We start from the raw sequence: 115343 nt of genomic DNA, 5'->3' as shown, positions 1-115343 counted from the left end.
CTTCCTGGATCGCCTTGCTGCTGATCTTTTTTCTCGGAAAGCGTTCACCTCTGAATCTTGAGTAGTCAAGATTGCCGTTGACAAGACATTGTACTATCTGGTAGTTTGTTTTTCCATGACACAAACTGTACCTATGCTGATAACGCAGCAGGTTCGGATCGGGGTTCAACGCGAACAGCAGTGTTGAAAAGAGAAGCGGAATAATGAATTTCATGAAAAATAATATCCTTTTTTTGATTAGGAAACACCACAGAAGATATCGAATCCTATTTATCGGTATTGCCCATCATTGGAGATTTCTCTTCCTGCATATGTTTATCTTTTGAGATATTGATGCCTTCAAGGTAGCCTGATATTTCTCTTTCTTCGTATGCCATGCCTTCCGGAACTGCCTGTGAGTGAAGTTGCACTGCACACTGTTTATAGTTGGGTTCAAAAGATTTGGGATCAAACTCCGGTATGGTAATGTTGTTGATAAGTTGTTCATTGAAATGGAAAGGTACGAAAATGTTGCCTTCTCTTACCGTACCGCTTACTTTTACAATAACGTCATTCACTTTACCGCGTGTTCCGGAGAGTGAGATCCTGTCACCGCTTTTTACTTTAAGACGGGCGGCATCTTTGGGGTTCATGTCGACCCAGGCTTCAGGAGCCAGGTTGTCAAGTATACCGATAGTTCCGGTTTTTGTTCTTGTGTGGAACTGCTCTACAGTTCTTCCGGTATTGAGAATAAAAGGAAGACCTTTGCACTGTATTTCACTCAGCGGTACCCAGTCCACAGGAAGGAGGTTCGCCGTACCGTCAGGTGTGGGGCAGGGCATCTCTTCGGAGTAGAGGCGTTTGGTGCCTTTGGGGGCTTTGTCGTTGCACGGCCACTGTATGCCGCCGAGTTCTTCGATGAGCTCATAGCTCATACCGCTGTAATCACACAGCTGTCCTTTACTGACTCTTTTGATCTCTTCAAAGACATCTCTGGGACTGTGAAGGTCTTTGAAAAGCAGCTCGTATTTACCTTCGAAGTATTTGGAGAATTCTCTGACAATATCTAGATCGCTTTTGGTCTCACCCAGAGGTTCTATCGCTTTCTTTGCATAGTTGCATCTGCGCTCGGAGTTGGTATAGCATCCCTCTTTTTCACTCCATGTCGCTGCGGCAAAGACCACATCGGCGATCTGGGCTGTGTCGGACATAAAGGCATCCTGTACGACAAGCAGGTCAAGCTTTTTAAGTGCTTCTCTCAGTCCATTCTGATCCGGGTAAGAGACCAGCGGGTTGGTTGCAACGACCCAGAGGGCTTTGATCTCCCCACGGTTGATCGCATCGATGATCTGCGGGTAGGCATATCCTCTTTTGTCAGGCACAAGATCCACAGGCACATTGACAATGTCTGCAAAAGCCTGTCTGTCTGCATCACTTGCATAGTTTCTGTAGCCCGGGATGGATGAGGTGAAACCAAACTCACGTGTACCCATAGCGTTGCACTGTCCGGTGATGGACATAGGGGCACCTCCCTCCTTGCCCAGATTCCCGGTGATGAGCGCCAGGTTGCAGATGGCCGAAACCGTATCGGTCCCGATACTGCTCTGGTTCACGCCCATTGTCCAGGCACTCATCGCTCTCTCCGCCGTGGCATAGATCTTGGCCAGGTTGTAGAGCTCTTTGACATCGATACCCGTGATATGGGCTACTTCCTGAGGCGGATAATTGTTCATGATGTGTTTTTTGAATGCTTTGTATCCGTTGGTCCGTTCTTTGATGAACTTTTCGTCTTCCCAGCCCTGTTCCATGATGATGTAGCAGAGCCCGTTCAGTAGAGCCAGGTCGGAACGCGGTGCAAGCGGTACGAAGATGTCTGCCATCTGTGAGGTCTTGGATTTTCTCGGATCAACAACGATGATGGTTGGTTTTTTGCCTGTCTCTTTTTTGTTCTTTGCAATATGCAGTTTCAAAATGGGGTGATTATCGGCGATATTCGCCCCTATGAGCAGAATGACATCCGCTTTGGAAAAATCCTCATAGCATCCGATAGGTCCGTCAGAGCCGAAAGTCTGCTTGTATCCCATTACGGCAGATGCCATGCAAAGTGTGGTGTTCCCGTCATAGTTATTGGTCTCAAGCCCCAACTGGGTAAATTTTCCCAGCGCATAGAACTCTTCGGTAAGCAGCTGTCCTGTTGAAATGACGGCAACAGCACCTTTCCTGTGTTCAGACTGAATGCGCTTGAATGTTTCAGAAGTCTTACTAAAAGCCTCTTTCCATGAAACAGATTGCAGTTGCCCCTCTTTGCGAATGAGCGGTGTAGCAATACGGTTGTCGGCACGTACCATTTTGTGTTCGCTCAAGCCTTTGGGGCAAAGTGTTCCCATATTGACCGGATGAAGAGGATTGCCTTTGGAGTAGACCGCTTCTCCGTTCTTGACACCGATGTACATTCCGCAGCCCACACCGCAGTACCCACAGGTAGAACGTACCCATTTGTCCGGAGCTTTGGCTTTGGCCACTTTTCCGAAGATGGGGTCATCGACGAGGGCGTATTTGTCTTCTTTGATGTCGAAGCCTAGAAAGTTTTTTGCTTTGTCTATGAGACTCATGGGGTTCCTCGTTGTTTTGTATAGAGGGCACTTCTAAAAACCCTAGATACTCATAACATCTCTAGCTTTTGTCTAGGCTAGGCACTCTTTTGAAGGCCTAGCCCTAGCTAAGTCGAAAAAGAGTAACAACGCATAGGCGAAAGCTAGTGATGCCCACAGGGTGGGCTTTGCAAACGCGATCTTTCACAAGATGCTTACTTCATCTTAGCTTTGGCTAGGACTTGAAAGCCTCTTGCAAAATCTCACATTTGCAAAACCCATTATAAGTATTTAGGGTTATTAGAGGTGCCCTAGAATTATTATAGTCAAATTTTGGGTGAAAATGGGGGATTAGGTGATTATTTTATAGGCAGATCATGCCAGTGTGTACTCTGGACTGAGCATTTTTAAAACGGTTTGATTTATCTTGTTTCTCGCTTCCATGCTGAGCGTGGGAGTGTGTATGTTCCCATTTGTGGTATAGGGGGATATGTGTTCCCACTTACAAAGTACAAACGAGAGGAAATCGGCTGTGGTAACATATATTTGTTGCTACGTTTTGTTAGGAGATTTTAGTTTTCATATCTTCCATTTCTGAATACAACCATTTATATTTTTCTTTTACCCTCTGGTTATCAACTGCATCAATCTGTTTTGAAATAATATCTTTAGATATAAAAAAGTCTTTTTTTAATTGTTTTTTGTTGAATACTGTACTATGATAAATTAAGTAATAGTAAGCAGTTGCTAAACTCATATATAGTTTATTTTCTTTTTCTTGAAAAAGAGAAAGCATAAATTCATGCATTTGTGTTCTTAAAATACCTTTAGCAACATTGTTACTCAGCAGAATCATAGGGTAAGTAGCTTCTTTAGATTCAAGTTCATATGCTTCAACTAAAGCGGGTCCAAATAGAGGTCCTGATTCTATATGACATATTTGTCCCATAGCAATACCTCCTCTTAATAACAAATTAAAATTTGTATGTAATGCAATCATCAATTTTGCAACAGCTTCAAATATAGTAAAACAGGCTATTTCATTTTCAACAGGAACTGAAAAAACCAAACAGTCAGAGAATTGAGTAGCTTTAATATCAAATTTCTTTACAAGGGTGTCAGAATAAATTTTCATAATTTCTAAAACTTTATCTTTTTCTTCTTCAGGAATTTTTTCATGATTAATATTGCCACAAGCATTGAGCTTTAAATTTTCTGATGTTACAGAAGTTAAAGCTTCAAATAATGACTCTACCAATTTTGGATTTGTTGTTGATTCTTCAATTATATCTTTAAATCCGAGAATATCAATAAAAAATGTTAATCTTTCGCTATACAATTTATGTTGTCTCCTAACGGTCATCGTGAGCAATAGTTTTCCCGCTAGGGTAAACTATTGGTCTCCTCGTATTTGTTAACTGCTTTTTATGTATTCTTCTGCATATGAAGTAGCTCCCACTTCTCGATACCCAGTGTCTATAGATGAATTACATATTGGACAAACCATAATTACCCATCGATCTTTTTTTGCAGGGTTTAAAATAGCTTTTTTTGAATTATTAAAACAGTTTGAACATAATAAATGTGGTTCTTCTCCATTGGAATCTGATTGTTTTAAAGCATATGCTTGTGCAGGGCCACCCCAAGGACTCACAAGCGTATATCTATTTTTTTCGATACTCCAATCTGCATTTTTCTGAAGTTTTTCTTCAAGCTCTCTAACTTTAGATTTTAATTCTTGATTCTCTTCTTGAAGCTCTAACGCACCCTCTCTGAGACTCATAATTTGTTCTTGTGCTTCTAAAGTAGAGCCTTTTTTTAATAACTCCATTATCTCTTTATATTTTGGTAGTATGGGATATCCTTTTTTGTCAGTTAACGGTCGAAGATAGCCAATAAATTGCCGCTAGGTAATTTATTGGCTACTCTGTTTTGTTATAAATCTTTACTCGAACTGTGTAAATAACTCATTTGAAACTGCTTCAAGCAGCTTAGTTTTCTGAAAGACTGGTTCTTTTAACTCAGGTTGTAAATATTCTACTTCCATCGTTTCTTCATCTATAACTACATAGTTATCTTTATCTTGTCTTTGCTCGTGCAAATTTTTTGCCTTAGCAAAGGCTTCTTCTCTTGACATTTTTTCATTAACAACATAATGTGCTGCTTCATCAACAATATTTTGATAATTTTGTTCTTCTATTTCTTGCTCTTGTAACTCTACCATTAAATTTGAACCAATTCCCATCTTTTTTCCTTTTTTCTCGTTCCCACGCTCAGCGTGGAAATGTATACTTCACTAAAAATATGACAAAGTGTCATATTTTCAACTCAATCACTACAATTTCTATATCATATCAAAAATAGATAAAGCAGTCTCTGAAGGAAACAAACATGGGAAGAGGTCGATATAAAATCTATGAACCGACACATCCTCACTTTATGACCTGTACGGTACTACACTGGATACCACTTTTTACCCGCAAAGAGAGTGTTGAGATTTTACTTGAGAGTTTCCGTTATCTGCAAGAACACGATCAACTCAACATCTATGCCTATGTCATACTGGAAAATCATCTTCACCTGGTTGCACAGAGTGATGATATCGCTCAGAGCATGACAAAATTCAAGCGGTACACAGCAAGAGGAGTGCTAAAGTTACTTCAAAAAAACAATGTGATAACCATTCTTGATCAGCTGGCATTTTATAAGAAAGCACACAAGTCTGATAGAGAGTACCAGGTATGGCAGGAGGGACTGCAGCCAAAACTTATCCAATCAGATGCAATGATGAAAGTCAAGATCAACTACATTCACCAAAATCCTGTAAAACGGGGCTATGTGGATGAGCCATCCCATTGGCGGTATTCGAGTGCGAGGGATTATGAAGGGCAGAGTGGACTTTTGGAGATTGAGCGCTTTTGGTAGATTTTAGAGGTGTATGCATTCCCACGCTCAGCGTGGGAACGAGGAAAAAACATAAAATATATTACTCCTTCATCTAACGACTGTCGTGAGCAATAGTTTTCCCGTACTTGTTAGAAGCTTTATACTTTTTGGACGCTATAGAAGATGCTTTCAATAGAGCAAGGGACACTATAATTACCCCTCCTAAATCTCCACTGTATGTGGACATTATAAATGTACTTACTGGAAAACTAATCCACATAATTAGGAATGATTCTAGCCCCATTTCAAAAAATGTTCCTCCCTTAAATTGCATTGATATCGCAATTGCAACTGGACCAGTTGCCCAAATTCCTAGCAACATAAAAAGTGGATATACTTTTGGATAATGATAAAAGAACTCTGACTTATATTGTTTGTACCAAGTTGTTATTACAATTACTGGAACAACAAGTGTTAGTAAGATAATCCATAAAGGATTCTCAGGCAGAATTAACTGCATAGCAATATCTGGAAGCCAATATGAAGCTGCTCCAATTAAAAATGATTTAATATACACATTCAATTCAAGTTCCTTTTGTCTTCTAACGGCCGCGTTGATCGCCATTCAGTATGATATCAGAATAAACCGAAGGGTATTCTGGTAGCAGACTTGATGTGTGTATCCTTGCATTTGATGGACGTAGCGAAACGGAGACCAACAAATGGTAAGGGATTGCGTTCAGTGATCTCCAATGATTTGTTAGACAAGTTGTGCAGTATATCTACATTTTGGATAATTACTGCAACCATAAAATTGATTTCCTGCATTCGTTCCTTTTTTTGCAGTACGTAAAATCAATTCACTACCACATTTTGGACATACGTTTTTTTGTTCTTTTTCTTCGATAATGCTTTTGACATGTTTTACATGTTCACGATTTGTTTTGAAAGATCGAGAAAGACGACCCGATTCAATTGCAGCAATAATTTCTTCAACTTCTTTTTTTGAAATTATTTTGCGTGTTTTTGATTTAACATAGTCAATATAGCTAATACCATGTTTTACATTTTCTGGCATTTTGGTTTTAAATGTACTGTCTCCGGTAAAGACAATGATAGAAAATATTTTCTCAGGCTCTATATTGAGTGCATTTTGAATGGTTTTGATATGTTTATAGTTTTGGTGAAGTGGATTTTGAAATTTATTGGTATGTTTGTAGATTTTTTGTGTCCAAAATCTTTGCTTTTCATCACCAAATATCCATCCTTTCAGATTTTTTGTTTCGACAACAAAGATACCATACTCAGATATAATGATATGATCAATCTGGGTAGTACCATCTTCAGTTGGAAGCGTTACATTTTTTATGAGATGATATTGGTTTTTGTCAAGCTTTAATTTTGCAGCGACATTTACAAGAAATTCACCGATGATGCCTTTCCCTATTGGTGTTCTGAAAAATGCCACTATAATTACGATAGGTAGTAAATACCATAATTGCAAGAGTGGTGATAAAATTGCTGATATGTCGATCATTTAAAAATCCTTTGGTGTCTAACAGCCGCCGTAAGGGATCGCCTTCAGTGATCCGCGCAGCCGATGTGATGTTGTAGCGAAGCGGAAACGTCGCATCTATTTATTCAACAAATGGTATAGCACAAACAGTTAAGATATTGAACAAATAACATACACTAAAAATGACTGTTAAAAATCAAAAGTATGACAAAGTGCCACATTTTCAATTCAATCATTATCATTTCAATATCATATCAAAAACAAATAAAGTAGTCTTGTCTGGCTCCTGCGCTGAATGCTTCAACGCCTAATGGCGTTGATTCCCCGCAAAGAAGTTCCCTGCCAGTCCCAACGGCACTATGGTACGGTAGAAAAGGTAGCGTCCTGCAAGTTCACTCAGCAATGCACCTATGGTCGCTATAGCCAATGTTGCGATCGCCAAGCTGACCAATCCGCTGGCTGTGAACGTAATAGCAAGCAGTGGCAGTGCCAGGGCAAAGACAGCAAGTGAGTAGATTCTGAATTTCTTTACCTTGCCAAAATGTTCCTGAAGGAGGGTTCTGGTTCTATTGTACTGGTAGTAAAGTTCATCTCCCTTGTCCAAATGTCGGTAAAACATAACTTCTTCGAGAATGACCAGTGCCTGCCCCATTCCGGCAAGCAGCGTAATGGCAAGCAGTACCATGGCCCCCTGTGCACCGTTGGAGATGAGCAGTACCATCGCAATGAGGAGAAAGCCGACATAGCCGGAACCAAAGAACCTTTTGGTAGTGGACTTCCTGTTCCAGCTCGGGCGTGCTTTGATACGGTAGATCATCGACTGTGCATAAATACCGAAAAGGCCTATGGCTAAAGTAATCGCTTCAACGAGAAGCAGCAGGAAGCCTTTGATCTCCAAAAAGTACAATCCCGCTACCATGGTTGCCAGGCCGGTATAGGCTCCCAGGGCAATAGCTTCGCGTGAAAGCCAGGAAGTCTTCCAGTTCTTCATGGCGGACATCGCTTTGGCAGGACGTCCCAGGTGCAGGGCAGAAAGGGGCAGGCCGATGGCTGCCGGTAAAAATACCAGGATCGCCATTGCCAGATTGGGCTTTGGCAGATTGAATCCCAAGGTAAAGAGCATCTGTCCCAAAAAAAGCGCCAAAAAAGCACCTACCGAAACCTGTGTGAGTACCGTCATGAAAACAAGCGGCAGTTCAGGATGTGCCGGGTGCAGGAGATGTTCGTCTGCCGGGCGTATCTCTTCGCCCTCGGGGATTTCAGGCAGTGTGTATCGTGTGGTAGGTTTGGTAATATCTATGTTCGGCAGGTGGGGAGCCACTCCTTCTTTGGCCATATCTTCAGCAACCCACTGTTCCACATTCACTGCTTCTATTTCGATGGCACCGCCCGGGCAGGCCTGCACACAGGCAGGGGTCTGACCGGCTTCGAGTTTGTCCACGCACATATGGCATTTGGTTACGATACCCCGGTCAGGGTTGAAGACAGGTACTTCGTACGGGCAGTTCCAGGTACAGTACTGACAGCCGATGCACGAAGGGTCATCGTGCCAGACGATCCCGTTATCGAGTTTGATGTAGCTCTCTGTCGGACAGCCGCGCAGACATTCAGGATCGATGCAGTGGTTACAGCTCATGGAGTTGAAAAGCTGCAGGGTATCGGGGAATGCCCCCATCTCCATTTCTCCAACACGTCTCCACTTGATCTCATCAGGATTGGCATTTTGTTCGTTGCAGGCCACTTCACAGCAGTGACAACCTACACAGGCAGTGGCATCGAAGTGAAAGCGGTACTGTTCTCCGGGTTTGAGGTCAGGAATGTCAATGGAGTAATTTCCGCACTGCATACCGGTCTCGTTCTTGTGGTTGATGAAGCTTTCCAATGGTGTGTGTTTTGTTAAGGGTTCTGCTGCCATTATATTTCTCTTGCTGTTTTTTTCGTAGGGTGTTGTCCCCTGACAACACCTTTTGTGTAGGTGCAGAGTATTGGTGTTGTGAGGGTACAACACCCTACAGCCTGTATAGAGTTAAATACATACATATAAAATTATACCTCCTTCAATGCTACAAGCAGTTCCGAGAATACCTGCGCACGTTCACTTTTGTTCTCATGCGTCATGTTGTAGATGACTTCAGAGAGTTTAGGTGGGACCGCCGGATTGAGTCTGCTGACTTCGTCACGTTTGATCTTTCTCGGGCGTGCCAGGGTTGGTGAAAGTCCGTCAACCGCTTCAAAACGCTTCTCTCCGGTAAGGAGCTTGAAGAGTTTCAGGCCGAAAGTGAAGAGCTCATACTCCTCTTTTCTGCCACTTGCCGGCTCTTTTTCAAGTTCGAACATCACATCCAGGCCGAGCTTCTCACGAAGGACGTAGTTGATCTTGGTAAAGAATGAGATCGCCTGATAGCTGTAATTATGGCTGAAAAAACGTGTCTCGAACGCTTCGAAGGTTTCGCTGCGTTCTTTGTAGTCGGCGTATATTTTGAGCAGATACTTTACATGATGTTTCGCTTCTGTGATCGGAAGTGATTTATGCAGGACATGAGCCTCTTTCGCCCTGCGGGTAATCTTCCCGCCTATGAAGATGTGCACACCGTCAACTCTGTTTCCCTCTTCATCTTTGGCCTTGCATCCTTCAAATCCGATATCGGCGATGCCGTGTATGCCGCAGCCTTTGGGGCAGGCTGACCAGTTCATGCGTACCTGTGCATTTGTGATGGACACTTCAGAGTTGAGGAAGTGTGCCATCTCTATAGCGTCGGGTTTGTTGGGGATGACGCCGAAGCTGCAGGTATGGGTACCGGCACAGGCGATCATATCCTGAAAATAGAGGTTGTTGAATGCTGCATATTTTGCAACGAGCGGACTCGCTTCAAGCCCGGTCAGTTCCTCCTGCGGTATGTTGACAAGAAAGAGGTTCTGGTCATAGCTAAGCCGCAGGTGTCCACTTCCGTAAGTTTGCGCACTTTTGGCTGCTTCGATCATATCGGTACCACTGAAGATACCGGAAGGCACAATGACCTTGTAGGCATAGGTATTGTCTTTGAGCAGTATTTTGTTGGAGCCCATGGCAATGTTCTGGGACTGTACCATAGTCACGCCGGCCTCGGCATAATTTTTGCCTGCTTCCTCTTTCACTGCCTCTATGAAGGCAGGGACACCCACGTCACTCAGGAGGAAGTGCAGGCGGTTCTTGTTCCGGTTGTCGCGGTAGCCGTATCTTTTAAATACACTCAGCAGAGCCGTGTAAAATTCGGGAACTTCATCTGCGGTAACGAATAGATCGGCATCTTTCGCCTGTACACCGACCCTGGCTCCCAAATAGACATTAAAGCCGAACCGTCCCTCTTTTTGGGCAAGGACAAAACAGCAGTCATGCCCGAAGATATTACAGGAATTGGAGAGTGAACCGAGTATCCCGGTATTGAACTTACGGGGCAGGGTGGAGATCCATTCAGGATTTTCTATAAATTGCTTTTCGAGTCTGTCTACAATGGGTTTGGTTTCAATGATATTATCGTAAGCAAGCCCGTCAAGAGGGTCAGAAACAGTATTTCGTGTATTGTCCGCACCTGTCTGAAATGTGCTAAGCCCCACCTCTTTGAGTGCATGAAGTACTTTGGCAATGTTCTCTATCTGAATATAGCGCAATACGACCTGCATACGCGTGGAGATATCTATATAGTCATTGGCATAGGTTTGTGCAACTTCACCGATCCGCAGTGCCTGTTCATGGGTAAGTTGGCCGGAAGGAATACGCACCCTCAGCATGAAATCCTCACCCTTGTCAAAGAGGCCGAAACATTTCAGGAAGTAGGCAGAGTCTTCCTTGGCCAGGCCTTCATACCCGGCAGCTGCGATCTCTTCAAGTTTGGCATAGACCTCCAAAGGATTCTTTAATGATTTGGTAGCCTCTACCTTGTTGACTTTTTTTGATCTGGCTTCGAGTGCTTTTTGCAATACTTCCATGCGATCGGACCTCCTGTATATAATTGTTTTATTATAGCTGTACCGTGAATATTTTGTGTCTTATCTATGATTAAAAATTAATCAATTTAATTTTATGCTATTCATGATTTATAGGGATAGCCCCAATACAGTGATTTTATGAATGATTAAAAATTAATCAATATAGTGGTTAATGATTGGAGTAATCCGCTGTATAATTCACCTAATATTTATTAAGGAGAACAAAATGGCTGGATTTAAAGCACTGAAAGGACAGGGTCACTTTCCGACTCTGTTCATGGCTTTTTTATATTTTGATATGAGTTTCATGGTCTGGACGATGCTCGGACCACTTTCAACGGAGATCGCGGAAGCCCTTGCGATGCATGGTGAGATCATTACAGCAGGACAGAAGGCGACACTGCTTTCACTTCCTATCCTCTCAGGGGCGATCCTGCGTATCGTACTTGGTTTCGGGGTCGATAAACTTGGAGCAAAAATGACCGCCCTGATCGCCCAGGCGATCGTTATCGCTTCTTTGCTGCTTGCCTATTTTAAAGGCGGTGATATTACATACGACCAGCTTCTGATCGTTGCGCTTGGACTGGGTTTTGCAGGGGCTTCATTTGCCGTGGCGCTTCCGCAGGCAGGACAGTGGTATCCGCCAAAGCTTCAGGGTGTGGTTCTGGGTATTGCCGGTGCGGGTAACATCGGTGTGGTACTTGACTTCCTCTTCGCTCCGAAGATCGCAGAACTTTGGGGATGGGAATCAGTGTTCGGTGTCGGTGCGATAATGGCTATTGCAGTATTTATTGCCTACCTGTTCCTGGCAAAAAATGCTCCTGAGTCTGTCTATAAGGCAAGACCGAAAAAGGTTTCCGATTACCTCAAACTGCTTCGTGATAAAGATACATGGTGGTTCAACCTTTTCTATGCCATCTCTTTTGGTGGTTTCGTAGGGTTTGCGGGATATATGAAAGTGTACTTGATGAACACTTATCAGGCAGATATGAGTGCTTTCGGGCTTAATGTGCTCGATGAGCCGAACGTCAAGGTTATCGCCGGTTATTTCGGTGCCCTTACCATCTTTGCCGGTGCGGTACTCAGACCTGTCGGCGGGAATATCGCAGACAAGATCGGTGGTGTGAAAGCACTTTATTTCTTTTACGGTGCGGTTGCGGTGCTGGCTGCTATGCTTGCATTGATCGATCTGCCGTTCTTTGCAGCGATCGCCGTGCTTTTCTTCATCATGGCAAACCTTGGTATGGCAAACGGCGCGGTCTTCCAGCTCGTACCGCAGCGTTTCGGCAAAGATATCGGTATTATGACCGGTATCGTCGGATGTGCCGGAGGTCTTGGGGGTACGGCGCTCATAAAAACGCTTGGTTGGTCCAAAGGTGCCTTTGACGGCTATATGGCAGGATTTCTCATCTTTGCAGCTGTCGTACTTGTGGCCATTGCCGGACTTAGCTTCGTAAAAACAAGATGGAGAACGACCTGGGGAGCAAATGCAGGTGGAATGATATAATACATAGATTACAGTGATCATTTGGTATACTTAACAATCTAGATAATAAACAGGTGGCACTATAATATGAAAAAAAGTTTTATTTTGACTGCATCAAGTACACTGCTTTTTGCCAACGATGCATCTGCAGGAGAGGGGAATACATTTTTGTATCTGCTGCTCTCTCTGCTTCTGGTTCTTTTGTTCGTTTTTCTTTTTTTTGTAAAACGTATACAGTTCGGAAAAGCAAAAAAGGCAGAGGATAGTGAGAAGAGCCGTACGAATCCGGAGTTGCTTGAAGCATATCGTATTGAGACCAAAAAGATCAAGATAGAGAATCAGCCGTTCAGGCTGAGCGGCCTGCTGCATATTCTGACAAACAAGATCAGCAAAACACTCAAAGAGCAGAGACATCATCTTCACTACGATGTGGACAGTAAAGTGGGCAGGTATATTGTCGGTGACAATGATTATATTGAGCAGGTACTCGAAACGCTTCTTCAGAGTGCTATTGCACTTAGTACTGATTCAGAGATTGTTCTGAATATATCGAGATCGAAACAGAATTTCATTGTGTTTGATGTTACTAATGAGAAGGGGCTCATACCCAAAGCACTCTGCCGGGAGTATCTTGATGCCAAAAATGTTTCTGATCAGAGGAGCGGGGAGATAAATACCTTTGTCAAAGCCAGGAAGATTGCTGAAGCTATGGGGGGATCCCTTACACTAAGCAGTAGCAAACGCTTGGGAACACACTACACTTTCAAAATTCCATACATCCCGGACAAAGACAATAGAAGTCACCAGGAAAAACTAAAAAAATTTCTTGAGGGGAAACGGGCCCTTTTTATCGGGAAGACAAAGTATGATACCAAGCGGGTGCAATACATTTTTAGGACCTACGGTATCAAGATAAGTGACATGAAACTCGAAGATTTTGAAAAGAAGAAACCTGATTTTGAGAAATACAATATGGCTATTGTCCGGTCCTCGGACCTCACTGCAAAACATATTGCTTTTTTCAAAAAAATCTATCAAAATCCGAAGAGTGAATTTAAGATCATTGTTATACATGAACTATTTGAACCGGAAAATAAAATCGCTCTTAGTAAACCGATCGCACATGCGGAACTCTTCAATCCTGCCATCATTGGGGATGTAGAAGAGATACTCTACCAAATATTCATTCTTGAGAGCAAGGCAGTCAAAGGGATCAACAATATGGAGGTATTTGATTCTGAGACATTTGTACTCAATGGAAACAGATCGGTCCGGGAAGAAGATTTGAAAAGATTCAGTGGCGCGCATATTGCCGTGGCGGAAGACAGCAAAGTTGATCAGCGGATCATTCGAAACATACTCAGTAAGGCAGAAGGAGCTTCTCTTTTCTTTGTCGATAACGGGCTCGATATGATCAAACTGCTTGATGAGAAGGATATCGATATTATTTTTACTGATATAAATATGCCGCTTCTCGATGGCTTGACGATGACGAAAAGAATACGTTCCAATCCAAAATGGAAGAACATTCCTATTATATCGATTTCATCTATGGCGTTTAAGCATGAAATCAGATCGATGGTACTTGCCGGTATGAATGCGACTATTTCCAAACCAATTACAGCACAGGAGGTGTATCGGGCGTTAGACAGGTTTCTGAAGGTTACTCCTGCCATGCAGGAGAGAAGTTTGAAAAAAGAGAAAAAGCAGAGTGTCTATACCGGGTACAACCGTAATGTTTTGGATGTGCAGAAAGGCCTGGAGGAGGTAGGAGAGAAACAGCAGTATATGGAGATACTACTTGAAACTATGGAAACCCTGAAGGGAAGTACAAAGCAAATGTCAAAAATGATCTACGATGATGAATATCATGCGCTGAAATCATATGTCAGAACACTGAGCACTTTGTATAAAAATATTCATGCAAACGAAATGGTAAAGATGTTGGATGAGTTGACACAGTATTTTTCAGAAAGTAAAAAAATCTACCTGATGGAGTACGCAGCGCTTTATCAGAAAAACTGGATGAACCTGCAAAAAGAGGTTAATCGATTTGTCGTATTTGTCACCAAAGAGGATAAGTAGAAGGTAGGCACATATGTCAAAACAAAATATTGAGACCTCCGGGTTTACGCTTGCCAAAGGTACACAGCTTAAAGGGGATGACTTCTTTGAAGTGAAGGTGATGGAGAATATTACCGTTGCGGTGGTCTGTGACGGTGTAGGATCAGCCTTGCAGGGTGCTGAAGCAGCTAAGCGCACGACACAGTTTTTGGTACAGTCGCTCAAGAACCGTCCACGCAGCTGGAGTATGGAGAAGTCCATTCGCCATTTTATTGAAAATATCAACCGTGTACTGTACCTTGAATCAATGGAACAGTATGCGCGTCAGGAGCTGGTAACGACGCTCACACTGGTAGTTGTTGAGGGGGACAGACTGTACGGTGCCAATGTGGGGGACAGCCGTATCTATCTGGCGCGTAACGGTCAGTTCGCGCAACTCTCTTCTGACCATGCTATGGAGGAAGAGGGAATGGAGAATGTGCTCACTTCCGCTATCGGGCTTGAAGAGCATGTGGAACCGTATTATTTTGAGAACAACCTTCAAGTCGGTGACCGCATATTGCTCTGCAGTGATGGACTCTACAATGAACTCTCGCAGGAGGAGTTGGCTGACGGATTGAAAGTGGGGGCTTCTTTCCTGATCAAGAAAGCGAGTAAACAACACAACGATGATCTGCCTGACGATACCACGGCAGTGATCATCGAGATCAAAGAACTAGACCCCAGGCTGAAGCTTAAGCAGACGGAACTGATCATACAGGAACAGTATAAAAAAGGGGAGGAGATCGACGGCTATAGACTCTTCAAACCGCTGATACAGAACAACCGTACCTGGCTCTGTGAGAAAAAAGGTGTGCAGTATGTCATCAAGTTTGCTCCTTTCGAAGCGCTGGATGATGAAACGATACTGGACTTTTTTGTCAAAGAAGTCTGGATGGCAAAGCGTCTCAAGGCAGGTTTTTTCCCCAAAGCGGTGATCCCTAAAAAACGTACCCACCGCTATTACATCATGAGTTATGTGGAAGGCATACCGCTCAAGGAGTACATTGCCAAAAAACCGATTTCAGTTGACCTGGGCGTGGAGCTTGCCCGTTTCCTTCTGAAAATGTCACAGTTCCTTATCAAGCTCAACCTGGTACATGGTGATATCAAGCCCGAAAACATCATTGTGACCAAACGCAAAGAGAAAATAATTTTCAAGATAGTTGATTTCGGCAGTATCACGGAAGCATATTCCAAGGTAACGCGTGCAGGTACCCCTTCCTATCTGGCACCGGAGCGTTTTTTGCAGGCACCCATTACGGAACAGACGGAGGTCTATGCTATCGGTGTGGTGCTGTACGAAGCTTTGACACAGAAGTTCCCTTTCGGTGAGATAGAACCGTTTCAGAATCCAAGCTTTGACAAGAATCCGAAGCATCCGACAAAGTACAATGCAAAGATACCCGAATGGCTGGAAAGTGTTATCCTTCGTGCCGTAGAGAGCGATACGGACAAACGCTACCACAACTACTCGGAAATGCTCTACGAGATCGACAATCCTGAGAAAGTACAACCCTATTTTGACAAGAACCTTTCATTTATAGAGCGGAACGAAATGATGGTATACAAAGTGGGATTCGTGACGATGTTCATACTGAATATTGTGCAGCTGCTTTTTTGGCATTGAGTATTTAGGGTTATTAGATGGGGCCTATAATGTTGCAGATTTATTGGTGCCGTGAGGGCACAGCACCCTACGTGAATTTTACCGTGTTCTATCTAGCCTTCTTCACATTCTTCCTATGTGCCTTAAAGCTGTCTGAGAAGTCATGCGTACCCTCTTTATTCTTCATAAAATAGAGATGCTTCGTTTTTGCCGGTCGGATGGCTGCCCGGATGGCAGCTATGCTCACTGAGCCAATAGGTGAGGGCGGCAGGCCTTTATGTTTGTAGGTATTGAAAGTGCTTTCATCATTTTTGATGCGTTCCCGTGTGACCTTGACATGGGAGTATTTTCCGTAATTGAGCGTACCGTCCATCTGCAGGCGCATCCCTTTTTTCAGACGGTTGTAAATGACAGAGGAGACCAGGGACATCTCTTCTTTGTTGGCTGCCTCTTTCTGAATGATCGAGGCGACCACCAGTACTTTCTGCCACTGTTTGGTATTGTACGTTCCATAGATCTTCTCCGAGATCGCCTTGTATTTCTTTTCGGATTCACGCACAAGAAAATGCATCAGGTGCTTTTCTTTAATCCCGTAGGGGACATAATAGGTATCGGCAAAGATCCCTGCTTCGGGATAGAGGGAAAATTCATGGTAATATTTGTAAAGTTTTTTGGGGTCGAGTTTCAGCTCTTTTGCCAGCATATCAAAAAAGATCTCCGAAGTCTCTCCCGGGATCAGGGTGACTTTGTTGATCATCGCTTTAGATGAGGTGAGTTTATGAAGAAAATCGATACGGTTCATCTCATTCTTCCCCAGAAATATCCAACCCGTCTGCGGACTGCCCATGACACGCAGAATAAAGTTGTCGACAACGGATACAGCGTATCCTTTTTTAGCCAGCTGTGATATAATAATATTAATAGAACCTTGAGGAATGTAGAGCGTCTGCGTCGTTCTGACGGGTATTGTAGTGTAAAAGGCAAGCGCAATGATCAAAACGACGGCAATGTTCTCTGCCCATACCATCCATGTTCTCCATGTTGCTTTGCGTGATACACTCATTGTTCTTATTATCCTTTTTGGAGCCCTCTTTGTCTGGCTGAAATCCGGTATCCATGTGGAGCATCTTAGTTTCAACCATTATGAAGTAGATGGATTATACATCAAACTCGATAAAAAGCTTACACTTACAGCGAAACATATCCTCATTCCAAAATCCAAGAAAAAGCCTTCATTTGATAATGTGGATACAGTACTCGACCGTGTGAAATATCTGCTGACATTTTTTCATTATATCGAACTGGAGAAGGTTGATTTCAAAAACAATCATTACAAGATCATATTTGCAGATGATGTACTGTATATTACCAGTGATGACTATGAGATCGCCGGAAATGTTGGGCGTAAAGGACGTGTTCTTGTTGCGGATATCTCACTCTTTTATATTAAAAAAGAAGATATTAACATGGTCGGAAAACTCAATTATGACCTTCCCAGCGACAAGCTGATCCTTGAGGGAAAATATGAGGCATATAACATTACGGGAAGATTCAAGGCGATCAAAGAGGATCATATGCTCCAATTTATTGTCAACAGTGATCTGTTTGGTGACTTGAAAACATTCATAGACAGGCTGCCGATGAATGAGAAGGTCAATGCATGGATCACTCGAAAGATAGAGGCAAAATCCTACAGACTCTATATGTTGACAGGAAAAGGTATCGTTCATGGTACCGATTTTAAGCTCGACTGGAATTCCCTGAAAGGGAATGCTCTGCTTGAAGATGTTCAAATTCACTATAAAGAGGGACTGCCTCCTGTCAAATCGGAGAAGGTCGTATTGAATTATAAGCAGAATAGCCTCTTTTTTGATCTGACCAATCCCACATATGAGAACAGGGAAATTAATGCCACGGTTTCTATTACCGATATAGGTAAAGAAAAGGATACACGTCTCAATCTGGACATGTATTTCAATACCAGGATCGATGCAATCGTACAGAAAATCCTTAAAGCCTATAAACTCAATATTCCTGTACTGCATGAAGGAAACAGGTCTAAAGTGCAGGTTAAACTGGGTATTCCGCTTGGTCATATGCCCAATAGAAAGATCAATGTCTATGTCAAGGCACATCCGGGCAAGGGAAATCTCTATCTGGGAAAGCTGAAGCTGCCTGTACAGAGCGGAGATATCACTTACAGCAATCATACGCTTACCCTCAAAGATATCAAGTTGAAATCGCAGTGGTATGAAGGTACGGTCAATGGGAAAGTACATACTAAAAGCAAGAAGGCAGACCTTGTCCTGCAGGCGAAGAAAATAGAATTCAAAAAGAAAAAGGAAACGCTTTTCCTCCTGACGAATAAAAAGATCCCATTCAGTGTCGATTATGCCAAAGGGGTTCTGGTCAGCATACCTTCTTTCAAGCTTAAGACCAGACAGAATGACCAGGGTTTGAAAATCGAGGCGGCGGATCTTGCCAAAATAAAGCCATACCTGAAAAAAATGGAGATAGATATAGATGGGGGCACAATGGAGATCAGCAGTAAAGACCTTGGTACATTTGTATTTAAAGGGGTACTGACAAGATATGACTGTTTTATCTATGATAAGAAGACCTGCCATACCAGAGTGCCATGTTTTGGAACGGTAAGTCCGAAGGGAGTCAATTTCTATGCTTTTAACAAGCGAGTACATTACGATACTGCCAAATCTATGATTACCCTGAAAAACCTTAATATAGACCTGCAGAAGTTCCTTGAATCCAATCTGCGCTTGAAAAAAATAAAAAGTAAAAAAAAGAGTGGTAAAAAAATAGTGATCAGAGGTATAAAGAGCAATTTACGTTATGACAAATATACATTGTTGACAGATGCCTACACAGTTACGATCTATCCTAGAAGCAACACAATAACGGCAGTCGGAAATCTTGGCAGCGACAAAGTGACATTCCGAAAAACAGGAGCAAAGATCGCTATTGAAGCCCTGCGTATTCATGACAGGATGCTGCACCCTCTGATCAATTTTGACGGACTTCAGAAGGGACGCTATACATTCAGGATCTCCGGAACACCGGGTAAACTGATGAAAGGCGAGATTCTGCTTGATGGAGGGGTACTGAAAAGTTTTAAAGCCTACAGTAAGACACGGGATTTTATCAGGAAGGATAAGAATTTCTCCCACATTGAAGACCCCGGGTTGACTAAAAAAGGTTTCAAAATTCAGAAAGGAAAGATATTGTATCGTATCGTCAAGGATAAAGTAATATTTGATACGGTTTATGTCAAAGGGGACACGGCAACGATCGTGGGCAAGGGGACACTCAATATCAAAACTAAAAAGCTCAATATTAAGCTGGCTGTCCAGATGGCACGTAAACTCGGTAAAGCAGTAGGGAGTATACCACTATTGGGTTATATCCTAATGGGAAAAGACAACAGCGTGACTATGGGACTTACGATAAAAGGAACACTGGATAATCCCAAAGTAAACTATTCTGCGGCCAAAGAGATCCTCTCACTGCCGTTCGATCTGATCAAACGGACTTTGCAGTCACCGGCACATATCATCAATACCGGGAAAAAGAAAAAGACGACCAAGGTCCCTGTGATCGAAGAGGTCACGATCCCGAAAAACAAAGTTGCCCCCTGACTACTCGTTTCTCAGGACTGTGAGCGGGTCGGTCTGTGCTGCTTTCTTTGCAGGATAGAGGGAAGAGAGCAGAATGATGATGGAGGTACCGAGTATAATGAAGCCAAAATCACTCATGAGCAGGTCGACAGGCAGTTTACTGGTTCCGTAGACATCTTCCGGCATGGAGATGATGTTAAAAGTTTTCAATGCCCAAATTCCCAGTGTACCAAGTAGTGTCCCGGCAACGATACCTGCAAGTCCGATGATAATGCCCAACCGGAAGAATATGGAACGTATCTCTGCTTTGGTTGCGCCAAGTGTTCTCATGAGAGCGATCTCGGAGCGTCTACTCATCACCGTCATCAGCAAAGAGGAGATAATGTTCAGAGAAGCCACGAGAATGATGAGTAGCAGTACGAGGAAAAGTGCTTTCTTCTCCATTTCCATGGCTGAAAAGAAATTGCCATTCTGCATCCACCAGCCTTCTATGACAACGGAGGGGGGAAGCTGCTTACGGACTTTTTCAATATCATCAACAGGGTTCTTACTGTAGATATGCAGGCCATCATAGTATCCCACCTCGCGTTTGAGCAGTTTTTCAAAGGCTTCAAGCGTAGTGTACATGATCGCCTTGTCATAGGCTTTCAGGCCGGACTTGAAAACGCCATCCACGACGAAACGTTTTTGAAGCGGCATTGTTCCAAAGCCTGCAGCGGTCTGCTCGGAAAAATAGAGCGTGACCTTATCACCTTTCATCGCATTCATTTCATAAGAGAGCCCCTCTCCGATGACGACCTTGAATTTACTTTTACCATCTCCTCTGGCTTTTCTAAAGACGTCATTAAGCTGGCTCTCTTTGTCATAGTCCACGCCATAGAGCAGTGAACCCTGTACAGCACCGTCATTTTTGGTAATAACCTGTGTCGTATAGTAGGGGGAGAATTTCATATCGGGAAATTTCCGGGAAAGTTCCTTGACCAGATCGATATTGACAGCATTCTCTTCAATGGGGAGTACAGTAAGAGGGTAATTCATGACAAAGAGCTTTTTGGTGAACTCCTGCTGTGTTCCGTTCATGACCCCCATGGCGATCATGAGTACCATCACGCCTGCAGCGATACCGAAAAAAGCGAGCAGGGCGGAGATGAAGATGAAGGGATTTTCTTTATCGTATTTCAGATAATGTTTAATGATGTGCCCAACAAAGCGCTTGTTGGGTGAGACATGTTTAAGTATGGCGGACATTTAAGCCAACAGACCTTTTTTCGGTCCGCTCTGTCCGCAGCAGTTTTTGTATTTCTTGCCTGAACCGCAAGGGCAGGGGTCGTTTCTTTTTGGTTTTTTCGTACCTGTGATCGGTTTGAGCTTTTCGGAATCCTCTGCGATCACACCTTCTTCAAAGGACTGGTTGAGTGAAGCATCAGCTACTTCGCTTTCCAATTCTTCCCTGATCTGCTCAATAGCTTCCTCTTCCTCTTCAGGCGAAGTGAAATCGAACTGCACAAGGTGCAGAACTTTGACCGCTTCAAGCTTGATACGCTCTACAAGATCGGTAAAGAGTTTGTAGCTGTCCTGCTTGTATTCGGTAAGCGGATCTTTCTGGTTGTATCCTCTGAGTCCGATACCTGTTTTGAGAACATCCATCTCGTAAAGGTGGTCTCTCCACTGCGGATCGAGTACCTGAAGGTAGAGAATACGTTCGATCTCATTTCGCTGTGCCGGCTCGAGCTGTGACATTTTCTCTTCGTAAATGTTCTCCATCATTTCGGTGATCATCGCTTCGAGTTCCTCGGTCTCTTTGTCTTTGAAGTACTGCGGGTCGACTTCGATACGCAGTTCCTCTTTGATGAGTGCCGCCAGTTTTTCTATATCGAAATCCTCTTTCGGCATTCCTTCGAAGATTTCAGCTTCGGCAAGCATGTGATGTACATACTCGGCACGGTTCTCTTTGATCTTGGCATCGATATCGAATTCAGGGTCAAGCAGCTGGTTCCTGAAGGCATAGATTGCTTTTCTCTGATGGTTGGCGACATCATCGTACTCGAGAATGTGCTTACGCGATTCGTAATGCTGGTTCTCTACTTTTTTCTGTGCTTTTTCGACAGAACGGGTGACGATCTTGGAGTCGATGTACTCTCCCTCTTCCACGCCAAGCCTGTTCATGATATTTCTGATCTTCTCTCCGCCGAAAATGCGCAGCAGGTTGTCGTCAAGCGAAAGGAAGAACTGACTCTCACCCAGGTCACCCTGACGGCCTGAACGCCCTCTGAGCTGGTTGTCGATACGTCTGCTTTCGTGTCTCTCAGTACCGAGGATGGCAAGACCGCCCAGCGATCTCACTTCATCGTCTATTTTGATGTCGACCCCGCGTCCCGCCATGTTGGTCGCAACGGTTACGGCACCTTTTTGCCCTGCATTCTTGATAATCTCTGCTTCCTGTGCATGGTTCTTCGCATTCAGGATATTATGTGGTATCTTCTCTTTTTTGAGTCTCTCATGGATCATTTCTGATTTTTCGATGGATGCCGTACCGATGAGTACAGGCTGACCCTTGCTGTGGTACTCTTTTACTTTGCGTACTACAGCGTCAAGTTTCTCTTTTTCCGTATTATAGATCAGGTCATTCCTGTCGGCACGCTCTACAGGGACGTTCGTTGGAATGGAGATGACATCCAGCCCGTAGATCTGTGAGAATTCCGTCGCTTCGGTTTGTGCCGTACCGGTCATACCAGCAAGTTTGTTATAGAGTCTGAAGTAGTTCTGGTAAGTGATCTCTGCAAGTGTCTGTGACTCTTCCTGTATCTCTACGCCTTCCTTGGCTTCGAGCGCCTGGTGCAGTCCTTCGGAGTATCTTCGTCCTTCAGAGAGCCTTCCCGTAAATTCATCAACGATGATGATCTCATTGTCCTGGACAACATAGTCGACATCTTTTTCAAAAATATTATGTGCCTTGAGCGCCTGGTCGAGGTGGTGCGAGAGTACGGCATTTTCAAGTGAGTAGAGATTGTCAACTTCAAAGAGGTCCTGTGCTTTCTGAAGACCCTGTTCGGTCATGACAATGGTCCGGTTCTTCTCGTCAACGATGAAGTCCCCGGTGGTCTTTTCGTCTTCACCCGGTTTGGTCTCTATTTTCTCTCCGCGTTCCATCTGTTTGGCAATGGCATCGGCTCTGGCATAGTGGTTCTGGTCTCTCTGTGTCGGACCGGAGATGATGAGTGGTGTTCTCGCCTCATCGATAAGGATGGAGTCCACTTCATCCACGATGGCATAGTTGTGCTCTCTCTGCACCTTTTCTTCAAGACGGACTTTCATATTGTCACGCAGATAGTCGAAGCCGTATTCGTTGTTCGTACCGTAAGTGATGTCCGCATCATACTGCGCTTTTCTTCCTGCATCGTCCTGTATGTCGGCCGTGATACAACCCACGCTGTAGCCGAGGAAGTTGTAGAGTTCACCCATCTCGCTGGAGTCCCTTTTTGCCAGGTAGTCGTTCACAGTGACGACATGAACGCCTTTGCCCGTCATGGCATTGAGTACAACGGCCAGTGTCGCGACAAGCGTTTTACCTTCACCCGTCTTCATTTCTGCGATGTTGCCGTCATGCAGTACCATACCACCGACCATCTGCACATCGTAATGTCTCAGCCCCAGAACACGCTTACTCGCTTCACGTGTAATGGCAAAAGAGTCATAAAGGACATCCTCCATACTCTTTTCTCCACTCTTCACCGATTCTCTGAGTGCATTGAAGGCTACCTGCAGCTCCTCATCGCTCATGGGTTCATAGGTTGATTCCAGCACATTGATGTTGCTGACGCGCTTCATGTAGCTTTTGACGATTCTGTCGTTCTGTGTGCCGAAGACTTTTAGTACGGATTTGATCATGTTTATACTTGCCTTAAATAAATTGGCTTAATTTTATCCAAAAAGTGATTAATAATCCGTTATGGTAAAGATAAGCTCACAGTACTTTCACGATTTTATGACAAAATGGCAGATATTACCCCTTAGCAAGTGAGTTTTTGGTATATTTCAAAAGTTAAAAAGGATAAGAATTGAGAAAAATATTAGTAAGTATGACTATAGGGATTTCTCTGTATGCCAACGGGATCACTCTGCCTGACTATTTTAAAGCGAACTTTACCCAGATGATCACCAATACGAAGAAAAAGACTATCACGTATAGTGGCAAAGTATTTTTTTCCACGCCCTCCCTGATGAAATGGGACTACACCAGACCGACAAAAAAAGAGGTTTGCACGGACGGGAAGGAGTTGAGAGTGGTAGACCATGATCTGGAGCAGGTCTCCACCTATCTTATCTCCAAAGGTTTCAACCTGAACGAGATCGTCAAACAGGCAAAAGAACACAAATCAAACATTTATGTTGCCCATTATGGGGGTAAGAGTTATACGATCCAGACCGACGGGAAAAAGCGGCTGCAGAGTATAGCCTATTATGATGACCTGGACAACAAGGTACAGATAGTATTTAAAAAGATCAAGTATGGGAAGGGAGCACTGAGTCGGCAAAGCATGACTTGTACCGCTCCCAAAGAGTATGATGAGATAAGGGGGTAAGATGCAAGAGATCTTTCAAACGATACAGAACGATTCGACACTGATGTTCGTTGCAGGTATTGCGCTTGTCGTCCTTCTGGTCATTGTGCTGGTAGTGGTAGTGTTCTCTACCAAAGCAAAAACATTGAGTGACAGACTGGTGGAAAGTCATGAGCTCGACAGAGTGAAAAGCATAAAGATCGATGCACTTGAGAAAGAACTTCAGAGTGTTAAGATCACTAATGCAGGTTATGAACAGGAGCTTCAGCATTTCTCACAGGTGAGGGAAGAGCTTGCTTCCAAAACCGAGCAGGTCGCAACACTTCAGACAAAGAACAGTGTGCTTGAGAAGGAACTGAGTCAGACAGAGACACAGCTTGAGAACCTTGAAAAGATGTATGAGAACCTGCTGAAAGAACACAAGGAGCTTCAGGGGCGTTTTGAACATTTGCAGGAGGAGAACAACAGGTTCCAGGTGAACAATGCAAGACTGCTGATGAAACTGGAGACGGAGAGCAGGCATGCTTCCAGCAAACTCGAGATGATGCAGGAGCATAAAAAAGAGCTCAAAACGGAGTTCGAGCGTCTGGCAAAACAGATATTCGACGGCAATTCGGAAAAATTCGCAGAGTTCTCCAAACAGAATCTTGACAGTATGATCAAACCACTGCAGACACAGATAGAAGAATTCAAAAAACAGGTTTCCGATACGTATAATGCCGAAAGTCAGGACCGGGCAGTCCTTAAGAATGAGATTAATTCGCTCAAAGAGCTCAACGAGAAGATCAGCACGGATGCCATCAATCTGACCAATGCGCTCAAAGGCGAAAGCAAACAACAGGGTGTCTGGGGTGAAATGGTACTGGAGCATGTTCTTGAAGCTTCGGGACTGCGCAAAGGTCATGAGTTTGAACGTGAAGTCTCTTTGCGAACGGATGACAACGAAGTGCTACGTCCCGATGTCATTGTACATCTTCCCGACAACAGGGATCTTATCATTGATGCCAAGACTTCCCTTATCTCCTACGAACGTTTCATCAATGCAGAGGATGAAGCCAACAAAGCCAAACATCTTGCCGCACATCTCAACTCCATCAAAATGCATATTGAAGAGCTGTCAAACAAGAATTATGAGCGTCTCAAAGAAGTCAATACACTGGACTTCATCTTTATGTTCATGCCGATCGAAGGTGCATTGGCTGTGGCACTTGAGCATGATAACAGCATTTATGACAATGCCTTCAAAAAGAAGATTCTTCTCGTAGGCCCAACCACCCTGCTAGTTGCTATGCGGGCGGTCGAGAATGTCTGGAAGTATGAACGGCAGAATCAGAATGCCCAGGAGATTGCAAGACGGGCAGGGGCGATGTACGACAAGTTCGTACGTTTTTCTGAAGACCTTATCAAGATCTCCAAACAGATCGATGCCATTCAAAGCAGTTTTTCCGCAGCCAAGAACAAACTCAGTGATGGAAAAGGCAATCTGGTACGCCAGGTGCAGCAGCTCAAAGAGCTGGGTGCCCAGACGAACAAACAGATACCCAAAGAACTCAAAGGAGAAGAAGAGTAGCGTAAACGTAAAAAGATACCAGGACAGCTAATACAATAATATTCTTTTAAAATTCGTCTCACCTCTGTACTATAATGGGAAGGTTGGGAGTACGTTAAAGAGGAAGGAGATTACGGCCTGTAAACCCTGACATTCTCTAGATTTTCCGAGTCACGCAGGTACTGGGCATGCAGCTGGCTCATGATGCCTTTGTCGCAGTAGAGCAGGTACTCCCTATCCTGCGGCAGTTTTTTGAATTCTGTCTTGAGCTTGTGGAAGGGGATCTGTATGCTTTCACATTCTGTCTTGATGCAAGGGGCGTCTGTGCGTATATCTATGATGGTGTAGTCTCCGCTGTCGAGGTTCTGTACGACCTCAACAGGCGCACTCTGGCTGACATCGTCCACGATATCGCGGATATCGAGACTGACGGCATCTTCAACAGCCTTGTCAAGCACTTCATAGTTGAAGCGTTTTGCCTCTTTCTCCATGCGTTTGTAGGAGCCGTGAATGATGGGGTTCTTGGAGATGACACCGCAGTATTCGGGCATATTCTCCGCAAAATAGCGTGTGCCTATTTGGGTGGCGATGTCGATGATGTCCGGTTTGTTAAAGGTGGCAAGCGGACGCAGTACCAGTTTGTTGGTCACCTGGTCGATGAGCGCGAGGTTCCTCAGGGTCTGGCTGGAGACCTGTGCGACGCTCTCTCCCGTGACAAGGGCATCGATACCCATCTCGTTGGCGATCTTTTCTGCCGCCATCAGCATGAGGCGTTTGAGGGTCACACCCATGTAGGTCTCCGCTGTGGAACGGAAGATCTCTTCAACGACAGTATCGAACGGTACGGAGATGAACCGGACAGGATGTGAAGTGCCGTAACGGCTCCAGAGGTACAGAGAGACCTGTTTCACCCCTATCTCATGTGCCGCGCCGCCGAGGTTGAAGAAAATGAAGTGGGTCTTGATGCCCCGTTTCATAGTCAGGTAGCTTGCCACGGTGGAGTCGAAACCGCCGGACATCAGGGAGAGCACGTCTCCCTGTGTGCCAATGGGAAAACCGCCAAGGCCGATATGTTTCTCCGTGATGATATTGAGCTGGTTGTTGATGAGCTCGATGCGTACCGTCTCCTCCGGATCATGCAGGTCCACTCTCGCCGCAGAGCTGTGTGCCAGTGTATAGCCACCGATGACGCGCTCCATTTCCGAAGAGTTGAAAGAGTGGCTACCGGTCCGTTTGGCACGCACTACAAAGCTTTTGGCCTCGATGGTCGGGGCTACGATCTCACAAACCTTTTCCTTGATCTTCTCAAGATTGTCCATATTGTCGAACTGCAGCGCTTCAAGTACCTGTTCGATACCCGGTGTATGCAGGAGCGTGTTACGTACTTCTTCCAGACAAGTGACGGGCGTGACTACCTCTATCTTGTCGGAGAATTTCCTGATGGCTATCTGCTCATCTATTCTGCCGAGCAGGGTTTGGAGATTGCTGTAAAGTTGCTGGACCATCTGCTTTTTGGCCGAAGAGCCTTTGACCATGATCTCCGGAAAGAGCTTGAGGATGAATTTTTGTGTTTTGACGTTGCTTTCTGTCACGACATGCTGCCTTGAAATAAAATGAATCGTATTATATCACAAGAATTTTTCTGAAGTATTTATATGGGAGTACACAAAAATAAGAAAAATATATGTTAGAATATTACATTGTCTTCATGTTATTGAATGACGGAAGGAAAAACTATCATGAAACGTATGAAAATTTTCATTCTTTTCGCAGTACTTTTGTTCGTTGTACTCTTTTACCGTACTTATGAACAATATCAGGAGATCAGCAAGACGCAAAAACTCATCGTTCTGCATGAAAGTAAATCACTTGCCGAATTTATCTCCTCCTTCCGCCAGACCTATCAGGATGTCTTTCTGCGTGAACATATAAAGATCACCGATACCAGTTTGAACCTCCTGCCGGTCAAGACTATTACTGAGATCAGTGAACGTTTCAGTTCAAAGGTTAATGGGGAGATCGTCGTACGTACGGTCTCGGACCGTCCCCGGAACCCTCTTAACAAAGTAGACCGTTTTGAAGCACAGATGATCGACTATTTTAAGTCTCATCCCGAAGAAAAATACAAATTCTTGGAGAATGGGGAAACATATAGTTTCATCAAACCGATGTATATCGAAAAGAGCTGTCTGCGCTGCCATGGAAAGCGTGAAGAGGCTGTACCCAGTATACGAAAAAGATACAATAAAGCCTATGGCTATAAACTGGGAGAAATACGCGGTGTTATGCATATCAAGATCAAAGACCGCGATCTTTTTGCCGGACTGTATGACAACTTCCTGAGTTCACTGTTAGCTGCCATACTGATTTATGTACTGCTGCTTGTGGTCATCTATCTTTTAATCAAACGTATACGCCACAAAGATAAAGAGTATCTCGAAAAGTTGGAAAAAGATATTGAGAAAAAGACCCGTGAGATCAACAAGCAGAAAGAAACTTTTGAGACACTGTTTGAAAAATCGTCAGACGGTATCCTTATCGTTGACGGTTCAACATTCATCGAATGTAACGAAAAAATGGTTGAAATATTGAAATATGATTCAAAAGAGAAACTTTTGAACATGCATTATACTTCCATGGTCCCGAAATTCCAGCCGGACGGCAGGAACTCTTATGAAAAATCGAAAGAGATGGTCTTACTGGCAAAGAAATACAAAGGCTATCAGTTTGAATGTGTTTATATTAGGGCCGATGGTGAAAAATTTCTGGCCGAAGTGACGTTAACACCTATTATGCTGGGAAAACGGCATGTCATCTATACGGTAGTAAGAGATATTTCTGACAAGAAAAAAGCCCAGCAGGAACTTTTAAAACAGAAAGATATTTTGCATCATCAGGCGCATCATGATGCCTTGACCGGATTGCCGAACCGGACACTTTTCAGTGACAGGCTCGAACACGGTCTTAAGCTTGCAGAACGTCATCTTGGTAAATTGGCACTCTTCTTTATCGATCTGGATAATTTCAAGCAAATCAATGATTCTTTGGGGCATCAGATAGGAGATAAAGTACTTGTGGTCGTTTCCAAACGTTTGAAGGCCAAGATACGTCAAGAAGACACTCTTGCGCGCTTGGGTGGAGACGAATTTACCATCATTATGGAGAATTTTAAGGACGTACAGCAGGTATCGGTTCTGGCACAAAAAATACAGAAAGTTTTGAACCAGCCAATGCATATAGAAGGACATACACTCTATATTTCCTGCAGTATCGGTATCTCTTTCTATCCTCAGGATACCCAAAATGCCAATGATCTTGTCAAGTATGCCGATGCAGCGATGTACAAGGCCAAAGAGGAGGGGCGTAACAACTTTCAGTTTTATTCAACAGAAATGACAACTTTGGCATACGAACGTGTGGTCATGGAAGCCAGCCTGCGTCAGGCGATCAAAAATGAAGAATTCATTCTTTATTATCAGCCCCAAGTCAATGCGCAAACCAGTAGAATGACCGGTATGGAAGCTTTGATACGCTGGGAACATCCGCATCTTGGTATGATTCTACCTGACAAGTTCATCCCACTCGCTGAAGAGAGCGGGTTGATCCTGGAGATAGACAGATGGGTAATGCGTACGGCAATGAAGCAGGTACGTGAATGGTATGCACGCGGACTTGATCCTGGTGTACTTTCGCTGAACCTCTCTATGCGGCAGTTGAAAGACGAAAACTTCATCGATGTGATCAAAGAGTATCTACATATGATGTCATTTGAACCTGAATGGTTAGAGTTCGAAGTGACTGAAGGGCAGATGATGAAAAGGCCTGATGATGCAGTGGCATCGCTTGGAGAGATTAAGTCGATGGGTATCAGTATCGCTATTGACGATTTTGGTACAGGCTACTCTTCCCTCGGTTACCTGAAACGTCTACCCGTCAGTAGACTCAAGATAGATCAGAGTTTCATTCATGGTATTCCTGAAGACAGAGAGAATGCGGCTATCGTAAAAGCAACTATTGCGCTGGCGAAGAGTCTCAGCCTGAGTATTATCGCTGAAGGGGTTGAAAATGAAGAACAAAAAGAATTTCTACTGTTCAACGGTTGTATTTCTATGCAGGGGTACTACTATGGGAGACCAATGACAGCCGATCAGATAGAAAAGAAGTGTTTTGATATCTGCTAAACAATGACCTACATCAAAGTTTTGAGCTGTGGTTAACGTTAAAATAAAAGATAAATTACAGAACTTGGAGAAATAGATGAAAAAATCAACTATACTAATTACTGGTACACTACTCTTTATACAAATACTCAGTGCGGATGAAAATAATATAACAGTCAAAGAATATCCGCTTAAAAAAATGCAGCAACAGAACAGGAGCATTGTAAAACTGGCCAGTGAAGAACTTAGCAGGAACCTGCCTCAAAAAGTGGATAAATATACAACACTGATGAAGATCGAAGGGAAAGGCGAGACACTGCTATATATTTTTGAGATCAACACCGGTACGAAGAGTGATGAAGCGGTACAGAAAGAGGGCAGAACACGTATGCAAAAAGCAGTCACAAATGGAATATGCCACAGTTCCAAGCGCTTTCTCGATGCTCATATCAGGATAGCCTATATCTACCACAGTGCTACAAGTAAGAAAGAGCTGTTCCGTTTTAATGTAAAAAAGAAAGATTGTGAGTATTTTGATTAGTCCTGTAATAATTTTTATGATTACTAGTAAAAACGCTAGTTCTGATTTGTTGTATTTTTTTCATAGTTGGTCTTGCTTTAGATCAAAAATTTATATTTTAAATAGTTTTTAATTATAAGTTTTTATTAAAAATAATATTTATTCAAAGAGAAAAAGTGTATAATATCTGTAAAAATGAGGTTGTGAGATTGCAATTGAGAGTAAAAGGCTGGATGAATGGAGAGAATGATTTCTAATGCATCTATTACGTTGTATGAACGTATAGAGTATGATAAATTAAGTTTTTTCTATCTCTCTTTACCTATTATTCTGCTTGGCCAGTTACTAGGGGCACTTCTTTTAAGTGCTATGGAAATGACAGCCGTTGATTTGTATTCAATTGGCATCTGGTTACTTCTGAATATTATTATGTTTCTTTATCGTATTTATCACTACAGTCTGTTTAAAAGAGAGAGTGAAAAGAATAAGCATAACAATGCAAAACTATGGCTCGATCGCTACTATACTAACGTACTGCTTAGTGGAATTATCTGGGGAAGCAGTGCATTTCTATTATTTCCTGAATCAAATCTTTTTGGTCAAATGATACTACTTCTTTTTCTCTTTGCAGTAGGTTTCTCTTCTTTAGGGGTATTGGCGACAAAAAGGGATTTACTTTTAAGCTATATATTTGTGATGTATGGGCCAATCGTATGGCGGCTTTTCTTTTTAGCTGGTGATCTGTATTTAAATTTCGCCTATGCAGTACTTTCTCTTGTCCTTGTCCTGATCCTTGCAGCAAATTATTATGGGAAAATCATTAATAAATCATTGGAAGATCGTCAGCAGTTTATTGATATTAAAGTATCCCATGATAAGCTCAGGGAACGTTTTTTTTCTCTATTTGAACGTGCACCTGTAGGTATTTATTACTATAACGAATCATTAATCCTCCAAGATGTGAATCAACAATTCAGGAAGATGAGTAATATAAAAAATAAAGAAGACCTTTTGGGTATCTCTCTTTACGAAGATATTGATGATGCCAAGATTCTTGAAGTTCATGAAAAGGTTTTTAAACGGCAAACAGGAGATTACCGTGGTCCTTTTCAAATGATCAGTGGCACTATAGAAGAAAATCTTTATGTCGACCTGTCAACTATACCAATGCTTAACAGCGAGGGAGATATTACCGGTGGTATAGCCATTGTGAATGATATTACAAATGAGGTCACCGCACAGGAAAAGATGCTTCGAAATGCTTATTATGATATGCTTACTAATATTCCAAATCGTACACTTCTCATGGATAAACTTCAAAATCTTGCTGAAGTCAAAAAATCCACTAAAAACTATGGCGCATTGCTTTTTCTTGATATAGATAATTTTAAAAAGATCAATACAACATTTGGCCAGGATATTGGTGATAAAGTCATTAAACAAGTAGCTCACAGGATTGAAGAGTTTATTGGCAGTCACGAAACACTGGCAAGAGTGGCCGGTGATAAATTTGTTATTTTAATTCCTAATATCGGCATGGATGAAAATACAGCCAAAGATGCTACTACTGAATATGTTGAAAAGTTTAATCAGCATTTTACACGGCCAATAAAAGTAGTTGGGAAAGATCATCATGTGAGTTTTTCGATCGGTGCTATTCTTTTTGCAGATACAGAGGCAACAGCCTTTGACCTTTTAAAACGCGCCGAGACCGCTATGTATGAAGCGAAAAAGAGTACACGAGGCAGTATGAAATTTTATCAAGACAGTATGAGTACGCAGGTCGAAGAACAACTCATGCTTGAAAATGATATACATAGAGCTATTAAAGATGATGAATTTGAAATGTATTATCAACCCCAACTGAAGGTAAAAACAAATGAGATCATTGGTGCTGAGGCATTGATTCGATGGCACCATCCTGAAAAAGGCCTTGTTCTGCCAGATGCATTTATTCAACTTGCTGAAGAGAGTGGAATCATTATTAAACTTGAAGAATGGATATTTGACAGGATATTTAAAGATGTTAAAGAGATGAACAGGGATATGGGAGGATTCAGTTTACATCATATTTCTATCAATATCAGTACGGTGCATTTCCTGGAGCCACATTTCGTTGAAAAAATAATGCTGCTTGTAAAAGAACATAAAGTAAAACCTGAATGGTTTGAATTGGAAATAACCGAGAGTGGTATTATACGAAATATTGACGATGCCATACGAAAGATCAGGGAATTGAAAGGTTTCGGATTTGCTTTCTCCATTGATGACTTTGGCACAGGTTATTCCTCATTATCGCATCTTAAAGAGCTACCTGTTGATGTTATAAAGATTGACCAGTCGTTTATACGAAATATGAACCAGGATGATGAAATGATAGTAGAAGCGGTTGTTGCGATAGGACAAAAATTTCACTTGGGAATTGTCGCTGAAGGTGTTGAAAATAATGATACCTTGAAATATCTTCAGCATGTAGACTGTGATACCTATCAGGGGTATCTTGCCTCTATGGCTGTCCCTCTTAAAGATTTTGAAGCATTGTTGAAACCGAAAAAGAAAAAGGAGTGATAAAATGAGTAAAGTGATTATCTGGCATAACCCAAGATGCAGCAAATCGAGAAATGCGGCTATGCTACTTGAAGAAAAAGGTATAGAGGCTGAAGTAGTCAAATATCTTGAGACTCCGCCGACAAAAGAGGAGATCAGAGAGGTGTTGAAGATGCTCGGCATTTCGGCACGTGAACTGATGCGTACCAAAGAGGAGATCTACAGGGAATTGGGGCTTAAAGAAGTTGAGGATGAAGAGAAACTCATCGAAGCGATGGCTGAGTATCCCAAGCTGATCGAAAGGCCTATTGTCATCAAAGACGGCAAAGCGGCTATCGGACGGCCCATAGAAAAGATTGTTGAATTGCTAGACGCGTAGGTGCCGTGTCCTCACGGCACCAATAAATCAAAACTGCAATGTATGTTGCATTGTTTAGGATGAAAATGGTACTGTCAGGGGACAGCACCCTACGAAACAATGGCAGGTAAAATACTGCCTATTCTTCCTTTCCGTTCCCGTAATTCTCAAAGAGATAGTTCGTCACCGTATCTATATCCTCCTTGGTATAAATAGGTGCCTTGAAGACTTTGATCATTTTAATGACTTTGTCATGCCAGAATTTTCTGGACTGATTCCCCTGGTTAATAATGTAACCGAAAGAGTGGCACATGTTGCATTTTCCTTTGGTGGAGTACATGCCTTTTCCCTCTTTCATGGGGAACTCTATATGGGGTATTTTGATCCCCTTTTCTATCTTTACCGTTTCATTGGCATGCAGGGAGTGCAGGCAGGCAAAGAGCATGAAGAGTGCTGTGAATTTTTTCATGACAGTACCTCCACAGCAACTTCGTCGATACCGTTGTATTTGTAGCCGCCTCGGTTCCATTTTACCTCGTGAGCAAAAGGCTGTGTTTCACCTTTGGTATTGGTGGCCCTGGCCATAATGGACAGGCTGCCTGTCCGGTCGGGTGTGAGTCTGTAAGTGAAGGTTCGGTAGGCGTATTTCCCCTGCTTGCCGTCATCGAGTGATGCAGCCTGCCAGCCTGTTCCGCCGTCGGTCGAGATCTCAACTCTGGCAATGCCGTGGCCGCCGTCGAAGGCAACGCCCCTGACAATGAGTTCTGCATCTTTTCTGACCTTCGTACCGTTCACCGGATAGCCGATCAGAGCATTGACGTTCATCTCCTCTATCGGTTTGGTCTTTTCTGCAAGATGGTCGGGTGTTTCACATTCGCAATTATTGTCAGGAATGCGGTAGGCATGGTCCATGAAATGCAGCGGTGGTTTTGTGTCGGTGACGGTAATGTTGGAGAGCATTTTGATCCAGCTGTCGGAGTAGAAGCCGGGAAGAATGAGCCGTACAGGGAAACCGTTGAGGTAGGGAAGCTCTTCGCCATTCATTTCGTAAGCGATGATGATGTCGTCGTGTATCTTGCTGAGTTCCAGCGCACGGACGAAACGGTCCGTTTTGCTGTAAACCGGTTTTTCAAGGCCATTGAATTTGATCCATGCGGCGTTCGGTTTCAGACCTGCTTTTGCCAGTACGTCTTTGAGCCGGGCTCCTTTCCACTTGGCGCAGCCCATTGCGCCAGGCCCCCACTGGATGCCGCCGGGTGTCGGGTGGAAAGCGCTTCGGCTGTTCCCGCCGCATTGGAGTACGGATGTGATCTCGACAGCTTCGAACTCCGTTTTAAGCGATTTGAGCGATACTTTCGTGGGCTTTTTTACTTCACCGTCGATGGAGATGCTGAAATAGTGCGGGTTGATGTAGGTAGGGATCATCGGCATATGCCAGCGCACGAAGAAAAGGTCGTTGGGGGTAATGGCATTGGCAAAGACTTCCCTTGGTGTCTCGAGCAGTGGAGGCCTGTCGGAGTAGGTGATCAGCGGTCTTTTCTGCGGAAGGGCAATGTCTGACACTTTTCTGTTGTCTACAGGGTGGCCTGTTTCATCTGCCATAAGTGTGCTTCCGCCCAATGCGGCACTCCCGGCAACCGTGGCGGCTTTTTTGAAAAAATCTCTTCTTTTCATAAATCTGTCTGTCCTGAAAATTTTTTGACGATTATACTAAAAAGTTTATTCGATACTCTTTTTTGCACTTTCAGAAGATTTGGGTAAAATCGCATCAATATTATATAAGGGCATCTCTAATAACCCTAAATACTGAATTAAGAAGGATAATACTATGCTCAGTACAGTTAATTTGACACAACGATACGGAAAACGCGTTCTTTTCGACAAGATCAACATCACTCTGGATGCGGGAAAGCGTTACGGCCTCATCGGAGCCAACGGCGCGGGAAAATCCACGTTTATGAAGATCCTGGCCGGTGAGCTGGAACCAAGTGACGGTGAAGTACAGTTACAGCCTGGACTCAAACTCGGTATGCTCAGCCAGAACCAGTATGCCTTTGAGGATTTCACGCTCAAAGATGCCGTACTTTACGGGAACAAAAAGCTTTACGATGCACAGAAAGAGAAAGAGAAGCTCTATATGGAAGGCGACTTCGAAAGTGACGAAGTGAACAACCGCCTGGCGGAACTCGAAATGATTTGTGCCGATGAAGACCCGACCTATGAGAGCGATGTCAAGATCGAAAAACTGCTGACCACACTGGGCTTCCCGGTAGAACAGCATGACGACCTGATGAGCTCGCTTACCGGCGGGGACAAGTTCAAGATCCTGCTGGCACAGGTGCTTTTCCTCAAACCCGATGTCCTGCTGCTTGACGAGCCTACCAACAACCTTGACATGGAGACGATCGCATGGCTGGAGAATGAACTCAAGCGCCATGAAGGAACCCTGCTGGTCATTTCGCATGACAGACACTTCCTCAACGGTGTGGTCACGCACATTCTGGACCTCGATTTCCAGAATATCCGTGAATTCACGGGCAATTATGATGAGTGGTACATCGCTGCCAACCTCATATCGAAGCAGGCTCAGTCAGACAGAAGCAAAGCGCTTAAAGAAAAAGAGGAGCTGGAGAAATTCATCGCAAGATTCTCGGCAAACGCATCCAAGGCCAAGCAGGCAACCTCTAGACAAAAACAGCTCGATAAACTCGATGTACAGGAGATCAAGCTCTCAAGCAGAAGAGACCCTTCCATTATGTTCAAGCCCCACAGGGAGATCGGGAACGAAGTACTTGAAGTGGAGAACCTGAGTAAAAGCTATGGTGATGAAAAAGTGCTTGAAAACATTTCGTTCAAGGTTAACAAGGGTGACAAGATCGCACTGATCGGTGCAAATGGTGTGGGTAAAACGACCCTATTGGAAATTCTTATGGGAAAACTTGAGGCAGACAGCGGAAAGTTCAACTGGGGACAGACGATCACTACGACCTATTTTCCACAGAATACGACGGATGTCGTGGTCGGCGATGAAGAACTGCCGCAGTGGATACAGGGCTTCGACCCAAAATGGCACATAGACGACATCAGAAAAACACTGGGGCGTATGCTCTTCTCCGGCGAAGAGCAGAAGAAGAAGATAGATGCCTGTTCCGGTGGAGAGAAACACCGTGTCATGCTTTCAAAAATGATGATGGATTCCGCCAACTTTCTGGTACTCGACGAGCCCAACAACCACCTGGACCTTGAAGCCATTGTCGCACTGGGTGAAGCACTCCACAACTATCAGGGAGGGGCCATCTGTGTCTCCCATGACCGTGAGCTCATCGATGCATTTGCAAACCGTATCATCAAAATCAATGAGGACGGAACCGTGACGGATTTCGAAGGGAACTATGAAGATTTTGTCGAACAGCATGAAAACTAAAGGAGAGGGAAGAGAAGCATGATCATCGATTTTGAAAACAGGGTACTGACTGAAAAATATGCATTGATGTCCCAGCTCATCATTCCCCGTCCCATTGCCTGGATTGTTACAAAGGGGGAGATTCTCAACCTTGCACCGTTCTCCTACTTTACCGGTCTCTCCTCCAACCCTCCCACGATGATCGTCTCCATCGGGCATCGTCCCGACGGTACGCCAAAAGATACGTTGCGCAATCTCCGTGAAACAAAGAAGTGCGTGGTCTGTATGATCGAAGAGGAACAGCTTGAAGCGATGCATTTCAGCTCAAAAGGGGTAGATGCCGATGTCAGCGAGAGCGAACTCTTCGATATCCCCACGGAAGAGGTGGTAGAAGGTTTCCCTCCCATGGTGAAAGGCGTGAAGACTGCTTTCTTCTGCGAATACCTCCAGGAGGTCGATCTGAAGGGAAGCAAAACGATTCCTGTTATCATAGAGATCAAACAGCTCTATATCAATGAGTCCATCATTGCGGACAGTGAGAAGATGACGCTCGAGCTCGATGCCATCGCGCGTATTGGCAAGAGCTATGCAAAACTCGGAAAGAAGATCACCCCGCCCGATATTCCCTAAACCTTTGTACGGTTTGTATCGGTTTTGACCGTTGCATTGCTTTCTGCCTCTTGCTGGGCTTTCCTTTTTTTCTGGTACTCCCTGAATGCCCTGATGTTCTTCAAATGCTCTTCATAAGTGACTGCAAAATTGTGCACTCCGCTTGGGGTAAGCATAAAGAAGAGATATTCGCTCTCTGTAGGCATCATTGCCGCTCTGAGCGCTTCCATGGTGACCGTACCCAGTGGCAGGGGTGGCAATCCTTTGTATCTGTAAGTATTGAAGTAGGTATTGTCTGTTTTTATGCGCTCCGGAGTGACAATGACATGGGAGTACTCACCGTAATTCAGTGTGCAGTCCATCTGCAGTTTCATTTTTTTGTCTAGGCGGTTGTAGATCACCGATGATATCAGCGGCATCTCTTTGGCCGAATTGCTCTCTTTCTGGATGATGGAAGCGATGGTCAGGAGTATTCGGATGGTGGAGTGTTCAGGTTTGTTTTTGAAATACTCTTTTTCAAATGCTGATAGTTCTTTGCAGGATCGATCAAAGAGGTATTGCATGACAGCAAATGCATCCGCCTTTCTGGCAAGGGTATAACTCTGCGCAAAAATATCCCCCTCTTTGAAACGCGAACGTACTTCATACTCTTCAAGCAGTTTCTTTGGGTCAAGCTTCATGTCATTCGCCAAACGGCGGCAGAGCTCTTTGGCTGTTTCCCCTGCATAGACTACCACTTTCATGGTACCGGCCTTTTTTTTATGCAGGGAGGAGAAGAATGTGTACCTGCTTTTCTTCGTATCTTCGACATGATACCATCCCTCTTTGGGAAGTGTACCCAAATGCATAAATACCTGATCGATGAAAGTGACTGTATAGCTATATTTTTCAAGATTTTTGGCTACCTCTTTAGAGGTGGATCCTGAGAGGTAGAAGGTTTTATGCTTCGAGGTAGGGGAGACGAAATTGTAGATTGCTGCGATGGCGACAATAACGATTAGAACTTCGATATAACGTAGGATACGTTTGTATTCCTGGGTCAATAACTCTTTCATGATGAAGGATTATAACATATCTTAAAATGTGATTATGATATACTCCAAAATAAAATCCATATAAACTAATAGGTAAATAATATAGATGCTGAGATTCTTGTTGCTCTTTTTTCTTCTTTTTGGTGTATCGAGCTATGGACAGGAAACGAAGTATCAGTTGGGACAAAGTGTACAGTTGGGAGATATGCCACTTTACCTTGGTGACTATTTTTCAGCTGAGTATAAGAAGGAGCATGGGAATAATAGATATCTTACACGATTGGAGATATTCATCGTTTTTTAAATAAAGGTTGTGATAATATGTATGATTGATGTGTATAAAGGTGTGCAGCTGCGCACTAAAAAATCCAATTAAAATTTACGTAAAGAGAAAAAATGAAAAATATCGCAATACTCTGCTCCGGCGGTGATGTCTCCGGTATGAATGCGGCACTGAAACGTTTTGTCGAGTATGCCTTCGATCAGGGGTTGACACCTTTCTTTGTCGAGAACGGATATGAGGGCCTGATCGATAACAAAATAAGTAAAGCGGACTACTCTGATGTAGCTGGGATCATATCCATTGGAGGCACTAAAATACGGACTTCAAGATCGGAGCGTTTCAAAGAAATATCTTACAGGCAAATAGCGCTGGAAAATCTCCGTGGACATGGCATAGACGGTTTGATAGTGCTGGGAGGTGACGGTTCTTTCAAAGGTATGCAAAAGCTTTCGGACGAATGTAATGATATCGGTTTCATCGGTATTCCTTCTACGATCGATAACGATATTGCCGGCACACAGTACTGCCTCGGGGTCGATACGGCACTGAACGCCATCAGGGTGGCGATCGATTCCATCCGCGATACCGCCTCCTCATTCGGTCGGGCATTTGTCATTGAAGTAATGGGGAGGGAGTGCGGCTATCTGGCACTTGTCTCGGCCCTTACCTCAGGCGCAGAGATGTGCCTGATACCTGAGGTTCCCTATAATCTTGAAGTCTATAAAGAAGAGTTCCTCGAAGAGAAAGAGCAGGGCAGGACCTACTTTATCGCTGTCGTTTCCGAAGCGTTGAAAAATACCGAACAGATCGTCCGATGGTTCGAAGAGGAGATCGATATCGAGTCACGCATGACAGTGTTGGGACACATCCAGCGAGGAGGCATTCCGACCGTGCATGACCGTCTGATGGCTTTTCATTTTGTCACCTCTGCCATTGATGCGCTGCGTGAGGGAACCAAAAGCAAAGTGGTCTGTTATGATGACGGTATGTTTATCTGCAAAGACATAAAGGATGTTGCCTTCAAAAAGTACATGATAGATGAGGACCTGTTAGCGTTGGGAAGAGAATTTGAATCACCACAGCATAAACAGGTATAATTTCAAATAAACTATTAAGGATACATATAATGAAAGAAAAAATTGATAAAGTAATAGAAAAAGTAGAAAAATCAGAGAAGGTGACGCCAGAGGACAAACCTTTGATCATCCAGAAGCTCAAAGAGTGGAGGGAAGAAGACAATGCCATTAACGATATTGCCGTTAGATTCGAGAACTGGTGGATGGAGGTCGAACCGATCTTCGCTGAGATGGGATTGGTGTAATTGACATTCTATACCCAGTACACCTATGAGAAAAAATGGGTGAGAACGAGTGAAAAAGATGCTTTAAAAATGGTTGCTGAAGAAATGCCGGAAACAGATCCTGAATCAACGCTTCAGTATATTCTCTCGGAGATCAAAAAAGACAAGACCGTCACACTGGGTACCTGCCGCTTTCGCCTGGAAGCTTAAAAAAAACCTCTCTTAACAGGCAACTGCAGAAATTACCTGAATGCACACGCTTTACACAATCAAATCCTATAATGATCCCAATGAAAACCTTAGGGGAGCAGTATGAAAGATTTCTTTGCTGAAGCGGCGGTCTTGTTATCTTATCCTCAGAACCTGGTGCGTTTACTGGTCCGGCTGGTGCTGGCCTATGGCTTTGCCAAACCGGCACTGATGAAAATAAACAATATGAAAGAGACGGTACAGTGGTTTGAGAGTATCTCCATCCCTTTCCCGCTTTTGTCGGCCTATCTTGTCTCCGGCATCGAGCTGATGGGGATCATCTTTCTCATACTGGGGCTTTATACCCGCATTGTTTCGGTACTGCTGGCCTGTGTGATGCTGGGTGCCATTCTTTTCGTCCATCTGCAGTATGGGTTCTCTGTCGCCGGCAACGGTTTTGAAATACCGCTCTACTATTTTATTTTCCTGAGTTTCCTTGCCTCCTACGGTGCAGGGAAATACAGTCTGGACAGAGTGATCTTCAAGGATGGTAAAGATGAATAAAGAGCATCTCATAGAACATTTCCCTCTGATCGCTTCGGACTGGAGCATATTGATCAAGCTTTCCATTGTCGCTATTCTTATTATATTTATCATAGTAGCCATATATGACAGGTTCATACAGAGAAAGAATCAGCTTCTCATCAACTATCCGCTCATCGGGCGATTACGCTACTTCTTCTACATGCTGCGCGGCCCCATGCGTCAGTACTTCGGGGATGAGACTTTTTATGATTCTTTCGAAAAGCTGCTTTGGATCAATAAGGTTGCAAAGAAAGAGAGCCCCTACCTCTCTTTTTCTCCGACCAAACCTTATGCCAATCAGATAATACTGTTCAAACATGCCAACTTTGTCAAAGAGGTAGATGAAGTGCAGGAAGCTTTTTCTGTTACATTCGGAGAGAAGAGAAAAATTCCCTATGTCAGTCGAAGTATCATAGGACGTTCGGCCATGAGTGACGGGGCCATCTCGCCGGAGGGGACACGGGCTTTTTCCATCGGTGCCTATAAAGGACAATTTCCCATCAACACCGGAGAGGGCGGGCTCACGTCAAATTTTCTGGCCTCTTTGAACGTGGAGGACTGTAACTGTACCGACTACCTCGAGATCAGAAAAGGGACGATTTTTGCAAGATCAGTCTATAGGCTTTTGTGTTTTTTCAGCAACAAAGAGATAGCCCAGCGTGTCTACAGAAAGATGGTCGTAAGACAGAAAGACAGAGGCACCTTTATATTTGACAACAAAAAACTGCTCTATTTCCGTATAGACTGGACGCAGGATATCTCCTATTTCCCGACAGGAGTACCGCATTCCGTACCGGATATTACCTTTCAGATGGGTTCCGGCCTGTACGGAGTACGTGATGAAAAAGGTGAATTTGATGCCGAACGCTACCGGAAAGTGATGCGATTCTGCCGTATGACCGAGGTGAAACTCGCACAGGGGGCCAAGCAGACAGGAGGAAAACTTCTGGCAGCGAAAGTAAGTGATGATATCGCCTATTACAGGGGTATACCAGCGCACAAGGACCTCATAAGCCCCAACCGTTTTCCTTATGCCAAAGATATGGATACTTTTTTTGATTTCATCTCTGAACTGCAGGAACTCTCTGATAAACCGGTAGGTTTCAAGATAGTTATTTCGACCAGAGAAGACTTTGAACGCTATGCCGAGGTACTCCAAGAGAGAAAAGATGCCGGTAAAAGCATTGCCGATTTCCTTACCATAGACGGAGGTGACGGTGGCTCTGCAACCGCACCGCTGGAGATGATGAGCAAGATCGGGCTTCCCATACGTGCAGCCCTGCAGATCGTGATCGAGGTGTTGGAAACGTATGGTCTTCGGGATGATATCAGGGTCATCGCTGCGGAAAAAGTCCTTACTCCCGATGACGTAATTGAACTTTTGTGCTACGGAGCAGACTTTATCAATATTGCCAGAGGTTTTATGATCTCTGCCGGGTGTATCCGTGCCAGAGAATGTTCCGGAGCGGGAGGGCGAAACTGTCCTGTCGGGCTTGCTACAATGGATGAAGGCAAGCGGAGCAAGTACCTGGTACTTCAAAAAGCCAAAAGTGTCGCCAGTTATCATCATGAACTGCTATACGGTATACGTTCGCTCCTTGCGGTTATGGGCAAGAGCAGTGTCAGTGAACTTTCCATGAATGACCTGAACCAGCGTTAAAAAACCGTTAAACTTTACTTTCTATAATGTGAAAAACAGTTATAAGGAGCAATTCATGTTAAAGAAAAAATTATTACTTTTGACCTTACCGGTCGTAACTGCACTCTCCCTTCATGCAAGCGATCCGTTCAATGATCCATTCTTCAATGATCCGTTCGGAGATGATATATTCAAAGAGATGATGCAGATGCAAAAAAATATGGACAAAATGTTCGAGAGAATGCAGCATCGCATGAATCAACGTTCATCAGGCCTTGTAAGCCCGATAGGAACCTATAAAATGGCCGTACAGAACCAGCTTCTGGATAAAGGTGATCATTATGAACTTGTGACCAATATCCCTGAAAGCAAAGAAAACCATATCGATATCAATACTGCTAATGGTATGATGAACATCACTGCAAAGGTCGTGCAGGAGAAAGAGCAAAAGAGCCAGTACGGTGTGAGCCAGTCTCGCTCGGTCAGAATGTACCAGCAGAGTACTTCCCTTCCTATCGATGCCGATGAGTCTACTATCAAAACAGCCTATAAGGATGGAAAACTGATCGTGACGATCGGCAAGAAAAAATCAGCTGTGAAACCTGCTAAAGTAGGTACGGTACCGACTTTGATGAAACCGAAGAAAAAAGAGGATAAGGTGGTTGTGCCTAAACCAAACTATGAAAAGAAAGAGATGAAAAAGGAGGAAAATCCAAAGAGTACGGAAGAGAAAAAAGAGCAGAAAAATACACCTCAGAAAGAAGGTAATGTTACAATCAAACCTATGAAAATAAAAAGTGACATCCCTACAATGAGTTAAAGTGAAGCAGGCTATTCGGCTTGCTCCACAGTTGAAATAGCGTTAGAATTATTTCTTTTTCTTTTTTTCGGCTCTCTCTTTTTTCTTGTAGTCTTTGATGTGTTTTTTTATCTCCTGCTTCAACTCTTTTCTATATCTGTTTTCGAATTCTTTTTTGATGATCTTTTTGATCTTTTTCTTTTTTAACATTTTTGATCCTTTGAAATTGTTTTAATTGACTATCTGTTGATAGCCTTATCCATATGATAGAGCAAAAAGACTTAGAAGTGCCCATGTATTAGTAGAGGTACACTAAAGACAGATCGCCTGCTTGATCTTCTCCTGGTTGAGCTTTTTGATGAGCTTTGAGGAGAGGTCTGCATAGTGCTGTTCGTCGAGGTTTAGCTTGGTTTTGATTTCGTCAAGCGAGGTCTCTTCTGCCCAGGATTTGAGCAGTTTGAGTTCCTTTTTAGTCAGTTTGAGCTTGAGTGCAGCCAGAAGTTCCTCTTCATCCTTAAGCGGATGTACCAGTTTTTTGATGTGTTTTTCGATCTCTTGTTGTAATGATGACACTGTTGCTCCTAATATTTTATAAATTGGCCGTACTCTATAGCGGTAATATCAGCGACTGCGATGATGGTTTGTAAATTCATTGTCTATCTCTTTCTGCATTTGATCGTGAATTCTATCGAACCACTCTTTGTCCTCTTTGCCTACATCAATGGTTGGCAGGAACTTGTAGTGTATCGTACCGCCATGGCCGGTTTTTTCATGCTCGTTCACTACCCGCTTACTTCCGGTGATCACGACCGGCTGTACTTTAAGCTTTAGTTTTTCAGCGATCATTTTGGTTCCCTGCTTGAAGGGAAGGACCTTCTGGTCTTTGGCTCTGGTCCCTTCCGGGAAGATGGCAACGGCACGGTGTTTCTCTTCAATGGACTCTTTGACATCCTTCATCAGTTTGATCAGGCCAGCCTTGCTGCTTCGGTCAAGAGAGATCATGTCTCCGAAGCGCAGCAGGTATCCGTAGAGCGGCATGGAAAAAAGTTCTTTTTTCGCCACCCATCTGAGGTGGTTGTTCTGCAGTGCTTCCATACCGATAATATCGACGATGCCCTGATGGTTCATGACTATCATATCGGCTTCAGGGTCCATTTCGCCTTCCTGTGCAGCTTTCGCACCCATTAGAAAGAGTGTAAGACGGTTCAGATGATGCATGATCGGACCCTTATATTTTGGGAAGAGTATGATCGCAGGTATCATGATCAGGCCGGTATTTACGGCGATGACAAAGGCATTCCAGCCAAATCTAATTTTCGCAAAGATCTTCATGTTTCACCCATCCTATAATTCCGTTTTTGTATTCTATTTTTAGGAACTCGTCTCGTTCCCCCAGCAGAGGTGTTTCCAGGTCCTCGTCTATCTTCGTACCTATGGAGCTGTTTTGTGTCGGCAGAAGATAGAGCGGAGCCCCCTGTTTGATACAGATCTTCTTGTGTGGGATGTAGAAGGTCAAAAGGGTAATGAGTGAGATGACCCCTAACACGAGAAAGAAGAAATCTCTTTTAATGAGGAAGAAGAAAAAGAAAAAGCCTACGAGGAACATGAACGTGTATTTCTTCAGCTTTTCATAACTGTCCTCTTTGGGGTTAAGGTCAGACTGTGTCACTACAGTATCATCGGCAAGTTCCGCAGAAGCTTCAAGAAAAACATACTGGTTCTTGATGGTATTGAAGTAGGTGAACTTGATATTTTTCTGTTCCACGGGCACGACAATGTAAAACTCCGCTTCCACTTTGGCAAATTTTCTTTTGAGCTCCTCAAGGCCTGATTCTTCCGCACTTTTGAGATGCATATCTTCGAGGTTGGCTTCAAAGGCTTCTATGGAAAGGGTGACGAGGTGATTCTTCTCATCATAGTTGGAGACTTGTGAACCCTTGATCTTCATGTCGGCAGCAAGCACCCCGCAAAAGTCCTCTCTTGGCTTGAGGTGCGCCATAGGAATGAGTTGCGGCTCCAGAGAGGTGTCAACACTGGGTGAGACGATAAAAAGTCTTGGTATCTTGATATCGACCTTGTCGGCCTTGAAGTAAAAGGTATAGAAACTGTCGTTTCCGTTATGGACCACCAGGGGAACCTTGAAAATAGGCTGAATGGGGCTCATCGTGTCAAACTGGAACTGTGGGTTGTCGTCTTTTTCACTGGTGATATCGATCACCGTAACGGGGAAGAGTTGGTGTTCATACACCTTTTTTGGAACATAACTGTATTTGTATTCAGCCTGCGCGTTCAAGAGGGTAGTGAATGAGAACACTACTATGAGCATAACGCCGAATGAACGCAGAAATGGCATCAGGCTTCAAAACCTTTAAGCATACGAATACCATCCTCGCTTCCAAGGATCGCTTCGAGGGCACGTTCCGGATGGGGCATAAGTCCAAAGACATTCTTGGATGCGTTGCAGACACCTGCAATGGAGGTCACTGAACCGTTCACGACCACTCTGTTGCCTTCTGCATCGGAATATCTTAGCAGGACCTGTCCGTTGGCTTCAAGTTTTTCCAGACTTTCATCATCGATATAGTAGTTTCCGTCTGCATGGGCGATAGGTATATTGAGCACTTCGTCTTTTTCACACTGGTTCAAAAAGGCATTGTCATTGTTGACCACACAGAGGTTCTGATATTTGGAAATGAAGTGAAGATTATTATTGCGCTTCAGTGCTCCGGGCAGCATACCCGCTTCGGTCAATATCTGAAAACCGTTACAGATGCCGAGCACTTTTCCGCCATTGTTCGCATAGGCTTTCACCGCTTTCATGACAGGAGAAAATCTTGCAATGGAACCGGAACGGAGGTAATCCCCGTACGAGAACCCTCCGGGTACGACGACAAGGTCTACCGCTTCGGGCAGGGTTTCATCTTCATGCCATACCAGTTCAGTGTTGTGTCCCAGTTTTTCGAATGCATACTGGGTATCGAACTCGCAGTTCGTTCCCGGAAATCGTAATACTGCTACTTTCATCTTACTTGATCTCTATCGTATAATCTTCGATGACCGTGTTGGCCAGCAGGGTTTCGCACATCTCTTTTACTTCCGCTTCCGCTTTTTCCTTGTCTACATCGAGCTGCAGTACGATCTGCTTGCCGATCCGTACATCCTTAACGCCTTTGAATCCGAGTGAATCCAATGCATGGTGTGCCGCTTTTCCCTGCGGGTCGAGTACACCCTCTTTCAAAAATACATTTACGATTGCTGTTGTCATTATTCTATCTCCCCTAATATTCTGTTAAGTACCTCTTCGTACGCCACCTTGAGTCCACCGAGACCCTGTCTGAAACGGTCTTTGTCCATACTCTCTCCGCTCACGGAGTCCCAGAGTCTGAAGTTGTCCGGACTGAGTTCGTCGATGAGGATGATGTTACCGTCCATATCGCGTCCGAACTCAAGTTTGAAATCGACCAGGGTCAGATTACGCTGTGCATAAAATGCTTTGAGAAGATCATTGATGCGTCTTGCCATATAGCGGATATAGTCCAACTCGGAAGTGTCATGGACCAGGTTAAGAATGAGACAGTGCTGGTCGTTGAGCTTCGGGTCGCCGAGTTCATCGTTCTTGTAGTCGAATTCGACCAGTGTGAACGGAAGTACTTTGCCGTCTTCGATACCCAGGTTCCGACTGAGGCTTCCCGTAGCGATGTTCCTTACGATCACTTCGATAAGGATGACGTCCGCTTTCTTATGAAGCATGTGGTTGTCATCGAGCATCTCTACGAAATGAGTTGGAATACCTTTTTTATTGAGGTATTTGAACAGTTCAGTGGAGATCTTGTTGTTCAGAGCCCCTTTGCCTTCCTCGCTTGACTTCTTTTCACCGTTGAAAGCTGTAAGATCGTCCTTGAACTCGGAAATATAAAGGTCTTCATACTCTGTTGACCAGATCTTCTTTGCTTTTCCTTCGTAGACAAGGGTTTCTTTGACCACTGGATCAGTTACCATTATTTCTTTCCTTTATTTGTAATTACCAACGCTTTGAGAATATCCACTCCGATCTTGAGTTGTGCATCTTTGTAGAGCATATCTTCTGAGATGATCGTTTTGTTATCTTCCAGCGATACGGTCGTATTGGCGTCCGACGCATTGATGTCCACTCTGATCGATTTCTTCGTTGCATTGGCATCGGCCTTTGCAAGTTCCTCTTCAAGATGTTTTTTGAGGTCCGCCTCTTTGAGAAAGAGTGAATCCTTCTTTCTGGGGATCTCGCCAGAATGTACAATGATGTCCGGCGTAACACCTTTTGCCTGAATGGTACGTCCGCTTGGAAGGTAGTAACGGGCCACAGTCAGTTTGAGAGCTTCATTATCTCCCACGGGCATAACCACCTGCACAGAACCTTTACCAAAGGTCTTCTCTCCCACTACGATAGAACGGTTGAAATCCTGCAGTGCACCCGAGACGATCTCACTGGCACTTGCCGAACCGCCGTTGACAAGAACGACCATCGGTGTAGTGGTATCGGTATTTGGTTTGGTCGCCCTGTATTCAATATTTTCTGATTTAACACGGCCCCTCTGGCTGACAATAACGCCATGGTCAACGAACATATCTACAAGTCCAACCGCCTGGTCCAGCAGTCCACCCGGGTTGTTCCTGAGATCCAGTACGATCCCTTTGGTATTGTTGTGTTCCTTTATGGCCTTTTGCGCACTTTCTACGACCTTCTGGTCAAATGAGGTGACATAGAGATAGAGCAGTCCTTTCTCTTTTTCAAATTTCTTTGCATAAACGGACTGTATCTTGATGATATCCCTTGTGATCTTGATGACAAGCGGTTTGGGAGTATTCTTCCTGACCACTGTCAGTTCAATATCCGTTTTTGGTTTTCCTCTCATCAGCTTGACCGCTTCATCTATGGTCATACCGATCGTTGCTTTGTTGTCGATCTTGAGGATGATATCTCCTGCTTTGATACCGGCTTTCATAGCCGGTGTACCTTCAAGCGGGGCGATGACCGTGAGTGCACCATCCTTCATTCCCACAGAGATGCCAAGACCTCCGAATTCACCTTTGGTCTGTACGGTAAGGTCTTTGTATGCTTTGGTATCCATAAACGCAGAGTGGGAGTCCAGGTTGGCCATCAGGCCTTTAAGTGCTTTGTCTATAAGATCGGTCGTGTTTGTTTCATCGACGTACTCTTTCTCTATTACATTGAGGATCTGCGTAAATTTGATATACGCTTCGAGTTTGTCTTTAGCCGTAGATTCTGTTGTTGTGTTCTTTGCCTGCGCAAGGCCGCCGAAAAGGTAAGCCGCTGTCAGGGTAGAAATCAAGCCGGTAGCAATGATTTTTTTACTTTTTTTGATCATGGGTGAGTTGTCTCCATTAATTGAGTTATTATTTTATAGAAATCTCTCTAAGAGGTTGCTGTTTCCAAAAGGTTCCATGAAGTATCATAATAAGTGAGGGTAAATTGAAGTTAAATACCTTTTTTATGGAATAGGATCTATTTTGTCTGAAATTGCATAAAATCATTAAATAAACTTGACAAGAAGTGACTAAAGTTGTATAATATGTCAAATTAATCAATTATCAGGAGAGTGTTATGAGTATTTTAGAGAAATTAACCAACCAAATGCAGGGTACCATCGAATCGGGAGTATCCCTCGCACTACATAATAAAAACCAGGAAGTAGAACCTATTCATCTTATATGGGCATTGCTGACCAACAGCAATTCCATTCTGAACCAGGCGCTCAATAAAATGAATGTCGACAAGGCAGCGGTCGAGCTGGAAGCCAAATCCGTGGCGAACAAACTGCCGACAGTCACAACGGTGACCAAAGAGAACATCAAGCTGGGGCAGAACCTCGTGCGTTCACTACAGAACGCAGAGGGCGTTATGGCGGCCAACGGAGATCAGTACCTGGCAGTCGATGCATGGCTGCTCGCCAATGCCGATGAGAGTTTTATCAGAGATATACTGGGCAAGTATGTCGATATCTCTGAATTCAAGAAGACACTGGAGTCCATCCGCGGCGGCAAGCAGATCGAGTCACAATCCGGTGACGAGACGCTTGAAGCGCTGGGACAGTACGGAATTGACTTGAACCAGAAAGCATTGGACGGAGAGCTCGATCCGGTCATCGGTAGAGACGAAGAGGTTCAGCGTGTGATGCAGATCCTTATCCGTAAGACCAAGAACAACCCGATACTCATTGGTGAACCAGGTACCGGTAAAACAGCTATCGTTGAAGGTCTGGCACAGCGTATCGTCAACAAAGAGGTTCCCTTAAGTCTGCAGAATATGCGCGTCATTTCTCTTGACATGAGCCGTTTGATCGCCGGTGCGAAGTACAGAGGTGAGTTCGAGGACAGACTCAAAGCCGTTGTCGATGAAGTCAAGGAAGCGGCGAATGTCATTCTTTTCATCGATGAGATCCACACCATTGTCGGTGCAGGTGCAAGTGAGGGAAGTATGGATGCGGCCAACATCCTCAAGCCGGCACTGGCACGAGGTGAACTGCATACCATCGGTGCAACAACACTTAAAGAATACAGAAAGTATTTCGAAAAAGACACAGCTCTACAGAGACGTTTTCAGCCGGTCAAAGTTGATGAACCAAGTATCAACGAGGCATTACAGATCCTCAGAGGTATCAAAGACAGACTTGAAACGCACCACAATGTCATCATTACCGATGGTGCACTGGTAGCTGCGGCAAAACTCTCGGACAGATACATCACCGACAGGTTCCTGCCGGACAAGGCGATCGACCTGATTGATGAGGCTGCAGCAGAGCTGAAAATGCAGATCGAGAGTGAACCGACCGAACTAGCCAAGACTAAGCGTGAGATCTCGACACTTCAGGTCGAGAAAGAGGCGCTCAAGATGGAAGAGAGTGAAAAGAACACTGCACGTCTTGAAGAGATAGAGAAAGAGCTTGCAGATCTCGAAGAGAAGCGTACTTCGCTGCAGAACCAGTTTGAGAACGAAAAAGAGGTCTTCAACCAGATCGCAGAGGTCAAAACTGCCATCGAGTCACTCAAAGTACAGGCAGAGCAGGTCAAGCGTGAGGGTGACTTCAACAAAGCCGCTGAGATCGAGTATGGGCAGATCCCTGCAAAACAGGAAGAGCTCAAGGCGCTTGAAGACAAGTGGAACCAGATGATGGCAGAAGGCACACTGCTCAAGAACTCTGTGGATGAAGAAATGATCGCCAGCATCGTAAGCCGCTGGACAGGTATTTCCGTCAACAAGATGCTGCAGGGTGAAAAAGAGAAGATCCTTGCGATCGAAAGCATTCTCAAAGAAGAGGTAGTGGGGCAGGAAGAGGCGCTCAAAGCCGTAGCACGTGCCATCAAGCGTAACAAAGCGGGACTCAGCGATGTGAACAGGCCTATCGGAAGCTTCATGTTTCTCGGACCGACCGGTGTCGGTAAGACACAGGTGGCTAAAACGCTTGCAAAGTTCCTCTTCGACTCCGAGAAGTCGCTCATCCGTATCGATATGAGTGAGTACATGGAGAAACATGCAGCCAGCAGACTGGTCGGTGCGCCTCCGGGATATGTCGGGTATGAAGAGGGTGGACAGCTGACAGAAGCGGTCAGAAGAAAGCCGTACTCTGTCGTACTCTTCGATGAGATCGAAAAGGCGCACCCTGATGTGTTCAACACACTCTTACAGGTACTCGATGACGGACGTCTTACAGACAACAAAGGAGTGACGGTGGACTTCAAGAACACCATTATCATCATGACGTCGAACATCGCGTCGGACAAGATCATGGAGTTCAGAGATCCTGAAGACAGAAGAAAAGCGGTCAATGACGAACTGAAAAGGAATTTCAAACCGGAGTTTCTTAACCGTCTCGATGATATCGTTATCTTCAATCCGCTCGATCTTGAAGCGATCACCAGTATAGTGGATATACTCTTCAAGAGTGTCCAGGCGAAGCTGGCAGAGCGTGATATCAGTATCACACTCACACCGGCTGCCAAAGCGTATATCGCCGAAGCCGGTTTCGACCCGGTCTATGGCGCGAGACCGCTCAAGAGAGCACTTTACGAAGTGGTTGAGGACAGACTGGCCGAACTCATCCTTGAAGACAAGGTCGTCGAAGGCAGCAATGTCGAATTCGACGTCCAGAATGGTGAGATAAAAGTTAATATTTCTTAAGCATATCACATCACAGTTCAAACATCACGGTTTTCCGTGGTGTAATATTGTATTGACCTTATTGGTAGATGACTTTTCACTCATGAGAGGATGGTGTAGTAATAATAAGATTAAATCTCTATAATACAAGATAGAGCCAAAATAAATGAATGATCCACAGTTTACTTTTTTTGGTTATAATCCCACTCATATATTGGCACAATGATCCTGTATAAATCTGAAAGATTTCCCCGATGCTTGCATCGGTTGGAGTCTGTCAAAACAATTTATAGAGGGTTCTATCCCGATAATAAATTTAAAAACCATTTGATTAGATTGAAGATGATTAATAATGAAAAAACACATTAAAAAATTCACTGTCTTCAGTAAGAACATCGGCAAAGGTCTGAATGTGGAATTCAAAGAGACCGTCGAGATACCGTCGCTTATTAGACAAAAAGAGTACCGGAAAGCCGGGGCTCAGGTGCTTGATCTTTTCAAAATGACGGGATTGACCATTGTCTGGATCGTTCCGGGCGGTGCAGTCCTTACAGCGATGATCCTGAAAATTTCTCATAAAAGCAGGCCGAGTGCCTTTCAGGTCAAAGAAGAACAAGATTTATTGTGTAATGTAAATGAAAAAGACTTGAGTGAGAAGAAAAAAGACTGACAGGGACTATTTGTCCCCTTGATTTCTTTGTAGCAACAGTTTTGCATAGCTCCTGTAAAAAGCCAGGTTGATCAAAGCACCAAATATTGCAGCGGTGACATCCTTGTGTGAATCCCATACATCTCCCTGGGTTCCCAGAAACGCTATACCCAGTTCGGGGTGGAAGATGATCGCAGCGAGCCATTCGAGTAACTCATAGAATGCTGAGATAGTTACAACTACCGTGAAAGTAAAGAAAAGTGCTTTCTTGACATGGGTGATACCCGGTGCGACCAGTTCAAAAATTGCCCTGAAAGCCAGAAGACCGAAAAGAAAATGTACCACCCGGTCAAAATTATTTCTTTCAAATCCGAAGAACTGTGTAATGAGGTCGAAGTATTTCATCTCTGCATAGGTAAAATGTGCGCCCAGAGAATGCAGGCCGGCAAAGATAAGAAGAAAAATAATGCTTGTCAAAGTAAAATGATATTTTTTATCCAGCCAGATAACTGTCGGAAAAACGATGAATACCAGAACATTTTCAAGCAACCAGTCTTCACGGTACTTGGGATTGATAGCCAAAACTGTCCAGATTACGATATAAATGGTATAGACTATTTTATGTGATCGTGGCATAAACTTCTCCTCATAAAAAGTATTATACACTAAAATTTAAATTGAATATCATTGAGGGGTGCAATGTGCACAATAATATTATCATAAAAACGGGTGACATCACAAAGGAGAATGTCTGTGCCATTGTCAATGCGGCGAACAGTTCTCTTATGGGCGGCGGCGGTGTGGACGGTGCCATACATAGAGCAGGGGGCCCAGCCATCCTTGAAGCCTGTAAAGAGATACGCCGAACACAGTACCCTGATGGACTTCCAACGGGTGAGGCAGTTGCAACAACGGCTGGCAATTTGCCTGCCCGGTATGTGATCCATACAGTAGGACCTGTTTATCGCAGCTGTGGTGACAGGTGTCCATCACTTTTGGCCTCATGTTATGAGAACTCACTTAAAACTGCATTGGGGCTTGGATGCAATGATATTGCATTTCCGGCCATCTCTACGGGGATATACGGTTATCCCAAAGCTGAAGCAGCACGTATTGCCTATGAAGCTGTTAAAGGTTTTTTGGATGACAAACACGATATAAAAGTCTCTTTTATATTTCACAGCCAAGAAAATAAAGAGATATTTGAAAAAGCGATACAAGATGAGAGGGGATGATAATCCCTCAGCAGTAAAAGTATTTGAATTTAAATAAAAAGAGTTCCAAATGAAAACAGAAGAATTGGAAAAATTAAGTTTTGGGCCTGTTCCCTCAAGAAGACTGGGAAGAAGTTTGGGAATTAACAATATTCCCGCAAAAGTATGTTCTTATGGCTGTGTCTATTGTCAGTTAGGCAGAACACTTCACAATCAAATTGAAAGAACACCTTTTTACGCAGTAGAGGATCTGGTCGCATCGGCCAAAATACGTGTAGAAGCGGTAAAAGAGAAAAATGAGACGATCGATTATCTCGCCTTTGTCCCCGATGGTGAGCCAACACTCGATATCCATCTGGACGATGAGATCGTAGCACTTCATAAATTTGGTATAAAAATCGCTGTTATCTCCAATGCTTCATTGATCTGGCGGGAAGATGTACGCAAGGATCTGTGCAAAGCGGACTGGGTTTCATTAAAAGTGGATGCTGTTACTGAACATCTATGGCATAAAGTCAATAGAGCCAATAAAAGCCTGAAACTTGACGATATACAAAAGGGAATGATCGATTTCAAGTCTGAATTCCGAGGTTTTTATGCTACCGAGACAATGCTTGTAGAGGGGATAAACGATTCCAAAGAAGAGCTGACCAAAATAGCAGCTTTTTTACAAAAAATACAACCGACGAAAAGCTACATCTCCATTCCGACCAGACCACCGGCAGAAGAGTGGGTCAAAGCACCTGGGGAAGAGGTATTAACAATGGCGTATCAGATATTTACCGACCATGGTATCGATACAGAGTTGATCATCGGATACGAAGGTGATGATTTTGCGTTTACCGGTGATGCAAAATCAGACCTTTTGAGTATTACATCGGTACATCCGATGCGAAAAGAGGCTGTAGAGGCATTTTTGAAGAAAGCAAATAGTAGCTGGGGTGTCGTCACTGACCTGATCGATGAAGGAAAACTACTTGAACTGGAATATGACAATCATCTCTATTATGCGAGAAAGTTGTCCCGTAAAAGGTGACCGCTACTTGGATAAAATGTATATTAACTCTGAAGAGGAAAGTATGGAAATGATATGTGGTATCTCACTACTATCATCCTGATCTTTACAGCAATCCTACTACTGTTGCTGGCCATGATACATCTCGGTTTCCGGGTACCCAGGAATCCTGAGAAGACGGATCCGGGCAGCGTGGGATTGGTGTTTCAGACCGTATCCATCCCTACTCTTTCACAAAAGCGGCTGTTTGGCTGGCTGCTTCCGGTTCCCGGTGCCACCACTACTATGGTGATCCTTCATGGCTGGGGCGGTAATGCAGAGCAGATGCTGCCTATGGCACTTCCTTTTCATCAGGCCGGAATGAATGTGCTGCTGGTAGATGCACGTAATCACGGCCGCAGTGATCGAGACAGTTTTTCATCCCTTCCCCGATTCGCCGAGGATTTGGAAAAGGCAATTGAATGGCTTAAGCTCAAGTATCCTGAATATTCCCGTAAAATAGCGCTGTTGGGACACTCAGTTGGTGGTGGAGCAGTACTGTTCGCAGCTTCCAGACGAAGTGACATTGATGCCGTGATCAGTATCTCTGCCTTTGCACATCCCGAATGGATGATGCAGCGCTTTCTGAAGCGACAGCATATCCCCGCCTTCTTGGTCACCTTCATCATCCGTTATGTCGAGTGGGTGATCGGATATCGCTACGAGGAGATAGCCCCTGTCAATACTGTATGCCGCATCAAATGCCCGGTCCTGCTGGTCCATGGAAAAGTAGACCGGACGGTACCAGTGGAAGATGCATTGATTATCAAGAGGGAATGCCAGCAATCAAATATCAGGCTCTTGACAGTAGAGAATGCAGGTCATGAATCGGTGGAGAAGATCAAAACACACAAAAAGGAACTGGTAGCGTTTCTACGAGACTCTGGATTTCCTTTGCACTCTCTATAAAACAAAGAGTCTGTTATGATGTTTCTGTTTCAATTGTCCCATGATCATCTTTGTGGGCACGAATAGCTATAAAGGCTCCTTCTCCGCACCCATTTTTGACTGCAGTGTCCATCTGCTCCAGATCTTTTCCAAAAAGGGTTTGGGTGCAGACGATCTCGGAAAATCCGGCTTTTTTTAACAATCCGATCACTTCATTTGTACTGAAAAAACGGGCTTCACCATAAAAACGACTATGAAGGCGGTTTTTTTCATACTGTTTATTCCTTTTTAGTGCCAAACTCCTTCAAGGGCGTATCCACAATGCGGACAGATCCCGTTATCGTCAAGTTCATTGGTAACATACTGTCCTATATGTCCTGTTCTGTCTATTACTCTCTCAGCACATTGAGGACAGTAGGTCGATTCATGCTCTTCATCCTCGATATTGCCTACATAAATGTACTTCAGCCCTTCTTCTTTGCCTATTTCGTAGGCTCTGCGCAGTGTTGATCCCGGTGTAGGCGGTACGTCGAGCATTTTGTACATGGGGTAGAATGCGGAGAGATGCCATGGCATGGTCGGATCGACTTCTGCAATGAATTTGGCAATATTTCTTATCTCCTCGTCAGAATCGTTCTTGCCGGGGATCAACAGTGTCGTGATCTCGATCCATATACCTTTTTCATGGGCATATTTGACACATTCGAGTACCGGTTTGAGCCTTGCGCCGCAGATCTCCTTGTAGAACTCTTCGGTAAATCCTTTGATGTCAATGTTCATACCATCGATATAGGGTGCCAGCAGGTCCAAAGCCTTGTGTGTTTCAAATCCGCTGGTGACATAGATGTTTTTCAATCCTTTTTCATGCGCAAGTTTTGCTGTATCATAGGTATACTCAAAAAAGACAATGGGCTCATTGTAGGTATAGGCGATGGACTGGCATTCATTCTCTATTGCAAGTTCAACAATGCGTTCCGGCGGGTACTCTTTGCCGAATATCTGGTGGTTGTGTTCCTTAGGATATTGGGAGATATCAAAGTTCTGACAAAATTTACACGAAAAATTACACCCTACAGTCCCAAACGAGAAAGCTCTGCTTCCGGGTAGAAAATTGAACATGGGTTTTTTCTCTACAGGGTCGATATTTACCACGGATGCAAGTCCATACACCAACAGTTTGAGCTCGCCGTCCTCGACTTTTCTGATGCCGCAGATCCCGTATTCGCCTTCATCAAGCTTACAGGATTGTGCGCAGGCCTGACACAGAATCTTTCCGCTGCTGAGTTTTTTACTTAACCATGCTGTTGCTGACATTTTATTCTCCTTTGTGTAATTTCACCTTTTTTTATTATACTCTTTTTTTGAATAGCGGCAATAGGGCTACAAATTATGCTATGATTATTGTGAGATTAAAAGTAAGGATTTAATTATGTATCTTTTTACTTCAGAATCTGTTTCGGCAGGACATCCTGACAAGTGTGCCGATCTAATTGCCGATACGATCGTAGACAGTTTGTTGCAGCGTGATCCCAATGCCAAAGTAGCTACTGAAGTGTTCATCAGCGGAAAACATATTATCATTGGCGGAGAGGTAAAAACAAGCACTGCCGTAGATAATGTTTTTTATGAAGAGTGTGCCCAAAAAGCACTGGAAAAGATAGGATATCCTGAAGGCGGATTCAAAAGAGGGGAGACATTCTTTCCTGATGAGGCCGAGATAGAAGTCTATGTCAGCAAGCAGTCTCCCGACATTACCATGGGGGTGGTCAAAGAGGGTAATGAGATAGGTGCCGGAGATCAGGGAATGATGTTCGGCTATGCGACCTGCGAGCGTGATGACTACATGCCCTCGGCTTTTGCCTACGCTCGGGAGATCAGAGATGCTCTCTATGCCTATGCCCTTGAACATCCTGATACTTTCGGTGTGGATATCAAAACGGAAGTGGTGATGGATTATGGCAGCAAAGAGAATTTTGACAGTTGCAGGCCTGAACATATTGCAAAGATCATCGTGGCGATCCCCTGCATCAGTTCAGTAGAGCCGGATGAAGTAGAGGTGAGGGTCAAGAAGATCATCAAAGAAGAGGTACAGTTCGAAGCAGGGCATTTCGATGCAGATAAAACGGTATTCTACATCAATAACACTGGCAGATACGTCACCCATTCTCCCATCGCAGATTCGGGTCTTACGGGCAGAAAAGTAGTATGTGATACCTATGGCGGGTATGCTCCCATTGGGGGAGGGGCCCAAAGTTCCAAAGACTACAGCAAGGTTGACCGGTCGGCTCTCTATGCCGCCAGATGGCTGGCAAAACATATCGTGGCGGCAGGGCTCGCCAAAAAGGCTCTGGTACAGCTCTCCTATGTGATCGCAGAACCCAGACCCATTTCTGTTACCGTCGATACACAGCATACCGCTCTGACAGATATGAAAGATGAAGTACTTTCCCAAATGATCGCGGATAAGTTTGTACTAAGTCCCAAGTGGATCATGCACAAATTCGGGCTGGACAAGCCATCAAAGGAGCATTTCCTCTATGCTGAGATCGCTGCTAAAGGGCAGATAGGATACCCGGAGTATCCCTGGGAAAAACTGGATGGGCTGGATTGGTTCAGGTATGTGAGAGATAAAATGGTTGAGAAGTGATATAATATAAAAAAATAAGGAGTAAATTATGCAAAAAAGAAATGATCTTGACCTTGATAGATTTGAAAACATATTAAAAGAGAGAGAGGCGCAGCTTGAAGAGAACATAGCACAACTGAAATCAGAGCTGGATATTGTAGGCAGTGATGATGGGATAAATGATGTGGAAGATCTTGCATCTCTGAAAAATATTAGTTCTAAGGACAATACCCTTTTGAAGCGACAGGAGGATGAACTCAAAGAGACACAGCATGCACTTACAAAGATAAAGAACGGCACCTATGGCATATGTGAAAAGACAGGTAAATCCATACCGGTTGAAAGACTAGAAGCCAATCCTATTGCAAGATATGTAGTGGGAGCAGAGGATCAGGATTGAGCATCAAAACACCGTTCGTTGCGGTTGACGGTATTGTGATGATCTATGACAATTCTGAAATGTTTAGAGGCATCGTCCTGATAGAACGCAAGAACCCTCCGCTTGGCCTGGCTTTGCCGGGAGGTTTTGTCAATGTAGGTGAGAGTTGTGAGAGTGCCGTTGTCCGGGAGATGAAAGAAGAGATATCACTGGATGTACAGATCATCAGACTGCTTGGTGTCTACTCTGATCCCAAAAGAGATCCGAGGTTCCATACGGTGTCGGCGGTCTATATCTGCAAAGCACACGGAGAACCCAAAGCAGCCGATGACGCAAAAAAATGTTTCGTCTATCCTCTCGATGAGATACCGATGGAAGAGCTTGTGTTCGATCATGCCAAGATCATTGAAGATTTTAAAAAGTACAGTAAAGGTACAGACTAAAATGGCAGATATTTGGAAAAGTATTATTTTTATAGGTGTTGTGATCGTACTTGTAGGTATCCTGCTTACCTTCAGTGACAAACTTCCTTTCTCTTTGGGGAAACTGCCCGGAGATATCGTGTATAAAAAAGAGAACTTCTCATTTTATTTCCCTATCACTACTTCGATCATCCTCAGTGTGATCCTGTCACTTCTTTTTTACTTTTTCGGAAAATTCTTCAGGTAATGTTATGCCTATGAATATCCCGAACATCCTGAGTCTTTTTCGTATTGCGGCAGCACCGTTCCTGTTGCTGACAGGATGGTTTGGACTGCCGGCAGGTTTTTTCATACTTTTTGGACTGATGTTACTTTCAGATGCTGTTGACGGATATGTAGCTCGAAAAACGGATCAGACAAGCGAACTCGGTGCAAAACTTGACAGCTATGGGGATATGACAGTTTATCTCACCACTCCGCTGGCTGCCTGGTGGCTTTGGCCGGATATCATTAAAGAGGAACTCCCCTATATCATTACAGTGGTCGGCGTCTATCTGCTGCCCGCTTTTTTCTCATTTTCAAAATTCGGGAGGATAGCCAGTTACCACACCTGGAGCGCGAAGATCTCGGCAGTACTGATAAGCATTGGTATCGTGCTTTTGTTCGGTTTCCATGACAACAGACTCTTTCATCTCTCGATCTGTTTTGTCATACTCGAAGCGATAGAGAATATCGCCATTACCTTCCTTCTCCCGAAGCCTGAGATCAACGTACATTCCCTCTGGCATCTTCTAAAGGAGCGGAGATGAAACTGACCTTTCTGGGAACCAGTGCCGGCAAACCTACCACAGAGAGGAATGTTTCCGCGCTTGGCTTGGAATTCGAACAGGACAACAAGTGGTATCTCTTTGACTGCGGCGAGGCGACGCAGCACCAGATCATGCGAAGCAGCCTGAGAGTTGGCAGACTCGACACCATTTTTATCACCCATCTTCACGGAGACCACTACTATGGTCTGTTGGGTCTGCTTTCCAGCAAAAAACTCGACAAAGCCTTCAACCCTTTGACCATCTATGGCCCCAAAGGGATAAAAAAGTTCATAGGGTGTGCCTTTGCCGATATTTCATTTGAACATCTCGGCTATCATCTGAAGATCATCGAATATGAAGTGGGTGAGACCTTCGTATTCGACAGGTTTACATTGAAAGTCCTGCCGCTTGTGCATTCTGTGGAGAGTGTTGCTTTTTACATCAAAGAGAACGATACAAGCAACAAACTCAATGAAGAGAAGTTAAGGGCGGAAGGTCTGGAACCATCTCCGCTTTACGGTGAACTGAAAAGGGGACGAAGCATCGTGTTTCATGGGAAGAAGCTAAAATCCAAAGCATTTATGCTTGAACCGGTACTGGGAAGATCACTGATCATCGCAGGCGACAACAGCCAGCCTGCTGTGCTGGGAAATTACCTGAATGATCTTGACCTGCTTGTGCATGAGTGTACCTATACTCAGGAAGTCTATGACCATCTGCCTGAGAAAGTACTGCATACCACTGCAAAAGATCTCGGGGAAGCAGCAGAGGAAAAACATGTCAAAAATCTCATAGCCACTCACATAAACCCGCGTTACAGCAAAAACAGCAAACTGGGTGTTGAAGTGGTCTATGATGAGATCAGAGAGTATTATAAGGGCAGGTTGTTCATCGCCAATGATTTTGATGTGTACGCACTGGGGAAGGACAGGGTGGTTCGAAAAGGGTAGCAGGGTTTATCATATCGTTAGAAGCTTTTTCATGACTTTGTAGAAAAATGTCCTATTGAGTTTGACCTCTCTGTGTCCCAACCAGAAATCCACCATTCTCTGCTGCACTGCTTTGTTCCGGTATAGATGCATCATCATTGCAATGGTCAGATCGTTTTTTAAAAACAGCTTCTGCAGTCTCTGAAGGGTGGTGAATTTTTGAAGGTATGTGTCGTTCCATCTCTTCTCATATTCGGAAGGGTCTGCCTGTTCGGTGAGTACTGCTGAGAGCAGGTGCGCAGAAGCCATCGCATAGTAGATCCCTTCGTAGGTGAACGGCAATACCTGTGAAGCGCTGTCTCCCACAAAAAAGACACGGTCTTTATAAAAGACCGGATTCTCAAATTGCGGGATCCTGTAACCAAGGAGTTTGACCTTTTCTTTTACATCCAATTGCTTCATGAAGTGTTGAATATGTGTTTCGTCATCACCTGCCAGGGTTCCTATATTTGATCCATTGGTATGCGGGAAAGCCCAGGCATAATAACTTCCTGCAACTTTGGAACCAAAATGAAATTCACACGTTTTATATGCAGTGTGGGCCAAGTCCGCATAGCGTGTCATCGCGGAAGGGACCCTGTCCCCGTTGATGCATTTTCTGACTTTCGAGTTGACGCCATCGGCACCTACAAGATAGCCTGCATGTATCTTTTTGTAGACACCATCCTGCTCTATGGTCACTATAATGTACCCATCACATACTTCAACATCCACAAAAGAGGCTTCCAGAAGTGTCGCTCCGGTATCTTCAGCTCTATTGCGCAAATAGGTATCGAACTCAACACGGTCCACAATGCCTAAGGGCATCTGAGAAATGTCTACCTCCACACGCTTTGTTCCGAAGACCAAGGCAATACTGTTTACCTCTTTTCTGATCAGTTCTCTATCGATATCAAATTCATCAAAAGCATCCAGACGAATCCCTCCACCGCAGGGTTTCCTGAAATTAAAATTTCGCTGTACCAATATGGTTTCTTTTCCGGCTTCAGCAAGGTATCTGGCCAGTGTAGACCCCGCCGGGCCGCCTCCGATTATCAGAATGTCTGTTCGTATCATCTTTTGACTTTGTTTTTTCAATTATAGGATATTTATACTTTGTCAATGTCATCAATGAAAGAGAGGCAGGAGTGTACCTGCCATTTTTGTTTCCGGACGTCACTGCAAGAATGATCAGCCCCAAATACTCTCTCTCCCCGCCGCTGGGAAAGCTGGTTGTGCAGAACTAAAGACCGGAATATGTAGGCGGGTTTCAAAAACGCTTTGCATGGATGCGGTCGGCTTGTCGCCATACCGATTTAGAAGCCTTACTGATACGTGATCAGTTTAGGCATATCTCTTACTCTTTTGTTCCCGACTGGTTCAAGGCCGAGCACCTGTTTTGGTGTCATGACCGGGTGGTCCGCTTTGAGAAATACTTTGAATCCTCCTACAACTTTTGCCGCACGTGCTTCTGTATAGAGACCGTTGTATATCTTGATCTTCAATGCCGGAGACCCATGTCCATCAAGGTGCATGACCAGATGTACCTTTTTGGTATATCTGATCGCTTTTTTGTCTTTTACCATATTTTCCGTGAACATATGCACCATCAGGATCTTGTCCACAAGATGGTTTTTTTGCACATATGAAGATATGAGGTCCTGAACGGCATTGATCTGGGTTCCGGTGATGGACCCGATTTTCTTGCCTGGACGTACACTGAGGTTGTCGACCGAGAATTCGGGATCGACCGCGATATGTACATTGTCATATTTCAGGTACTTCAGCAATGGTTTGACTGCCTGTGCAGGGCTTTTTTTGCCAAGCTGTACATCGATGAAGAGTACAAGTCCGTTTTTCTGTGCCGCATGAATGTACTCCATCAGCTTTTTCTCACTCAGTGTAATGACATATTTGCCGTTCTTCCCCGGAGAAGTGGTTGCCATTTCATAAATAAGGTCAAAACCCGGTGTGACATGCTGTCCATTGCCCAAAGCTTTTTCATACTGTTTGGCCCGTGCTTTTACCTTCTGTATGATCGTAGAAATAGGATACTCTCCCAGGATACCCATAGTCTTTACATGCGGACGGCCATAGTAGGCTATGATCATATTGTAGTTGGAAGGCAGTGTTCTCAATGCATCTTTTTCTGCACCTACCGCAGGAGAAGCGTGCAGAAAAGTGCCCATGCCCATTAGAAGGGGCAGAAGTATTTTTTTTATGTTTTGTGTCTGTTTCAATTTTTTCCTTTAAGTTATTATTTTACCAGCAATAATTCGTATTTACTTGAAAAATGTTAATATTTTAAGGGGGGGAGGAAATGTGCTTATGATTTTTAAGAATTGGAAAAAATGGTGATTGGTTGCGGGAGAAGGATTTGAACCAACGACCTTCGGGTTATGAGAGCGTCTAAAATTCCCAGTTTTAGGGCATAAAATACAAAATGTCACCACAAACCGCACCAAAATATACTTTAATTTTACTCAATAAAAAAATTCTACATTACCTTATAAAACATGCCTATAGAGAATATTTTATAAGGTTTTCTGTTGCAGGGCATAGATTTATGGCTCGAAAACGTCGCTACAGCGAATAACGACTATCTTGAAAAATATGCCGTTTTTCTTTAGCTTAGTTTGACAATTATTTAAGATATTTTCTCAAAGAATTTCTAAAGGGCGACTATGTAGGCATATTTTTCTTCCAAGTTTTTGTTAGATGTTTATCTAAGCCAAACAGCAACACTTGATCTAACTTTAAATATTTCTTCTATTTGCTCTTTTTGTTCGTCAGTTATGTCATCAATAAGTTTTTCAATAAACTTTTCACCTATACCTGTTGTTGAATCTTTGATAAGAGGATGAATTTTTCTTGCGACTTCAAAAATAAAATTTTTTTCAAATACTACTTGTTTTTTGCCATATAATTTTAATTCAGGTACTTTTTGTGCATCTGGAACAGTAATTGTACCTCCTGTATGTACTATGGAATGTCTTAGTTGCCATAAAATTCTTAATTGTTTTTCTGCATTTGCATTAAATAACTGAAAGTTTAAATCAAAAGCACTAAAATAACTGTTTACTTTACTAGGGTTATGCCAACCAGGTAAACTATCAGATAAAAGTAAACCAATAGAAGTTGAGTTAGAGCCTCGGTAAGAAGATAATCTAATTAAATCAATTGATAAATTAGCAGATTTATTAATTTTTTTAAAAAAATTTTCTACATCAAAGTCTTTTAAGTAGATACTGTAATCAAACATTAAAGCAAATAAATATCTTTGATATGTTTCAAAATGTCCCATTAGGGTTGGAAGCATTGCAACTACAATATGCTGAAGACTATCTAAACTATCTTTTGAATATTCATTGTCATTATTTTTTGGGAATTTATTAATACAAAAGTTAACTGCATCCTTAGCTTCTACAGTATATTTTAAAAATGCTATTGCTGGATGCTGCATATAGTCATTATGGCTAAAATTATGTTGTGAATTAGAATCAATAAGATATTCATTAAATTCTTTTGATCTTCTAGACACTGTATCCCTTTTTTTAGTAATTTTTGTGTCTCTTTTAAAAAAGAGACCGGTCTTACATAGTCAGTTTAAAATTTTCTTGAAAAGTCAATACCGTAAAAACTTTCATGATAACACTCGAACTGTACATTTAACGGTCAAATATAGCTGACAAGTCGCCGCTAGGCTACTTATTGGCTACTATGTTTTGTTAGCATTTTTAACCATCTTTTGTGATATTTTCAATATAATCATCATAATCTTGTTCGTCTTCTTCTGATAATTCGCTATAAGTTACATTATCTAAATAAGAACCAACAGTAGCAATATTTTCTTCTAGGATAGGAAATAATGCATCTTCTTCTTTTATATCTTTAACATATACTTTTGCGTATCTATCTCCATCTTGTAGTTCAATTTGAGTATAGTCAGATATATCTATTTTTTCTTCAATTCCTTCATCTATTTTTTCTGCAAACTCAGATTCATCAATATCTATACCATTGTCACTAATATTTGAACTAAAACTATTATATTTTCCATCAGGATTGATAGTTATAAACTTTACTTTTTTCATTAAATATCCTTCTTTTTTTATGTATTATATCATTATAGTTGTTGTTATGCTAACTTTTTATTAAAGGAACAAAATGTCCTTCTATTACGAATTTCAGTATGAAGAGTATATCAAATATGTTTTGATATTGGTAAAAAGAGGTTAAGTTTGTATATTTCCCCAATGTTTTATAGTGTTATAATAATTTCTAATGTCCTTTTAGGTTGTAAATAGCCGTTATTTGGACAAAGTGTTCTGTTATTTGTTGATTTCTGGCAATAAAGGACAAAATGTCCTGTTTCAAAACCTTATAAAATTATATTTTATAAGGTTTGTTATCCCCTACAATTTGATACAATTTATCCATGTATGAATTAACAGGTATTAATGAAAAGCTGATTACCTCATTTTACAAAACAATGGATAAAACATATCAAAAAGATAATTGGTATACTATTATATTGGTTGCAATACAAAAAGGTCTACAAACAGTTGTTCCTCAAGTTTCCATAACTTTTCTTGAGCCATACCTTAAAGAGAGATTAAAACCTTTTGTAGAATACAAGAAACTAGGTATTATAATTCGTGACTTTATAGATGAAAATGAAGCGATAGAAGCCTACAATAATACTTGTAATAAAAAAACAATCAATGAAGATGAAATTGTATTAATCGATGTAATATATGATCTTTTAAAATATGATCAAGTGATAATTATAGCAGATAAAAAATACTTAGCTTCAGCTACTCAACTTTTATATTGGCGTGATAAATATCATAATGCTTTAGCTACTTTAAATGCATTATATAAAAACAAACCAGATGAAATGAATTATACAACATCGACAAATACACTTAAAGCACCTAAAGATAAAATCAACTTTCTAAAACCCTCATTAAAACTTGCAATTGCAAATCCAAATAAAGAAAGTAAAAAGGAAGAGATACAGTTTGAGCTTCTTGGATATTATGGTCGAGAACATCATATGATAGCTCGTTCAATACATTACTTTTCTGAAATTAAAAAACTTGATTCAGATAATGAAATTGTAGATGCAATTGCTAAACTCAAACCATATGTTGATAGTGACCGTACAATTGAACCTTCTGACATTTATATAAGTTGGTATGCACATTGTATTAGTATATATAGAAAACTATCTAAAAATAAAATATCTACAAGAAAAGCACTTGAAGTAGCGAAACATTATTCTGATATATTATTCCCACATATGAAAGGTAAAAAAGTAGTGAGTGAATATACTGCAAAGAAACCTATTAGAGAGTGTGCAATATTCGATGGTTTACGTCTTTTAGACTTTTCTGATAAAAGAAATAAGATCATTCGCTCTAAAGAAGAAATTGAAGATACAGAGCTATATTTAAAGGAGATAATTAAAGTTTGTAACCGCTTCAATTAAGATTCAACTTTCACGAATGTCCTATCTCACTCAAAATTCATAGATTTAAAACTCCTCAATTAGTTAGCATAACACTGTCGACAATATAACTCAGCGTTGAGGCTAAAAATTATATTTAAAGGATTCAGAATGTTAACCCTAAAAGGTACATTACTAAATATTTTCACTAATAGTGATTTTACAAAAGAGGATGGAACTGTCGTTCCCGGAAAAACGAAACTGCAACTACTTGTAAAAACACACATGAGAAACGGAGAGCTGAGGAATGAACTCTATGATCTTTCCATTCCCATTGAAAAACTTGAACTCTATCGTCAGAAGATCGGTAAAGAAGTTGAGGTCGAAGTAGCCCTGGTGGGCAAAGCAGTCTTTTATGGAATCTAGTGGCCGTAGCAAGGCGGAGGTCTGACAACGAGCCAAGCATCTTGAAGATTAGACACATTTCATCGAGGCGTCAGTGAAAGGAGCGTGGCGCGGATGCGGAGGACGGCTTCACGCCCGCACGCAGAGCACCACGCGAACGCACTGACTTACTTTAGGGGTATTAGTAACACCCCTATCTAAAACACATACGTTTACAAAGGATAATAAAATGAAAAGAAAGATATTAAATAATATTACAGACTTGAAAACCATACCGGGTATAGACACTCTGTACTATTTTTGTGAAACAAATACAGAGTATCCAAATCTATTTGAGAAGATAGAACATACCCTTAATGAGGAAAAAGAGATCATGCAGATCAGAGGTGTGGATGCGGATACCACAGAGTTGACTATAGAGATAGCCAAAAACCCGTTTAAGCATCTAGGCAAAGCAGAAGGATATCTTTGGTTTGTAGATCAAAACAGTTTGTTTAAAATAGGATTTAAAGACCCGGAAACAAATACCGGACTGCATAATATACGTGTACAGCTTTTAGCCAACGGTATCTATGCAGTAGGGATTAAAGAACTGATTCCTCACATTGACGCTATGTTTGAAGAATACATCACCGGATACAAACCGATCACCAGGGCAGACTTGAACAGTTTTGTGCAGCTTGACCTCTCATTCATCGATGAAACGATGTTTGCCACACGAAAAAGAGATATGGATATACGCAAAAAGCTTCACTCCAACATCATGCAGACCATATATGTGGGCAAAAAGCCTTTTTTGCTGCGGATATACAATAAAAAGGATGAGTTGAAGAACAGCTACAAAGAGAAGTTGATGAAATTTTACTTTCAGGACAAAGGTTTCCGGTACGACAAACCGATCTTCAACGTGGAGTTTGAACTGCACAGACAGTTTTTGAGAACCTACAAGATAGATAGTGTAGATGATCTGTTGGAAAATGCGGTCAAACTTTTTGATGAGTGCATCAATGCCATTAGGCTGATAGACAATGATACCGTTACAATGACAAATCGATACAGAGCGGCTACGCACCCCATCTGGGAAAAGATACGAGGTGACTATACGATAGAGAATTTCATACAGAACGGTACACTGCTTGAAAAACTCAAACGTAAGCAATACAGCTATGAACTCGAAGCATTTGAAGAAGAGTTTAAAGCACTGATAAAGCGTGCCTATATCTATTCGCTGCCGGTTACTATGGCATTGATAGAAAAATATTATAACGAGAAGAAGAATGAAATGGGTCAAAATAGGTCAAGTGACTAACTACATCTCATTGTCAGAACAGAAGATCAGGCAACTGATTCATGATGATCTGTTGGAAGAGGGCATACACTATGTGAAAAACCCTCATATCGGTCATACATTATTTAACCTTGAAGCACTTGAAAAATGGCTGCTTCAGGATGTAGAGAGTACAACTGCAAAGCATATGAAAGAATTACTCAAGGAGTGGTAAGCTAAAATAAGTATGGTTTGTGGTGACTCAAAGGAGTCAATACAATGGCAAGCATCTATTCACGCAAAGGAATTTTGCAGGTCAAATACAAAACCGATGAAGGCTGGAAACAAAAGAGCACAGGGCTGAAAGATACACCAAAGAACAGGAAGACGATCATTAGAGAACTGCTTCCTGCACTTGAAGAACATCTGGCACAAAAAGCTCAAAAAGAAGAAAAAGAGCCTATCGAGAAATATGCGCGGCTATATCTGCTGAAAAAAGAAAATCTCAAAACCTATTGGGAGATTCACCGCAGGGTAGAGAAGATAGTCGAGTTCTTTAACAAACGTGACATAAGAGAGATCAAGGTATCAGAACTTAGAGCCTGGCTTAGCAGCTTTGATGTTGCAACCAAAACACTGAAAAGTTATGTGGTCGATTGCAAGGGTATCTTCCAGGTCGCCCTGGAAGAAGAGATACTTTCCAAAAATCCATTTGTCCATATAAAAGTTGTCAAAAACGGTAAAGAGAGTGAAGAGGTCATACCTTTTACCTCACAAGAAGTGCAAACCATCTTGGAACATGCACCCAGACCATTGAAGAACTTTCTGGCAATCGGGTTTTATACGGGTATGAGATCAGGAGAAATTCTTGGATTGCAGCTTTCGGATATTTACGATAAAAGGATCACTGTCAAGCGCAGCATATCCAGAGGAGTGATTTCCACACCCAAAACGGTTAAAAGCATACGTGAAGTACCGCTTTTTGATGTGCTTAGACCTTATTTGAATGAACAGGTACAAACTGCAAGGAAGCTAAAGAGTGTCTACCTTTTTTCCAATGAAGGAAGGCATCTTTACAGTGTGGATACAATTCGGGGTAAAAAACCTTACGGAGTGTGGGCAAAACTTTTGTCTGATCTGGAGATACCATATAGGAAAATCTACAATACCAGACATACGTTCATTACAGCGATGTTAAAATCAGGTGAATTGAGTGTATTGGAAATTGCACAGATAGTAGGGCATACCAACTCTAAAATGATACTTGAAAATTATGCACGATTTATCAAAGGTGAACATTTGAAAATAAGGAGTTCATTTAATCCATTTTTTGATGGTGACATGCGTGGTGACACTCGTGGTGACATCAGAAAAGTTTAAGTTTCTTGCAATCGTCTCAAACAATGGTATTTAGGGGGTTTGAATTGGTTGCGGGAGAAGGATTTGAACCAACGACCTTCGGGTTATGAGCCCGACGAGCTACCAAACTGCTCTATCCCGCGACAGTTATGAGAGTGAGATTATAGCTTGAATAAATATATTCAAACTTAAATCTTCTTATGGATGGGGTAGAGGGATTCGAACCCCCGAATGCCAGTACCAAAAACTGGTGCCTTACCGCTTGGCGATACCCCAATTAAATAAGCTTTATTGCTTATGTGGACGGCATTATAGCACCAAATGTTTCTCTTGTCAAGATGTTTTTGAAAAAAAATTAAAAAAATATCATTATTGTGTACAAGCTTATGAAAAATTTCCTCAATGTATGTATCAGTTAGAGTCTGTTAGGAGTAATTTATCTAGGATTTCATTTCGATAATAAATTTAGAATAACGAGATATTCATTGCTTGTAGTTGGATAGTTTACTAGTTTTTAAGTTTTAAGACCTCAACCAGCACCTTTTTTATGGGCTTAATTGAAGTAATAGATGTAGAAAAGAGTTTCCATACCATTGTAGGGAAGTGTGTTATAATGCACAAAATAAAATGAAGGCAGGGTGTGAACTACAAAAAAAAGTGCAGTATCAAAGGCATTGTCAATAACCTTTTAGCGCACAGAAGAGAACTAATATTTGGAAATATTATCGCGACCTTCGCCACGCTGCTGGTCGTGGTCATCCCTCTTTTTATTCCTATTATCGTAGATGAACTGCTTTTACATAAAGACCATGGATTTATCACTTTCATCTCGACGCACATCTTTACGTCAGATACCAAAGGTTATGTACTTTTCATTCTGGTGCTTATCCTCTTCCTGCGTGTTCTGAGTACGCTCCTGTCGATACTCCAGACAAAGATATTCGTTTCCATATCAAAAAATATTACCTACAGACTCCGAGAGGCTATGCTGCATCATCTCAAACGTGTTTCACTCAAAGAATACGAGATGATCCGTGTGGGGGCAGTGACCTCAAAGCTCGTTACGGATGTAGAGACCATAGACGGTTTTGTGAGCAGTACGATCTCCAAAATGATCATTGCCGTGCTGATCCTCTTCTTCTCAGCCATTGTGTTGCTCTGGATCCACTGGCAGCTGGCACTTTTCATCCTGGTGACCAATCCTATTGTAGTACTCTTTACCGTGAAACTCTCCCGGAATATCGGAAAACTGAAAAAAGAGGAGAACAGGGCGATCGAACTTTTTCAGTCTGCCCTGACAGAGACGCTGGAACTTTTTCATCAGATACGTGCGGCGAACAAAGAGGAGTACTTCTTCGGACAGAGTGAGGCCAAAGCCAGAGAGCTGAAGGAACACTCTGTCAATTACGGCTACAAAAGCGATGCTGCGGTAAAATTCTCCTATCTGGTCTTTCTTTCTGGCTATGAGATTTTCAGGGGAGTGAGCATTCTGGCGGTGGCCTACAGCGATTTGAGTGTAGGGCTGATGCTGGCGATATTTTCCTACCTCTGGGTCATGGTCTCGCCTATTCAGGATATTATTAATTTCCAGTATGTCCTGGCTACGGCAAAAGCTGCCTGCAAACGTATCAATACCGTGTTCGAGATGGAACAGGAACCACTGATAGAGGAGAAGGTAAACCCCTTTATAGGTGTTGAGACCATCGGTATAGAGGTCAGGAACCTCTCCTTCGCCTGCATTAAAGACAAACCTATATTAGAAAATATTAATCTCCATATCAAGTCTGGCTCAAAGGTGGCCATCATCGGTGCCAGCGGGAGTGGAAAGACGACACTTTCCAATATAATTGTCGGATTCTATCCTCTGGATGAAGGAGAGATCTTTTACGGGGGTGTCTCGAACCGGGAATTGAAACTTTCCACTATCCGTGAAAATATTCACCTTATATTGCAACATCCTAAACTCTTTAATGATACAATGTTGTTTAATCTGACTCTTGGCAAGATCTACAGTGATGAAGCGGTGCAAAAGGCATTGCAGATCGCACAACTTTGTGATGTCATAGAGAATTTGGATTCAGGGCTGGATACGCTTGTCGGTAAAGACGGTATCAAGCTGAGTGGCGGACAACGCCAGCGGGTAGCCATAGCAAGGATGATCCTGAGTGACCCGCGTGTGGTCATTTTCGACGAATCCACGTCGGCACTTGATGTGCACACTGAGGCAAGACTCTTTGAAGCACTGCAGGATTTTTTGAAAAACAAGACGGTCATCACGATCGCACACAGACTCAGTACGATCAAAAGTGCAGAGTATATCTATGTGCTTGAAGATGGTCATGTCGCAGATCGCGGTACACCACATGAGTTGCTGGAAAAAGACGGAAGTTATTTCAGCTCCATGATTTAAGGAATTGATTTGGATATTATTCAGGCGATAATCATCGGGATTATCGAAGGTTTTACGGAGTTCCTGCCCATCTCCTCAACAGGGCATATGATCGTAGCATCGAAATTTCTTGGTGTTGCGGAGACAGATCTGACCAAAGCGTATGAAGTCATCATTCAGTTTGCAGCCATTTTGGCGGTGATGCTTATCTACAGAGAGAAGATCACTTTCAAGAAGATCGATCTGTGGATGAAACTCCTGTTCGCTTTTCTTCCCCTTGCCATTGTCGGTTTTATCTTCAAAGACCAGGTTAAAGCACTCTTTAATGTACAGGTTGTGGCCTGGATGTTTATTATCGGGGGTATTATTTTCCTCATCGTTGAATATTATTACAAAGAGCAGGCATGGCATGTCAAAGATGTCGAGAAGGTGAGCTGGACACAGGCATGGTGGGTCGGTTTTGCGCAGATCTTTTCTCTTATCCCCGGTACGAGCCGCGCGGGGGCGACGATCATCGGTGGTTTACTGGCGGGACTTGACAGGAAAACTTCTGCCGAGTTCTCCTTTCTCCTTGCCATCCCTGTTATGGCAGTGGTCAGCGGGTATGACCTGCTCAAACACTATCAGGACTTTGCAGATGCGAACTGGGGAGCCTTCCTCATAGGCTTTATTGTTGCATTCATAGTGGCGTATGCGACGATCAAACTCTTTCTGGTTTTCCTCCAGCGTTTCACCTTCGTGGCATTCGGTATCTATCGGATCATTTTCGGGATCTTTCTGCTGATGATCTTATAGGAGAATGGTGGGTGAACCCACCCTACGCGTATTCTGAAGGGTAAATTTATCTTCTGCCAAAACAAAATTGGATTTATAGAGCCTCTCCCTGGGAGCCTCCATTAAGTTCAAAAAAATATTTTGGACAAATTTTATGTAAAGCAGGCACTGTATCTGCTGATGGCCGACAGGCCATAATGAAGGAAAAAAATGAATTTCAATCAATTTAATTTTCACCGTGATCTGGCAAAAGGGGTGAAAATAGCAGGATTTAGGGAGCCAAGTCCTATTCAGAAGATGGCGATACCGATCATTGAGGGAGGGAAGGACCTGGTAGGGCAGGCACATACGGGTACAGGTAAAACAGCTGCCTTCGGTTTGCCGATGATGGATAAACTCGCCAAAGGTGAGATCGAGCGTGCTCTGGTCATTACGCCGACCAGAGAACTGGCGACGCAGGTGGCGGATGAACTCTATCATCTGGGACGTTTTGCAGGCATCAGAACACTGACCGTGTATGGTGGAGTGGGATATGGTCGTCAGATCGCGCTGATCCACAAAGGGGTTCAGATTGTCGTAGCCACGCCGGGCAGACTCAAAGACCTTTACCGAAAGGGGAAGATCGATGTGCTCAACCCTGAGATCGTCGTGCTCGATGAAGCGGACGAGATGCTCGATATGGGCTTCCTTGACGAGATCAAAGAGATCTTCGAATATATTCCACAGAACAGACAGACACTACTTTTTTCAGCGACGATGCCGGAACCCATTAAAGAGTTGGCAAATCATATTCTTTATCAGCCTGAATTTATTTCAGTTGTGGGAGATGAAGAGACAACGAACAATATCATCGAACAGCGCTACTACGTGATCAACGAGAACCAGAGGGATGAAGCGATCGTCAAGCTCCTGGAGACGGAAGATACGAACAAATGCATCATCTTCTGCCGTATGAAAAGAGAGGTCGACAGATTGACCGAGTATCTTCAGGCTCAGGGATTCAACGCGTCTGGGCTGCATGGAGACCTTGAACAGCAGGACAGGGAAGTGGTCATTAAAGCTTACAGAAGAGGCGAGACGAAGATCATGGTCGCTACCGATGTGGCGGCGCGTGGGCTGGATGTCAAAGATGTTACGCATGTATTTAATTACCATATTCCTTTCGATCCGCAGTCTTATGTCCACCGTATCGGACGAACTGGACGCGCGGGCAAAAGCGGCCAGGCGATCACGTTGGTGACCACGGAAGAGTTCAGGGAGCTGCAGCGCATTCAGAAAGAAGTGGGTGCCGATATGCATCTTGCGACACTGCAGGGCGGGGAAGGACTGGATGAGTCAAGCCTCGAATACCTTGCAGAGCAGATCCGTGATATGCCTGTTCACAAGGAAGCAAAACGCTTGATAGAATACCTTGGAGATATAGACAAAGAACTGTTACTGGAGAAACTGATCTCCTGTTTTGTTGAAAAAGAACAGCACAATATCGGTTCACAGATCGGATTTGACCAGAACACTGTGGACTCCATGATGCAGGAATATAGTTCCGAGAAGAAAACGACAAAAAACAATAACCGCAGACGAAAGAGAAGATAAAACTATTTGAACGATTTTGTGTACTTATGTCATAGAGAAGGTTCAATAATAAAATAAACCGAAGAATATACGGTTTTTTTAACAAACAGCAAGCAAAACTATTTTAAAATTTGTAATCTACAGTTAGAAAGGTGTCCATATGGAAATTCACTTGGTAGGCGAAAGTATCAAATTCATGATCCTGGGTATGTTGATCGTATTTACATTCCTGATCATCCTTGTAGAGCTTATGAAGCTTCAAGCGAAGATCATCAACAAATACTTTCCTGAAAAGGAACCGGCAGCACCAGCTCCGACCCCCACACAGGACAGTGATGAAGAGTCACGTCGGACAGCAGCTATCATCGCAGCTGTGACAGAGTTTCGTAAAAAATAAATCAATGATGACAATCATATAGCAAGGTAGTTTAAATGGCTAAAAAATATATAGATGTAATGGATACAACTTTCAGAGACGGTTTTCAGTCCGTCTTTGGGGGTCGTGTACTTATGGATGACTTTTTCCCGGCGGTTGAAGCGGCAAAAAAAGCGGGTATAACACACTTTGAATTCGGTGGCGGAGCACGTTTCCAGTCACTCTATTTCTATCTTCAGGAAGATGCATTCAAGATGATGGACGGTTTCAGAGAGATCGTCGGTCCCGATGCGAACCTTCAGGTACTTTCACGTGGTATCAACACAGTGATGCTCGATACGGGAAGCCGTGAAATGATTGATCTATTTGCCAAAATGTTCGCAAAACACGGAACATCAACGGTAAGGAACTTCGATGCACTTAATGATGTGAACAATCTTGAGTATTCTGCACAGTGTATTAAAAAACACGGTATGAACCATGAAGTCGTTGTGACTATGATGGACCTGCCTCCGGGATGTAAAGGAGCGCATGATGTACCTTTCTATGAAAAAACCTTGAGAAACATTCTTGACAGCGGTATCGACTTTGATTCTGTCTGTTTCAAAGATGCTTCAGGGACAGCCAATCCGCATAAAGTCTATGAAACGATTGCTATGGCAAGAAAACTGCTTGGTGACAGTGTACACCTCAGATTGCACACACATGAAACAGCAGGTGTGTCCGTTGCTTCCTATCTTGCAGCGCTTGAAGCAGGTGCCAACGGTATCGATATGGCGGCATCACCGGTCAGCGGCGGTACTGCACAGCCGGATATCCTTACGATGCTGCATGCGACCAAGGGAACGAACTACAACCTTGGTGACCTCAAGCTTCAAGATGTACTTAAATATGAAGAGAGACTCAAAGAGTGTCTTGCAGACTATATGATCCCGCCTGAAGCGACTCAGGTCTCTCCTCTTATCCCATTCTCTCCAATGCCGGGCGGTGCGTTGACAGCCAATACACAGATGATGAGAGACAACGGTGACCTTGATAAGTTCGATGACGTTATCAAAGCAATGAAAGAAGTTGTCGAACGCGGCGGTTACGGAACATCCGTAACGCCGGTAAGCCAGTTCTACTGGCAGCAGGCATATGCGAACGTAATGTTCGGTCCATGGAAACAGATTGCTCCCGGTTACGGCCGTATGGTCCTCGGATACTTTGGTAAGACGCCGGTAGAGCCGGACAAAGAGATCATGGAGCTGGCAGCACAGAAGCTCAAGCTTGATCCGACGACGGAAAATCCTCTCGATATTGCAGACAGGGATGAAACAAAATCAATAGCACACTGGGAAAAAGTACTTGAAGAGGAAGGCCTCGAGGCTACAGAAGAAAATGTATTTATTGCAGGTGCATGTGATCAAAAAGGTATTGCGTTCCTGAAAGGCGAAAGTCCTCTCATGGTGAGAAAAGGTAAAGAAAACAATAGTGGAGAAGCAGAAATGGCAGGAAATTATACAGTAGTGGTAGATGGTAAGAAATACAGTGTTCAGGTTGCAGAAGGTGATGCGGATATCCAGATCTCTGAAGCAGCACCGGCTTCAACACCCGCAGCGGCAGCTCCAGCTCCGTCAAATGGTGTAGGTGCAGTGGAAATTCACTCTCAGACACCGGGTAATGTATGGAAGATCCTTAAAAACCCGGGCGATTCTGTCGCAGAAGGTGATGTGATCATGATCCTGGAAGCGATGAAGATGGAGATCGATATTACGGCTCCTCAGGCAGGAAAAATCGCATCGATCAATGTCAATGTCAATGATGCAGTAGCGGACGGGCAACTTTTGGCCACAATGGAGTAAGCATGAAGCTCAAACATCTAATACTCTCATTGTTGTTTGCCTTTGGGGCACTCACAACGACAGTGCAGGCAAGCGGGGGGCACGAAGCTGCTGCTGCGCCTGCTGCACAGACACAGGAAGCGGAAAAGGTCTATGAAGAAAAATCGATTGGTGGTTTGATCGTAAGTTTCTTCCAGACTACGGGACTTAACGCGATCGTTAATCCCAAGGAAGGTGTAAAGAACGGTGCAGGTGAAGAGATCTCCCTCTTTGCACAGAGCTGGGGACGTGTCATTATGTTCGCTATCATCTTTCTGCTCTTCTACCTCGCTATTGCGAAAGGTTTCGAGCCTTTGCTGCTGCTCCCCATCGCGTTTGGAGGACTACTGGCCAATATTCCGATCGCCAATATGACGGGGCCTCACGGGATGCTGGGTATCATTTACAACATGGGTATCGCCAATGAGTTCTTCCCGTTGCTCATCTTTATGGGGGTAGGCGCGATGACCGATTTCGGTCCGCTGCTCTCCAACCCGAAAACAGCACTGCTCGGCGGTGCGGCACAGTTCGGTATCTTCGGATCACTGGTCGGTGCAGCAGCACTTTCCCAGTATACAGGTATCGTTGACTTTACACTCAAGCAGTCAGCAGCGATCTCCATCATCGGTGGTGCCGATGGTCCGACATCTATCTTTATCGCGTCTGCGTTGGCACCTGAGCTTCTTGGAGCGATCGCCGTCGCGGCATATTCCTATATGGCGCTGGTCCCGGTCATTCAGCCTCCGATAATGAGAGCACTGACCAATCCCGAAGAGCGTAAGATCGTTATGAAAACGACAAGGAAGGTCAATCCGCTTGAAAAGCTGATCTTCCCGCTTGTGGTCATTATGATGATCGCATTGATCCTTCCTGATGCTGCACCTTTGATGGGTGCCTTCGCTTTGGGTAACTTTGCCAAAGAGTCCGGTGTGGTCGACAGACTTTCTAACGAGATGCAGAACTCTCTCATCAATATCGTCACGATCTTCCTTGGTCTGGGTGTCGGTTCAAAACTGCAGTCCGATACTTTCCTTGTAGCAGAGTCCCTGGGGATCATGGTCATCGGTCTTTTGGCATTCTCTGCAGGAACCGCGGCAGGTGTGCTTATGGGGAGACTGATGAACAGGTTCTCCAAAGAGCAGATCAACCCGCTTATCGGAGCGGCAGGTGTTTCTGCAGTACCGATGGCTGCAAGGGTCGTCTCCAAAGTCGGTTCAGAAGAAAAACCGGGTAATATTCTGCTCATGCACGCCATGGGGCCCAATGTTGCCGGTGTTATCGGTTCAGCGGTTGCAGCAGGTGTTCTGCTGTCCATATTCAAATAGGATAAGTGATCCGGAACGCTTACCAAAGCGTTCCGGTCAGCTGTTTCTGATAAAAACTTTAGAAAAAGTTTTTATTTGAGACATGCAGTGGACTATGTCCATGTTGCCTTACAAAACCATACAAAGAGGATACTATGAGTACCAGAACGCCCAACGGACTTGACAAACTCGGATTGAAAAACATCGGAGAGGTCTATTATAATTTGAGTTATGACGAGTTGCAAGCGCATGAAATAAACCAGGGAGAGTGCAAGATCTCTACCACGGGTACAGCTATGTGTGATACGGGAATCTTTACGGGAAGAAGTCCTAAAGACAAATACTTCGTCGACCAGGAGCCTTCAAACAAGAACATTGCCTGGGGTGATGTGAACAGGCCTATCAAAAAAGAGATCTATGACGAACTCCTGGATATCACCTTGGATCAACTCTCAGGCAAGAATATCTATATTACCGATGTCTATGCCGGTGCAAGTCCGACAAGCAGAAGGTCTATCCGCTTCATTACCGAAGTGGCATGGCAGGCACACTTTGTCAAAAACATGTTCATCCGTCCTACAGAAGAAGAACTGGAAACATTTGAACCTGACTTTACAGTGTATAACGCATGCAAAGCGGTGGATGAAAACTACAAAGAACACGGTCTCAACTCGGATGTATATGTTGTGTTCAACATAGAAGACAATATCTCCATCATCGGAGGAACATGGTACGGCGGTGAGATGAAGAAGGGTATTTTCTCGATGATGAACTACTGGCTGCCTCTTGAGGGCAAACTCTCTATGCACTGTTCTGCCAATGTTGGAAAAGACAATGACGTCTGCCTTTTCTTCGGACTTTCCGGTACGGGTAAGACCACACTTTCAACTGACCCCAACCGTGCACTGATCGGTGATGATGAACATGGCTGGGATGACAACGGTGTCTTCAACTTTGAAGGCGGATGTTATGCCAAAGTGATCAACCTTGACCCCAAGAGTGAACCTGAGATCCATGGTGCTATTATCAAGGATGCACTGCTTGAGAATGTCGTGGCTGATTCAACGGGTAATGTGGACTACTCGGACGATTCAAAAACGGAGAACACACGTGTTTCCTACCCTATAGAGCACATAGTAAATCACAAAGATAACCTTCAGGCAGGCCATCCGAAAAATATCATCTTCCTCTCTGCAGATGCATTCGGTGTACTGCCTCCTGTTTCAAAACTGACGAAAGAGCAGGCAATGTACTACTTCCTGAGCGGATACACCGCAAAAGTAGCAGGAACTGAAAGAGGGATCACAGAGCCGGTCGCTACTTTCTCTGCCTGTTTCGGTGAAGCATTCCTTCCACTGCATCCGACAGTTTATGCTAAGCTGCTTGGAGAGAAGATCGATGAGCATGGTGTGAATGTCTACCTTGTCAATACAGGCTGGACAGGCGGTCCATACGGTACAGGTAAACGAATGAGTATCAAAAATACAAGAGCCTGTATCAACGGTATTCTGAGTGGTGACATCCTGAATACCGAATTTGATACCCTGGATACATTTAACCTTGCTATCCCCAAAACGCTTGAAGGTGTCGATACGGAAGTACTTAACCCGAGAAATACCTGGGAAGACAAAGTAGAATACGATGCAATGCTGGCAAAACTTGCCGGTATGTTCCAGAAGAACTTCCACCGCTATGACGGGAATGGCGGGGAGTTTAACTTCGCTTCAGCAGGCCCGCAGCTCTAAAGATTCTTTCCTTCTCGGGGAGAGAAGGCTACTCTCTGTTTTCGTACAGTTTTGTCGTTCCCGCGTTGTACGTGGAAATGCATACTCCAACATAAATAATACAACGCCAATTCTATTGGCAATCTCAAGTATATATTCCCACGCTCAGCATGGGAACAAGAAAAGAAAGTGTTGTGGCCACCTCTCCGGATCAGTTAAACCTATTCCGTTAGCTCCGTAAGTATCTCTGAAAGCATCTTCTGTGTTTTTTTAACTTCCGTAATAGCGTCTTTGTCAGTAATACCAAGATCATCGATCCAGTTATCAATGGAAGGATAGCTTATGTGTACCGTACCCTCACTCTTCTTTTTGTAGATAGCCAATGAAAAAGGTGCATAGGAGCCTGCATCCGGGTGGTTTTTAGAGACAGGGAATATAACATTGAATCGGATGATAGAATAGGTATCGTAGAAATCATAGTCGCCTTTTCCTTTCAGCACTTCTTTCTGGAGATCATACTTTTTGGGTACCAGGAAACCTACCGGACCTATCTCGCCTTCGAACTCCTCTTCAAATGACTCTTTTGCATCTGTATATGTCATACCATCCTCAAGTTCAAATTCTGTTGTAAAATCAGTTGTTAACGCTTTATCTGAAGATTTTGCACTGTCGCTTTTTTTGAGGTAACTGCCGTTTGGCAGTGCTTTGTGAAGAGCGGCATCAAGAAGTTTTGCATAGGCGACCAGGTCTGGATCTGTCTTGGGTATCTTAGTGATTCTGGCCATCCCCTTCAATGAGAGCGTGGAAATATTGATCGTGTTTTTTTCGTCATCAGAATAGATCGACATAGAGAGTGGCGTGATCAATCCGATGCTTGGATATTTTTTGATCAGTTTTGCGACTGATTTATTGTTGCGAAATATTGCCAGATTGTATGATTTATGGTGAACTTTTTTATATCTTTTTTTAAAAATCGAATTCATGTCATTGTTCACATCTACATGCATACCGTTTTCATTGAATGCTTTTTCTACGCTTTTGGCATTGATTTTGCCATTTGCATTGTCGACGCTGAATATCTGGTTGTTCGCCGTACTTGCGAAACTCACTCCCATGATTAAAAACAAGCCTGCAAAAACGATTGAAATCTTTTTCATTGTTATCCCTTTAAATTAATATATAAGTATTCTACTGCAACAAACTTATTTTTACTATTTTGTATCGATTGTTCCGATTGTCCCGGTCTTGGACTCTTCACTTTTCGCTTTGATGTATACAGGAAGAATGAATAGCAGGAAAACGGCTATAACTTTTGTTATTATATTCATCTTTTCCCTATGTCAGCCATATATTTAATTTTCATTTAAAGTATTTTGCTCTATAATTAACTAACCAGTTAATTAATTAGGATACTTATGTCTAAAAAAATACAAAAACGTGATGCGGAAGCTTCCAAACAGCTCATCATTACCCATGCTATAGAACTTTTTTCCCAAAAAGGCTATGGATCGGCTTCTATGGATGAACTGGCGGAACGCTGTGGACTGAACAAGGCGATGGTCTTTTACTACTTCAAGAACAAAAAAGGGCTTTACGAAGCAGTTATGCGTGAAGTGCTCGTCGAGATACAGCAAACGATCATTGACGAGAACAAGCAGCACAGCAGGCCAAAGGACGAACTTGAAGGGTTCATCCGTACTTACGCGAAATTTGCCTGCGAGCATCCCTATATGCCATCTTTGCTGCTCAAAGAGCTCAGTGACAGCGGTGCGATTGTACCAGAGATGCTCTTTGCATCCATGCGTCAGCTTTTTGCGCTCTTCAGTGATATTCTCAAACGCGGTGAGGAGAAGGGTTGCTTTACCAATGCCATACCGATGATACTTTACTTTATGGTTCTCGGTACGCTTAATTTGATGGTAACGACCAAACCACTGCGTATCAAAGCGTCACAACTTGAGGATATAGATGTGGATACCTGCGCTTCCTGTGATATTGATGAGATTACCGACTATGTGGTGGAAAAAATATTCCGTATGCTGGATGCAACAAAACAAGGAGATTTACTATGAAACATAAACTATGGCTGGTTGGTCTGGCTGCAACATTGCAGCTTCAGGCTACATCCATCACCTCGCTACTCAATTCACTTGAGAAACGGCCAGAACACAGACTCGATATGCTGGATGTGGAAAAGAGTGCATTGGGCAAACAGGCGTTAAGTGACAAGCTGATGCCGACAGTCGGTCTGTATGCGGGATATGAAATATCCAATTCTCCCAACAGTATGTTGCCGGTACCGCCAAATACGATGATAGGAATGGTGAAAGACCAGAGCATACCACAGCCTTTCAGTAAGCAGATCATGCGTGAGGGAGTTAATTTTACCTGGCCTCTGTTCGTCAAGTCCATCTATACGCTCAAAGAGAAAGCCGAACTGCTCAATCTGGCGGCTAAAGAAAAGAAGAAACTCAATCTCATACAGAGAGAAGCCGTGGTGGTCGGTTCTGTGGCGCAATTGCGTTACCTTGAAGCACTGAAAAATGCGTTAAAGGCAAAAAAACGTTCCATCCTGCAGACACAGGTCACCATTAGAGTGAAAGTCAAAGAGGGGCGGGCACCCCAAAGTGCTATTTTCGTTCTCAACAGCCACATCAACGAACTTGATATTGCCATGAACAATATTGACCAGAGTATCAACCTTCTGAGCTCAAAGATCGAAACACTGACAGGGATCCACTTGAAACAGAGTGTCCCCATGCGTGCCAAGGCATCGGTAAACAGGGGTGAGATCTTTGCGCTCAGACCGCTTCGCAGCAAAGTGGAAGCTGGCAAAAAGGGAATGAAAGCAGCTGATGAAGCCTACATTCCCAGTATTGTAACCAAAGGAAACTATACGCTTTCTCAGGCAGATGCCTACAATAACGGTAAATCACTGCATGAGAATTTCGGAACAGCCGGTCTGTATCTTTCTATGCCGCTTTTTGATTCCTCCAAAGGAACGGCATCACAGCAGGCAAAAGTGGACTACCTCAAAGAGAAGACGACCTTGGACCAGACAGAACATGCACTCACGGTACAGGCGAAACAGCTGGAACATGAGATCCGGCTGTTGAAAAAGTCTGTAGTGTTGGCAAGAAAAAGTGTTGCCGAACAGAAACGGCTGCTGAAGATCGCCAAAGTCTCATTTTCAAACGGGACGATAACGCAGGAAGAGTATCTACGCTATGAAGATGCCCTTGCGGATGCCAAAGCGGCACTCTACAAGGCGGAAGCCAAGGAATGGCAGGATACAGCGCAGCTTGCGGTAATTTACGGAAATGATTTAAGAAGGATTGTAAAATGAAAAAAGTGTTAAAAATATTATTGTTTTTGGTTGTGATTATTGCATTGGCAGTATTGGGTGCAAAATTGATCCATGATAAACGTGCAAAAGAAGCATCCACTCCTCCTGCAAAGATTTATCCGATCGTTGCAAAGGCCATGATACCCAAGGTTGCACAGGTTAAACTGACACTGCCGTATCTTGCAGAGACACTCAATGAGACGGATGTCACACTCTCCTCGCGTATCGCATCGCGTGTCGAACAGATCGTCAAGAGCGGCAGTGAAGTGAAAAAGGGGGAGATCGTTGCCACACTCGATACAACGGATCTTACTGCGAACATCAATGCACTGAAGATCTCACTTGACAATCTGCTCAAAAGTCATAAACGTACCAAGGCGCTTTACCGGGTCAAAGGTGCTTCCATCGAGCAGCTGCAGAAAGAGCAGTCCCAGATCGCGTCGATCAAAGCCAAACTTAAATCGGCAGAGAACCAGCTGAGCTATGCGACCATCACTGCTCCTATAGACGGCATTGTTGCCAAGACAATGGCTGCTGTCGGGGATGTGACTATGCCGGGGAAACCGCTGGTACAGATCAGTGCGGAGACTGGTTTCAGTCTACTGGTGCGTACACCGCAGGATATCAGTCCAAAATCTGTTCTGTTCAACGGTAAAGAGTATACTTTGCACGGTCTGGGAAGTACGCTCCGCGGACTGAAAGAGTACAAAGCCTATATCAGCGACAGCAAAGGGCTCAGCTCCGGTGAACGTGTAGAGGTCAACGTCGTGATCTTCGAGGGTAAAGGGATCGAACTTCCTTTCGATGCCATTCTTAACCGCGAAGGGAAAAGCTATGTACTTCTTGTTGACAAGAATCGTGCCACTGCAAAAGAGGTGCATATTGTTCAGAGTGCAGAGCAGGGAGTGATCGTCTCGGATGATATCACAGGCAAAAAGATCGTCGTGGCCAAACCGGACATACTCCTGAAACTGACCAGCGGATATGCGCTCAAAGTAAAGGAGTAGCGGATGTTCGAGTTTTTCTATAAACGGCCTTATCTGCTCTATTCGGTGATCGCCGCCTTTTTCATCATGGGGATCATCGCGCTGGTAACATTGCCCAAGAACCTTTTCCCCGATGCGAACCCGCCGCAGGTCATCGTCATTACAAACGTGCCCGGTGCAACGGCACAGGTAGCGGCTTCGACAGTTTCCAAGCCTATTGAACAGGAGATCTCCCGTTTGGGGCTTGTGACCGATGTCAGTTCCGTAAATGTGGCGAACTACTCTATTGTCAAAGCAGAGTTTGGTTACAAAAAAGGGCTTAATGCCGCAGCAGTCGACGTGGCCAACGCACTGAGCATCGTCAAGGCCAAACTGCCCAAGGGTACGAACCCTGCCATTTATACGGCAGGAGATTTCACCCTGCCTGTTGATGTCATTGCCATGAGTCCGAAGAATGATTCGGTTACGCTTGCAGATATCCGTAAGATAGCAGACAGCTTTATCAAACCGGCACTGCTCAGCAATAAAACCATTGGTAATGTAGAGGTATTCGGTGGCTATGAGAGCGCGATCAACATCGAGGTCGACCCCTTCAAGGCGAAGAAGTACCATGTGAACTTCGAGACCATTGCCAAAGCTATTGGTACGCTTAACCGCGATATGCCCATCGGTTTCATCAAAGGGAAGAACGATTTTTATACAGTGACTTTTTATGGTGAAAAGGATAACATCCAACGTCTGAAACAGCTCCAGATCATGCCCAATGTACGTTTGGGAGATATCGCGAAGGTTTCATGGAGCTATCAGAAACGTACCAGCGGCTACATCGGCAACGGTAAAGATGCCGTTGCCCTGGCTGTTCAGCGTGCACCCGGCGGCTCTGTACTGGATGTTTCCAAAGCAGCACGGGCTGAAATGAAAGATCTTGAAGTGAAATACCCCAATATCCGTTTTCAGATCTCCGATACACAGCGTGACCTGATCGAACAGGCGAACGACAATATGCTTGAAGCGCTGCGTGATGCTATCATCTATACACTGCTTGTCATTATGATCTTTCTCGGGAATTTCCGTGCTATTGTGGCAGCGGGTCTCTCCATTCCGATGGTGTTCTTCTCAACCATGGCCATCATCTGGCTGACGGGCGGCGAGCTGAACATCGTCATCTACACGGCGATTATCCTGGCACTGGGAATGCTGACCGACGATGCGGTCGTGGTGCTTGAGAATGTCGAACGGCACCTGACAGAGGGGCATGAGAATCTTGAAGAGGCCATTGTTAAGGGGACCAAAGAGGTACTCAGTCCGGTCTTTGCCGGTACCGTTGCGACCATTGCCATCCTCTTCCCGCTGATGTTCATCGGCGGATTTCCTGAGAAGATATTCAAGCCTCTTATCGAAACACTGATCATTGCGCTGCTGGTGAGCTGGTTCCTTTCCATTACCTTCATTCCGTTACTTTCAAAGTGGCTTTACAAAAACGGTGTGGGCAAAACGAAGATCGAGAACGGTTTTGAATGGTTCTACCAAAATACCATCGGGCGTCTGGTCGGGCCTTATGTCGGGATCATCCGTTTTTCAAACGGTAAATTCTGGTTCTTCAGACGTATGATGCTTACTATTGGTGTTATCATGATCCTGCTTATGAGTATGAAGAACATTATGCCGACCATCGGTAAGGATGCGATGCCGCCAATGGATACCGGTATCATCAAAGCACAGATCGCTTTCAGTTCCAATGATACAGTAGAGAGTGCCGAGCGAAAGACACAGCCGTTCCTGAACTGGCTTGATAAACAGAAATGGATCAAAATGAGTTCAGTCGCGTTCGGAACGGAACCGGGTGTTCTCAGCCTGGGGTCGGGTAACCTGCCTGCCGAAGCAACCATTACCATCAATGCAGTGAACCGTTTTGAAAGAAAACAGAGTATGTGGGAACTTGAAGATGTCATTCGTGAAAAGCTCTCCCATATAGACGGGCTTAAACGTAATGATGTATTCGATTTCGGTGCGACGGCACTTTCGTCCATTAAAGCGACGGTCGATGTACGGCTGAGTTCCCCTTATGTTGACGGACTTCCGAATGCGTCACATGAGGTTTCCAAAGCCATTGAAGATGTCAAAGGACTGACTTCCATCAGTACCAGCTGGGACAAGGATTTCATGGAAGTTGAACTTGACATCGATGAGAACAAAGCGCTCAGCTACGGCATTACACCGTACCAGATCGCTATGCAGCTGCCTATCAAGGGACAGGTTGTCGGGCTCAATGCGAACTTCCAGTCGATGAACACGCAGGTTGTCCGGCTCTATCTGAAAGGAAAGTTCTCGCAGAATATCGAGACGCTCAGGCTGCTGCCGATCACGACACCTAATGGAGAGATACCGCTCAGCCAGATCGCGACGCTGAAACGCCACTTGACCTTTGCCAAAATAGAGCGTGACAAAATGCTCTACAGTGTCGATGTCAACGGTTACCGTGCGAAACGTCCGGTCACGCATCTGACTGACGATACGATAGCGGCACTCAAAAATGCCAATATCAGTGATATTCAGATCGACCAGACAGGGGATATCGCCCAGATAAACGACAGCTTCAAGCGTATGCTCAAAGCCATCGGACTGGGTGTGATCATTCTGCTCATGACGTTGATCGCGATCTACCGATCGGTCAGACTTGCATTTATTATGATTCTTGTACTACCGCTCTCGCTTATTGGTGCGGCGTGGGGGATGCTGCTATTCGATAAACCAAGCTGTATGCCAAGTTTGCTTGGGATACTGCTGCTCTTTGGTATCATCATCAAGAATGCCGTCCTGCTCATAGATTTTTATCAGGACTACAGGGAAAAAGGCGAGAGTCCATTCGAAAGTGCTCAAGAAGCGGTACGGGTGCGTTTCCGACCGGTCATGATGACGGCGTTCGGTACCATTGCCGGTATGATCCCTATCGCTCTGGAACAGGCGGTCGGACTGGAGCGTCTTTCTCCTCTGGCGGATGTTGCCATCGGCGGTCTGCTCGTCGGTACGCTACTGACACTGGTATATGTACCGATGTATGCGTACATATTTGATAGTGGCAATAAAAAAACGAATCCGCTTGAAAAAGTGGAAGAGCTTATCGAATCATAAAGATATATAATGAATTGGAAAGAATTTTTTCTATACGGTGAAAAGGTACCCGGTTACGAAGTGCGTGTCCTCAATGAAAGAGAAGCGCGTGCTGCGGCAGCCATTCTGTTCGTCGGTGCTTTTTTGGGGTTGATGAACGGTGTGATGCTAGGTACGCCTGTCTTTTCCCAATATTTTGTGACATTTTTTGCGATCGATTTTACCATGAGGGTCGTTCAGCCGCGTTATGCTCCGAGTCTGATGCTGGGGCGATTTTTTGTGCAGAATCAGAAACCCGAGTATGTTGGTGCGGTACAGAAACGTTTTGCCTGGTCACTTGGGTTTATCCTGGCATGGCCGATGTTCTACTATCTGGTCATCGATTTGCAGCCAAATCCGTTGAAAGTCCTGGTCTGTCTTATCTGTATGGCGCTTCTCTTTTTCGAAGCGGCATTTTCCATCTGTTTGGGATGCAAGATCTTCGAATGGGTTAAAAAGAATGACCCCAAATACTGTCCGGGCGGTGTCTGTGAAATGCAGATCAAAGAGCCTATACAACGTTTTTCCCTGGCACAGAAGATCATCCTTGTTTTTACCATACTGGTTATGGGATACGGAATCTTCGCCTATTTTACAAAGTTGCCGGATAAAACGATCTTTGTCAAAAAGATGAAGACTCTTATGATGAGTCAGGAGGAATTAGATGCTATGAAGGCGGAACGCGATGCCATTAAAAAGGCAAAAGAACAAGCTGAAGTAGATGCTTTCTTTAGCGATGACGATGAGGACTTTTAATCTGTTTTCTTTTTGAAGCACTCTCTGTCGGAGTGTTTTGAAGATAAAACAACGTTTTATCTGTAATACAACAATAGAAAGGAATAACTATGCAGGCACCAACACCTGAACAAGTAGAAGCAATGATGATAGAGAAAATGGGGTCACTGCCCCAAAGTTTGAACAGCGCAAAGGCGATCGATCCGAGATTTCTGGTCGAGCAGGCGATGAGCAGTAAGTTCAGCGTACAGGATGAGAAGAATCCTTTTGATCCCAAGACATCCATGATGATCATGCTGGCCGCTTCCATCACATTGGGAAGTGAAGAGTGCATCATGGAACAGACTAGAATGCTCAAAAAAATGGGTATAAGCAAAGAAGAGATGGCATTTCTGGTCAAGATCGTAAAACATGCCCACTCAAGTGCCGTCATGGGTAATGCAAAAACAGCTTTTGATACCTTCGAAAGCTAAAGAACAAAAAAGGAACGGAGAATGGTCGAAACAATAGAACGAGACAGGAATGATCTTTTTGCCTATAAATGGGGAGAGCGTTTCTTTAAGAACCCGAAAACGCTTTTTGCCGTGCGAAGTATGGTACTGGGTGTGTTCGTCTATGCGCTTGTTTACGGTTTCATCCATCCTGAAGCATCGGAGAACCATTTTACCACAGCGATCTTCTGGTCGTTCTTCTGGCCTTTCTTTATGTTCCTTTCCCTGCCGACACTTGGAGCCTACTTCTGCTCCGTCTGCCCTCTGGCATTCGTTGGTAAGAAGATCATCAAGCGTAAAGGTAAAGCCTTTAAAATGCCCAAAGTATTGAAAAATCCCTACATTAGTCTTGGAGTTGTCCTGGGCGTTTACTGGGGACTTTTTTATGCTTTCCCTGCCGTTTTTGCCAAACCGGTCGCTGTAGCGTTTTTCTACACGTTTTTTACACTGCTGGCCTTTCTCTTTTACTTTCTTTTCAAAGATATGAGCTACTGTGCGCATATCTGCCCCATCAGCGCCATACGCAACGCATTCTCCCGCATCTCTTTCATGTGGCTGGGAAGCTACCGCAGTGCCTGTGAGACCTGCACGACTTTCGAGTGTGCCAAGATGTGTGAGTTCGGGCAGTCTCCGTTCAATTTCGACAAAAATAACAGTATGGGCGACTGTACGCTCTGCATGGACTGTGCCAACGCCTGTGCGGCGATCAGCTACAAGTCCAAAGGATTCGGTTTTTCACTTTCCCAGCCTATCCGTCGTGCCAGAGCGGTGGATGTGTGGACCTATCTTCTGCTCTTTGCCTTTATGACCCTGACCATGAAACTGACGACCAACTTCAACCACAGCGACTTCGCTGCCTGGCTACCGTGGATGTGGATCTCCAACGGACTCAAAGGGTTGTTTCCTCATAGCCCTCTAAATTTTGAAGCAGTACTGACATTGCTTGTCTCTGTTTCTTTTACGCTCTATGTGGTCTATATAGGTTTTAAGAAAGCTGAGGAGAAACTGGGTATAGACAAAAAAACACTTTTTACCGAAGTAGGGTATGCCTATGCACCGCTGGCACTTGTCTCCTCCATTGGAGTTGCTTTTACCAGTTTTTTTACACGCTATTTCCATAACGTCGTCAACGGGTTCATTGAAGCTTTTCACCTGCCGTTCCATTTCCTTGAGCCGCTGGTTTCTCAGGATACCGGCTGGCTTCAGCTGTTCGGTATTTTTGACTTTATCGCCGTAGGGTGGACACTTCTTCTTCTCTCCCGCAGGATCGATCTTGTCAGTGAAGGAAAAGAATATGATGTCAAAAGATTGGCTTTTTGGTGGTTGGCATTATTGCCGGTGAGCTATCTGATACTGTGTTTGCTCTAATGGACGCAGAAGATAAAACCAAGTGAGGTAGAGAAGCCACTGTTTCTAAGCTTGGGATGTACTAACCAGTGGCAGGTCCGAAATGATGAATAGGTTTCGGTCGTTTTTATGGATGTAATGCAGTTCCATATTGCATTGTACCAGAATTTCATTCACGATATAGAGTCCCAGTCCGAAGCCTTCTTTTTTACCCCGCCCATATTCCTGTCGGAAAGGTTCGGTGTAGTGCTCCAGAGGATAGGGGAGCGCTTCCCCAATGCTGGAAATGACAAGACTCTCCTCCTGTACTGCAATATTGGGATCTTCCCCATATTTTATGGCGTTGTCCAGAAGGTTTTTTACAACGATTATCATGGCTTCCTTCTCTGTATAGAGGAGAAGATCAGGAAGATTTTCTGTTGTGATATCTTTGCAGAAAAGTCGTTCACAAGCCTCTTTCAAGATACTTCGCAAAGAGACTTTCTCTTTTTCTTCCGGAACGGAGGTCGCTGAACTTATTGCTTCGATCTTGACCAGCTCTTTTAACAATTGGGACAGGCGGTTGAAGATCTCACCCAGCATCTTCTTCGTACGCGGCTCCTCACTCAACTCAGCCAGTAGTTTTCCTTTTGTAACCGGGGTATTGAGCTCATGAAGGAGGTTCTTTATAAAAAGCTCTCTGGTATCGCTTAGACGCTGTACCTGCCTAGTGGAACTGTAAAACGCTTCAGATATTCTGGAGACTTCATCATCACCACTGATGATCTGTGCATCGGCCTCTACTCTTTCTCCTTTTCCGTATCGCCGTATATCCTCTTCCAGTTTCTTAAGCGGTAACAGAGAACGCCTGAGTGCCCAGTAGATCAGGCTGAGCAGGATAAAGATCGTAAGAAAAATCAGGAATGGAAAAATATATTGCTGAAACCTGTTGTGACTGGAGTGGAAAAGCAACACCTTCCGAGGGGTTTTTAGAAGCAGGTAGACTTCACCTCCTCTGATGATAACTCTTTTTTTCAAGTGCATTCTCTGTCCATGACGCTTCATCTGTTTTAAAAAATGTTCTTTTTTCTGCACTATTTCATCGCTAACAGCTTCGGAAGCCGGTTCAAGATCAAGACTTTTCAGAAGCTCTGGCGATATATTGCTGTTTTGGCGATACTCCTGCATCACAATTTTACTTTTGAGCAAAAGTGAGGTGCGTTCCTTTCTGTGCAGCTGGAGAGCTACAAGTAAACCGGCAATGAGCGTCACGATAATGGCTATCGCGAAAAAAAGATTCAGCTTGAAAAATATGGAGTGGCGGTTCATGGGTCAGGAGCCTATATATTTGTAGCCGACACCACGGACCGATTTAATATAGTGGGGGTGCCGGGAGTCATCGCCGATCTTCTGTCGTATTCGGCCGACGATCACATCAATGCTGCGGTCACTGCTGTCCCAACGCAGGGAGTCTGTAGAGTTTGCTATATATTCACGGCTGACTACCTCGCCCTTTTTCTCCAGAAGAAGAGCGAATATCTCATATTCCGCCTGGGTCAAGTCAAGAGCCTGCCCTTCATGGAAAACCTGCATTTTAACTCTGTCTACCGAAAAGGTGGAAGATCCTGTCGGTGAGACAATACGGCTGTACTGTTTGACCAGTACTTGAATGCGTGCGACCAACTCCCTGGGTTCATACGGTTTGGCCACATAATCATCTGCGCCGATCTCGAAAGCAGCGACTTTATCGCTCACATCGATCCGTGCAGTCGAAACGATAATGGGGAGTTCAGGATAGCGCTCTTTAACGATCCTGCAAAGATCCAAACCGTCCATTTCAGGCAGGCCCAGGTCGATCAGCATCAGGTCATAACGCTCCAGCTGAAGTTTTTCAAGACCTACACTTGGAGAACTGACACTGAACACTTCGATACCATAACGACCCAGGTATTCTTCCAGCAATTCAGTGATATCGGGGTCGTCTTCCACCATCAGGACTTTGATCATCGACACTCCATTTCCAGTTTTACAACTCTTGTGCAAACCTGATTATTTTTTTAATTCTATCAGTTTTTCTCTTTGCTCTGGTGTTAGAACCTCGAAGATTCTTGCCATACGATCACTCATCATTACCAACTTGGCTTCTCTTTTTTCTTGTCGTACTTTATCTTTTGTCTCCCACTTTTGCTCCATAGTTTTTTGAAACGCTTCTTTATCGAAATGGTCCTTGTTCATAAATTGAGTAAAATCCATTTTTGGCTTCATGTGTTTCTGTTTCATAGCCTGGCGGCTTTCACGTTTTATCTCTCTGATCTTCTGTTTTTGTGCATCACTCAGGTTGAGCTGGGATATGATCTGCTTCATCATACCGTTGTGTTTCATTCCTCTGCCATGCATGTTGCTCTTGGCACCACTGCCCATTCTATTATGGCCCTGTTTACCACAATTGTTTCCTGTGTATATCATTACATTTACATTTTGCTGCTGCATTTCTTCGCCATAGCCTTGGTGTTTGCAACCTCCACAATCCATACCATTTCCGGCATAGACTGCAGTCACCATACCCAATGCTGCCAATGTTGCGATAAATCTGTTTTTTTTCATTTTGAATCCTTCGTGTTTTTCTTTCCCGGATAACTTCCTGGGATACGAGAATTATAAAAGCTTTATGTCAATTGCGTGTAAATTTTATGTTAACAAATGTAAATGAGTGAGAGTTGTGTTTTGAAAGAATTCTAATAATATATCAATATATCTTGATGTTTTGTTTCGTTTTGGATATAATACTTCAATTGTTAGAAGTAATCTTGATTTATATCATTACGTTCACAGTATTAATAGAAGGATAGAAAATGTGGAAAGAAACAGTAGACCATTTGACTGTTGACCTTCTCGGCCTGACCGGAAGGGTCAACGACACGGTCAATTTTTTTATCTACGATACGGTAAAGATCCTCTTTTTGCTGGTCGTCATCATCTTTATTGTCTCCTATCTGCGGACGCACTTCAATACGGAGTATGTCCGGGCACACCTACAGGGCAAGTCCGAGCTCTACGGTAACGTGCTCGCGGCACTGTTCGGGATCATCACTCCGTTCTGTTCCTGTTCTGCCATTCCGCTCTTTCTGGGTTTCATTCAGGCACGCATCCCGCTGGGGGTGACCTTTTCCTACCTGATCTCTGCACCGATGAACAACGAGATCGCCATAGCGATGCTCTTTACACTCTTTGGCTGGAAGATCACGGCGATCTACATCGGTTTCGGGCTCTTTGTCGCGATAGTGGGTGGCTATGTCATCGGGAAGCTGGGGATGGAAAAATATATTCTTATTCCTGTCACGCCGATGGAAGGTGAACTGGGAGAGGTCGAGATAAAACTGACCGCGAAACAGCGGGCCCAGGAAGCGTGGGACTATACCTGGGACATCGTTAAAAAGATCTGGCTCTATGTACTCATCGGTGTCGGTGTCGGTGCCTTCATCCATGGCTATGTTCCGGCAGACTTCATTGCCAAATATGCAGGCGGTGACAACTGGTACGGTGTACCGTTAGCGACGATCCTGGGTATCCCGATGTACTCCAACGCTGCGGGTGTGATGCCGCTTGTAGAAGTACTGACGAACAAGGGAATGCTGCTTGGAACGGCGCTGAGCTTTATGATGTCCATTACCGCACTGAGTCTGCCTGAAGCGATGATCCTCAAAAAGATCCTTCATACGAAACTGATCGCGATCTTTTTTGGTATAGTAGGGGTCGGTATTATCGCTATCGGCTATCTTTTCAATTTTATTTTAAACTAAGGAGCAAAACAATGAAAATAGAAATACTCGGAACAGGATGTGCCAAATGTGTGGCACTTGAGAAAGTCGTTCAGGAAGCGCTTGCCAAAGTGGGTGGTTTCCATCAGGTGGAAAAAGTAGATGATATCATGGAGATCATGAAGTACAATGTGGTCAGTACACCGGGGCTTGTCATCGATGGTGAAGTGAAGTCCACGGGAAAACTGTTGAGTGTCGATGAAGTGGTAAAGCTCATAGAAGAAGCACAAAAGAATGCTTAAAAGGGCACTGTTTCTGACACTTGCCGGAGTAGCTACATGGGCAGGTGAAGCGGCACATTTGAACATCGATGACACTTTTTACGAAAAGTCTGTCAAAAATGCACCCAATGCAAAACCGGTGCTGGTCAAAGACACTGACGGTGCACTTGGACGCTACAACCTCTACCCAAAGAAGCTCGACATCAAGACCCTTGCACGCGCACACGGGCATCTCTGCGACGGGCTGGTACTGGCGTACGTGGAACTTTCCAACACTCTGCCAAAGCTTTTTGCTGACGGCGTCATAGACAGGACAGATCTGCGTGTGGTAGCAAAGAACAGTCCCTGCCTGGTCGATACTTCGGGCCTGATGAGCGGTGCACGTATCAACCACAGGACACTCTCGCTGGACAATTCTCTTGGAGGCAGTTTCATCGTACAGAAGATCTCTACGGGTGAGACTTACAAGGTAGAGCTTGCCGATACGGGTTTCATTAAAGCGCTCAAGAACAAAGAAAAAGAGATCAGAACAAAGCAGAAAAAGGGTGAAAAGATCACTCCCAAAGATATCGATGAAGTGGAAGCACTTGCTTTTGAAGCAATGACATATATGCTCAACACTGACCCAGGGAAGCTTTTGAAGATCACGAAACTGAAGGACTATCAGTACGAATTCAAGATAGACGATATCGGTTCGCGAAGTGATGTCATCAATAAAAATGTCAGCAGGTAAACATGGGTGAACTGCAGCCCTTCATTACCCATCTTCTAGAGTCGAACTCTCTGCTTGCCTATGCGGGTGCTTTCCTTTCAGGCAGCATCACCGCAGCAGCTCCCTGTTCACTGGTGGCCGTCCCGCTACTTGTGGGCAGTGCCGTAGCACTGAACAAAGACCTTGAGGGCAGAAAAAAGGTGCTCTACACTTACCTTTTCACCACACTCTTTGCATTGGGTGTGGCACTGAGTTTCTCCATTTTGGGCTTCATAGTCGCCAAGTTCGGCGGTTTCTTCTCCGTAGCGCCGATGTGGGCCTACCTGGTCGCAGGGATAGTGAGCATCCTTATCGCGCTCTATGCGTTTGGTATGCTTGGAGAGGTAGACAAATCGGCCATCATACACCGGCTGATACACTACCGTCTTTTTGGCGGTTTTCTCATCGGTTTGATCTTCGGACTTGTCAGTACACCCTGTGCCTCTGCACCGCTTTTTGCTATTATGTCTTTGGCTGGAAGCAGCGGGTATCTGCAGGCCTACGGGCTCATTCTTACTTTTGCGCTGGGGCACTCCCTGTTGCTGCTGATCGCCGGTGTCTCTGTAGGCTTTGCTCAGAGTATCACTTCGAGCAGTACAATGGCAAAGATATCCGACTGGATCAACAAAGGATTTGCGCTGCTTCTGCTGGGTTTTGGCCTCTACTTTTTCTATGAAGCCTATTTGCAGCTTTAGAGGTTCCCTTTAGTTTGTACGGTTATTTTCTTTGATAATAATATTTCTCTGATCCTATGTAGACAACTTACTTTTCCTTATAAAATATATTAGATTATAAGGTTTTGAATTTGGAGAAAATTAGAAGTTCGTAACGCCTCGGCTAACCGGCTGGCAACAGAGTGCAGCGGAGTTGACAGTCTGCGTTGAGCCGATTGTTAGGTGCCTTTTCTATCACGCCTATCTATGGCCTTTCTTTTTGATTCAGGCAATTTTTCGTATAACTCTTCTACGTGCTTTGGTTGAGTAATCATTTGGTCCGCAATAATGTTTACCAAGTCAAAAAGTCTAACTGCTGTATTTTTGTCGTCATTTAGGTCTATAGAACCAGGGTGAACGGATTCATTTCCGATGACGCGAACTACATCTAGTGATTTTTGGACTATTGGATTAAGACCTGCAGAAACAAGGGCTGCAATATCTTCATTTAAATTCTCACCTGATTCTCCAAGATGCTTGCAAAGCATCTGAATGGCCAATCTCAACAAAGCAGCCGCACCTTTTGGTGATGCATCGAGAATACTTCTTGCTTCTTCGACAACCGATAAAATCGCCTCTGGCAAATCCTGATTAGGTTGAACACCAAATTTCTTAGGAGGGTAAATAATATCCTCATTTACCCATACTGCCCATTTCTTACAGTTGTAGCATTGGCTTACAAATAGATTGTGAAGTTGCGGCTTATCACCGTAATCAGTTGTTTCATCTGTAAAAAGCACTTTTGATCGAATTCTTCGGAAGTGTTCAATTAGTTTCTGTTTTTGCTCTTTATCAATATCTGCTATCTCTTTAATCTTATCTTCAAAATCAGGTGATGGGATTACAGGCGTCCCTGATTCACCTCTTATGAATTTTACATAAGTATTGTGCCAATATTGCGTTGTATACGCACCGCAATGCGGACAATCAAATGCTGTTTCTTTTGTACTCGGTTCATGCATAATTAGCACCTAACTATTTATTAACAGAACAGTTTGTCCTGCTATTACGATATTTCAGTATTAATAGTATATCTAATATGTCTCGTTATTTACGAAAAGAGATTGAATTTATATATTTTTATAGTATTTCGTATTTCTATTAACATTGGATAATGTCCTTTTAGCCTGAACTTTTCTTCTCTTATTTCTTATAGATTGTTTTGCCATCTTTGATTGTCTCAAGCACTTGAATATATTTGATTTTTGCAGGATCACATTTAAGAGGGTTGTCTGTTAAAACTACCAAATCAGCGATCTTTCCAACTTTAAGAGACCCTTTTTTGTTCTCTTCAAAACTCTGGTAGGCAGAGTTAATAGTAATAGCCTGCATTGCCTGGTATGGTGTGATACGCTCGTCTGGACCCATCACTGTACCAGAACGGGATGTACGGTTAACAGAAGCATCTATGATGGTCATTTGGTTTGGCAGTGCTACAGGTGCATCCGTATGCACAGTCAGTGTAAAGCCTTCATCTATAAATGTTTTAGCAGGAGAGATGAGTTGTGCTTCTTTTTCACCTATGATCTTTTTATACCAGTCTCCCCAGTAGAAAGTATGCATGGTGTACATAGAAGGAATAACCTTGAGTCTCTTCAAGTCGGCAATTTGATCTCTTCGTATAAGCTGACCATGAATGAGGACAGATCTTCTGTCTTTGTTACCGTATTTTTTCGCTGCTTTACCCATTGTTCTTATGAACTGATCTACAGCTGCATCACCATTTATATGCGTGAGCACTTGCCAGTTATTTTTAAATGCCAGCTCATAAAGGTCCTGCAACTCTTTGTCATTATCAAACGCAGGATATCCTTTGTATCCCTGTTTCTGTCCATCCGGAGGTAAAATATATACTTTTGTCCTCCAAGCTGTTCTACCTTGCGGGGAACCATCAAGTGTTATTTTCATACCACCGACACGATAGCCATTTGTATAAGTTTGACCTACCCAAGGTGTTTTCATCCTACTGTAATCTTCACCTGTTTTTTCATGTTTGTATATACCTGCACAGGTCATACCCTTCACATTGTTTTTCATTGAATAATCCAGATAAGAGATGACATCTATCTTGAAGCCTTCTTCCTCTGCATACATCATCATATCTTCATGGTTACCCATAGCTCGACCTTCCTGAGCCGTAGTGATACCATATTTCATCGCTGTCTCTTCAGACTTTTTAAGAAAGTATTTGACATTCTCTTTACTATGGGGGTAGATACTTTTCATCATGAGAGGAATGGCTGCCAACTCTTCGAGTACTCCATTTGGCTCTTGAGAACCTTTTATGCGTCTTATCTTCCCGCCTTTTGGGTCTTTGCTCTCTTCCGTGATACCTGCTTTTTTCAATCCCGCAGAGTTCAGTACACAAAAATGTCCCGAGATATGTGTGACCATGACAGGGATCTCCTTGGAAACTTTGTCAAGTTCCTCTTTGGTTGGGTGTCTGCCTTCTTCAAGCATAGCATCATCATACCCAAGACCAAAGATCCAGCCAGTTCGGTTAAGGTCATCACCTTTTGCCCACTCTTTAAGTGTTGAGACAATATCATCAATATTTTTTATTTTACCATCTGGCGCGGCTAAAAGGTTGGCACCTATGGCTTGTACACCAAAAGCATAAAAGTGTGCATGAGCATCAACAAAACCTGGGAACATTGTTTTCCCATGCAAATCTTTCTTTGCTGCATCTTTAAACTTCTCTTGTGCTTCTGCAAGTTTTCCTACAAATGCTATTTTCCCATTTTTGGTAACGATTGATTCGACATACTGAGGTTTATTGCCCTCCATAGTTACAATATCACCACCATAATAAAGTGTAGAGGCTGTATTTGCAGACAATGATTGACCTACCATTGCCACCAATAATGGCAACAGTAATCTTTTAATATTAAACATTTTTTTCCTTCGTATAAAATTCCAATATCAAGTTTATAAGGTTTTGATTTTCAGTAAGAGTATGAGATGATTGTTTTTTCGGAGAGAAGTCTCCGAAAAAGTGTAACGTTACTTGATAGTGTTTACGGCTGACCCTTCATGAAGTCAGCAACAACATTTGACATATCGAAAGATTTACCACCCTGTACTGGCGGATAATCCGCAAGTGTTTTAAGGTGTGCAGCCATCATCTCACCCATTGGGCTCATCAACCAGGAAACTTTTTGAAGCAGGTGACCATATGATTCTTTGTCTGTATAACTCTCAAACGGATCCATTCTCAAGTTCACGACAATTGGCACGGTACGCGGTACTAAGTTACCGTAGTAATCCTTTTTCGTAGAGAAGAGGAATTTCCATGGCCCCATACGAACCGCAGACAACTTACTTTCATAGTAGTAGAAAATAGAGTTACGAGCAGACTTCTTCGATTTACCAGTCCAGTAATCAAGGTTGTTAAGACCATCAATATATTGTTTTTTCTCTTTCATCATTTTTTCAGCCACGTTGTCTACGCCTGCTGCTGCGGCAAGCGTGGTAAACATATCCATATGACTCTGGATACCATTGAGGATCTGCCCTTTTTTGATGTGTCCGGGCCATTTGATCATAGAGATAACTCGCACACCACCTTCCCAGGTAGTCATCTTTTCACTTTTGAACGGTGTTGTTGCACCATGTGGCCATGCAGAGTGCTCCGGACCATTGTCTGTGGAGTACCATACGATCGTATCTTTTTCAAGATCGTTCTTTTTCAGGAAGTCCAATACCAAACCGATGTCATGATCATGCTGAAGCATACCAGAACCGTGGACATCTACTTCTGATGTAAATTTTTCAGCTGCATATCGCCACTTGTCATTCAGTCTTGTGTAGAGGTGCATGCGTGTAGTATTTAACCATACGAAGAAAGGTTTCCCCTCTTTTTTTGCTCTAATCATAAAGTCAAACGCTCTGGGGATCACTTCTTTTTCATCGAACTCTTTCATACGCTCTTGTGTAAGAGGACCGGTATCTTCAATGATTTGTTTTCCTACCTTACCAAATCTTGGGTCTACCGTCGGGTCATCTTTGTCTGTAGCAAAAGAGTGGATCACCCCTCTTGTACCAAATTTCTTCTCATACGCTTCAACACTTCCGGAATATGCTTTTGCAAAACGCTGATAGTCACGCTGCTCTGCTTCTTCTTGCGTGTTCAAGTGATAAAGGTTTCCGTAGAACTCATCAAAACCGTGTACTGTTGGCAAGTGCATATTGTTATCGCCCAAGTGGTTTTTACCAAACTGTCCTGTTGTATAGCCTTGCTCTTTCATCACTTCAGCCAGACAGGGAGACTCAGGTTTAAGACCAAGTGGATCACCCGGTTGTCCAACCGTTGTCATGCCTGAGCGGATCGGGTACTGTCCCGTAATGAACGATGCACGTCCTGCTGTACACGATGGCTGAGCATAATGGTCTGTAAAACGAATACCCTCCATACCGATACTGTCAATGTTCGGCGTGGTGTACCCCATGGTTCCCATACCGTAAGCAGAAACGTTCTGCCAACCGATATCATCACCCCAGATGACCAGGATATTCGGTTTTTTAGCCATAAGCTGAGTTGGCACAACAACCGTTGCCAAACCAAGACTTAACGCTAAAAGTAATTTTGTACTTTTCTTTTTCATAGATTTTTCCTTAATAAAGTTGTCAGAGTAGATACTAACTAACTATCTACATAATATCATAAAAAGTTATATTGATATTAGTATAAAACCGACACTTTTATGATTTTAGGGTTATTTATGAAGTGTTTTGGAAGGAAGTTCGTTAAAAAGTGTTTTATATATTTTTGAGAAATGGTTGAGATCAAAAAAATCATATTTCAAGGCAATGCTGGAAATGGTAGCAGTTCTTGGATCAGCCATAAGAAGCTCTTTTCTTACCGCATTGATACGCAGATTGAGCAGATACCTTTTGGGTGAGATACCATAGGTTTCTTTGAATACACGTTGCAACTGGCGTTGGCTTATACCTAACTCTTTTGCCAGTGTCACAGAGTCAAATCTCTCATGGACATTGGCATGGAGAAGATCCCGGGCTTCTTCTGCCTTGAATCCGGATCTTTCTTTCAAAACTTGATCAATCAGTAAACAAGAGAAGATATCTCTCAGTATCTCCGATTCTGCCATGTCATATTTATTTTCCGAGAGAAGTAAATGATGGTTGGCTTTGAGGAAAGTCATCCAGCTATTGATGCTCTCAAGAAAAAACTGTAACCTATGTGGTTTAATGAAAAAACGTCTTTTGTCTTGATGTATCTCAAAAGGTTCACCGAAATAATCAAGAAATGCCTGCATAAAAAGTTTCTTTTCAACGGTAATGGTAAACACTTCATTTTCAGCGCTTGAAATATAATCTACTTCATCACCTTTTGTTGATATAACCAGCTCATTTATTTCAAGAACCCTGTTTTGAAAAACAACTTTGGCATTTGTCTTGACATAGCCGATCATAATGCTGTTTCCAGGAAATTCACCTCGTGTCATAAAGCCATGTGAATAAATCGTATCATTTAGCTGAATGCGTGGTGTATGCACAGAAGATATGGTAGCAGAAAACCGGCCTTTTTGCATCTGCTCTGCTTCCAGGTTCCATTGTTGTAGATAGTGGAGTACCACTTCAAGATTTAGGCTGGGAAGATCTACCGATAAACCAGGGGAAAACAGTTCTTGATACAATAGTATTTCCTTACTCCATTTAATTGCTAATTATAGCATTTACTTTTCTTAATATGAAATGCTGGTCTAATCTCTCCTCTAAATTGATACTTTCAAGCTCTGGGCTTAAGAACATTCAGCTATAGTGGGAGCATTGTACGTACAAAATTAACACAGGAGCAGTAATAATCAATACGCTAAAAAAATCATTACTAGGAATCATCCTCTTTGCCTTACTGGGGCTTACGCATCTTTATGCAAAAGATACACAGAACAGGGGTGTTGTCGTCACTGATGAGAACTTCATTCATGCGGACTCCATAAGAGCCTACCTGAAAGAGTTGGCGAAAACCGACGGGAAGGTCAATGTCCTCCGGCCCATGAGAGAACTTGCCAATACCGACAATCAGGATGTCATCAGGATGAATGCCGACACGCTTTACACCCGGACCATTCTTGATGTTAAAGGCGGAGCAACGGTCACTACAAAGCCGTATGAGGGTTATCAGAACATTCTGGTGTTGGACCCGAACCACAGTGAGATCGCAACATTGACGGGAGCAGGCACCGTTAAGCTTGACGAATCCATGCTTACCGAAGGGCATCACGCCTATATCATCATCAGAACGGGACTGCTCAGAAAGCTTCCTGAAAAAGAGATGTACGACAAAGCCTATAAAGCGCAGGACAACATCTCCGTCACCTACCACTCTTCGGAACCGTATGTCCCGGCAGTCGATTTTGACCTCTCGACACTCGATAAAGTCAAATATAAAATCCTGGAAAACTTTGCGAAACATCCACAGAAAGATGTGATCAAAAGGGGATTTGGAACGCTCAAAAGCAGAGATCCCGAAGCTGCCAAAGTCGTCATTGCCATCGGCTGGGGCGGCTTGTCCGGGAAAAGTGCAGTCTACTCTTCCTTTACGGCTTCAGGCGAGAGATTTTCCTATACATTCAAAAAACCGAATCTGCGCTATGACAAAAAAGGTTTCTTCTCTTTTACTGTTTATAACGAGAACGGCTACATCGCAACGATGAAGTATGCTCTGAACTCCGATGACATGGTAGCCAACAAAGATGGCTCATATACTGTGAACTTTTTAGCATCTGGTGAACCTAAAGGTGACTTGCAAAATATTATCGTCACGCCAAGAGGTAAATACTGGACAGGCATACTCAGATGTTATTATCCGGTAAACAAAGATGAAACCTTTGCTTATGCAGACAACTTAACTGCTAAAATGCAAAAAGAATTTTCTAAGTAAAACTCCAAGATTTGCCTCGGAGTTGCTAATTGAAAACCTTATAACATATAATTTTATAAGGTTTTGTAAAACTAAACGTTTTGGCAATAAATCTACAACCGCATAACATCTACCTCCATCACGATCAAGATATTTTTGATATACTCTAACTACTGAAATATTGCAATAAAGACGAAGGAAAGAGATGAAAAAAATAATATTTGGTTCACTGCTCATTGGCAGTTCTCTGTTTGCTTTAAATGGTGAAGCAGTTTATACAAAACATTGTGCAGTGTGCCATAAAATGGTGAAGCCAAAAAGCGGTTTGTTGGCACCGCCTATGCCTGCTGTTTCCAAACGCTTACAACGAGATATACACTCAAAAGAGAAATTTATTGCGTTTGTAAAAGACTATATACAGAATCCTTCAGAGGAAAAGGGTCACTGCAGCGAGAAAGCATTTAAGAACCTTGGCACAATGCCACCTGTAGGGAAATCTTTGACCCAAGAAGAGCTTGATGTGATCTCTGTATGGTTATATGAGAACTTTAGACATCCTGAGCAAATAAAAAGCTGTGACACAAACCACTAAAAGTTTTATATGATATATCATATCTTATGAGATCGTCCATTCGGTCTTCTTGAATCGGGTATAGAGACACCCGAAGAGATATGGAGTACGGTTGGATTCATCCTTGTGATCATTCACGCCGATAGGATCGTGATGGGAGAGGCAGATCTCGATGAGGACATACTGACACTGTTTGAAGCGCTGAATATCGAGGTAGTATCTCAGTAGATACATCTGAAAGAGAATTGAGATCATATTCTCTTATATCTTTAATAATAGTTTAAGATAAAGAAGAATATAATTAACTAACTAGTTGGTTAATTATGTAATCATTTATAAAACAACCTGAATTTCGATATAGTTACAAAGGAATAAATATGCAAAACAATACTTTTACGACACATCTCAGCAGGTCAGACAGCAATGTCCTGCTCAATTCGGTCTATCACTGGATGATGATAGGCCTGCTGATCTCCGGGCTGAGTGCATTTATGGTCATACACAGTGCGCCACTGCTGCATCTGCTTTTCGGAAATCCGTATATGATATGGGTGCTTTTCCTTATAGAACTGGGCTTGGTCATCGCCATCTCTGCGGGTATCAACAAGATGGATATTTCCACTGCGAGGATTTTGTTTATCCTTTTTTCCGTCGTAGACGGTATGACGCTGGCAAGTATTTTCCTCATATACACGGAAGCGTCTATTGTAACCACCTTTTTCATAGCGGCCGCGACCTTTGGTGTAATGAGTCTTTACGGCTACTTCACGGACACGGATCTGAGTTCATGGGGGAGCCTTCTTTTTGCCGGTCTCATCGGGATCATCATTGCTTTGGTAGTGAACTTTTTTCTTCAAAGCCCCATGTTCGAATGGTGGATCTCGGTGATCGGAGTAATCATCTTCGTCGGACTGACTGCCTATGATACGCAGAAGATAAAAGCCATGGGTGAAGCGATGGCCGGTGATGACGCACAAAGTTTAAGCCGTGTCGCGATCGTTGGTGCATTGGCACTCTATCTCGATTTCATAAACCTTTTTGTTATGATGCTGGAGTTTTTCGGGAACGAACGAAATTAGAAGTCTATAGGAGCGGATCATGAGTGAACATCATCACCATCATAACGTAAGCGGGAAGAACCTCTTTCTAACTATCGTCCTCAATATCATCATCACACTCTCACAGATCGTGGGCGGGATCATGTCAGGTTCTCTGGCACTGCTGAGTGATGCCATGCACAACTTCAGTGATGTACTGGCACTGTTCATCGCCTATGCCGCGAACCGTCTGGCCGCACGTCCCAACGACGTTACGAAGACTTTCGGCTACAAACGTGCAGAGATTCTCGCGGCGCTGTTCAATGCTTCCGTGCTCATCGGTATCGCGATATTTCTGATCATCGAAGCCGCACACAAGTTCTATCATCCCGAAGCGATCAATTCGGTATGGGTCATCGGACTGGGTGCACTCAGTATCGTGCTCAATACGGCCTCCGTACTTCTGATCAAAGATGATTCCCACGACAACATGAACGTCAAGGCGGCCTATCTGCATCTTCTCACCGATGTGATGACCAGTATCGCCGTTGTGCTCGGCGGAGTACTGATGTACTATTTTGGCATCTTCTGGATCGACCCGCTCATCTCGGCGCTGATCGCGGTTTATCTTATCTGGGCCTCGTTCGGGCTTGTGCGGGAAAGCAGTGCCATTTTGATGCAGTTCACCCCCAAGGGACTCGATGTCGATGCCGTTGTCCATGCCATAGAGGAAGAACCGGAGATCGAGGATGTGCATCATATCCATGTCTGGAAACTCGATGACAATCATATCCATCTTGAAGCGCATTTGGATTTTAAAGAAGATTTACCGTTATCCGTTTCAAATAGAGTGATAGAGAGACTGGAGAAAAAGCTACATGATAGTTTTGATGTTGAACATACGACATTTCAGTGCGAATACGGAAGAGATGACAGTAAAGAAGTCATTGTGTAATGAAGGATATTCTTACATTTAACACTTTCATAACGCAAGACATTTTAGTGTTTTTTTATTATGTCGGTGCAGTGCTCATGCCGGTGGTTCTGTACTTTTTTAAGGACTATCTGATCGAAAATATCTCTTTTGTAAAAACAATATATGACAAATTATATATGTTTTACAGTTCTTTCTCTTCCAAACGAAAGATCGTATTCTGGATGATGTTCATAACCATATTCCTTTGTATGGAATTGTGCTGGCGGATGATGTTCGAAGCGATGATAGGGTATTTTGATATGCATGATTATCTGTATAAAATTGCCAATAAAATAGGAGGAGAAAAATGATGAAAAAAACAATGGTATTGCTGACAGTGTTAATGACGACATATCTTTGGGCGGAAGTCCCAATGCTTCAGGAGACGCCATTTGCTCAGGTCTCAAAGCAGATAGGCAAAGGAAAGAACGTGATGCTTGAAGTGGGTTCAGACAGCTGCCGTAGCTGTCAGGTCATGGGAAGACGGCTCCATATGGTCAAACTGGAGCACCCGGAGTATCCGATATTTTTCGTCAATGTCAAAAAGGAGAGGGGAGCCGCCTACAAACTCAAAATTCAGATGATCCCCACACAGATCATACTCGATGGAAACGGTAAAGAGGTCTACAGACACGTGGGTGTGCTGAAGATGGATGAACTTGATGCGCTGCTTAAGCAGTATATCGCAAACTGAAAGAACGTAACAAAGGATAATTATGAATGAAGCCTGTCATACCATGGACCATGGTGAAGTACTGAATGCGGATAAAACGGAATATCCTCTGTTTCATGCTGTACTGTACGGAGATAAAATAAGCACGGCAAAATTCTCCAAGCGCCTCAGCTGTGCGATCAAACACCTGCCGCTGCGTGTGGAATTCACCTACGAGCACGATACGCTCAAAGCAGTGGAAAAAGGTGTCACTAAAGACCCTACACTGGTACTTGACGGAGAGATATTCTTCGAAGGACTGGTACAGGCGGAGGAGATCACCCAGGCCTTTGAAGAACAGCTCAAAAAGAAGGTGCTGTAGTATGCTGGCAAAATTTCTGCAAAGGGAGAAGCGTTTTATCAAGAGTGAGAGGGTCGCTTTTCTCGTCCTTCCGATCGTACTGATACCGCTGATGTTCGAAGTATTTCTGCACGGCAGATACACCCAGTGGTTCGATATGTATAAAGATGAGATTCTCATCTCCAATATCCTCTATATCGTTCTGGCACGTTTTGCCGTACTCGATGCGGCGGTTTACATCTTCAGCCGATCGAAGAGCCATATCCATCTGGCACTCATTCAGATCGTACTGCTTTACCTTGAGATCACGGTCATTACCATCGTTTTTTATGCAGTACTTTTCAATATGTTCGATGTTTTTTCGCTCTTTCACCTCAACTCACAGTTTCCTCCGGAGAACCTGAAGATGATCCATGACCACAGTTTTGTCACCTCCATGTACATTTCGACTGTTACTTTTACAACGCTGGGATCAGGTGACTGGATACCCCAGACGCTTCCTGCGATGATGGCAGTCATTTCCGAGGTCATCCTCGGTGTGGTGCAGGGTGGTGTCTTTGTCGCCATCGTGATCTATGCGCATCAGAATAAAGGAAAATAGGCAATTCACGTATGATTCATATGAGTGTGGTAGTATGTTGTGAAAAGAGTAGGGAGCCGGAGGCTTTTGTTTAAGGTGCCCTCCAATGCCATTAAGCTAAGGGTTATCGGAAGTGAAGAGTTTTACTCTCACCTCTATGTTTGGTGGGACTAAAGTCTCCACTAGCAGGTAAATATATGTTTAGCTCAATAGTATTAGAGATGCCCATAATATGTAAAAAAAGGATGTGTTTGAAACATATGTTGAAACAGTCGGTATGGATAGTCACCTTATTGGCTGCCACAAACCTCTCGGCACAGATGTTGACACTTAAAACAGCTATAGACAGAACACTGGCGCACCATCCGGATGTCAAAACGTTCATGCTGCGTATTCAGCAGGCGGAACAGGGTTACAATGCCGCCTATGCCGACTATCTTCCGCAGATAGACCTTTCTGCGACCTATGCGCCTACGCAGACATTTGCACTGCCGCAGAACGGTCTCTTTCATACAGTCGATAAAGAGGCCTGGAATGCGGGTGTAATGCTGCACCAGAAGGTTTGGGATTTTGCAAAGACAAGCTCCCTGGTAGAGGCATCGAAGATCGATGAAGATATCTCAAAGCTCTCCCTTGAAGAGGTCAGGGCACTGCTTGCCTACAAGGTAAAGTCTCTGTATGAACTGTTGGTTGTACAGAAAGAGGCTATCGCAGTCAGACAGAAAGACCTTGAAAGCAAACGCGCTTTTTACGCGCAGTCCAAAGCGTTGGTAAAACAGGGCCTGAAAACCCATGCAGATGCCAGCAGGTTCCTCTCTTCCGTTTATGTGGCTGAAAACAATCTTGCTATTGCCAAAGCCTCTTTCGAGAAAGCAAAAGTTTCCCTTTCCCTTTATATGGGTACACCACTGCAAAACGATCTCAAACTCCAGTCAGGTACATTGAAAAAGCATATGGCTTCGGTTAAAACCATAGAGCGTGAAGTTCTGTCGAACAACTACAGAATGCAGATGGACAGACGGATGGTTGACAAGAATAAAGCGCTTCACCGTGCAAGCGAAGCGGCACACTTCGGTTCTGTGGACCTTGTGGCTTCACATACAAGATTCGACACGCTCAATTCGTACAATTCGGACTACGTAGGCGTGAACTACAACATACCGCTCTATCACGGTGGCAGATTGAGCGCACAGGAGCAGCAGGCCAAAATTGGCTATCAGATCGCGCAGGAGCAGCGTGCGTCTACGGCACTGGCACTTAAAGAAGAGTTGAGCGGACTGATCATCGATATCAGACGTTACGACAAGACGATCAAGGCGAAAAAAGAACAGCTTGTATCGGCACGAAAAACGAGACAGGTGCTTGAAGCACGTTACAAAGAAGGGTTGTCGACCTACATCGAACTCCTCGACAGTACCACACTGGTATTGAACGCGAAACTCGGACTGCTTGAAGCATACTATTCGAGAAGTCTTGCCATAGATAGAATTGAATACCTTAAAGGAAAAATATAATGTTATCAATGCCGGAAGTGAAGCGTTCACTCTCACTCTCTTATTTTTGTGGGACTAAAGTCTCCACCTCCAGATATTTGGGAATATTGTATATAAAAGGAAAAATATAATGACAAGATCCGTAAAATATGGATTGATCGTACTTGTAATAGCGGCGGGATCCTCACTTTTTTACAAGAAGGTCTATATCCCCAAAACGACCTATGAAACGGTTACGCCAAAAGTCGGAGACATGTATACTGAAGTGTTCGGTGTAGGTAATATTGGGGCGAACAATATCTACGCTATCACGGCACAGACCGGCGGAAAGATACTGCAGATACTAACAGACAAAGGGCAGTGGGTCAAAAAAGGCGAGATGCTGGTAAGCATCGACCCGGTAGACCTTCCGAAACAGCTTGAAGAGGCAAAAATTTCCGTGAAGAAGGCTACTCTGGAGCTTGAGGCATCCAAAGAAGAATTGCAGAGTCTGAAGGCGCAAAAAGCATTGGCACTGGTCACGTTCAGACGCTATGAAAGACTGCAGAAGCAGGCGTTCGCATCCAAAGCGGAATACGACAGGACCAAAGCGGACCTCGATGTCATAGATGCGCAGATCAAGGCAACGAATGCACGCATAGATGCGGCGAAGATCGAGGTAGATCGTGCCGGAAAAAATGTGGAAGCGCTGGAAGAGAAGTTTGCACGTTTCAGCATCTATGCTCCGGTGGATGGTTATGTGATCGACAGGGAGGCAGAAGTAGCGCAGAGTGTCGCTCCTACACAGCCCATTCTCAAGATCGTCGATCCCAAAAGTGTTTGGGTAAAGACCTATATAGACGAGAGACTCAGCGGAACGGTCAAAGTTGAGCAAAAAGCGAAGATAGTGCTGCGCTCACAGGCGTACAGAAATTATGAAGGGGTTGTGAAGCGTATCGAGCCTCAGACGGATGCCGTGACGCTTGAAAAAGAGGTCGATGTGGCATTCAAAACGCTGCCAAAGCCTTTTTACATCAATGAGCAGGCTGAAGTGAACATTGTGACAAGTCAACTGAAACAGGTGCTGAAAGTACCTGCAAATGCCATTGTATATCAAAAGTTGACGCCAGGTGTATGGACCAGCCACGATGGCAAAGCGCATTTCATGACAGTAAAAGTCCTGGCACGTGACAATAAATCCGTTGCTGTCTCCGGGATCGATGCCAAAACGGTGATACTGATGGCTGATCCGAAGAAAAAAGCGCTGAAAGAAGGGATGTCGGTACACTTATGATAAATCTGGCTCAAAAAGACGTCCAGCATACTCTTGGCAAGTTCCTTGTAACGGCTATGGGCGTAGGGATGCTTCTGGGGATCGTCCTTATTATGATCGGTGTCTACAGAGGAATGATGATCGATGCAGAAGTGCTGCTAGGCGATATCAAGGCTGACCTGTGGGTCGTGCAGGAAGGAACGCTGGGACCCTTTGCCGAAGCATCGCGTATTCACGAAGATCTCAGAGATACCCTGCGTGTCATTGACGGCATGGAGACTGCCGAAGCGTTGACCTTTCAGAACCTTCAGCTTCCAAAAAAGCCAAAGCCGGTACGTGCGGTAGCAGTGGGATATGACCCTTTTGGCACGATCAACCCCATCAATCCTGAGCGGATCATAGAGGGACACCCCCTCGAGAAGGACCACTACGAAATCGTGGTCTCAGACAAGACCGGTTTCAAACTGGGTGACAGGATCCATTTGGTCCGTAACGACTACACTGTAGTGGGTGTGACGCACGGTACCGTATCTTCCGGAGGGGATCCTCTGGTCTATGTCTCACTGAAAGATGCACAGGATCTGCAGTTTTCCTATACGAACAACCGGATCAGAAGTGACAGGGCGAGAGGGTACAGAAACAAGGATGCTTTCATGGTCAATACGATCGTTGGAAGGGTAAAATCGGGTTACGACGTTGATGCTGTGGCCGGTGAGATCAGACGGTTCAAACATAACAGCGTTTACACCGCAGCCCAGCAGAAGACCATTCTGACCAAGAACCTGATAGAAAAGGCCTCCAAGCAGATCGGGATGTTCACGGCCATACTGGTCATTGTCTCAACGATCATCATCGCACTGATCATTTATACGATGACCCTGGAGAAGATGAAGGAAATATCTATTATGAAGCTGATCGGTATTCCCAACAGTATGGTCATCAAAATGATCGTGCAGGAGACGTTGCTGCTTGGTTTTCTGGCATTCATCTTCGGTAATATCTTTTCCCACCTGATCTACAGCAAATTTCCCAAGCGGGTTGTGCTGGAGATACCTGATGCATGGACGTTGTTCATCATCGTCATTATCGCTTCGATCCTGGCTTCCCTGGTGGGAATACGAAAAGTGATCAAGGCAGACCCGGCAGCTGCCATAGGGGGTTAAGGGTATGGAAAAACAGGCAATCAAAGTTGAAAATATTGTCAAACATTTCGGTAAGGGCGACAGTCTGGTCCGGGTCATAGAGGGAGCCTCTTTTCAGGTGGACAAAGGTGAGCTGGTCGCGCTGGTCGCACCGAGTGGTGCAGGGAAGACTACGCTTCTAATGATGATAGGCTGTGTGGAAGAGCCTACGAGCGGTACCGTCTGGCTGGGTAATGAAAAGGTGTACGACAACAAGTGGCTTACCAAAGAGACCAGAAAAATACGCCGTGAGAAGATCGGATTCATCTTTCAGGCGCACTATCTCATCCCCTTCCTTAATGTCATAGAGAACGTTACGCTCATTCCGCAGACCAATGGTGTATCTGAAAAAGAGGCGAACGAGAAAGCCATGGATCTGCTGGAGTATTTCGACATTGCTGACAAGGCCAAAGCAATGCCCTCCCAGCTCTCCGGTGGACAGAACCAGCGTGTGGCTATCGCCCGTGCGCTCGCCAACACGCCCCAGATCATCCTGGCAGACGAACCTACCGCGGCGCTGGACTCTAAACGCTCCGTCGATGTTGTAAAAATGCTCAAGAAAATCGCCGTCGAGCAGGATGTAGCCGTCATTATGGTCACGCACGATGAAGCGATGCTGCCGTTGTGTGACAGGATACTGAAGATAGAGGACAAAAAAGTGGTGTCCGAAGAGGTACCTGAAAGTGCAGTGATATTGTAGCAACAGTATCGCCTGGTCCTCCCTTCCACTTTTCATTTTCCATACTATAAAATATAATCCCTTGTTTTAAATAAGATTACTTTGTCAATCCAAAATTTAAGTTACACAAAAGGTTGTTACTACTAGAATTGTCATCAGGATGCTTTAGTGCATCTGCAAATTAATTACATAGGAGAATAAATGAGTAGTCTAGATATTAGCACATTGACAAGCAAGGGTGACAAATTACTGGAGACGTTTGTCAAGAAGAATGGTCTTGATGGAGCGCTTCTTGCTACAGCAGAGGGTCTTGAAATGGCACATTATTTCAAATCAGACAAAGATTCTGATATTATCTCAGCGGATATCGCATCCTTGCTGGCTTCAACAAGCAGTGTTCTGAGCAATACAGAGTCGGGAACGTTGAGTGAAATGATTATTAATGCTGATGGCGGAGCTATCGCCGTTAAAGACCTTGGAGAAGAAGTGGCATTGGGTGTTATTGCACCAGCTGGATTCAAAATGGGCGGTCTCATCGTTGCATTGAAAGTCTTTCTTAAAGAACTTCAAGCCGTTTAATTAGACAGATGATTTACAAGCTCGCCTGAAGGAGGATGATTTGCTTCCTCTGAAAGGTTATTTTTATGTTTTCTTTGTATATAATTAAAAAAATAAATAAGGGAGAATAGGTAAATGGGAGATTTACAAATGGCAAAAGACCAACTAGCTCAAGCAATCGACGAAATGAAAAGTGGTGCAGTAGAACCCAAAGAGTTTTACAAAAAACTTATGGCTGTCCTTGCTAATCTTGATGTAACCAATGAAGACTTGCAGGGAGTTACTCCGCATCTACTTGGTTTTGTAAATGGTTTGATTAAAAACATGAGCAAAAACTAAATTTTTCTCCGTGGCCCTGATGGGTAACGGAGAAAACCTATGTGTGGCTATAGTTCAGATCTTTACTACTAAAAGATTTGAACTATAGGACATCATAAAATATTTTCTTTATGATGTTATAGGTAAAGATTATTTGATGTTAATTTACTGTTTTTTGTCTAGCTAAGCGGTGATTTTTGTCTAAAATAATGAGACCGATATAGCAGGAGAAAATATATAATATGCATAAATTTATCGCAAGGAAACAAAAAATGACTAAATCAGGCGAGATGGAAGAGGTGGCAGAACTGTTGCAAAAATATTATGAACAGTTCAAATCAATTACCGGAGTCTATTCTATCTATCTTTTTGATCCTAAAAATAAAAAAAAAGTATATAAGATACTAGACGACCGGCACAATATGAAAAAGAGTTTTAAAGTTTTAAAAAAAGTAGCTCCACTTTTCAAAGAAGATCTTAGTATGCTCATGGGTGATTTTGATGAGCGTATCTTTATTCAGAAACGCTCAGACGGCATTATTTTTATGCTAACCAGCAATAAGGAGGTTGGGCTTGGAAGGATTTTTGCTTTAATGAAAATTATGGAAGGATAAGCAATGGAGTTGGAAGATAGAGTAGAGATAAACAATAAGGTTTTTAATATAAAAACCATGTATTATTCTAATCGTCAATCCATTTATAATGTTATTTATACTGAGAACGGAAAATTATGCAGGGTTTTAAACACTCTTTCAGAACCTATTAACTCGAAGGATATTGATATGAAACTATCATTTTTGCACAAGAAAATGCTTGGAAAGCTTTTCGGTGCTTTAAACAAAAATCAAGAGCATCCGGAAGAAATTCTTTCTGAAGACACTTCTCATAATGATGAGAATACAACGAAAGAGATGGATGCACCGATAAAAATGGATCAAGGTACCTTAGCAAATCCAATGGATGAGGAGTGGAAAGAGTTTTGTCAAAAAACTTTTCCAGCATGTGCAGCATTTGCCTTTCTTATCCAGGGATCAAAAATCAATGCTTACGGAATAGATGGTATTCCGGAAGAGATACATAAGTATATTTTTTCTATTTATGAAAGTATTGAATCTAATCGCAACAGAGTCGATAGTCTAATTGGTCAACCTAATAATATCATTGTATCAAGGCCAGAAGGTTACAGTTTTTTTTATCCTTTATATGAAGATGCCATCCTGGTAGTTATGACAGAAAACAGATCACTTGGTATCTGTCATAAAGAGTTGGAACCTTTTCAAAAAAAACTTATTAAAAAATTCTACTAATGAAAATGGAAAAAGTTAAGACTTAATGGAAAATAAATTTTTTATAGATACATTATACAAACTAATTAAACAGATTTTTCCAACTGATCGTATATGTATATCATGTCTTGAGAAAGATACTTCCGGTCTTCTGGTTATTGATCCTGCCTCCTATAAGAAGATCTCTGTTTCCTTGAAAGAAGATAGCATTTCAAAGTTATGTTTGGGAACAGAAAAACCTTTTATTGTTAACCATTTGGAAGATGATTTTCTCTACAATCCAAAAATTGATAATCCTTTTAGGCATCCAGATGATTCGTGTGCACTGCTTCCCATTACTTACAGGGGGAAGCATAGGATAAGCGGCTTAATCTCCATTTTTAAACAAAAAAAGTCTAACAAAAAGACATTTTTTACAAAAGAAGAGATTGAAAAAGCATTGGATTTTATAGAAGATTTTACTAAAAATGATAAAAAAATTTTAGATACGATTAAAAATAATGCTATAAAACTTCAAGAGTTTGATCTTTATCCTGACCGTAAAAGCGAGTTTTTTTCATCTGTTATTCATGATATCAGGACACCTATGAATGCTGTATTGGGCTTTCTTGACCTATTGAAAGAAGAGGTGGACCCAAAGCAGGTGGAGTATGTTCAATCGGCACACAAGAGTGCAGAAATGGTTATAGCACTTATTAATGATGTTCTTGATTTCAATAAAATCAGTTCTGGAAAACTTAAGATTGACCTATATTATTTCTCTCCGGTCAAAGAGCTTGAGAATACAGCTCTGCTTTTTTATCATAATGCCTTGAGTAAACGTATAGACTTTATTATTTATGTAGATCCCAATATACCATATCTGATTAAATCTGGCCCGATTCGTCTCAAACAAATTATTAATAATCTAATAAGTAATGCTATTAAGTTTACTCCTGAGGGAGGTATGGTCACTTTAGAAATGCTCTATGAGCTAGATACAGATGAGCTGATTGTCAATGTTAAAGATACAGGAATCGGTATTCCGGAAGAGGCGCAAAAAAGTATTTTCCATCCTTTTCAACAGGCTTCCAAGAGTATAGCAGGAAAATATGGCGGTACGGGATTGGGACTGAGCATCTCCAAAAAATTGGCAGACTTACTGGAAGGAGAATTACACTTTGATAGCAAAGAGGGAGAAGGAACAACGTTCACGCTAACGATTCCTTGCAACTCTATCCCCGGTACGCCAAAGTGCATTGAACTAGACCCCGAGAAGATTCCATATCTGTATATGGTCGAAGGCTCCAAGAACAAGCATCGTTATAGCAAAAACTATAGCAGGTATTTTGATACGTTGAATATACCTTACGAAGTCATAACAGCAGATGCACTCGTTAAACGTAAAATCAATACAAACAATAGTCTATTCTTAGGTATCAGTTTCGACTTTAACAATAAAAATGAACTATCGCTCATGCAAAAATACAAGAGATCATTTATTCTATTTCAAGTAGAAATGTTTGAAGACAGCAGTCTCATTCCTGATGATTTGACTATTTTGAATATGCCAATTTTTCCAGAAAAGCTCTTTACCTCCATAGATAACATACAGAAGGCTCCCGAACCTTTTGAAGAAAAGAAGATGAGTAAAAAGCATGTTCTACTGGTGGATGACAGTGTCATTAATCTCAAGCTTATGGAAGAAGTCAGTAGACGCTTGGGGGCGATATCTTTTAGCGCCAGGAATGGCAAAGAAGGTATAGAGATGTTTAAAAACAATGATATCGATATTATTTTTATAGATAAGAACATGCCTGTGCTTGATGGCATAGAGAGCATTAAAGAGATTCGTAAATTACCTAAAGGCAAAGATGTTACTATTTATGGCTTGACCGGTGACTCAGAGAGTGAAGTACATGCAGAAATGATAGAAGCTGGTGCTGATAGCATACTCACAAAACCTATTGAAATCAGTCGTATCAGGGAAATTCTTACAGATTAACTGCTAAATTTTAATCCGATCAATGTCGTCAAGATGCTCAAGAAGATCGCCACAGATCAGAATGTCGCGGTCATTATGGTTACACACGATGAGGCGATGCTACCGCTGTGTGACAGGATATTGACCATACTTTTGAAAATATTCAGAGCATACTTGGAGACTCATTCAAAACCATCTCTGTCATCCTTGGAGGATGTGGAAATCTCAGACGTTTTATTTTTCCAAAGTATTTATTATCCCAGGTTATCAGTGCTATGATGGAAATGTTTCCTGAAGCGAAAACGGATATCGGCTCCTGAATACTACTGTTTTCCTTTTCCTGCACCGCCGTTTTCATTTTGCGGATATTCCGGATGACAGTAGTCAGTACCAAGTGAGCAGCACCCGTCTGTTACACCCATATTTTTCAAACCTTTATCAAATGCCCAGTAGTGCGTATAGCTGCCGTCATGCAAAAAGGTGAACGCATCAATGAGATACTGGTTATTGTCTGCGGTAACCAGGAACTTGTCAAGGTCATTGATGTCAACCACTTCGACCATGCAGTCTACTTCTAGTGCTGACTGTTTCGATGCCAACCCTTTGTTATAGAGCATATTGTAAAGATCCTGAATTTCCGGAACGGCAAAAAACCCTACAGGCATATTTTCAAGCTCATCCTTTGAATACTCGATCTCATAATCGGCAAGATTGGTGATGTTGATATCGTAGTAAGCTACGACTTCCTGCACTTTTGCAATATGTTTTACTTCAGAGTTCAGTGCAATATTTTCCAACTGTTGGGCAGGGTTTATTTTATTGAGTTCAAGATAAAGCTCCTTGGCAAGTTTCTCTTCATGCCACATATAGGCCAGAGAATATTTCTGGTCTTCAGTAAGCGTATCACTCGGGGATGCTGTTGGTGATTCTTCTGTTGCGGAAGTTGTATCCGCATTGCAGCCGGCTATTAAAAATGCTGTAAAGAGTGTCAATAGGGTTAGTGAAGTGGATTTCATGGTATATCTCCTAAAATATGTAATAGAAGAAGTATATAGATTGAATG

Annotated in this window: 111 protein-coding genes, 2 tRNA genes and 2 pseudogenes (1 of these 115 only partly in view); 71 read left to right on the top strand and 44 right to left on the bottom strand. The window is 43.5% G+C overall.

The window, feature by feature from the left end; genetic code table 11:
* The 5 genes from SUN_RS13090 to SUN_RS07755 all read right to left on the bottom strand — a co-directional run.
* On the bottom strand, window positions 1-214 hold the 5' end (the start) of the coding sequence (locus SUN_RS13090; RefSeq protein WP_012083254.1) for a L,D-transpeptidase family protein. 980 nt of this gene lie to the left of the window's left edge; 214 of the gene's 1194 nt are visible here — the first part of the coding sequence; it begins with the start codon at window positions 212-214; its stop codon lies off the left edge, out of view.
* A gap of 52 nt (window positions 215-266) precedes the next feature.
* The gene (locus SUN_RS07770; RefSeq protein ID WP_012083253.1) at window positions 267-2591 is read right to left on the bottom strand and encodes a molybdopterin oxidoreductase family protein; all 2325 of its coding nucleotides are present in this window, start codon (window positions 2589-2591) and stop codon (window positions 267-269) included.
* Between the two features lie 541 nt (window positions 2592-3132).
* Complete coding sequence (locus SUN_RS07765) at window positions 3133-3909, bottom strand: hypothetical protein (protein WP_012083252.1); 777 nt, start codon at window positions 3907-3909, stop codon at window positions 3133-3135.
* Window positions 3910-3984: 75 nt separating this feature from the next.
* On the bottom strand, window positions 3985-4401 hold the full coding sequence (locus tag SUN_RS13085) for a hypothetical protein (RefSeq protein ID WP_012083251.1): 417 nt from the start codon (window positions 4399-4401) through the stop codon (window positions 3985-3987).
* A 114-nt stretch (window positions 4402-4515) separates the two neighbouring features.
* Complete coding sequence (locus SUN_RS07755; RefSeq protein WP_012083250.1) at window positions 4516-4815, bottom strand: hypothetical protein; 300 nt, start codon at window positions 4813-4815, stop codon at window positions 4516-4518.
* A gap of 146 nt (window positions 4816-4961) precedes the next feature.
* Here SUN_RS07755 and SUN_RS07750 point away from each other — a divergent pair, with 146 nt between their 5' ends.
* Entirely contained in the window at window positions 4962-5495 is a 534-nt protein-coding gene (locus SUN_RS07750; RefSeq protein WP_012083249.1) for an REP-associated tyrosine transposase, read from the top strand.
* A gap of 73 nt (window positions 5496-5568) precedes the next feature.
* Here SUN_RS07750 and SUN_RS07745 read toward each other — a convergent pair whose 3' ends face one another.
* The 5 genes and pseudogenes from SUN_RS07745 to SUN_RS07730 all read right to left on the bottom strand — a co-directional run bounded on the left by SUN_RS07745 (window position 5569) and on the right by SUN_RS07730 (window position 10938).
* Window positions 5569-6039 carry a hypothetical protein gene (locus tag SUN_RS07745; RefSeq protein WP_012083248.1) on the bottom strand — a complete coding sequence of 157 codons (471 nt, stop codon included), beginning with the start codon at window positions 6037-6039 and terminating at the stop codon, window positions 5569-5571.
* A 195-nt stretch (window positions 6040-6234) separates the two neighbouring features.
* A pseudogene (locus SUN_RS13905) lies at window positions 6235-6336 on the bottom strand (topoisomerase DNA-binding C4 zinc finger domain-containing protein); the annotation flags it as partial.
* 234 nt (window positions 6337-6570) lie between these two features.
* Window positions 6571-6993: pseudogene (locus SUN_RS13900) on the bottom strand (nuclease-related domain-containing protein); the annotation flags it as partial.
* 286 nt (window positions 6994-7279) lie between these two features.
* The gene (locus SUN_RS07735) at window positions 7280-8887 is read right to left on the bottom strand and encodes a DmsC/YnfH family molybdoenzyme membrane anchor subunit (RefSeq protein ID WP_012083246.1); all 1608 of its coding nucleotides are present in this window, start codon (window positions 8885-8887) and stop codon (window positions 7280-7282) included.
* A 131-nt stretch (window positions 8888-9018) separates the two neighbouring features.
* Window positions 9019-10938: a nitrite/sulfite reductase gene (locus SUN_RS07730; RefSeq protein WP_012083245.1), complete on the bottom strand. Its 1920-nt coding sequence runs from the start codon at window positions 10936-10938 to the stop codon at window positions 9019-9021.
* Between the two features lie 226 nt (window positions 10939-11164).
* Between SUN_RS07730 and SUN_RS07725 the strand changes: the two genes are divergently transcribed.
* The 3 genes from SUN_RS07725 (at window position 11165) to SUN_RS07715 (ending at window position 16157) form a co-directional block, all read left to right on the top strand.
* Window positions 11165-12445, top strand: a complete 1281-nt coding sequence (locus tag SUN_RS07725; RefSeq protein WP_012083244.1) for an MFS transporter — start codon at window positions 11165-11167, stop codon at window positions 12443-12445.
* A 66-nt stretch (window positions 12446-12511) separates the two neighbouring features.
* Window positions 12512-14509: an ATP-binding response regulator gene (locus SUN_RS07720; protein WP_041672728.1), complete on the top strand. Its 1998-nt coding sequence runs from the start codon at window positions 12512-12514 to the stop codon at window positions 14507-14509.
* A 13-nt stretch (window positions 14510-14522) separates the two neighbouring features.
* A complete protein-coding gene (locus SUN_RS07715) occupies window positions 14523-16157 on the top strand; it encodes a bifunctional protein-serine/threonine kinase/phosphatase (RefSeq protein ID WP_012083242.1) in 1635 nt (544 codons plus the stop codon).
* 88 nt (window positions 16158-16245) lie between these two features.
* Here SUN_RS07715 and mltG (SUN_RS07710) read toward each other — a convergent pair whose 3' ends face one another.
* Window positions 16246-17199: an endolytic transglycosylase MltG gene (gene mltG, locus SUN_RS07710; RefSeq protein WP_012083241.1), complete on the bottom strand. Its 954-nt coding sequence runs from the start codon at window positions 17197-17199 to the stop codon at window positions 16246-16248.
* Here mltG (SUN_RS07710) and SUN_RS07705 point away from each other — a divergent pair.
* Window positions 17126-19789 (top strand): DUF3971 domain-containing protein, encoded by a 2664-nt coding sequence (locus tag SUN_RS07705; protein ID WP_012083240.1) that lies wholly within the window; start codon window positions 17126-17128, stop codon window positions 19787-19789. The genes mltG (SUN_RS07710) and SUN_RS07705 overlap by 74 nt on opposite strands.
* Here the strand turns inward: SUN_RS07705 and SUN_RS07700 are convergent, their stop codons facing one another.
* Together SUN_RS07700 and secA are read right to left on the bottom strand one after the other, a co-directional pair.
* Window positions 19790-21016, bottom strand: coding sequence for an ABC transporter permease (locus tag SUN_RS07700; RefSeq protein ID WP_012083239.1), 1227 nt, complete (start codon window positions 21014-21016; stop codon window positions 19790-19792).
* Complete coding sequence (gene secA, locus SUN_RS07695) at window positions 21017-23656, bottom strand: preprotein translocase subunit SecA (RefSeq protein ID WP_012083238.1); 2640 nt, start codon at window positions 23654-23656, stop codon at window positions 21017-21019.
* A 170-nt stretch (window positions 23657-23826) separates the two neighbouring features.
* Between secA and lolA the strand changes: the two genes are divergently transcribed.
* Together lolA and rmuC are read left to right on the top strand one after the other, a co-directional pair.
* Window positions 23827-24351, top strand: coding sequence for a LolA-like outer membrane lipoprotein chaperone (gene lolA, locus SUN_RS07690; protein ID WP_012083237.1), 525 nt, complete (start codon window positions 23827-23829; stop codon window positions 24349-24351).
* A gap of 1 nt (window position 24352) precedes the next feature.
* The gene (rmuC, locus tag SUN_RS07685) at window positions 24353-25900 is read left to right on the top strand and encodes a DNA recombination protein RmuC (protein ID WP_012083236.1); all 1548 of its coding nucleotides are present in this window, start codon (window positions 24353-24355) and stop codon (window positions 25898-25900) included.
* A 110-nt stretch (window positions 25901-26010) separates the two neighbouring features.
* On the opposite strand, the gene thiI is transcribed toward rmuC, so the two are convergent.
* Window positions 26011-27471 (bottom strand): tRNA uracil 4-sulfurtransferase ThiI, encoded by a 1461-nt coding sequence (gene thiI, locus SUN_RS07680; protein ID WP_012083235.1) that lies wholly within the window; start codon window positions 27469-27471, stop codon window positions 26011-26013.
* A 147-nt stretch (window positions 27472-27618) separates the two neighbouring features.
* Between thiI and SUN_RS13080 the strand changes: the two genes are divergently transcribed.
* The 4 genes from SUN_RS13080 to arsC all read left to right on the top strand — a co-directional run bounded on the left by SUN_RS13080 (window position 27619) and on the right by arsC (window position 33485).
* On the top strand, window positions 27619-30060 hold the full coding sequence (locus SUN_RS13080; RefSeq protein ID WP_012083234.1) for an EAL domain-containing protein: 2442 nt from the start codon (window positions 27619-27621) through the stop codon (window positions 30058-30060).
* A 76-nt stretch (window positions 30061-30136) separates the two neighbouring features.
* Window positions 30137-30580: a hypothetical protein gene (locus tag SUN_RS07670; RefSeq protein ID WP_012083233.1), complete on the top strand. Its 444-nt coding sequence runs from the start codon at window positions 30137-30139 to the stop codon at window positions 30578-30580.
* A 216-nt stretch (window positions 30581-30796) separates the two neighbouring features.
* Window positions 30797-33127 (top strand): putative bifunctional diguanylate cyclase/phosphodiesterase, encoded by a 2331-nt coding sequence (locus SUN_RS07665; protein ID WP_012083232.1) that lies wholly within the window; start codon window positions 30797-30799, stop codon window positions 33125-33127.
* 4 nt (window positions 33128-33131) lie between these two features.
* Window positions 33132-33485 (top strand): arsenate reductase (glutaredoxin), encoded by a 354-nt coding sequence (gene arsC, locus SUN_RS07660; protein ID WP_012083231.1) that lies wholly within the window; start codon window positions 33132-33134, stop codon window positions 33483-33485.
* A gap of 118 nt (window positions 33486-33603) precedes the next feature.
* Here the strand turns inward: arsC and SUN_RS07655 are convergent, their stop codons facing one another.
* Complete coding sequence (locus SUN_RS07655; protein WP_012083230.1) at window positions 33604-33933, bottom strand: hypothetical protein; 330 nt, start codon at window positions 33931-33933, stop codon at window positions 33604-33606.
* A complete protein-coding gene (locus SUN_RS07650) occupies window positions 33930-35138 on the bottom strand; it encodes a molybdopterin-dependent oxidoreductase (RefSeq protein ID WP_012083229.1) in 1209 nt (402 codons plus the stop codon). The genes SUN_RS07655 and SUN_RS07650 overlap by 4 nt, the downstream gene beginning before the upstream one ends.
* A gap of 154 nt (window positions 35139-35292) precedes the next feature.
* Between SUN_RS07650 and SUN_RS07645 the strand changes: the two genes are divergently transcribed.
* Together SUN_RS07645 and SUN_RS07640 are read left to right on the top strand one after the other, a co-directional pair.
* Window positions 35293-36888 carry an ABC-F family ATP-binding cassette domain-containing protein gene (locus SUN_RS07645; protein WP_012083228.1) on the top strand — a complete coding sequence of 532 codons (1596 nt, stop codon included), beginning with the start codon at window positions 35293-35295 and terminating at the stop codon, window positions 36886-36888.
* Window positions 36889-36906: 18 nt separating this feature from the next.
* Window positions 36907-37497 carry a flavin reductase family protein gene (locus SUN_RS07640; protein ID WP_012083227.1) on the top strand — a complete coding sequence of 197 codons (591 nt, stop codon included), beginning with the start codon at window positions 36907-36909 and terminating at the stop codon, window positions 37495-37497.
* Here the strand turns inward: SUN_RS07640 and mltG (SUN_RS07635) are convergent.
* Window positions 37494-38531 carry an endolytic transglycosylase MltG gene (gene mltG / locus SUN_RS07635; protein WP_012083226.1) on the bottom strand — a complete coding sequence of 346 codons (1038 nt, stop codon included), beginning with the start codon at window positions 38529-38531 and terminating at the stop codon, window positions 37494-37496. The genes SUN_RS07640 and mltG (SUN_RS07635) overlap by 4 nt on opposite strands.
* An 85-nt stretch (window positions 38532-38616) precedes the next feature.
* Here mltG (SUN_RS07635) and SUN_RS07630 point away from each other — a divergent pair, with 85 nt between their 5' ends.
* From SUN_RS07630 to SUN_RS07600, 7 genes are all read left to right on the top strand, one after another.
* Window positions 38617-38814, top strand: coding sequence for a hypothetical protein (locus SUN_RS07630; protein WP_041672726.1), 198 nt, complete (start codon window positions 38617-38619; stop codon window positions 38812-38814).
* Window positions 38815-38906: 92 nt separating this feature from the next.
* The gene (locus tag SUN_RS07625) at window positions 38907-39890 is read left to right on the top strand and encodes a 6-phosphofructokinase (protein WP_011981156.1); all 984 of its coding nucleotides are present in this window, start codon (window positions 38907-38909) and stop codon (window positions 39888-39890) included.
* Between the two features lie 29 nt (window positions 39891-39919).
* Window positions 39920-40114: a hypothetical protein gene (locus tag SUN_RS07620; RefSeq protein ID WP_011981155.1), complete on the top strand. Its 195-nt coding sequence runs from the start codon at window positions 39920-39922 to the stop codon at window positions 40112-40114.
* Window positions 40115-40303 carry a hypothetical protein gene (locus SUN_RS07615; protein WP_011981154.1) on the top strand — a complete coding sequence of 63 codons (189 nt, stop codon included), beginning with the start codon at window positions 40115-40117 and terminating at the stop codon, window positions 40301-40303.
* 102 nt (window positions 40304-40405) lie between these two features.
* Complete coding sequence (locus SUN_RS07610) at window positions 40406-40846, top strand: DoxX family protein (protein ID WP_011981153.1); 441 nt, start codon at window positions 40406-40408, stop codon at window positions 40844-40846.
* A complete protein-coding gene (locus SUN_RS07605; protein WP_011981152.1) occupies window positions 40839-42527 on the top strand; it encodes an FMN-binding glutamate synthase family protein in 1689 nt (562 codons plus the stop codon). Before SUN_RS07610 ends, SUN_RS07605 begins: the two co-directional genes overlap by 8 nt.
* A 55-nt stretch (window positions 42528-42582) precedes the next feature.
* A complete protein-coding gene (locus SUN_RS07600) occupies window positions 42583-43326 on the top strand; it encodes an Hsp20/alpha crystallin family protein (RefSeq protein WP_011981151.1) in 744 nt (247 codons plus the stop codon).
* A gap of 48 nt (window positions 43327-43374) precedes the next feature.
* On the opposite strand, the gene SUN_RS13655 is transcribed toward SUN_RS07600, so the two are convergent.
* The 8 genes from SUN_RS13655 to SUN_RS07565 all read right to left on the bottom strand — a co-directional run bounded on the left by SUN_RS13655 (window position 43375) and on the right by SUN_RS07565 (window position 48671).
* Complete coding sequence (locus SUN_RS13655; RefSeq protein ID WP_169745661.1) at window positions 43375-43515, bottom strand: hypothetical protein; 141 nt, start codon at window positions 43513-43515, stop codon at window positions 43375-43377.
* A gap of 102 nt (window positions 43516-43617) precedes the next feature.
* Window positions 43618-43878 (bottom strand): hypothetical protein, encoded by a 261-nt coding sequence (locus SUN_RS07595; RefSeq protein ID WP_011981150.1) that lies wholly within the window; start codon window positions 43876-43878, stop codon window positions 43618-43620.
* 48 nt (window positions 43879-43926) lie between these two features.
* Window positions 43927-44637 (bottom strand): lysophospholipid acyltransferase family protein, encoded by a 711-nt coding sequence (locus SUN_RS07590; protein ID WP_011981149.1) that lies wholly within the window; start codon window positions 44635-44637, stop codon window positions 43927-43929.
* Window positions 44615-45658, bottom strand: a complete 1044-nt coding sequence (locus tag SUN_RS07585) for a hypothetical protein (RefSeq protein ID WP_011981148.1) — start codon at window positions 45656-45658, stop codon at window positions 44615-44617. Before SUN_RS07585 ends, SUN_RS07590 begins: the two co-directional genes overlap by 23 nt.
* Entirely contained in the window at window positions 45658-46329 is a 672-nt protein-coding gene (purQ, locus tag SUN_RS07580) for a phosphoribosylformylglycinamidine synthase subunit PurQ (protein ID WP_011981147.1), read from the bottom strand. The genes SUN_RS07585 and purQ overlap by 1 nt, the downstream gene beginning before the upstream one ends.
* A gap of 1 nt (window position 46330) precedes the next feature.
* The gene (purS, locus tag SUN_RS07575; protein WP_011981146.1) at window positions 46331-46570 is read right to left on the bottom strand and encodes a phosphoribosylformylglycinamidine synthase subunit PurS; all 240 of its coding nucleotides are present in this window, start codon (window positions 46568-46570) and stop codon (window positions 46331-46333) included.
* Window positions 46570-47289 carry a phosphoribosylaminoimidazolesuccinocarboxamide synthase gene (gene purC / locus SUN_RS07570; protein ID WP_041673003.1) on the bottom strand — a complete coding sequence of 240 codons (720 nt, stop codon included), beginning with the start codon at window positions 47287-47289 and terminating at the stop codon, window positions 46570-46572. The genes purS and purC overlap by 1 nt, the downstream gene beginning before the upstream one ends.
* Before the next feature lie 14 nt (window positions 47290-47303).
* Window positions 47304-48671, bottom strand: coding sequence for a S41 family peptidase (locus SUN_RS07565; protein ID WP_011981144.1), 1368 nt, complete (start codon window positions 48669-48671; stop codon window positions 47304-47306).
* A 236-nt stretch (window positions 48672-48907) separates the two neighbouring features.
* On the opposite strand from SUN_RS07565, the gene SUN_RS07560 reads away from it, so the two are divergent.
* Entirely contained in the window at window positions 48908-51481 is a 2574-nt protein-coding gene (locus SUN_RS07560) for an ATP-dependent Clp protease ATP-binding subunit (RefSeq protein WP_011981143.1), read from the top strand.
* A 331-nt stretch (window positions 51482-51812) separates the two neighbouring features.
* Window positions 51813-52130: a hypothetical protein gene (locus SUN_RS07555; RefSeq protein WP_041672725.1), complete on the top strand. Its 318-nt coding sequence runs from the start codon at window positions 51813-51815 to the stop codon at window positions 52128-52130.
* 6 nt (window positions 52131-52136) lie between these two features.
* Here SUN_RS07555 and SUN_RS07550 read toward each other — a convergent pair whose 3' ends face one another.
* Window positions 52137-52745 (bottom strand): DUF2238 domain-containing protein, encoded by a 609-nt coding sequence (locus tag SUN_RS07550; RefSeq protein WP_011981142.1) that lies wholly within the window; start codon window positions 52743-52745, stop codon window positions 52137-52139.
* Window positions 52746-52810: 65 nt separating this feature from the next.
* On the opposite strand from SUN_RS07550, the gene SUN_RS07545 reads away from it, so the two are divergent.
* From SUN_RS07545 to SUN_RS07535, 3 genes are read left to right on the top strand one after another with little or no spacing between them, the layout of a single operon-like run.
* Window positions 52811-53344 carry an O-acetyl-ADP-ribose deacetylase gene (locus SUN_RS07545; protein WP_011981141.1) on the top strand — a complete coding sequence of 178 codons (534 nt, stop codon included), beginning with the start codon at window positions 52811-52813 and terminating at the stop codon, window positions 53342-53344.
* A 49-nt stretch (window positions 53345-53393) separates the two neighbouring features.
* A complete protein-coding gene (locus SUN_RS07540) occupies window positions 53394-54359 on the top strand; it encodes a radical SAM protein (protein ID WP_011981140.1) in 966 nt (321 codons plus the stop codon).
* A 54-nt stretch (window positions 54360-54413) separates the two neighbouring features.
* A complete protein-coding gene (locus tag SUN_RS07535; protein ID WP_011981139.1) occupies window positions 54414-55286 on the top strand; it encodes an alpha/beta hydrolase family protein in 873 nt (290 codons plus the stop codon).
* A 13-nt stretch (window positions 55287-55299) separates the two neighbouring features.
* On the opposite strand, the gene SUN_RS07530 is transcribed toward SUN_RS07535, so the two are convergent.
* Together SUN_RS07530 and amrS are read right to left on the bottom strand one after the other, a co-directional pair.
* The gene (locus SUN_RS07530) at window positions 55300-55563 is read right to left on the bottom strand and encodes a hypothetical protein (RefSeq protein ID WP_011981138.1); all 264 of its coding nucleotides are present in this window, start codon (window positions 55561-55563) and stop codon (window positions 55300-55302) included.
* A complete protein-coding gene (gene amrS / locus SUN_RS07525; protein WP_011981137.1) occupies window positions 55554-56579 on the bottom strand; it encodes an AmmeMemoRadiSam system radical SAM enzyme in 1026 nt (341 codons plus the stop codon). The genes SUN_RS07530 and amrS overlap by 10 nt, the downstream gene beginning before the upstream one ends.
* Before the next feature lie 115 nt (window positions 56580-56694).
* Here amrS and metK point away from each other — a divergent pair, with 115 nt between their 5' ends.
* The 6 genes from metK to SUN_RS07495 are packed head-to-tail and all read left to right on the top strand — an operon-like array spanning window position 56695 to window position 60451.
* Window positions 56695-57912: a methionine adenosyltransferase gene (metK, locus tag SUN_RS07520; protein ID WP_011981136.1), complete on the top strand. Its 1218-nt coding sequence runs from the start codon at window positions 56695-56697 to the stop codon at window positions 57910-57912.
* Between the two features lie 28 nt (window positions 57913-57940).
* Window positions 57941-58291 (top strand): TraR/DksA family transcriptional regulator, encoded by a 351-nt coding sequence (locus SUN_RS07515; protein WP_011981135.1) that lies wholly within the window; start codon window positions 57941-57943, stop codon window positions 58289-58291.
* Complete coding sequence (locus SUN_RS07510) at window positions 58288-58713, top strand: NUDIX domain-containing protein (protein ID WP_011981134.1); 426 nt, start codon at window positions 58288-58290, stop codon at window positions 58711-58713. The genes SUN_RS07515 and SUN_RS07510 overlap by 4 nt, the downstream gene beginning before the upstream one ends.
* A 1-nt stretch (window position 58714) precedes the next feature.
* Window positions 58715-58939 (top strand): DUF2905 domain-containing protein, encoded by a 225-nt coding sequence (locus tag SUN_RS07505; RefSeq protein ID WP_011981133.1) that lies wholly within the window; start codon window positions 58715-58717, stop codon window positions 58937-58939.
* Between the two features lie 4 nt (window positions 58940-58943).
* Window positions 58944-59501, top strand: a complete 558-nt coding sequence (locus SUN_RS07500) for a CDP-alcohol phosphatidyltransferase family protein (protein ID WP_011981132.1) — start codon at window positions 58944-58946, stop codon at window positions 59499-59501.
* Window positions 59498-60451, top strand: coding sequence for an MBL fold metallo-hydrolase (locus tag SUN_RS07495; RefSeq protein WP_011981131.1), 954 nt, complete (start codon window positions 59498-59500; stop codon window positions 60449-60451). Before SUN_RS07500 ends, SUN_RS07495 begins: the two co-directional genes overlap by 4 nt.
* Window positions 60452-60460: 9 nt before the next feature.
* On the opposite strand, the gene SUN_RS07490 is transcribed toward SUN_RS07495, so the two are convergent.
* The 4 genes from SUN_RS07490 to SUN_RS07475 all read right to left on the bottom strand — a co-directional run bounded on the left by SUN_RS07490 (window position 60461) and on the right by SUN_RS07475 (window position 64563).
* Window positions 60461-61546 carry a geranylgeranyl reductase family protein gene (locus tag SUN_RS07490; protein ID WP_011981130.1) on the bottom strand — a complete coding sequence of 362 codons (1086 nt, stop codon included), beginning with the start codon at window positions 61544-61546 and terminating at the stop codon, window positions 60461-60463.
* 248 nt (window positions 61547-61794) lie between these two features.
* Window positions 61795-62709, bottom strand: a complete 915-nt coding sequence (locus SUN_RS07485; RefSeq protein WP_011981129.1) for a hypothetical protein — start codon at window positions 62707-62709, stop codon at window positions 61795-61797.
* Between the two features lie 482 nt (window positions 62710-63191).
* A complete protein-coding gene (locus SUN_RS07480) occupies window positions 63192-64010 on the bottom strand; it encodes a hypothetical protein (RefSeq protein WP_011981128.1) in 819 nt (272 codons plus the stop codon).
* Between the two features lie 196 nt (window positions 64011-64206).
* Window positions 64207-64563 (bottom strand): hypothetical protein, encoded by a 357-nt coding sequence (locus SUN_RS07475; protein WP_011981127.1) that lies wholly within the window; start codon window positions 64561-64563, stop codon window positions 64207-64209.
* Between the two features lie 344 nt (window positions 64564-64907).
* On the opposite strand from SUN_RS07475, the gene SUN_RS07470 reads away from it, so the two are divergent.
* From SUN_RS07470 to SUN_RS07450, 5 genes are all read left to right on the top strand, one after another.
* The gene (locus SUN_RS07470) at window positions 64908-65963 is read left to right on the top strand and encodes a hypothetical protein (protein WP_011981126.1); all 1056 of its coding nucleotides are present in this window, start codon (window positions 64908-64910) and stop codon (window positions 65961-65963) included.
* 129 nt (window positions 65964-66092) lie between these two features.
* Window positions 66093-66347, top strand: a complete 255-nt coding sequence (locus SUN_RS07465; protein WP_011981125.1) for a hypothetical protein — start codon at window positions 66093-66095, stop codon at window positions 66345-66347.
* Window positions 66348-66555: 208 nt separating this feature from the next.
* Complete coding sequence (locus SUN_RS07460; protein ID WP_011981124.1) at window positions 66556-67635, top strand: hypothetical protein; 1080 nt, start codon at window positions 66556-66558, stop codon at window positions 67633-67635.
* Window positions 67604-67828, top strand: a complete 225-nt coding sequence (locus SUN_RS07455; protein WP_011981123.1) for a hypothetical protein — start codon at window positions 67604-67606, stop codon at window positions 67826-67828. Before SUN_RS07460 ends, SUN_RS07455 begins: the two co-directional genes overlap by 32 nt.
* Window positions 67829-67872: 44 nt before the next feature.
* On the top strand, window positions 67873-68973 hold the full coding sequence (locus tag SUN_RS07450) for a tyrosine-type recombinase/integrase (protein ID WP_011981122.1): 1101 nt from the start codon (window positions 67873-67875) through the stop codon (window positions 68971-68973).
* 45 nt (window positions 68974-69018) lie between these two features.
* Here the strand turns inward: SUN_RS07450 and SUN_RS07445 are convergent.
* Window positions 69019-69095, bottom strand: a tRNA-Met gene (locus SUN_RS07445).
* Window positions 69096-69153: 58 nt separating this feature from the next.
* Window positions 69154-69228: transfer RNA gene (locus tag SUN_RS07440), tRNA-Gln, on the bottom strand.
* A gap of 364 nt (window positions 69229-69592) precedes the next feature.
* Between SUN_RS07440 and SUN_RS07435 the strand changes: the two genes are divergently transcribed.
* The 7 genes from SUN_RS07435 (at window position 69593) to pckA (ending at window position 78974) form a co-directional block, all read left to right on the top strand.
* Complete coding sequence (locus SUN_RS07435) at window positions 69593-71362, top strand: ABC transporter ATP-binding protein (RefSeq protein ID WP_011981121.1); 1770 nt, start codon at window positions 69593-69595, stop codon at window positions 71360-71362.
* Window positions 71363-71371: 9 nt separating this feature from the next.
* The gene (locus tag SUN_RS07430) at window positions 71372-72136 is read left to right on the top strand and encodes an undecaprenyl-diphosphate phosphatase (protein WP_011981120.1); all 765 of its coding nucleotides are present in this window, start codon (window positions 71372-71374) and stop codon (window positions 72134-72136) included.
* A gap of 189 nt (window positions 72137-72325) precedes the next feature.
* Complete coding sequence (locus SUN_RS07425; RefSeq protein ID WP_011981119.1) at window positions 72326-73708, top strand: DEAD/DEAH box helicase; 1383 nt, start codon at window positions 72326-72328, stop codon at window positions 73706-73708.
* A 139-nt stretch (window positions 73709-73847) separates the two neighbouring features.
* Window positions 73848-74084 carry an OadG family protein gene (locus SUN_RS07420; RefSeq protein ID WP_011981118.1) on the top strand — a complete coding sequence of 79 codons (237 nt, stop codon included), beginning with the start codon at window positions 73848-73850 and terminating at the stop codon, window positions 74082-74084.
* A 35-nt stretch (window positions 74085-74119) separates the two neighbouring features.
* Window positions 74120-75907 carry a biotin/lipoyl-containing protein gene (locus SUN_RS07415; RefSeq protein WP_011981117.1) on the top strand — a complete coding sequence of 596 codons (1788 nt, stop codon included), beginning with the start codon at window positions 74120-74122 and terminating at the stop codon, window positions 75905-75907.
* A 2-nt stretch (window positions 75908-75909) separates the two neighbouring features.
* Complete coding sequence (locus tag SUN_RS07410; RefSeq protein ID WP_011981116.1) at window positions 75910-77250, top strand: sodium ion-translocating decarboxylase subunit beta; 1341 nt, start codon at window positions 75910-75912, stop codon at window positions 77248-77250.
* Window positions 77251-77384: 134 nt separating this feature from the next.
* A complete protein-coding gene (pckA, locus tag SUN_RS07405) occupies window positions 77385-78974 on the top strand; it encodes a phosphoenolpyruvate carboxykinase (ATP) (RefSeq protein WP_011981115.1) in 1590 nt (529 codons plus the stop codon).
* 200 nt (window positions 78975-79174) lie between these two features.
* Here the strand turns inward: pckA and SUN_RS07400 are convergent, their stop codons facing one another.
* Window positions 79175-80110, bottom strand: a complete 936-nt coding sequence (locus SUN_RS07400) for a hypothetical protein (protein WP_011981114.1) — start codon at window positions 80108-80110, stop codon at window positions 79175-79177.
* Window positions 80111-80368: 258 nt separating this feature from the next.
* Here SUN_RS07400 and SUN_RS07395 point away from each other — a divergent pair, with 258 nt between their 5' ends.
* From SUN_RS07395 to SUN_RS07365, 7 genes are all read left to right on the top strand, one after another.
* Window positions 80369-81025 (top strand): TetR/AcrR family transcriptional regulator, encoded by a 657-nt coding sequence (locus tag SUN_RS07395; RefSeq protein WP_011981113.1) that lies wholly within the window; start codon window positions 80369-80371, stop codon window positions 81023-81025.
* Window positions 81022-82299 carry a TolC family protein gene (locus tag SUN_RS07390; protein ID WP_011981112.1) on the top strand — a complete coding sequence of 426 codons (1278 nt, stop codon included), beginning with the start codon at window positions 81022-81024 and terminating at the stop codon, window positions 82297-82299. The genes SUN_RS07395 and SUN_RS07390 overlap by 4 nt, the downstream gene beginning before the upstream one ends.
* Window positions 82296-83306 carry an efflux RND transporter periplasmic adaptor subunit gene (locus SUN_RS07385; protein ID WP_011981111.1) on the top strand — a complete coding sequence of 337 codons (1011 nt, stop codon included), beginning with the start codon at window positions 82296-82298 and terminating at the stop codon, window positions 83304-83306. The genes SUN_RS07390 and SUN_RS07385 overlap by 4 nt, the downstream gene beginning before the upstream one ends.
* A gap of 3 nt (window positions 83307-83309) precedes the next feature.
* Window positions 83310-86417 (top strand): efflux RND transporter permease subunit, encoded by a 3108-nt coding sequence (locus SUN_RS07380; protein ID WP_011981110.1) that lies wholly within the window; start codon window positions 83310-83312, stop codon window positions 86415-86417.
* A 9-nt stretch (window positions 86418-86426) separates the two neighbouring features.
* Window positions 86427-87191, top strand: a complete 765-nt coding sequence (locus tag SUN_RS07375) for a DUF4395 domain-containing protein (protein ID WP_011981109.1) — start codon at window positions 86427-86429, stop codon at window positions 87189-87191.
* An 89-nt stretch (window positions 87192-87280) separates the two neighbouring features.
* On the top strand, window positions 87281-87643 hold the full coding sequence (locus SUN_RS07370; protein ID WP_011981108.1) for a carboxymuconolactone decarboxylase family protein: 363 nt from the start codon (window positions 87281-87283) through the stop codon (window positions 87641-87643).
* A 21-nt stretch (window positions 87644-87664) separates the two neighbouring features.
* Window positions 87665-89029, top strand: a complete 1365-nt coding sequence (locus tag SUN_RS07365) for a hypothetical protein (protein ID WP_011981107.1) — start codon at window positions 87665-87667, stop codon at window positions 89027-89029.
* A gap of 45 nt (window positions 89030-89074) precedes the next feature.
* Here SUN_RS07365 and SUN_RS07360 read toward each other — a convergent pair whose 3' ends face one another.
* From SUN_RS07360 to SUN_RS07350, 3 genes are read right to left on the bottom strand one after another with little or no spacing between them, the layout of a single operon-like run.
* The gene (locus SUN_RS07360; protein ID WP_011981106.1) at window positions 89075-90316 is read right to left on the bottom strand and encodes an ArsS family sensor histidine kinase; all 1242 of its coding nucleotides are present in this window, start codon (window positions 90314-90316) and stop codon (window positions 89075-89077) included.
* A gap of 3 nt (window positions 90317-90319) precedes the next feature.
* Window positions 90320-90994: a response regulator transcription factor gene (locus SUN_RS07355; protein WP_041672723.1), complete on the bottom strand. Its 675-nt coding sequence runs from the start codon at window positions 90992-90994 to the stop codon at window positions 90320-90322.
* A gap of 42 nt (window positions 90995-91036) precedes the next feature.
* On the bottom strand, window positions 91037-91591 hold the full coding sequence (locus SUN_RS07350) for a Spy/CpxP family protein refolding chaperone (protein WP_011981104.1): 555 nt from the start codon (window positions 91589-91591) through the stop codon (window positions 91037-91039).
* Between the two features lie 248 nt (window positions 91592-91839).
* On the opposite strand from SUN_RS07350, the gene SUN_RS07345 reads away from it, so the two are divergent.
* Genes SUN_RS07345 through SUN_RS07330 form a run of 4 tightly spaced genes read left to right on the top strand, consistent with a single transcriptional unit; the run spans window position 91840 to window position 94472 of the window.
* Window positions 91840-92787 carry a permease gene (locus SUN_RS07345; RefSeq protein WP_011981103.1) on the top strand — a complete coding sequence of 316 codons (948 nt, stop codon included), beginning with the start codon at window positions 91840-91842 and terminating at the stop codon, window positions 92785-92787.
* An 11-nt stretch (window positions 92788-92798) separates the two neighbouring features.
* Window positions 92799-93047, top strand: coding sequence for a thioredoxin family protein (locus tag SUN_RS07340; protein WP_011981102.1), 249 nt, complete (start codon window positions 92799-92801; stop codon window positions 93045-93047).
* Entirely contained in the window at window positions 93040-93759 is a 720-nt protein-coding gene (locus tag SUN_RS07335) for a formylmethanofuran dehydrogenase subunit E family protein (protein ID WP_011981101.1), read from the top strand. The genes SUN_RS07340 and SUN_RS07335 overlap by 8 nt, the downstream gene beginning before the upstream one ends.
* 2 nt (window positions 93760-93761) lie before the next feature.
* Window positions 93762-94472, top strand: a complete 711-nt coding sequence (locus SUN_RS07330; RefSeq protein ID WP_011981100.1) for a cytochrome c biogenesis CcdA family protein — start codon at window positions 93762-93764, stop codon at window positions 94470-94472.
* 197 nt (window positions 94473-94669) lie between these two features.
* Here SUN_RS07330 and SUN_RS07325 read toward each other — a convergent pair whose 3' ends face one another.
* From SUN_RS07325 to SUN_RS13075, 4 genes are all read right to left on the bottom strand, one after another.
* A complete protein-coding gene (locus SUN_RS07325; protein ID WP_011981099.1) occupies window positions 94670-95452 on the bottom strand; it encodes a DUF4145 domain-containing protein in 783 nt (260 codons plus the stop codon).
* A gap of 181 nt (window positions 95453-95633) precedes the next feature.
* Window positions 95634-97385 carry an amidohydrolase gene (locus tag SUN_RS07320; RefSeq protein ID WP_050748047.1) on the bottom strand — a complete coding sequence of 584 codons (1752 nt, stop codon included), beginning with the start codon at window positions 97383-97385 and terminating at the stop codon, window positions 95634-95636.
* 122 nt (window positions 97386-97507) lie between these two features.
* Window positions 97508-99094: an arylsulfatase gene (locus tag SUN_RS07315; protein WP_011981097.1), complete on the bottom strand. Its 1587-nt coding sequence runs from the start codon at window positions 99092-99094 to the stop codon at window positions 97508-97510.
* A gap of 111 nt (window positions 99095-99205) precedes the next feature.
* Complete coding sequence (locus SUN_RS13075; protein ID WP_011981096.1) at window positions 99206-100147, bottom strand: AraC family transcriptional regulator; 942 nt, start codon at window positions 100145-100147, stop codon at window positions 99206-99208.
* Between the two features lie 320 nt (window positions 100148-100467).
* Between SUN_RS13075 and SUN_RS07305 the strand changes: the two genes are divergently transcribed.
* On the top strand, window positions 100468-101394 hold the full coding sequence (locus SUN_RS07305) for a DUF1254 domain-containing protein (RefSeq protein WP_041672722.1): 927 nt from the start codon (window positions 100468-100470) through the stop codon (window positions 101392-101394).
* 184 nt (window positions 101395-101578) lie between these two features.
* Window positions 101579-101965 (top strand): c-type cytochrome, encoded by a 387-nt coding sequence (locus tag SUN_RS07300; protein WP_011981094.1) that lies wholly within the window; start codon window positions 101579-101581, stop codon window positions 101963-101965.
* 24 nt (window positions 101966-101989) lie between these two features.
* Here the strand turns inward: SUN_RS07300 and SUN_RS07295 are convergent, their stop codons facing one another.
* On the bottom strand, window positions 101990-102199 hold the full coding sequence (locus SUN_RS07295) for a hypothetical protein (RefSeq protein ID WP_041672721.1): 210 nt from the start codon (window positions 102197-102199) through the stop codon (window positions 101990-101992).
* A gap of 122 nt (window positions 102200-102321) precedes the next feature.
* On the opposite strand from SUN_RS07295, the gene SUN_RS07290 reads away from it, so the two are divergent.
* The 15 genes from SUN_RS07290 to SUN_RS13070 all read left to right on the top strand — a co-directional run bounded on the left by SUN_RS07290 (window position 102322) and on the right by SUN_RS13070 (window position 114301).
* The gene (locus tag SUN_RS07290; protein ID WP_011981093.1) at window positions 102322-103023 is read left to right on the top strand and encodes a Bax inhibitor-1/YccA family protein; all 702 of its coding nucleotides are present in this window, start codon (window positions 102322-102324) and stop codon (window positions 103021-103023) included.
* A gap of 19 nt (window positions 103024-103042) precedes the next feature.
* Window positions 103043-103936, top strand: a complete 894-nt coding sequence (locus SUN_RS07285) for a cation diffusion facilitator family transporter (RefSeq protein ID WP_011981092.1) — start codon at window positions 103043-103045, stop codon at window positions 103934-103936.
* Window positions 103936-104268 carry a DUF4282 domain-containing protein gene (locus SUN_RS07280; RefSeq protein WP_011981091.1) on the top strand — a complete coding sequence of 111 codons (333 nt, stop codon included), beginning with the start codon at window positions 103936-103938 and terminating at the stop codon, window positions 104266-104268. The genes SUN_RS07285 and SUN_RS07280 overlap by 1 nt, the downstream gene beginning before the upstream one ends.
* Window positions 104265-104651, top strand: a complete 387-nt coding sequence (locus SUN_RS07275; protein WP_041672720.1) for a thioredoxin family protein — start codon at window positions 104265-104267, stop codon at window positions 104649-104651. Before SUN_RS07280 ends, SUN_RS07275 begins: the two co-directional genes overlap by 4 nt.
* Before the next feature lie 22 nt (window positions 104652-104673).
* Window positions 104674-104991: a hypothetical protein gene (locus SUN_RS07270; RefSeq protein ID WP_011981089.1), complete on the top strand. Its 318-nt coding sequence runs from the start codon at window positions 104674-104676 to the stop codon at window positions 104989-104991.
* Between the two features lies 1 nt (window position 104992).
* Window positions 104993-105571 carry an ion channel gene (locus SUN_RS07265; protein WP_011981088.1) on the top strand — a complete coding sequence of 193 codons (579 nt, stop codon included), beginning with the start codon at window positions 104993-104995 and terminating at the stop codon, window positions 105569-105571.
* A 239-nt stretch (window positions 105572-105810) separates the two neighbouring features.
* Complete coding sequence (locus SUN_RS07260) at window positions 105811-107064, top strand: TolC family protein (RefSeq protein ID WP_011981087.1); 1254 nt, start codon at window positions 105811-105813, stop codon at window positions 107062-107064.
* Between the two features lie 109 nt (window positions 107065-107173).
* Window positions 107174-108316, top strand: coding sequence for an efflux RND transporter periplasmic adaptor subunit (locus SUN_RS07255; protein WP_011981086.1), 1143 nt, complete (start codon window positions 107174-107176; stop codon window positions 108314-108316).
* A complete protein-coding gene (locus SUN_RS07250) occupies window positions 108313-109458 on the top strand; it encodes an ABC transporter permease (protein WP_011981085.1) in 1146 nt (381 codons plus the stop codon). The genes SUN_RS07255 and SUN_RS07250 overlap by 4 nt, the downstream gene beginning before the upstream one ends.
* Before the next feature lie 4 nt (window positions 109459-109462).
* Window positions 109463-110176 carry an ABC transporter ATP-binding protein gene (locus SUN_RS07245; protein ID WP_011981084.1) on the top strand — a complete coding sequence of 238 codons (714 nt, stop codon included), beginning with the start codon at window positions 109463-109465 and terminating at the stop codon, window positions 110174-110176.
* Window positions 110177-110356: 180 nt separating this feature from the next.
* Window positions 110357-110734, top strand: coding sequence for a roadblock/LC7 domain-containing protein (locus SUN_RS07240; protein ID WP_011981083.1), 378 nt, complete (start codon window positions 110357-110359; stop codon window positions 110732-110734).
* Between the two features lie 114 nt (window positions 110735-110848).
* Entirely contained in the window at window positions 110849-111052 is a 204-nt protein-coding gene (locus SUN_RS07235) for a hypothetical protein (RefSeq protein ID WP_011981082.1), read from the top strand.
* 221 nt (window positions 111053-111273) lie between these two features.
* Window positions 111274-111645, top strand: coding sequence for a hypothetical protein (locus SUN_RS07230; protein ID WP_158298186.1), 372 nt, complete (start codon window positions 111274-111276; stop codon window positions 111643-111645).
* A 3-nt stretch (window positions 111646-111648) separates the two neighbouring features.
* On the top strand, window positions 111649-112338 hold the full coding sequence (locus tag SUN_RS07225; protein WP_011981080.1) for a hypothetical protein: 690 nt from the start codon (window positions 111649-111651) through the stop codon (window positions 112336-112338).
* A gap of 25 nt (window positions 112339-112363) precedes the next feature.
* Window positions 112364-114301 carry a hybrid sensor histidine kinase/response regulator gene (locus SUN_RS13070; RefSeq protein WP_011981079.1) on the top strand — a complete coding sequence of 646 codons (1938 nt, stop codon included), beginning with the start codon at window positions 112364-112366 and terminating at the stop codon, window positions 114299-114301.
* Between the two features lie 302 nt (window positions 114302-114603).
* Here the strand turns inward: SUN_RS13070 and SUN_RS07215 are convergent, their stop codons facing one another.
* Window positions 114604-115296, bottom strand: coding sequence for a DUF2202 domain-containing protein (locus SUN_RS07215; RefSeq protein WP_011981078.1), 693 nt, complete (start codon window positions 115294-115296; stop codon window positions 114604-114606).
* Window positions 115297-115343 lie beyond the last annotated feature (47 nt).

The sequence above is a fragment of the Sulfurovum sp. NBC37-1 genome (assembly GCF_000010345.1).
Lineage (GTDB): Bacteria > Campylobacterota > Campylobacteria > Campylobacterales > Sulfurovaceae > Sulfurovum.
This window is presented reverse-complemented; position numbering and strand designations above follow the sequence as displayed.

Coding starts and splice junctions, on each gene's coding strand:
- SUN_RS07630 (WP_041672726.1), top strand. CDS start 38,617: ATGCTGAGATTCTTGTTGCTCTTTTTTCTTCTTTTTGGTGTATCGAGC.
- SUN_RS13080 (WP_012083234.1), top strand. CDS start 27,619: ATGAAACGTATGAAAATTTTCATTCTTTTCGCAGTACTTTTGTTCGTT.
- purS (WP_011981146.1), bottom strand. CDS start 46,570: ATGACAACAGCAATCGTAAATGTATTTTTGAAAGAGGGTGTACTCGAC.
- SUN_RS07670 (WP_012083233.1), top strand. CDS start 30,137: ATGAAAAAATCAACTATACTAATTACTGGTACACTACTCTTTATACAA.
- SUN_RS07410 (WP_011981116.1), top strand. CDS start 75,910: ATGAAGCTCAAACATCTAATACTCTCATTGTTGTTTGCCTTTGGGGCA.
- SUN_RS13655 (WP_169745661.1), bottom strand. CDS start 43,515: ATGTTAAAAAAGAAAAAGATCAAAAAGATCATCAAAAAAGAATTCGAA.
- SUN_RS07620 (WP_011981155.1), top strand. CDS start 39,920: ATGAAAGAAAAAATTGATAAAGTAATAGAAAAAGTAGAAAAATCAGAG.
- SUN_RS07300 (WP_011981094.1), top strand. CDS start 101,579: ATGAAAAAAATAATATTTGGTTCACTGCTCATTGGCAGTTCTCTGTTT.
- SUN_RS07550 (WP_011981142.1), bottom strand. CDS start 52,745: ATGCCACGATCACATAAAATAGTCTATACCATTTATATCGTAATCTGG.
- SUN_RS07400 (WP_011981114.1), bottom strand. CDS start 80,110: ATGAAAAAGATTTCAATCGTTTTTGCAGGCTTGTTTTTAATCATGGGA.
- SUN_RS07290 (WP_011981093.1), top strand. CDS start 102,322: ATGCAAAACAATACTTTTACGACACATCTCAGCAGGTCAGACAGCAAT.
- SUN_RS07715 (WP_012083242.1), top strand. CDS start 14,523: ATGTCAAAACAAAATATTGAGACCTCCGGGTTTACGCTTGCCAAAGGT.
- SUN_RS07345 (WP_011981103.1), top strand. CDS start 91,840: ATGTGGAAAGAAACAGTAGACCATTTGACTGTTGACCTTCTCGGCCTG.
- SUN_RS07770 (WP_012083253.1), bottom strand. CDS start 2,591: ATGAGTCTCATAGACAAAGCAAAAAACTTTCTAGGCTTCGACATCAAA.
- SUN_RS07665 (WP_012083232.1), top strand. CDS start 30,797: ATGGAGAGAATGATTTCTAATGCATCTATTACGTTGTATGAACGTATA.
- SUN_RS07720 (WP_041672728.1), top strand. CDS start 12,512: ATGAAAAAAAGTTTTATTTTGACTGCATCAAGTACACTGCTTTTTGCC.
- arsC (WP_012083231.1), top strand. CDS start 33,132: ATGAGTAAAGTGATTATCTGGCATAACCCAAGATGCAGCAAATCGAGA.
- SUN_RS07355 (WP_041672723.1), bottom strand. CDS start 90,994: ATGATCAAAGTCCTGATGGTGGAAGACGACCCCGATATCACTGAATTG.
- SUN_RS07235 (WP_011981082.1), top strand. CDS start 110,849: ATGGGAGATTTACAAATGGCAAAAGACCAACTAGCTCAAGCAATCGAC.
- SUN_RS07245 (WP_011981084.1), top strand. CDS start 109,463: ATGGAAAAACAGGCAATCAAAGTTGAAAATATTGTCAAACATTTCGGT.
- SUN_RS07625 (WP_011981156.1), top strand. CDS start 38,907: ATGAAAAATATCGCAATACTCTGCTCCGGCGGTGATGTCTCCGGTATG.
- SUN_RS07360 (WP_011981106.1), bottom strand. CDS start 90,316: ATGAACCGCCACTCCATATTTTTCAAGCTGAATCTTTTTTTCGCGATA.
- SUN_RS07215 (WP_011981078.1), bottom strand. CDS start 115,296: ATGAAATCCACTTCACTAACCCTATTGACACTCTTTACAGCATTTTTA.
- SUN_RS07500 (WP_011981132.1), top strand. CDS start 58,944: ATGCCTATGAATATCCCGAACATCCTGAGTCTTTTTCGTATTGCGGCA.
- purQ (WP_011981147.1), bottom strand. CDS start 46,329: ATGAAAGTAGCAGTATTACGATTTCCGGGAACGAACTGCGAGTTCGAT.
- SUN_RS07350 (WP_011981104.1), bottom strand. CDS start 91,591: ATGAAAAAAAACAGATTTATCGCAACATTGGCAGCATTGGGTATGGTG.
- SUN_RS07395 (WP_011981113.1), top strand. CDS start 80,369: ATGTCTAAAAAAATACAAAAACGTGATGCGGAAGCTTCCAAACAGCTC.
- SUN_RS07755 (WP_012083250.1), bottom strand. CDS start 4,815: ATGGGAATTGGTTCAAATTTAATGGTAGAGTTACAAGAGCAAGAAATA.
- SUN_RS07380 (WP_011981110.1), top strand. CDS start 83,310: ATGTTCGAGTTTTTCTATAAACGGCCTTATCTGCTCTATTCGGTGATC.
- SUN_RS07320 (WP_050748047.1), bottom strand. CDS start 97,385: ATGTTTAATATTAAAAGATTACTGTTGCCATTATTGGTGGCAATGGTA.
- SUN_RS07450 (WP_011981122.1), top strand. CDS start 67,873: ATGGCAAGCATCTATTCACGCAAAGGAATTTTGCAGGTCAAATACAAA.
- SUN_RS07255 (WP_011981086.1), top strand. CDS start 107,174: ATGACAAGATCCGTAAAATATGGATTGATCGTACTTGTAATAGCGGCG.
- SUN_RS07735 (WP_012083246.1), bottom strand. CDS start 8,887: ATGGCAGCAGAACCCTTAACAAAACACACACCATTGGAAAGCTTCATC.
- SUN_RS07315 (WP_011981097.1), bottom strand. CDS start 99,094: ATGAAAAAGAAAAGTACAAAATTACTTTTAGCGTTAAGTCTTGGTTTG.
- SUN_RS07370 (WP_011981108.1), top strand. CDS start 87,281: ATGCAGGCACCAACACCTGAACAAGTAGAAGCAATGATGATAGAGAAA.
- SUN_RS13070 (WP_011981079.1), top strand. CDS start 112,364: ATGGAAAATAAATTTTTTATAGATACATTATACAAACTAATTAAACAG.
- SUN_RS07470 (WP_011981126.1), top strand. CDS start 64,908: ATGTATGAATTAACAGGTATTAATGAAAAGCTGATTACCTCATTTTAC.
- SUN_RS07230 (WP_158298186.1), top strand. CDS start 111,274: ATGCATAAATTTATCGCAAGGAAACAAAAAATGACTAAATCAGGCGAG.
- SUN_RS07750 (WP_012083249.1), top strand. CDS start 4,962: ATGGGAAGAGGTCGATATAAAATCTATGAACCGACACATCCTCACTTT.
- SUN_RS07585 (WP_011981148.1), bottom strand. CDS start 45,658: ATGCCATTTCTGCGTTCATTCGGCGTTATGCTCATAGTAGTGTTCTCA.
- SUN_RS07375 (WP_011981109.1), top strand. CDS start 86,427: ATGAATTGGAAAGAATTTTTTCTATACGGTGAAAAGGTACCCGGTTAC.
- SUN_RS07535 (WP_011981139.1), top strand. CDS start 54,414: ATGTGGTATCTCACTACTATCATCCTGATCTTTACAGCAATCCTACTA.
- SUN_RS07225 (WP_011981080.1), top strand. CDS start 111,649: ATGGAGTTGGAAGATAGAGTAGAGATAAACAATAAGGTTTTTAATATA.
- rmuC (WP_012083236.1), top strand. CDS start 24,353: ATGCAAGAGATCTTTCAAACGATACAGAACGATTCGACACTGATGTTC.
- secA (WP_012083238.1), bottom strand. CDS start 23,656: ATGATCAAATCCGTACTAAAAGTCTTCGGCACACAGAACGACAGAATC.
- SUN_RS07455 (WP_011981123.1), top strand. CDS start 67,604: ATGAAATGGGTCAAAATAGGTCAAGTGACTAACTACATCTCATTGTCA.
- SUN_RS07610 (WP_011981153.1), top strand. CDS start 40,406: ATGAAAGATTTCTTTGCTGAAGCGGCGGTCTTGTTATCTTATCCTCAG.
- SUN_RS07385 (WP_011981111.1), top strand. CDS start 82,296: ATGAAAAAAGTGTTAAAAATATTATTGTTTTTGGTTGTGATTATTGCA.
- SUN_RS07495 (WP_011981131.1), top strand. CDS start 59,498: ATGAAACTGACCTTTCTGGGAACCAGTGCCGGCAAACCTACCACAGAG.
- SUN_RS07565 (WP_011981144.1), bottom strand. CDS start 48,671: ATGATCAAAAAAAGTAAAAAAATCATTGCTACCGGCTTGATTTCTACC.
- SUN_RS07605 (WP_011981152.1), top strand. CDS start 40,839: ATGAATAAAGAGCATCTCATAGAACATTTCCCTCTGATCGCTTCGGAC.
- SUN_RS07730 (WP_012083245.1), bottom strand. CDS start 10,938: ATGGAAGTATTGCAAAAAGCACTCGAAGCCAGATCAAAAAAAGTCAAC.
- SUN_RS07505 (WP_011981133.1), top strand. CDS start 58,715: ATGGCAGATATTTGGAAAAGTATTATTTTTATAGGTGTTGTGATCGTA.
- SUN_RS07700 (WP_012083239.1), bottom strand. CDS start 21,016: ATGTCCGCCATACTTAAACATGTCTCACCCAACAAGCGCTTTGTTGGG.
- SUN_RS07475 (WP_011981127.1), bottom strand. CDS start 64,563: ATGAAAAAAGTAAAGTTTATAACTATCAATCCTGATGGAAAATATAAT.
- mltG (WP_012083226.1), bottom strand. CDS start 38,531: ATGAAAGAGTTATTGACCCAGGAATACAAACGTATCCTACGTTATATC.
- SUN_RS07590 (WP_011981149.1), bottom strand. CDS start 44,637: ATGAAGATCTTTGCGAAAATTAGATTTGGCTGGAATGCCTTTGTCATC.
- amrS (WP_011981137.1), bottom strand. CDS start 56,579: ATGTCAGCAACAGCATGGTTAAGTAAAAAACTCAGCAGCGGAAAGATT.
- SUN_RS07560 (WP_011981143.1), top strand. CDS start 48,908: ATGAGTATTTTAGAGAAATTAACCAACCAAATGCAGGGTACCATCGAA.
- SUN_RS07540 (WP_011981140.1), top strand. CDS start 53,394: ATGAAAACAGAAGAATTGGAAAAATTAAGTTTTGGGCCTGTTCCCTCA.
- SUN_RS07420 (WP_011981118.1), top strand. CDS start 73,848: ATGGAAATTCACTTGGTAGGCGAAAGTATCAAATTCATGATCCTGGGT.
- SUN_RS07705 (WP_012083240.1), top strand. CDS start 17,126: ATGATCAAAACGACGGCAATGTTCTCTGCCCATACCATCCATGTTCTC.
- SUN_RS07265 (WP_011981088.1), top strand. CDS start 104,993: ATGCTGGCAAAATTTCTGCAAAGGGAGAAGCGTTTTATCAAGAGTGAG.
- SUN_RS07725 (WP_012083244.1), top strand. CDS start 11,165: ATGGCTGGATTTAAAGCACTGAAAGGACAGGGTCACTTTCCGACTCTG.
- SUN_RS07365 (WP_011981107.1), top strand. CDS start 87,665: ATGGTCGAAACAATAGAACGAGACAGGAATGATCTTTTTGCCTATAAA.
- SUN_RS07270 (WP_011981089.1), top strand. CDS start 104,674: ATGAATGAAGCCTGTCATACCATGGACCATGGTGAAGTACTGAATGCG.
- mltG (WP_012083241.1), bottom strand. CDS start 17,199: ATGAGTGTATCACGCAAAGCAACATGGAGAACATGGATGGTATGGGCA.
- SUN_RS07600 (WP_011981151.1), top strand. CDS start 42,583: ATGTTAAAGAAAAAATTATTACTTTTGACCTTACCGGTCGTAACTGCA.
- SUN_RS07325 (WP_011981099.1), bottom strand. CDS start 95,452: ATGCATGAACCGAGTACAAAAGAAACAGCATTTGATTGTCCGCATTGC.
- SUN_RS07340 (WP_011981102.1), top strand. CDS start 92,799: ATGAAAATAGAAATACTCGGAACAGGATGTGCCAAATGTGTGGCACTT.
- SUN_RS07640 (WP_012083227.1), top strand. CDS start 36,907: ATGATCATCGATTTTGAAAACAGGGTACTGACTGAAAAATATGCATTG.
- SUN_RS07645 (WP_012083228.1), top strand. CDS start 35,293: ATGCTCAGTACAGTTAATTTGACACAACGATACGGAAAACGCGTTCTT.
- SUN_RS07415 (WP_011981117.1), top strand. CDS start 74,120: ATGGCTAAAAAATATATAGATGTAATGGATACAACTTTCAGAGACGGT.
- SUN_RS07515 (WP_011981135.1), top strand. CDS start 57,941: ATGCAAAAAAGAAATGATCTTGACCTTGATAGATTTGAAAACATATTA.
- SUN_RS07240 (WP_011981083.1), top strand. CDS start 110,357: ATGAGTAGTCTAGATATTAGCACATTGACAAGCAAGGGTGACAAATTA.
- SUN_RS07425 (WP_011981119.1), top strand. CDS start 72,326: ATGAATTTCAATCAATTTAATTTTCACCGTGATCTGGCAAAAGGGGTG.
- SUN_RS07295 (WP_041672721.1), bottom strand. CDS start 102,199: ATGATCTCAATTCTCTTTCAGATGTATCTACTGAGATACTACCTCGAT.
- SUN_RS07555 (WP_041672725.1), top strand. CDS start 51,813: ATGAAAAAACACATTAAAAAATTCACTGTCTTCAGTAAGAACATCGGC.
- SUN_RS07465 (WP_011981125.1), top strand. CDS start 66,093: ATGTTAACCCTAAAAGGTACATTACTAAATATTTTCACTAATAGTGAT.
- SUN_RS07390 (WP_011981112.1), top strand. CDS start 81,022: ATGAAACATAAACTATGGCTGGTTGGTCTGGCTGCAACATTGCAGCTT.
- SUN_RS07490 (WP_011981130.1), bottom strand. CDS start 61,546: ATGATACGAACAGACATTCTGATAATCGGAGGCGGCCCGGCGGGGTCT.
- SUN_RS07655 (WP_012083230.1), bottom strand. CDS start 33,933: ATGAAAAAATTCACAGCACTCTTCATGCTCTTTGCCTGCCTGCACTCC.
- SUN_RS07260 (WP_011981087.1), top strand. CDS start 105,811: ATGTTGAAACAGTCGGTATGGATAGTCACCTTATTGGCTGCCACAAAC.
- metK (WP_011981136.1), top strand. CDS start 56,695: ATGTATCTTTTTACTTCAGAATCTGTTTCGGCAGGACATCCTGACAAG.
- SUN_RS07650 (WP_012083229.1), bottom strand. CDS start 35,138: ATGAAAAGAAGAGATTTTTTCAAAAAAGCCGCCACGGTTGCCGGGAGT.
- SUN_RS07335 (WP_011981101.1), top strand. CDS start 93,040: ATGCTTAAAAGGGCACTGTTTCTGACACTTGCCGGAGTAGCTACATGG.
- SUN_RS07285 (WP_011981092.1), top strand. CDS start 103,043: ATGAGTGAACATCATCACCATCATAACGTAAGCGGGAAGAACCTCTTT.
- SUN_RS07460 (WP_011981124.1), top strand. CDS start 66,556: ATGAAAAGAAAGATATTAAATAATATTACAGACTTGAAAACCATACCG.
- SUN_RS07280 (WP_011981091.1), top strand. CDS start 103,936: ATGAAGGATATTCTTACATTTAACACTTTCATAACGCAAGACATTTTA.
- SUN_RS07275 (WP_041672720.1), top strand. CDS start 104,265: ATGATGAAAAAAACAATGGTATTGCTGACAGTGTTAATGACGACATAT.
- pckA (WP_011981115.1), top strand. CDS start 77,385: ATGAGTACCAGAACGCCCAACGGACTTGACAAACTCGGATTGAAAAAC.
- SUN_RS13085 (WP_012083251.1), bottom strand. CDS start 4,401: ATGGAGTTATTAAAAAAAGGCTCTACTTTAGAAGCACAAGAACAAATT.
- SUN_RS07250 (WP_011981085.1), top strand. CDS start 108,313: ATGATAAATCTGGCTCAAAAAGACGTCCAGCATACTCTTGGCAAGTTC.
- SUN_RS07330 (WP_011981100.1), top strand. CDS start 93,762: ATGGGTGAACTGCAGCCCTTCATTACCCATCTTCTAGAGTCGAACTCT.